Here is a 114,199-nt window from a genome sequence, read left to right as displayed (position 1 = left end):
GCCCGCGGCCGCATCCCGAAGCACGTGTACGAGGCGTTCGCCGAGGAGAACTGACCGTCGCCACGGGCCCGTTGCGGGCCCGCCGCCCCTCCCCGGCCGCGCCGCCGGGGAAGGGTGGGGCGAGCAGGCCGATTGATGTTGTAGAGTATTTCTCGTCGCCGCAACCGGGGGAACCCGAGCGGGGCGACCGGCGCCCAGGCGCCGTGCGGACGTGGCTCAGTTGGTAGAGCATCACCTTGCCAAGGTGAGGGTCGCGAGTTCGAATCTCGTCGTCCGCTCGCAGTCAGCGTGAACAGACTGGTGCAGTACAATTCCATAACCTGCGGACGTGGCTCAGTTGGTAGAGCATCACCTTGCCAAGGTGAGGGTCGCGAGTTCGAATCTCGTCGTCCGCTCCAGTCTCGAAGGCCCCCCTCCACCGAGGGGGGCCTTCGGCGTTCCGGTGCCGCCCCGCGGGCACCGGTGACATTTGTCACCGCCGGCCCGTGCGCCCGCACCGGCGCCCGGTGAGGGACCGCACTACCGGCGGGCCCCGGCCGCCGGGAGGCTGGAGCCATGACCGACACCAGCCGTCCCCGCCCCGCCGTCGCGGCCCGCGGACTGCACCGCCGCTACGGACCGTCCGGCCCCGGCGGCTTCGAGGCCGTCCGCGGCCTGGACCTCGACGTCGCCCCCGGCGAGCTGTTCGCCCTGCTGGGCACCAACGGCGCGGGCAAGACCTCCACCCTGGAGGTGCTGGAGGGCCTGGCCGCGCCCGGCGAGGGCGAGGTCCGGGTGCTCGGCCTGGACCCGCTCCGGGAGCGGGCCGCGCTGCGCCCGCGGATCGGCATCATGCTCCAGGAGGGCGGCTTCCCCGGCGAGTTGACCCTCGCCGAGACCGGCCGCTGCTGGGCGGGCCTGACCACCGGCGCCCGGGCCGTCGACGAGGCGCTCGACCTGGTCGGCCTGCTGCCCCGGCGCGCCGTGCGGGTCAAGCAGCTGTCCGGCGGCGAGCGGCGGCGGCTCGACCTGGCGATGGCCCTGCTGGGCCGCCCCGAGGTGCTGTTCCTGGACGAGCCGACCACCGGGCTGGACCCGGAGGCCCGGGCCGCGGTGTGGCGGCTGATCCGCGGGCTGCGGGCGGCCGGGACGACGGTGGTGCTCACCACGCACTACCTGGAGGAGGCCGAGGAACTGGCCGACCGGCTGGCGATCATGCACCACGGCCGGGTGGTCACCGGCGGCACCGTCGCCGAGGTGCTGGCCGCGCACCCCGCCCGGATCTCCTTCGAACTGCCCGAGCGCACCGGGGCGCACGCCGCCCTGGAGCTGCCCCCGCTGCCGGGCGGCACCGTCGTGCTGGACGGCCGCCGGGTGCTGCTGCGCACCCCCGACCTGCAGGGCACCCTGACCGAGCTGCTCGGCTGGGCCGCCCGCCACCGGGTCGAACTGGCCCGGCTGGACGCCCGCAGCGCCTCGCTGGAGGAGGCCTTCCTGGCCGTCGCCTCCACCGCCGACCCGGCCTCCGCCCCCGCCTCCCCCGCCGCCCCGTCGCAGATCGGACGCGCCGCATGACCGCCGCCGCCCCCGCCGCCCCCGCGACCCCGACCCCGCTCTCCCGGCTGCTGGCCCTCGGCCGGGCCGAGACCACCCTGTTGCGCCGCAACCGCACCGCGGTGTTCCTGGCCCTGGTGCTGCCGTTCGCCCTGGTCGGCTCGCTCCGCTCGATCCTGCGGGTCGCCGCCGAGAAGACCCCGGGCCTGGACGTGAACGGCAACCTGGTCACCAGCTCGATGGGCATCGTCCTGCTGGTCGTCGTCTACACCAACCTGACCACCGCCTACACCGCCCGCCGCAACGAGCTGGTGCTGAAGCGGCTGCGCACCGGCGAGGCCGCGGACGGCGAGATCCTGCTCGGCACCGCCGTCCCCTCGATCGCGCTGGCGCTGCTCCAGTGCCTGCTGCTCGCCGTCGGCGGCGCCGCCCTGCTCGACCTGCGCACCCCCGCGAACCCGCTGCTGGTGCTGGCCGGGCTGGCGCTGTCCGCCCTGCTGCTGACCGCGCTGGCCGCCCTGTCCAGCGCGGTGACCAGGACGGTCGAGACGGCCGGCATCACCACCCTGCCGCTGATGCTGGCCGCCCAGTTCGGCTCCGGCCTGATGATCCCGCTGGAGTCCATGCCGGACACCGTGGCGAACCTCTGCCGCCTGCTCCCGACCACCCCCGCGCTCCAACTCCTGCACATCGGCTGGCTCGGCACCGACGGCACCGGCCCGTCCGCGGGCTTCGCCGGGACGTGGGCCCCGGCCGCCCCGCCGCTGCTGCTGGCCGCGGCCTGGGCGGGCGCGGCGGCCTGGGGCGCCCGCCGCTGGTTCCGCTGGGAGCCGCGCCGCTAGATTCGTCCGACGACCACCCCGGAACGACGGAGGGCCGCACCGTGCGGATGAGCAGGCCGCGACCGATCCGCCGCTGGCGGGCGCTGTCCAAGCCGCAGCGCAACGAGCTGTACGTGCGCTGGTCGCTGTACGCGGTGGCGGTGATGCAGCCGGTGGTGACGCTCGGTCTGGTGGGCGGGAGCTTCGGCCGCGGCGAGGTGTCGGCGGCGGAGCTGGCGGTGGGCACGGGCGGCTCGCTGCTGGCGGCGGCGCTGAACGCGGTGCTGGTCCGCGGCGGACTGGCCGCCTACCTGGGCCGGCGGCCCCGCCCCTACGGCCGGGTGGTGGCGGCGGGGGCGGCCGCGGTGGCCGTCTCGGTGGCGGCGCTGCTGCTGGGGCCGCCGGTGGAGGCGGAGGGCGCCTCGTTCCCGCTGTCGGTCGCGATCGTGACGATGACCTTCTGGACCGCCACCACCTCGGTCGCGCTCCCGGCCCTGGAGACGGCGGTGGCCGCGGCGGCGGGCCTGCTGCTGCTCGCGCTGCCGCTGCTGCTGACGGGCGTCCCCCCGGGGTTCGTGGTCGGGCTGCTGCTGGGCTGCCTGATCGGGTCGGCGATCGCCGCCTGCACCGCCCGCGGCTCGGCCTGGAACGCGAAGGTGGTCTGGGAGCTGGACGCCGCCCGGGAGGCGCAGGCCCGCCTCGCGGTCGCCGAGGAGCGGCTGCGCTTCTCCCGCGACCTGCACGACGTGCTGGGCCGCAACCTGGCCACCATCGCGCTGAAGAGCGAGCTGGCCGTGCAGCTGGCCCGCCGTCGGCGCCCGGAGGCGGTGGACCAGATGACCGAGGTGCAGCGGATCGCGCAGGACTCGCAGCGCGAGGTGCGAGAGGTGGTGCGCGGCTACCGCACGGTCGAGCTGCACACCGAACTGACCGGTGCCGCCTCGGTGCTGCGCGCCGCGAACGTCGACTGCCGCACCGAGCTGTCCGGCGCGGACGGGCTGCCCGCCGCGGCGCAGTCGGTGCTGGGCTGGGTGGTGCGGGAGGCGGCGACCAACGTGCTGCGGCACTCGGAGGCCGCGAACTGCCGGTTCCGGCTGCGGGTCTCGGGCGGCACCGCGCTGCTGGAGGTGGAGAACGACGGCGTCCCGGCGGTGCCGCCGCCGCGCGCGGAGGGCGCGGGCAGCGGCCTGCGCGGCCTGGGCGAGCGGCTGGCCGCGCACGGCGGCACCCTGAGCACGGTCGGCGGCGGCCCCGGCCGGTTCCGGCTGACCGCCGAACTACCGATCGAGGCGGGGGAACCGACGTGACGACCGACCGGGTGCGGGTGCTGCTCGCGGACGACGAGCACCTGATCCGCGGCGCCCTGGCGGCGCTGCTCGCGCTGGAGGACGACCTGACCGTGGTCGCCGAGGCGGCCTCCGGACCGGAGGCGCTGGCGATGGCCGTCGCGCACCGCCCGGACGTGGCGGTGCTGGACCTGCAGATGCCGGGCCTGGACGGCCTGGAGGTGGCCGCGGAGCTGCGCCACCGGCTGCCGGAGTGCCGGGTGATGATCGTGACCGGGCACGGCCGCCCGGGCTACCTGAAGCGGGCCCTGCGGGTGGGGGTGCGCGGCTTCCTGCCGAAGACGGTCTCCGCCTCGGACCTGGCCGGGATCATCCGCACCGTCCGGGCGGGCGGCCGCTACGTGGACCCGGAGCTGGCCGCGGAGGCGATCAGCGCGGGCGACTCCCCGCTGACGCCGCGCGAGACGGACGTGCTGGAGCTGGCCGCGGACGGCTCCCCGGTCGCCGAGATCGCCGAGCGGGCCGCGCTCTCGCCGGGCACGGTCCGCAACTACCTGTCCTCGGCGGCGGGCAAGCTGGGCGCGGAGAACCGCCACGCGGCGGTCCGGATCGCCCGCGAGCACGGCTGGCTGTGACGGTCCGCCACAGCCAGCCCGGGGCTCACTTCCAGGCGAGCCCGGTGAGCTTCTCGTACGCGTCGATGTAGCGCTGCCGGGTGTGCGCGACGACCTCGTCGGGCAGCCGCGGCGGCGGGTTCTCGCTCTTGCGGTCCCAGCCGGAGGCGGGCGAGGTCAGCCAGTCGCGGATGATCTGCTTGTCGAAGGACGGCTGGTCGCGGCCGGGCTGCCACTCGTCGGCGGGCCAGAAGCGCGAGGAGTCGGGGGTGAGCACCTCGTCGCCGATGACCAGTTCGCCGTCCAGCAGGCCGAACTCGAACTTGGTGTCGGCGAGGATCAGGCCGCGGTCGCGGGCGATGTCCCGGGCCCGGGAGTACACCGCGAGGGTGGTCTGCCGGAGGGTGGCGGCGAGTTCGGCGCCGACCCGGCGGGCGGTCTCCTCGTAGGGGACGTTCTCGTCGTGCTCGCCGACCTCGGCCTTGAGCGCCGGGGTGTAGATCGGGCCGGGCAGTTCGGAGCCGTTGTCCAGGCCCTCGGGCAGCGCGACGCCGCACACGGTCTGCGAGACCCGGTACTCCTCCAGGCCGGAGCCGGCCAGGTAGCCGCGGGCCACGCACTCCACCGGCACCATGTCGAGGCTGCGGCAGACCAGGGTGCGCCCGGCCCAGTCGGCGGGGGCTCCCGCGGGCAGCTCGGTGGAGATCACGTGGTTGGGGACGATGTCGGCGATCCGCTCGAACCACCACAGCGAGAGCTGGGTGAGGACGCGGCCCTTGTCGGGGATCTCGTTGGGCAGCACCCAGTCGTAGGCGGACGTCCGGTCGCTGGCGACCATCACCAGGTTCCCGTCGGCGTCCCGGTACAGGTCGCGCACCTTGCCGGTGTGCAGGTGGACCAGGCCGGGCACCTGGACCGGCTCGGGCTTGGTGACGAATCCGCTCACGCTCAGTCAGTCCTCACAGCTGGGGGGCTCTGCGAGCGAAGTCTTTCACGTCCGCCCGGTCAGGGGCCGGTGCGCCCCTCCTTGCACAGGTGGTCCAGCAGGTTGGCGGTGGCGCGCTGGATCCGCTCGTCGGTGTGCCCGGGCCGGTCCAGCGCGGGCGACCAGGCGAACGTCCCGGCGGCGAACACGTACGCGCCGCTGGGCGCCCGGTACAGCGAGGTCTCCTGGTGGGTGGCCCGCCCGGCGGCGTCCCGGTACGGGGAGTGCGCGAGCAGCACCCGCTCGGTGTGCGCGGGCAGTTGGACCTTCGGGTAGTAGCGGTCGGCCTCCCCGGCGACCAGGTCGGGCAGTTCCTCGCCCTCGGCCAGGCCGGTGCCCTGCCACAGCCAGTGCCCGGTGTTGCGGGCCACCAGCGGCACCGGCGCGGGCACGCTGCCCGCGTACTGGATGCCCAGCAGGTGCTGCTCGGGCTCCCCGGCGTCGCGCCACAGCGCGGAGGCGGCGCCCGGCACCCCGGCGGCGGGGTGGTCGGCGGCGACCCGCTGGCGCTTGCGGCAGTTCAGCAGCCGGGCCGGCTCGCCGTCGGGGCCCGGCGACAGCTCGACCCGCCAGTACAGGCTGTTGGCGGACAGGAACACCAGCGAGGTGCCGCCGTCCCGGGCCCGCTCGGCGGCCCGGCGCATCGGCTCCGACCAGTACTCGTCGTGCCCGGGGAAGACCAGCGCCTTGTAGCGGGAGGCGTCCACCAGCCCGGCGTGCAGGTCGGTCGCGGTGGCGTAGCCCAGGTCGTAGCCGTAGCGCTCGGCCCAGCGGATGAAGTCGTAGGCGTGCCCGACGTGCAGCGGCAGCCCGGCCCCGGCGTGCGGCCGGTCGAAGGAGACCGTGACGGCCGCCTCGCCCTCCCCCACCAACTGCCCGGCGTCGTCCCAGGCGTGGTAGAGGCTGGCCCCCAGGTGCCCGTCCTCGGGGAACAGGTTGTACGCCTGCCAGGTCACGTCGGGCAGCACCAGCAGCAGGTCGGCCGGGCCGAAGTCCCGCACGGTGAACGGGATGTGGCTGCGGTGGCCGCCGTCGGCGGTGGTCAGCACGGCGACGTACGCGCCCGAGCGCCAGTCGGCGGGCACCTGCAGCCGCCAGGACTGCCACCAGTGGTGGCAGGAGACGGTGCGGTCGGCGACCATCGGCGCGGGCTGGGCCAGGCCGGAGATCAGCGGGCTGGAGTACACCTGCCGGGCGCCGTCGCCGCCGTCGTGGCCGATCCGGTAGACGTCGACCTGGAACTCCTGCGGCGGGTTGACCGTCACCCGCAGGTCCACCGAGCCGCCGGGGCGGACCACGCCCGCCGAGGCGAAGCCCTTGATCTGCCGGCGCACGTCGTCCGCGTTGCGCGGGCCGCTGACCGCGGGGCGCGGCCGGGCCTGGCCGTCGAGCGGCCGCTGGCCGGGGGCGTCCACGCTCACGTACCAGGGGACCACGCCCTCGCCGTCGGCCAGGTAGTGGTCGGGGCTGCGCAGCCAGGGCAGCGGGCCCTGCCCGAACGGGTCGGACACCCCGTGCGCCAACGTGCCGGACTCCCACCGGCGGTTGGACTCCGTCCCCACGCGCCCCTCCCCACCCTTCGCCCATCCACCGAGGGTTGGCATTTGCCATGCGGATGTGCGTGCGGACCAGCACACCACAGTTGGTCGGCGAAGCGTCACCCCACCGTAGCAATTGGTACGAATGAAACCGGGTTTCCCGGGACGGTCCGAAACCGTCCCGGTTCAGCCCGAAAGGCGCACCGGTCGCTCGACCCGGACACCGGCCCGCTCCAGCCAGCCGCGCAGCGGTCCGTCCTGCCCGTCCTCGACCGCCATCGCCACCGCGGGGGCCAGCTCGGCCCGGGGCGCGGCCGGGCAGAGCAGCACCGGTCCGTCCAGCCAGTCCAGGCCCGCGGTGGCCGTCCCGGCGTCCACCGCGGCGCAGCAGACGGTGGCCACCAGGTGCTCGACCAGCAGGTCACGGCCGCTGCGCACGGGGGGCAGCGGGGGCGCGACCTCGGCGGCGCGCGCCACCCGGCCGGCCAGCGCGGCGGCCAGCTCCTCGGCCTCGCCCGCGGCCAGCCGGGCCAGCAGCTTGTCCAGGGCCGGGCCGGTGTGCGGGCGGTCGTCGCCCAGCGCGGCCTGCAGGGCGGCGGCCTGGGCGCGCCAGCCGCGGTCGACCACCCGCTGCGGGTAGTCCTCCCAGTCGAGCGGCTGCCAGCCGCCGTCCGGTTCCTCGTGCAGCAGTTCGGCGGCCAGCCGGGAGACCCGGGTGTCGACCAGGCCGGGCTCCTCCAGCAGGTCGCAGGCGGGGCGGTCGCCGAGCCGGTGCTCGTAGTCGTCGGCGAGCCGGTCGCGGCGGGAGAGCTCGGTGAGCGCGGAGACCACGCCCGCGTTCAGGTGCGCGGGGTGCAGGCCGAGCCGCCAGGCGGGCAGCGCGACCCGGGTGAGCAGGCGGTCCCAGCCCGCGTAGGCCAGGCCGACCTGGGCCTGGGCGGCGATCCGCGGCCCGTAGTCGACGGCCCTGGCCTGCTCGGAGGCCCGGGCGGCGACGGCGTGCTCCAGTTCGGCGGAGTGCTCGCGGCAGGCGCCCAGCAGCCGCCGGTCGACCAGGCCGACCAGTGCGGCGGGGCCGCGGCGGCGCTCGCCCAGCGAGGCGTCCAGGGTGCGCACCCAGCGGCGGGCGGCGGCGATCTCCGGGTCGGCGGCCGCGGCGGTGCCGGCCACCACGGGGGCGAGCAGGGCGCGCAGCTCCCCGGCCCGCATCCACCACAGGAAGGGGGAGCCGATCACCAGCACCGGCGCGGCCGGGCCGCGGCCGCCGGGGCGGTGCGGTTCCTCCAGCCAGCTGTCGCAGTCGGGGGTGAGCGCGATCGCGGCGGGCGCCGGGACGTCCAGCCGGTCGGCGAGCTCCTCGATCAGCCGGTACAGCTCGGGGGCCTCGGTGCGGGCCAGCGCCACCGCGGGGGTGACCGGCGGCACCGCCCGGCGGTGCGCCCGGGCCACCAGGGCGGCCAGTGCCAGGGTCAGCGCGGCGACCGCGCAGACCGCCCAGCGGATGCCGTCCCAGAGCGGGGCGTCCGGCGACCCGGGGGCGCCTATGTGTCCGGTGAACCGCCCGGCCAACAGCACCACCGCGCAGGCGGCGGGCAGCGCGGCGGCGGCCACGGCCCGTCCGCGCAGACGCAGGACGGCCTGGGCTCGTGCGCGTGCGGTGTCCACTGCAGTCATCGCCGCGGCACCCCCTTCGCAGCCGACTCGACTCGATCAATTCCGGTACGGGAAGCGGCGGATGCCGAACCCGGTGGTACGACTCGCGTGGCGCTCTCCTGCCAGTCTCGACGCCCCGGTGCGGGCGGGTGTTCCGGAACTCCGGCGATTCCACCCGTCCTGGTGACACCGCGGCGGGGCGCGCCACCGCTCCCAGCATCCCCCCGGCGCGCCGAGGGGACGAGCCGCGTCCGCGCCCGGATCCCCGCCCCGGCGCGATGCAGCGCACCCTAAGGCCCGCGCTCGCGCCCCGTCAGCAGGATGCCCGGGTCATCACCCGAAGGGCTGGTTTTCCGGGCGCCGGGCTGACCGCCGCGACCTCGGGAAACGCCACGGGGCGCTGCGTCCGGACGGGTCGGTCCGGGCACAGCGCCCCGTGGGAGCGGTCTGCTACGGGTGCGGCTACCGCGCGGCCCCGGCCGCGATGTCGGTGCGGTGCTGGGCCCCCTTGAAGGAGATCTCCGCGACGCCCGCGTACGCCCTGGCCCGGGCCTCGGCGAGGTCCGCGCCGACGGCGGTGACGGACAGCACCCGGCCGCCCGCGGTCAGCACCGCGCCGTCCGGGCCGGGCGCCGTCCCGGCGTGCAGCACGAAGGCGGTGCCGTCGGCCTCCGCCGCGTCCAGGCCCTCGATCGGGTCGCCGGTGCGCGGGCTCGCCGGGTACCCCTCGGAGGCCATCACCACGGTGACCGCGGCCTCGTCGGACCAGCGCAGCGGCTCCAGCTCGCCGAGCGTGCCGTTGGCGGCGGCCAGCAGCACCCCGGCCAGCGGGGTGCGCAGCCGGGCCAGCACGACCTGGGTCTCCGGGTCGCCGAAGCGGGCGTTGAACTCGATCACCCGGGTGCCGCGCGAGGTGAGCGCCAGGCCCGCGTACAGCAGGCCGGAGAACGGGGTGCCGCGGTGGCGCAGCTCGTCCACGGTCGGCTGCAGGACGCTCTCCAGCACCTCCGCGACCAGGCCCTCGGGGGCCCAGGGCAGCGGCGAGTAGGCGCCCATGCCGCCGGTGTTGGGGCCCTGGTCGCCGTCCAGCGCGCGCTTGAAGTCCTGCGCCGGGACGAGCGGGAGCACGGTGGTGCCGTCGGTGATCGCGAACAGCGACACCTCGGGGCCGTCCAGGTACTCCTCGATCACCACCCGGCCGCACGCCACGGCGTGCTCCAGCGCGGCGGCCCGGTCCTCGGTCACCACGACGCCCTTGCCCGCGGCCAGGCCGTCGTCCTTGACCACGTACGGGGCGCCGAACGCGTCCAGCGCCTCGGCGGCCTCCTGCTCGGTGGTGCAGACGTAGGAGCGGGCGGTCGGGACGCCGGCCGCGGCCATCACGTCCTTGGCGAACGCCTTGGAGCCCTCCAGCCGGGCGGCCTCCTTGCCGGGGCCGAAGACCGGGATGCCGGCCGCCCGCAGCGGCTCGGCCACGCCGGCCACCAGCGGGGCCTCCGGGCCGACCACCACCAGGTCGGCGCCCAGCTCCCGGGCGAGCGCGGTGACCGCGTCGCCGTCCAACTGGTCGACCGGGTGCAGGGTGGCCACCCGCGCGATCCCGGCGTTGCCCGGGGCGCAGTGCAGCTCGCTGACGGCGGGATCTTGGGACAGTGAGCGGCACAGGGCGTGTTCGCGGGCGCCGGTTCCGATGACGAGGACCTTCACGCCTGCCAAGCCTAGTCGGTGGCCGGTTCCGCGCCGTCGGCGGCTCCGGCGGAAGCTCCGAACCGGGCGGCCCTCCCCCGGCCCGGGTTCGTAGGAAGACACGAGGAGCTCTCCCGAACAGCCGTGCCGTCACGCCGACGACCCCGGCCGCCCTCGCTCGGACGGGTGAAATCCGGCCAGCCGCCGCAACCCTCCCACCTCGGCTTCCGGAGGTGAAATCACATAACGATCACTGCGGAAGCGCCCCCACGGTCAGCCATTTGGCGGTAAGAAGTGCTGTTGGACCAGGGACCCGGCCGCACCGCCGGGCACGGCACCATGGGCGGCTGCGGCCCGCGCTCGGCGCCACGGGTCCGCACCGCCGTGCCACGAACCGCCAGATCCACGAGGCCGGTCGTCCGTCCCGCCGGACGACCGTCCTCCGTACCGTTCAGTCCCGGTGCCCGCCGGGCCTCCGCAGTCACCCCGCCACAGGGAGCGCCACAGGTGAGCCAGCCGGAAATGCAGCCCGAGGAGAGCCCCTGGGGCAAAGAGGTCGCCGACGACGACCAGTCCGTCCCGGGCGTCGGCGGACGGACCCCGACCCGCCGCCGCGCCGACCTGAGCGCGCGTCAGTTCCCGCTCGGCGACTGGGGCGAGCCCGCCGAGCGCCTGGAGGAGCTCTACCGCTGGTCGGAGGAGCGGGCCGTCGAGGCGATCGACTGGTACCGCCGGGACCGGGTCTGGAAGCGCCGCTGGGCCCGCCTGCTGCGCTTCTCCACCGCCGTCTTCACCCTCGGCGGCGTCACCGCCCCGCTGGCCTCCCTCACCGGTGAGCTCTCGCACGCCATGGAGTGGGGCTACACCGGCCTCGCCCTCGCCGCCGCCTCGCTGGCCGCCGACCGCGCCTTCGGCCTCACCTCGGGCTGGATGCGCGACGTCTCCACCGCGCAGGCCCTGCAGCGCCGCCTGGAGGCCTTCCAGTTCGACTGGGCCTCCGAGTGCGTCCGCGAGGTCCTCGGCCCCACCGAGGGCACCGCGGGCGAGGCCGCCGAGCGCTGCCTCGGCGTGCTGCGCCGCTTCTGCGAGGACGTCTCCGACATGGTCCGCACCGAGACCTCCGAGTGGATGCTGGAGTTCCGGGCCGGCATGAGCCAGCTCCCCACCCAGGCCCCCGGCGCCTGGGGCGGCCGCAGCGAGGGCGGCTCCGGCGCCCAGGTCCGCGTCCTGCCCCCGCCGGGCACCCGCCCCACCATGCCCCGCCAGCGCCCCCCGGAGGGCCCCCTGCGGTGAAGTCGGCCGGGTCAGCGGCCCCGGGGGCGCGAGGAACTGCGCGGCCAGCCGAGCACGCGCAGCCGGATCGCGATGCAGGACGAGGACTTGCACTATCCCGCGATCTTGCTGACGCGCTCCTCCCGCTGCGCGCAGTTCCTCGCGCCCCTGCTTTCGCCTCTCGCGTCAGGCGAAGACGATCATCGAGCCCTGGGTGACGCTGCGGGTCGCCGCCGTGTAGAGCCCGGCCCAGGCGTGGCGCTCCCGCGCGTAGGGGTGGAAGTCGTCGAGCGGGGGCCCGAAGGGCTGCTCCAGCTGGGTCGGGCCGAGCGGGCGGGTGGGCTGCGGGGGGTCGAGCGGGTCGATGCCCAACAACGGTGCGACCGCCTGGAGTTCGCGCAGCAGCCCGTACGAGGACCCCAACGGCCCGCCTGCGGCCAGGAGTTCGTCGGCGACCAGCGGGGCGTGGAAGTCGACCGGCAGGTACGCCCCGGCGTGGTCGAAGTGCCAGACCAGGTGCGACTGTTCGGCGGTGGCCTCGAACATCTCCAGCAGTTGCTCGTAGTCGCTGCCGAGCGCGTCCACCGGCGTCACCTCGAACCCGGTGAGCCCCAACAGGTAGGCGCGGCGCAGGAAGTGGAGCGAGTCGTAGTCGAACGCGGCTATCGCCTCGACGTCCCCGGAGAAGCCCGGCACGTACGGGTGGACCGGGACGGGCGGCAGTCCGTACTGGGCGAGCACCGCGTCGTAGCGGTCGAGGTCCTCGCGGAACGGGTTCTCGGGGCTGTGGGAGAGCACGTCCACGAGCGGGACGAGCCAGAGGTCGCAGGCCATGGGCCGGCTCATCCTCTCGGGTGGCGAGGCAACGGGCCCCAACCCTACCGGCCCGTGGCGGGCTCGCCGCTGCCCGGGCGGAACGGCCGGGCGAACCGTCCGGGCGGCACGAAGCGGGGCATCGGCACCCGGCCCAACCCGACGGCGGTGGACGCGGGTCGGGGGCCGATCGCGGGCGGCCGCGCCACCGTCGCGGCGGGCGGCGGGGCGACCGGCTCGCGCAGCAGCCGGAGCACGGCGACGTCCTCCAGGGACCGGTCGAGCCGCCGGGCGAGGAGTTCGACGGTGAACAGGTTGTAGTCGTTGACGACCCGGTGCGCGCCGGACCGGTCGCGGGCCTCGATCCGGTCGACGAGTTCGCCGTGCCTGTCCCAGCAGACGCCGGCCAGGTCGCCGCCCGTGGCCCGCAGGTGCGGGGCGGCGAACATCCAGGACTGGATGCGCAGCCAGCCGAGGTAGTCGGCGATCCGGTCGTTGCACAGCACCGCGGCGGCCTCCTGCCAGAACCGCAGGTCGCAGCCGACCAGGACGTCGAGCTGTCCGGCCCGGGCGGCCCGGGCCGCGGCGTCGGCGCGGCGGCGCAGCGAGGGCAGCCGGGCCCAGTCGTAGCGGTGCTCGCCGCGGGCGCCCAGGTGGCGCACCGCGTTGTCGGTGAGCAGGGTGCGGGCCTCGAAGATCTCCAGGAAGTCGTCCCAGGTGTACTCGGGGACGGTGAAGCCGCGGTGCGGTTCGCTGACCAGCAGCCCCTGGGCGGCGAGGTCGACCAGGGCCTCGCGGGCGGGGGTGGCGGAGACGCCGTAGATGTCGGCGATCTCCTTGACGGTGAAGTTGCGCCCGGCCGGGAGCCGCCCGGCCATCATCTCGTCGCGCAGGGCGTCGGCGATCTGCTCGCGCAGGCTGTTGCGCCGGATCAGGGCGCGCCCGCTCCCGGCTCCCGCAGCGGTCATCGCCGCCCCCTCTCCGTGCCGCACCCTCGTGCGGCCGGGACCCGGCTCACAAAACGCGCACAGAGTACCCCGGAATGGTCAATCCGGACCAAGGGCGCGGAAAAATACGTGCCCTTGCCGCCGGTCCCGCCCGCTCAGCGCTGCACGGGGGCGGGGATGCCGAGCAGCCGGTCCCGGTGGACCGGGAAGTCGGCCCGGCACTTGGCGACCTCGGCGGGGTCGAAGTCGACGGTGAGCACCTGCTCGTCCGGCCCGGCCTCGGCCAGCACCCGGCCCCAGGGGTCGACGACGATGCTGCGCCCGGCCTGCTCGACCCCGCCGTGGGTGCCCGCGGTGTTGCAGGCCAGCACCAGGGCCTGCTCCTCGACGGCCCGGGCCCGGGCCAGCAGGTTCCAGTGCTCGGCCCGGCGGGCGGGCCAGGCGGCCGGGACGACCAGCAGTTCGGCGCCGCCGTCCAGCAGTGCCCGGAACAGCTCGGGGAAGCGCAGGTCGTAGCAGGTGGCCAGGCCCAGTACGGCGAACCCGGCGTCCGCGGTGACGATCTCCTGCCCGGCGCCCATCGCGACGGCCTCGCCGCTGTCGAAGCCGAAGCGGTGGATCTTGCGGTAGGTGCGGACGAGTTCGCCGTCGGGGGCGAACAGCAGCGAGGTGTTGTAGATCGGGCCGTCCGGGTCCCGTTCGACGATCGACCCGGCGTGCAGCCAGCAGCCCACCGCCTTCGCGGCGGCGGACATCGTCTCGGCGGTGGGGCCGTCCAGCGGTTCGGCGCCGGTCGGCCAGGCGTCGTAGGCGAAGCCGCCGACCGGCCACAGCTCGGGCAGCACCACCAGGTCGGCACCGTCCTGGGCGCGGACCAGCGCCGCGGCCCTGGCCCGTCGCTCGGCGGCCGGTTCGGCGTCCGACACGGCGAGTTGGATCAATGAAGCGCGCACAGTACCACCGTCCACGACAAGAGTCCTACGATCGTCACCCGAAAGCGCTGCCCTGCTCTCACCCGGCAGCGTAACGTGCCGTATGCGCGTCCGTGCGAGGTCTCGGCAGCCCGGGCGACGTGGGACGACGCAAGCCGACGGAGGGGCCGGAGATACCGTGACGGACAAGCAGAGCGTGCAGGCGTACACCGACGCGTGGACGCAGTCGATCGAGTCGATATCCGAGCTGCTCGCCGCACTGCCGACCGACGCGTGGAACCGGGCCACCGAGTGCCCCGGCTGGTCGGTCCGGGACGTGGTCTCGCACATCATCGGCGTCGAGTCGGAGCTGCTCGGCGACCCGCGCCCGATCCACGCGCTGCCGCGCGACCTGCGGCACGTCACCAACGAGTTCACCCGCTACATGGAGCTGCCGGTCGACAAGCGCCGCTGCTGGACGCCGGTGGAGATCACCAGCGAGCTGGAGTACACGGTGATCCGCCGCTCCCGCGCGCTGCGCAACGCCAAGCACGAGCCGGAGGACCTGGTGCGCTTCCCCGGCGGCCCGCTGGCCCGGGACGTCCCGTACGCGACGCTGCTGCGGCTGCGGGCCTTCGACGTGTGGGTGCACGAGCAGGACCTGCGGCGCGCCCTGCGGACGCCGGGCAACCTGGACTCCCCGGCCGCGCTGGTCACCCGGGACTGGCTGATCGAGACGCTGCCCAAGCAGGTCGCCAAGCGGGCGGGCGCCCCGATCGGCACCACGGTGGCCTTCGACGTGGCGGGCGCGCTGCCGTTCCACCGCACCGTGCGGATCGGCCCGGACGGCCGCGGCACCGTGGACGACTCGGTGGTGCTGGCTCCCGAGGTGCGGCTGTCGATGGACTGGCAGACCTTCGTCCGGCTGTGCTGCGGCCGGGTCCGCCCGGAGACCGCGATCGTCGACGTGATCGGCGACCAGGAGCTCGGCACCCGGGTGCTGGCCCACCTGGCGAGCACCCCCTGAGCGCCTCCTGACCCGCTACCGCTCCAGCTTGCGGCGCAGCCGCAGGATCATCGTCGTCCCGAGCAGCAGCGGCACCAGCTGGAAGCAGAACGCCAGCTGGTAGGCGTGCGCGCCGTAGCCGTCGCTGCCCGGGTCGGCGAGCGCGTCCAGCAGGACGCCGATGCCGAGCAGGGTGATCATCGAGCCGATGAAGCCGCCCATGTTGGCGATCCCGGAGGCGGTGCCCATCCGCTCGGCGGGGTTGTAGGCGCGGGCGTAGTCGAGGCCGATCAGCGAGGCCGGGCCGTTGCTGCCCATCACCAGCACCAGCACCACCAGCAGCCACAGCGGCGGGTGGCCGTGCGGCCAGGCCAGGGCGGCGGTCCAGCAGAGCGCGGTGACGGCGAGCACGGTGAAGGCGATCGGCAGCCGGGCGGCGGCCGAGCGGGAGACCAGCCGGCCGAACAGCAGGCCGAAGGCCATCCCGCTGAGCACCAGCAGGCTGAGCAGGCCGCCCGCCCCGGCGCGGGACATGCCCTGCCCCTCCACCAGGTACGGCATCCCCCACAGCAGGCCGAACGCGGACGCCGGGAAGGCCGTGGTGAAGTGCACCCACATGCCGAGCCGGGTGCCGGGCTCGGACCAGGCGGCCCGGATCTGCTGCCCGACCGGCAGCCGCGGGCTCTCGTGGAGAACCGGCTGCGGCGCTCCGGGCGGGGCCTCCTTGAGCAGCACCAGCACGGCGACGAAGACCACCGCGCCGGTCAGCGCGATCGCGCCGAAGGTGGTGCTCCACCCGGCGGTGTGCAGCGCCTGCGCGAGCACCACGGTGGTGAACAGGTTGCCGCCGGTGCCGACCAGGCCGGTGAGCTGGGCGACGAACGGGTTGCGGGCGGCCGGGAACCAGCGGGCGGCGACCCGCAGCACGCTGATGAAGGTCATCGCGTCGCCGCAGCCGAGCACCGCCCGGGAGGCCAGCGCGGGCGCGAACGCGGTGGAGAAGGCGAAGGCCAGCTGCCCGGCGCTCATCAGCGCCACGCCCAGCATCAGCACCCGGCGCGGGCCGATCCGGTCCACCAGCAGGCCGACCGGGACCTGCATCCCGGCGTACACCAGGACCTGCAGGATCGAGAAGGTGGACAGGGCCGAGGCGCCGATGCCGAACCGGGCGGCGGCGTCCATCCCGGCCACGCCGAGGCTGGTGCGGTGCACCACGGCGAGGACGTAGACGCTGACGCCGACCGTCCAGGCGAACCAGGCGGCCCGGCCGCCCGGCGGGCGGAAGACGGCGGCCGCCGGGGCGGCGGCGGCGGGGGCGTCGGCCGGGCGGCGGGGAGCGGGGGCGGACAGGGACGGTGCGGTGCGGGCGGGGTCCACGCTCATAGTGGAACCAGGCTAGTCATCCCATGACCTGACCTTTGGGCCGGGGTCGGCGGAACGTCCGGTTTCAACCGGTGAGCGTCCAGTTCACCGTCCGGGTCATGTACGCGTTGCGGAACGCCTCGTCGCGCACCCAGTCGGTGGTGTCCTGGACGGTCGCCGTGACGGTGTGCCTCCCGCCCGGCTCCAGCGGCAGCGCCCCGCTGTCCAGCCAGGTGCCATCCGCGCTGCTGGCCTCCACCGGCTTCCCGTCCAGCGCCCAGCTGACCCGCAACTGCCGCGGGCCGGTCAGCGCCAGCGGCCGCACGTGCAGCTTGGGCCGCCCGTCGACCTGCCCGGGGGGCGGTTCGGGGTCGTCGGCGGGCTTGACCCGGCGGTACAGCTGCTCGACGATCGCCTCCCGGGAGGGCAGGTTGTACGTGCTGCCCAGGGTGCGCATCACCGAGTCGGCGGTCGGCCGGTACAGGCCGTTGGCGCTGCGGTACGCGCCGATCACCCCGCCGCCGTCCGGCGACTCGGCGCCCAGCCAGCGCCACCACTTGGTCCGCTCGCGCAGCATCTCCTCGGCGTCCACCGCGGACAGGTTCGGGTAGTCCGGGTCGTTCGGCGCCGAGTCGTACTCGTCGCCGAGGGTGCCGACGGTGTGCCCGATCTCGTGCTGGATGATCCGTCCGGCGTCCGGGCTGCCGCCCGCCAGGGTGGTCACGCCGGTGCCGCCCGCCCCGCCGTACTCGGTGGAGTTGGCCAGCGCGATCAGGTACTGCGGCCCGTCGCCCTGCCCGGCCCAGCGGGCGGTGGCCTGCTCGTCCGCGCACAGCAGGCGGGCGGTGCCCTCGCACCAGAAGTGCATCCCGAGCGGGGTGGCGGTGGACTTCCCGGCGCTCTCGGTCTCCGCGATGCCGGGCACCGGGGAGACCACGTCCACCCGCCGTATGTTGAAGAACCCCTGGTAGGTGCGGAACGGCTCGATCTCCAGCAGCGCCCGCCAGGCCCGGTCCGCCTGCTCGTGGAACAACTGCTGCTGGGCCGCGGTGTAGCCGTCGCCGAGCAGCACCAGGGTGATCCGGTTGGACGCGTCGCCGGTCAGCCGCAGGTCGACCGAGGGCGCGCCGGGGGGCCGCAGGTCGGGGTGGGAGACCGGCGGCAGCGCCCGGTCCGGGCCGGGCGGCGGCCCTATCGCCGTCGAGGGCGCGGGCGAGGCCAGTTCCACCACGGCGGGCAGCACGGCGGCGGCCACCAGGAGCAGGGCGGCCGCAGAACGCATCACGGGGCCGGGAGCACCAGTCGGCATACGCGGGGGTCCTCGCTGCGACGGCCGCCCGGCCTGGCTGCGCGGGCGGCTTGGTCGCACACACGTACCCGTCGCGGCCCCGGCCCGGGCGGGGGCGGCGCGAAACTCCCTCGGGCGGCGCAATGCCGGACCCGGCCGGGTGATTTCCGCTAGGCCGCCGACGGAACGCCCAATTCCTCATGCCCGAAGCCGAGTTGGAAATGCGAACGGCTCCCGTCCGGACGGGATACGCTGCCGAACGGGGGAACGACAGGGGGGCGAGGCCGTGGAGACCCGGCGGGAGGACGACCCGCGCGAGACGTTCGGCCGCGCGCTGCGCGCGCACCGGCGGGCCGCCCGGCTGACCCAGGAGGAGCTGGCCGCCAAGGCCGGGCTCGGCGTCCGCACCCTGTCCGACCTCGAACGCAGCGTGGCCGGGCCGCGCCCCGCCACCGCCGCCCTGCTCCGCACCGCCCTCGGCCTCGGCCGCCCCGCCGCCGCGGGCTTCCACGCCCTGGCCGACGCCAGTTGGCGCTCCGCCCGGCCCTGAACGGCCCGGCCCCGACCCCGGACGCACCCTGGCCCGAACGCACCCTGGCCCGAACGCACCGGGCCCGGACGCACCGGGCCCCGCTCCGGCGTGCTGCGGAGCGGGGCCCGGCGGGGTCCTGCGGGCGGGGCGGCGTCAGCCCCAGGTAATCAGGCGCTTCGGGTGCTCCAGGATCGCGGCGGTGTCCGCCAGCACCTTGGAGCCCAACTCGCCGTCGACCAACCGGTGGTCGAAGGAGAGCGCCAGCGTGGTGACCTGGCGGGGCACCACCTTGCCCTTGTGCACCCAGGGCAGCTCCCGGACCGCGCCGAAGGCCAGGATGGCGGCCTCGCCGGGGTTGAGGATCGGGGTGCCGGTGTCGACGCCGAAGACGCCGACGTTGGTGATGGTGATGCTGCCGCCCGACATGTCCGCCGGGGAGGTCTTGCCCTGCCGTGCGGTCTCCACCAACTCACCGAGGGCGACCGCCAGTTGGGAGAGGGTCCGGGAGCCCGCGTCCTTGATGTTCGGAACGATCAGGCCGCGCGGGGTGGCCGCGGCGATGCCGAGGTTGACCGCGCCCCGCAGGACGATCTCCTGGGCCGCCTCGTCCCAGCTGGCGTTGATCTCCGGGTGCCGCTTGACGGCGGTGAGCAGCGCCTTGGCGACCAGCAGCAGCGGGCTGACCCGCACCCCGGCGCCGAGTTCGCCGCTCTCCTTGAGCCTGCGCACCAGCTTCATCGTCCGGGTCACGTCGACCTGGACGAACTCGGTGACGTGCGGCGCGGTGAACGCGGAGGCGACCATCGCCTGCGCGGTGGCCTTCCGCACGCCCTTCACCGGCACCCGGACGTCCCCGGCCGCGCTCGGCACCGGCAGCGCGGGCGCCGCCTCGGCCACCGGCTCCGCGGGGGCCGCCACCGGCTCGACGACCGCCTCGGCGGCGGTGCTCGCCGCGGCGTGCACGTCCTCGCGGGTGATCACGCCGTTGGGGCCGGTCGGCACCACGGCGCGCAGGTCGATCCCGAGGTCCTTGGCGAGCTTGCGCACCGGCGGCTTGGCCAGCGGACGCTCCCCCTCCCCGGTCGGAGCGGCCGGAGCGGCCGGAGCCGCGGGGGCGACCGGGGCCGCCGGAGCGGCGGGCACCACCGGAGCCGCCGGGGCGACCGGAGCCGCGGGCGCGGCCGCGGCGGCCGTCCCGTTGGTGCGGCGGGCCCGGCGCTGCACCGAACCGGTGCGCGGCCCGTACCCGACCAGCACCTCGCGCCGCTCCGGCTCCGCCTCGGCGGCGGGCGCCTCGGCGACGGGCGCGGGCGCGGCGGCACCGGCGGGCGCCGCGCCCGCGACGGCCACCGCGATGATCGGCGTGCCGACGTCGACGGTGGCGCCCGCCGGGAAGTGCAGCGCCTCGACCACGCCGGTGAACGGGATCGGCAGCTCGACGGCGGCCTTGGCGGTCTCCACCTCGCAGACCACCTGCCCGTCGGTGACGGTGTCGCCCGGCTTCACGTACCAAGTAAGGATCTCGGCCTCGGTGAGGCCCTCGCCCACGTCGGGCATCTTGAACTCGCGGAGCGAGTGAACGTCAGTGGTCATCCCGTCCCCCTGTTCAGAACGCGAGCGCGCGGTCGACGGCGTCGAGCACGCGGTCCAGGTCGGGGAGGTAGGTCTCCTCGACGCGCGACGGCGGGTACGGCGCGTGGTAGCCGCCGACCCGCAGGATCGGCGCCTCCAGGTGGTAGAAGCAGCGTTCGGTGAGCCGGGCGGCGAGCTCGGCGCCGAGGCCGAGGAAGACCGGGGCCTCGTGCACGACGATGCCGCGGCCGGTGCGCTTGACGGACTCCTCCAGGGTGGCGAAGTCGATCGGCGACAGCGAGCGCAGGTCGACCACCTCCAGGCGGCGGCCGTCCTCCTCGGCGGCCTGCGCGGCCTCCTGGCAGACCTTGACCATCGGGCCGTAGGCGATCAGCGTGGCGTCGGTGCCGGGCCGGACGACGCGCGCCGAGTGCAGCGGCAGCATCGGGTCCTCGCCGACCTCGCCCTTGTCCCAGTAGCGGCGCTTGGGCTCCAGGAAGACCACCGGGTCGTCCGACTCGATGGACTGGCGCAGCATCCAGTGCGCGTCGTGCGCGTTGGACGGGCTGACCACCCGCAGACCGGCGGTGTGCGCGAAGTACGCCTCGTGCGACTCGCTGTGGTGCTCGACCGCGCCGATGCCGCCGCCGAACGGGATGCGCACGGTGATCGGCATCTTGACGTGGCCGAGCGCCCGGGCGTGCATCTTGGCGAGCTGGGAGACGATCTGGTCGAAGGCCGGGTAGACGAAGCCGTCGAACTGGATCTCCACCACCGGGCGGTAGCCGCGCAGCGCGAGGCCGATCGCGGTGCCGACGATGCCGGACTCGGCGAGCGGGGTGTCGATCACCCGGTCGTCGCCGAAGTCCTTCTGCAGGCCGTCGGTGATCCGGAAGACGCCGCCGAGCTTGCCGATGTCCTCGCCCATCAGGACGGTCTTCGGGTCGTTCTCCAGCGACTTGCGCAGCGCCTCGTTGAGCGCCTTGGCGATGCTGAGCTGGCCGGCCATCAGTGGTGCTCCCCACCCTCGAAGGAGGCGGCGTACGCCTCGTACTCGGCGCGTTCCTCGTCGACCAGCGGGTGCGGCTCGCTGTAGGCGTGGTCGAAGATCAGGGTCGGGTCCGGGTCGGGCATCGAGCGGACGCCCTCCCGCACGCGCAGGCCCAGCTTCTCGCTCTCGGCCTCGACCTCGGCGAAGAACGCCTCGTCGGCGAGGCCCTCCTTCTCCAGGTGGGCCCTCAGCCGCAGGATCGGGTCCTTGGCCTTCCAGGCCTCGGTCTCCTCGGACTGCCGGTAGCGGGTCGGGTCGTCGGAGGTGGTGTGCGCGCCCATCCGGTAGGTGAACGCCTCGACCAGGACCGGGCCCTGGCCGGTGCGGGCGTGGTCGAGCGCCCAGCGGGTGACCGCGAGGACGGCGAGCACGTCGTTGCCGTCGACCCGGACGCCGGGGAAGCCGAAGCCGGAGGCGCGGCGGTACAACGGGATGCGGGTCTGCACCGTGGTCGGCTCGGAGATCGCCCACTGGTTGTTCTGGCAGAAGAACACCACCGGCGAGTTGTAGACCGAGGCGAAGGTGAAGGCCTCGTTGACGTCGCCCTGGCTGGAGGCGCCGTCGCCGAAGTAGGCGATCACCGCGTCGTCCGCGCCGTCCTTGGTGATGCCCATCGCGTAGCCGGTGGCGTGCAGGGTCTGCGCGCCGATCACGATGGTGTAGAGGTGGAAGTTCTTCTCGTTCGGGTCCCAGCCGCCGTTGTTCACGCCGCGGAACATGCCGAGCAGGTTCAGCGGGTCGACGTCGCGGCACCAGGCCACGCCGTGCTCGCGGTAGGTGGGGAAGGCGTAGTCGCCGGGGCGCATCGCGCGCCCGGAGCCGACCTGGGCCGCCTCCTGGCCCAGCAGCGAGGCCCACAGGCCCAGTTCGCCCTGACGCTGGAGCGAGGTCGCCTCCGCGTCGAAGCGCCGCACCAGGACGAGGTCCCGGTAGAGCGAGCGCAGCTCCTCCGGCGTCACGGTCAGCGGGAACTCCGGGTGCTCGACCCGGTCGCCCTCGGGGGTCAGCAGCTGGACGAGCTCCGGCTCGGCGCCGACGCCGGCCCGGGCGGGGTCGGGGACGCCGGGGGCGGCCTTCTTGCGCGCCCTCGACGTGCTTTTGACGGTCACGTTCACTCCTCGGTCTGTCCGGCCCGCCCGGGGTCGCCGGTGGCCGGTCCGGATCGCCCTTCCGGCTCGTGCGCTTGGGTGTGCGCACCAGTGCGGGCGGGCGGTGTTCCCTTTCCGACGGCGTCCCTCACGAGAACGTTACCCAGCGACGCCCCCCGGCGCCTTTGCGCTAGGACGTCCTAGTTGTTGAGACCGTGGAGGTGATGCGGCTCGGCCGTTCCGGTCAGGACACCAGCGCACGGTATCCGGGCACGGGCCGCTGCGAAAGGGGGTAACCGGCATCGATTTGTGCGACGCTTTGCAAATGACTGATAACGGACATATCAGGGTCTTTCTCCTCGATGATCACGAAGTGGTCCGGCGCGGCGTGCACGACCTGCTCTCCATGGAGGGCGACATCGAGGTGGTGGGCGAGGCCGGGACGGCGGCCGAGGCGCTCAACCGCATCCCCGCGGTCCACCCGGACGTGGCGGTGCTCGACGTCCGGTTGCCCGACGGAAACGGCGTCGAGGTGTGCCGCGAGATCCGTTCCCAGGACCCCTCGGTGAAATGCCTGATGCTCACTTCCTTCTCCGACGACGAGGCGCTCTTCGACTCGATCATGGCGGGGGCCTCCGGATATGTCCTGAAAGCGATCCGCGGAACCGACCTGCTCTCCGCGGTGCGCGACGTCGCGGCCGGCAAGTCGCTGCTCGACCCGGTGGCCACCAGTCGGGTGCTGGCCCGGCTGCGCGACGGGGGCGAGAAGGAGGACGAGCGGATCGCGCAGTTGACGAAGCAGGAGCGCCGGATCCTCGACCTGATCGGCGAGGGGATGACCAACCGGCAGATCGGCAACGAGCTGCACCTGGCCGAGAAGACGGTGAAGAACTACGTCAGCAGCCTGCTCGCCAAGATGGGCATGGAGCGCCGCACCCAGGCCGCCGCCTACGTGGCCCGCCGCCAGGCCGACCAGCACCACTGAGCACGTTCGCACACGCTGTGTCAAGTCACCGTCACGCCGAGTAATACGCTCGGTGCGTGACGGACGGACAGACCCTCTCCCTCGCGCCGGCCCGCCCGGACGCCACCGCTCCCCCCGTCGGAACCCTCAGCCCCCCGGTCGCGCACGCCGCCGTGGCCGGGGTCCTGCGCGCCTACCGCACCCCGCCGCCCACCGCGGTCACCGCGGTCGCGGAGGGCCTGCTCAACCGGGGCTACCGGGTCTCCACCGGGGACGGCGACTACTTCCTCAAGTGCTACGTCGACCCGGCCACCGCCCGCCGGTCCGCGATCACCACCCAGCACCGCGCCACCGCCGCGCTGGCCGCCCGCGGCCTGCCGGTGCCCGCCCCGCTCGCCAACGCGGACGGCGGCACCGTCACCGCGCACGGCGGGCGGCTGTTCGCGCTCTACCCGTGGGTGGCCGGAAACCACCGGCACGGCACCGAGCTCGACCCCGCCCGGTGCGGCGGGCTCGGCACCCTGCTCGGCACCCTGCACGGCGCACTGGCCGAGGTCTGCGCCCCCCTGCGGCAGCCCGCCGGGGTGCTCAGCGCCGAGGTCGAGGAGACCGCGCTGATCGTCGCCGACCTCCGCGCCCTGGCCCGGGCCCACCGCCCCTACGACGCCTTCGACCGGCACGCCGAGCAGCACCTCGTCCAGCGCCTGGAACTGCTCGCCGCCCACCGCCACCGCCGCCCGGACCCGGCCGACGCCCCGCCCACCGGCTGGACCCACGGCGACTTCCACGGCCTGAACCTGCTGCACCGCGGCGACACCGTCAGCGCCGTCCTGGACTGGGACAAGCTCGCCCCGCACCCGGTCGCCGAGGAGGCCGTCCGGGCCGCCACCCTGCTGTTCAACGACCGCACCACCGGCGTCCTCGACCTGCCCCGGGTCCGCCACTGGGCCCGCGCCTACCGCGCCACCGGTGCCGCGGACGCCGAACAGGTCGCCCGCGCCGTCCACCGGGTCTGGTGGGAGCGGCTGAACGACCTGTGGATGCTGCAGTGGCACTACCAGCGCCGCGACCACCGCGCCGACCCGCTGTTCCCGGCCGCGGCCGAGCAGCTGACCTGGTGGTGCCAGGAGTACGAGCAGGTCATGGACGCCTTCGTCAACTGACCTGCCCGCAGCGGCTATCCGGGGATCGGCAGGTTCCCCAGGGCCGCCCCGGTACCGCTCGGCGCCGGGTTGGTGGTGCTGGGCGTGCTCGCGTTACCGGACGGATTGGCGCTGCGGCTCGCGCTCCCGGACGCCGAGCTGCTGGCCGAGGGCGAGCGCGAGGTGCCGCTCGAGGCCGAGGCCGACGGGCTCGCCGGGCGGGAGGCGGTCGGCGGGGGCGTGCTGCCCGGCGTCTCCGGCTGGTGGCTGCTGCTCGGGGCGCGGGTCGGCACCGTCGTGGTGGGCCGCTCGACCGGCTCGTCGCTGGTCGGGGCGGTGGCGCTCTGCACCGGCGCCGTCGGCTTCTGGTCCTTCGGTTCCTGCCCGCGGTGGTTGGCGGTCAGCGCCAGCGCCACCCCGATGGTGGCGGCGAGCACCAGCGCGACCGCGCCCAGCACCCAGCCCCACGGGTTGCGCCGGTGCGGCTTCCCGGGCTCCTCACCGTCCCCGTCCTCCCCGCCGCCGCCCGCTCCGGACACCGCCGGGTAGGGCTGCCCGGGCGTGCGGTACGCCGAGGTGACCTGGTACGGCAGCGCCTCGGTCGCGTCGGCGCCGCCCGCCACCGGGTTCAGCGGCTCGGTGAGCGAGGCGGAGCCGACCGGCGGGGTCTGCTCCCAGGCCCCGGCCGCGGCGGCCGCCGCCAGGCCCGCCGCGCCCGCCGGGTAGCCCGCCCCGGCCGCGCCGTGCATCTGCCGCAGCGCGTGCTGCACGTGGGCGCGGAACTCGTCGGCGCTCTGGAAGCGGTCGTCCGGGTTCTTCTCCAGCGCCCGCATCACCAGCGCGTCCAGCTGCGGCGGCACCCGGTCGTTGACCCGGGACGGCGGCACCGGCGCGTCCTGGACGTGCTGGTAGACCACCGAGAGCGGCGTCTCGCCGACGAACGGCGGCCGCAGGGTGAGGAGTTCGTACAGCATGCAGCCGGCCGCGTACAGGTCGGAGCGGTGGTCGACGGCCTTGCCGAGGGCCTGCTCGGGCGACAGGTACTGCGGGGTGCCCATCACCATGCCGGTCTGGGTCATGGTGGTGGCACCGCCGGCCAGCGCCCGGGCGATGCCGAAGTCCATCACCTTGACCGCGCCGCCGGTGGTGATGATGACGTTGGCGGGCTTGATGTCGCGGTGCACGATGCCGTGCCGGTGGCTGTAGGCCAGCGCCTCCAGCACCCCGGCGGTGATGATCAGCGCCTGGTCGACCGGCGGCGCCTCCTCGTCCACCAGCAGCTCGCGCACGGTGCGGCCCTCGACCAGCTCCATCACGATGTACGGGGCGGACTCCCCGCCGTGCCGCTCCTCGCCGGTGTCGTAGACCGCGACGATCGAGTGGTGGTTGAGCGCCGCGACGGCGTGCGCCTCGCGGGTGAAGCGCAACCGGGCGGTGTCGTCCTCGGCGAGCTCCGAGCGCAGCAGCTTGACGGCGACGGTGCGGCCCAGCCGGATGTCCTGGGCGGCGAACACCTCGGCCATCCCGCCGCGGCCCAGCCGCCGGGTCAGCCGGTAGCGGCCGTCGCCGACCGTGGGGAACGGAACCGAGGTGCCGCGTCCGGGAGTTCGGGGCCCGGCCGGGATGACCTCGGTGGGGCCGGTGGCCTCCTCGGGCCGCTCCGCGTCCCCGTCCCGGGCATCCCCGCCCGGCACGTCCCGCCGCTGTTCCCCGCCGTCGTCCGGTCGTTCGCTCTGACCCATCGCTCCTCGCCCCGGGCACCCGCTCGGCGCGCGCTCGCCCTGTCGGTTCTTCCCCAGCACGCTACCGTCTCGCGCCCTCCGGCGTGGAACGGGAGCACGCGCGCGGGGGTGGGATCGGGCCTCGCGAGCCCGCGGGGGGAGCGGGTTCGAGTACCGTGTCGAGCAAGTGCGCCCGGGGCGTCAGCTGTTCGCGCTGGCCAGCACGGCGACCAGGATGACGAACCCCAGCAGCAGCACGCCCGCGATCACGCAGATCACGATCGCCGCCGTCGAGCAACCGTTGCGCCCGCTCGCCGCCGGGGCCGGGTACGGCATCGGCGCCGGGGCGTGCTGCGCCGGGAACGGCGCCGGGGTGGCCTGCGGGAACGGCTGCTGGAAGCCCGGCTGCGGGAACGGCGGCGGGGTCTGCGCGACCTGCGGGAACGGCGGCGGCGTCTGCGCCGCGTACGGCGGCGGGGTGTGCGGGCCGGGCACCGGCTGGTACGGCTGCTGCACCGACGGCGGGCCCTGCGGACCGGGCACCGGCGGGAAGTTGGTCAGCGACGGCGCGGCGTGCACCGAGCGCGGACCCTCGCCGATCACCAGCGGGGTGGACGCCTGCAACGGCGTGTTGCCGCCGCCCTGCGCCCCCGCCAGGACCCGCTCCAGCTCCTCGCGCATCGCCTCCGCGGTCGGGAACCGGTGCGCCGGGTCCTTCCGCAGCGCCCGCTCCACCAACGCGTCGATCGCGGGGGTGACCGCCCGGTTCAGCGTGGACGGCGCGGGCGGGGTCTCCTGCACGTGCTTGTACGCGATCGAGAACGCCGAGTCGCCGTCGAACGGCAGCTGCCCGCTGAGCAGTTCGAACAGCATGCAGCCGACCGAGTACAGGTCGGAGCGGGCGTCCACGCTCTTGCCGAGCGCCTGCTCCGGCGAGAGGTACTGCGGGGTGCCGACCACCATGCCGGTCTGCGTCATCGAGGTGACGCCGGACTGCAGGGCGCGCGCGATGCCGAAGTCCATCACCTTGACGACGCCCTTGGTGGACACCATCACGTTGGCCGGCTTGATGTCGCGGTGCACCAACCCCTGGTCGTGCGAGGCCTCCAGGGCCGCCAGCACCGCACCGGTGATCTTCAGCGCCTGCTCGTTGGGCATCGCGCCGAGCGTGGTGACCTGCTCGTCCAGCACGTCCTTGAGCGAACGGCCCTCGACGAACTCCATCACGATGTACGGCGTGGTCGACCCGTCCGGCGCGACGTCCTCGCCGGAGTCGAACACCGAGACGATGTTGGTGTGCTGGAGCCGCGCCACCGCCTGCGCCTCGCGCCGGAACCGCTCCTTGAACGAGGCCTCGCGGCCCAGTTCGGTGTGCAGCGTCTTCACCGCGACCTGACGGTCCAGCACCGTGTCGTGGGCGAGGTGGACGGAGGCCATGCCGCCCTGCCCGAGCAGCCGCTGCAGCACGTACCGGCCGTGCCCGAGCGAGTACCCCTCGGTGGTGCCCTCTGTCATCGTCCCAGCTCCCCCTCGGCGCGCGGTACTACTCCGGACACCGGTCAGGGTAGCGGTTCGGGGCCGCGCCGAGACGCGGCCCCCGCGAGGCCACCGTGGGTAGGGCTACAGGTACGGACCGGAGCGGATCCCGCGGCCCGGGCCCTCCTCGTGCTCGCCCTCCGCGCCCTGCAGGCCCGGGGGCAGCGCCCGCCGCATCTGCTCCAACTGGGCGCGCGCCGCCATCTGCTGGGCGAACAGCGCGGTCTGGATGCCGTGGAACAGGCCCTCCAGCCAGCCCACCAACTGCGCCTGGGCGATCCGCAGTTCGGCCTCGGTCGGGATCGTGTCGTCGGCGAACGGCAGCGACAGCCGCTCCAACTCCTCGACCAGCTCCGGGGCCAGGCCCAGCTCCAGCTCCTTGATCGAGCTGGCGTGGATGTCCTTCAACCGCGCCCGGCTCGCCTCGTCCAGGGGCGCCGCCCGCACCTCCTCCAGCAGCTGCTTGATCATGCTGCCGATCCGCATCACCTTCGCCGGCTGCTCGACCATCTCGGTCACCGGCAGCTCGCGCGGCTCGTCCTCCTCGCCGCCCCGCCCGAGCCCGCCGGCCGACGCGGTGCCCACCGCCATTCCGTCCGGTCCGACGATCAGCACCTTCGGACTGTCCTCCGCCCTCCCGCCCGCCGCGGCCTGCGACGCCGGGAAGGACTCTTGCTGCGACCGCTCGTTCATCGGGTTGGTCATAGCTCCTTCATATGCTTCGTCCACCACGATGGTCAACGAAGCTGACCCGCAGATCGTCCCGGACCGGACCGGACGGCCCGACGGACCCTAGCGGCGGCGCAGCCGCAGCCCCACCAGGCCCAGTCCCAGTCCCATCAGCCCCAGGCCGACGCCCAGCGGCAGCAGCCGGGCGGACGGGTCGCTCCAGTGGTGCAGCGGCGGGAGCACCGGCACCGCCGGGCCCGCGGCCAGCACCCCGTCCGCCGCGGCCGACCCCTCCGCGGGCGCGGCCGCCGGGTCGTCCGGCGCGGTGCCGACGTCCGGGCCCGCGCCCGGGGCCGTGCCGGACGACCCGGCGGCGCCCGTGCCAGCGCCCGTGCTCGGCGGGGCGGTGGCCGCGTCCCCCTCCTCCGCCGCGTCCGGCGTCCCCGGTTGCCCGCCGTCCGTGCCGCCGGCTCCGCCCGCTCCCGGCCTCCACGGCTCCGCCGGGAACATCGGCACCACCGGCTGCTGGTGCCGCCCGTGCCCGGGGCCCGCGGTCGGCTGCGGCTCCCCGGCCGCACCGGAGGGCACCGGGGGCGCCGGGGTGGGCGCGGGCGTGGGAGAGGGGGACGGGGACGGTTCCGGCGACTCCGACGGCTGCGGCTCCTCCGAGGGCTGCGCCGACTGCGAGGGCTGCCAAGGCTGCGAGGGCCCGGCCGGAGCGGACGGGAGCGGCGGGAGCGGCGGGAGCGGGACGATCGGCGAGGCGGCCACCCGGGTGGCCGTGGCCGTGGCGGTGCCAGTGGCCGGGGTGGACGGCACCGCCGTCCCGGATATCGCGCCGCCCGGCGGACGGCCCTCGGCGGGCGCCGGGCCGCCGGACGGCGAACTGCTCGGCAGCGGGCTCGCGGGCAGCGCGGTGGCCCCCGCCGCGAGCCCCGCCACCTGCTGCCGGACCGCGTCCCACTGGGCCCGCGCCTGCTGCCGGGCCGCGTCCAGTTGCGCCTGCGCCTGCTGCCGGGCGGCAGCCGCCGGATCGACGGCCAGCGCCGGAACGGTCAGTAGCAGCGGCACCGCCGCGCCGGTCAGCGCCGCCCAACGGCGCAGCGCGAGCGGACGGGCGACGGTGGCGCGGACCGGGACGGCGGGCACGGAGCGGCGGCGAGCGAGCATGGAAAGCAGGTCCTCCCGACGGCCGCCGCAGAGGGCTGCGGGCGGAGGCGGAACAGCTTGTGACCAGACTCACATACCATCGCGAACCAGGCATATCGGACGTCCCGCCCCCTGCTCCCGACCGCACGACGACGCCCCGCCGTACCAAGTCGATGCCGACCTCACCCGGCCCCGGCCCCGGCCACAGCCGCCCGCCGACGCAGCGCTCCGCCCCGACGGCGCCGGCGGCCGTCGGGGCGGAGCAGGTCGAGGACCGACCGGTCAGCCGCGGGCCCCCGCGGCACGACGACGGGCGAAGACCACGGCACCGGCACCGAGCACCACCAGCGCCGTCCCGCCGATCAGCATCGGGGCGGAGGAGGAGCCGCCGCCGGTGGACGCCAGGTTCGCCGCGACGGGCACCGCGGACGGGCTCGCGACGGCGGAGCTCACGGCCGCGGCCGGGACGGCGGCCCGGGCGGTCGGGGAGGCCGGGGCCACCGAGGCGCTCGGGGCCGTGGTGCCGGGCGTGGCGGCGGGGCTGGTCGGGGCCTTGGTGGCGGTCGCGGAAGCCGAGGCGGTCGGGGCGGCCGGGTGCACGATCGGCAGCGCGAAGTTCGTGACCGGCCCGAGCGGGGCCCCACCGGACAGCCGCCCGGCCGCGAGCGAGACGTCGACCCGGGCCTGCGCGGCGTCGAACTGCTTGGCGACGGACAGCCGGAACAGGAACCGGGTGGCGCGAACGGCGTCGAGGTCGGTGGCCAGGAAGGAGGTGTCGGCGTGCAGCACCACGTCACAGCCGTACGCCAGCGGGACGGTCTTCCACTCGCCGTGCGCCATGACCTGGAGCACCAGGTCCTTCGGCGTCAGGTTGCCCTCGGTGCCGTTGCCCGCCCCGTTGTGGAAGGTCAGGAAGGGCACGACGCCCTGGGCGACGCCCGGGCCCGGGTTGAGCATCTCGACGCCGAACTCGACCGGCGCGCCGCCCGCGGTGACCTGGCTCTCCGTCATCGGGAGCACGCCGGCCGACACGCCCTGCGGCACGGCGGCCGCGGCGGAGGGCCGAGCGGCCGGGGCGCCCGCGGCCGACGCGGCAGCGGGCTCGTCGCCGCACGCCCAGGCACTGGAGGCACCGGTCAGGACGGGGACGGTGGCGCCGAGGACGACGACGGCGGCGAAGGAGGCGAGGCGGGCGCGGCGGGTGCGGACGGACATCGGGCTGTTCCCTCGGAAGTGGGCGGGCGAGCGGCGGGGTTCGCGTCCGCCCTGTTCGGGCCGGCGGGCCCGGTCGGACGCGGTACGGGAATCATGTCGAGCGGTTATCCCGCATCGGTGCTCGATTCGTCACCGCCGTGCAACAGCCGACCGCACACCAACCAACCGGTACTGCCCGGGAAGTCGACGTACCGTTCGGACACCGCCGAACTTTCCCGAACCCGCCGGAACCGGACCCGCCCCACCGCGCGGCCGGTCAGCCCTGCGGGCCGCCCGGGACCTCCAGCACGACCTTGCCGACCTGGGCCCCGGCCTCGACCACCCGGTGGGCCTCGGCCGCCTCGGTGATCGGCAGGACGCGGTCGACGACCGGACGGACCACGCCCGCCTCGACCAGCGGCCAGACGTGCTCCCGGACGGCCGCCACGATGGCCGCCTTCTCGCCGAGCGGGCGGCCGCGCAGGTTGGTGGCGACCAGCGCGGCGCGCTTGCCGAGCAGGGTGGAGAGGTTCACCTCGGCCTTGACGCCGCCCTGCAGGCCGATCACCACCAGGCGCCCGTTGACGGCCAGCGCGTCGATGTTCCGCTGCAGGTACTTGGCGCCGATGATGTCGAGGACGACGTCGGCCCCGCCGAGCGCGGCGACCTCCGCGACGAAGTCCTGCCGGTGGTAGTCGATCAGCAGGTCGGCACCGAGCTCGGCGCAGCGGGCGAGCTTCTCGGGGCTGCCCGCGGTGACCGCGACCCGGGCGCCGACGGCCTTGGCGAGCTGGATCGCCATGGTGCCGATGCCGCTGGCGCCGCCGTGGAGCAGGACGGTCTCGCCGGGTCGCAGGTGGGCCACCTGGAACACGTTGGACCACACCGTGCAGGCCACCTCGGGCAGCGCCGCCGCCTGCTGGGCGGTCAACCCCTTGGGAACCGGCAGCAGTTGACCGACCGGAACGGAGACCTGCTGCGCGTACCCGCCGCCCGCGAGCAGCGCGCAGACCTCGTCGCCGACCGCCCAGCCGGCCACACCGGGGCCGAGCGCGGTGATCCGGCCCGCGCACTCCAGGCCGGGGTACGGCGAACTGCCGGGCGGCGGGTCGTAGAAGCCCTGGCGCTGCAGCAGGTCGGCCCGGTTGACCGCGGTGGCGGAGACCTCGACCAGCACTTCGCCGGCCGCCGGGACGGGATCGGGGACCTCGGCCCAGACCAGCCGCTCGGGGCCGCCGGGCTCGGGAATCGTGATGGCTCGCATGGCCGCCACGCTACGCCCCCGCCCCCTTCGCACCCCGGCCCCCTCGCCGTCAACGGACAGTCCGTCAGGGTCCGCGGGGCCCCGGTGACAGGGTGGCGACACTCCGCCCCCACCGCCCCCCGGCACCGCCCTGACCCCCCATCCTTGTGCCTGTGCCGAATTCCAAGCCGCCCCACGACACGGGTGCCCGGCCGTCCCGCCTGACGCTCAACCGCTTCCGGGACACGGGCACCGACACCATCGACCCCACCCGCCGGATCGCCCTGCCGGCCCGGCGGACCCGCCCGCCGCTGCGCCAGGTCGCCCGCCGCCTGCTGCTGGCCCTGGGCGTGCTGGTGGCCACCACGCTGATCGTGTACGCGGACCACGCGGGCTACCACGACAACGCGGACTCCTCGGTCAGCCTGCTCGACTCGGCGTACTACGCCACCGTCACCCTCTCCACCACCGGGTACGGCGACATCACCCCGGTGAGCGACTCCGCGCGGCTGGTGAACGTCCTCGTGATCACGCCGCTGCGCGTGCTCTTCCTGATCATCCTGGTCGGCACGACCCTCGAAGTGCTCACCGAACGCACCCGCCTGCAGTGGCGGATCGAACGCTGGAGGCAGACCGTGCGGGACCACACCGTCGTCATCGGCTACGGCACCAAGGGCCGCAGCGCCGTGGACACCCTGCTCGGCCAGGGCGTCCCGAAGGAGTCCATCGTGGTGGTCGACCCGCAGGCCAAGGCGATCGACCAGGCCACCCACGACGGGCTGGTCGGCGTGCTCGGCGACGCCACCCGGGCCGCGACCCTGGTCCGGGCCGAACTGCCGCGCGCCGCCCAGGTGGTGGTCGCCCCCGAACGCGACGACACCGCCGCCCTGATCACCCTGACCGCCCGCCAGCTGAACAAGGGCGCCACCGTGGTCGCCGCCGTCCGCGAGGACGAGAACGCCCCGCTGCTGCGGCAGAGCGGCGCGGACGTGGTGGTCACCTCGTCCAGCTCCGCGGGCCGACTGCTCGGCATGTCGATGCTCAGCCCGAACGCGGGCTCGGTGATGGAGGACCTGCTGACCTACGGCAACGGCCTGGACGTCGCCGAACGCCCGGTCACCAAGGCCGAGGCCGGGCGCAGTCCGCGCGAGCTGGACGACCTGGTGGTGGCGGTGGTCCGCGGCCGCCGGGTGCTCAACTACACCGAGCCGGAGGCCGCGACCCTGCAGCTCACCGACCGCCTGATCGTCATCAAGCCGGGCGCCCCGGTCGTCCACTGACGCTCCGCCGGAGCCTCGGTTCCACGTGGAACCGAGGCCGTCGCGTTCCCGTACGCGTCACCCGGACGCGAGCGGTCCGGTTCCACGTGGAACGGTCCGCCCGGGCCTCAGGACAGCGGCAGCGCCAGCACCTCGGCGCACTCCCCCGCCGCCAGGCCGCCGGGCGGGACGACCGCCAGCGCCTCGGCCCGGGCCAGACCGCGCAGCATCGCCGGGCCGTCGTGCGGCAGCGGGGCCAGCCCGGCGGCGGTGCGGCGCACCGGGTGCAGCCGGGTGTCGGCCGGGTGGCCGGGCAGCGCGGCGGCCAGCGGTTCGGCGGGTCCGGCGGCCGGGACGGTGCGGCCGGACAGCGCGTGCAGCAGCGGCAGGGCCAGCGTGAGGGTGCCCGCCACGGCGGCCAGCGGGTTGCCGGGCAGGCCCACCAGGTGGCGTCCGCCCGGCAGCGCCGCCAGCAGCATCGGGTGCCCGGGCCGCACCGCCACCCCGTCCACCAGCGGGTGCCCGCCGGTCGCCTCCAGCGCGGCGTGCAGGAAGTCCACCGGCCCGGCGGCCGTCCCGCCGGTGGTGAGCACCAGGTCGGCGGGCGAGTGCCGGATCGCGTCCCGCAGCAGCCCGAAGTCGTCCCGGACGTGGCGGCTGCCCAGCAGTTCGGCCCCGGCCCCGGCCAGCCACGGCGGCAGCAGCGGACCCAGTGCGTCCCGCACCCGTCCCGGCCCGGGCAGCCCGGCCACCAGCAGCTCGTCGCCCAGCACCAGCAGTTCCACGGTCGGCCGCCGGTGCACCGCCAGCCGGTCGTGCCCGGCCGCGGCGGCCAGCCCCAGCACCGCCGGGGTCACCGGCAGCCCGGCGGGCAGCAGTTCCTCGCCCCGGCCGCACTCCTGGCCGCGCGGCCGGACGTCCTGGCCGGGCGCCACCTCACCGCGCAGCTCGGCGGTGCCGTCCGGGAGCTCGGTGCGCACGCCGTGCTCGCGCCGGAGCACCCCGGTGGCGCCGGGCGGCAGTTGGGCACCGGTGGCGATCTCCACCGCCGCGCCGTCCGCCAGCGGCGCGCAGTCCTGGCCCGCCAGCACCCGACCGGACAACCGCCACGGGCCCGGCCCGGCCACCGCCCAGCCGTCCATCGCCGAGGTGTCGAAGGCCGGCAGGTCGGTGAGCGCCGCCAGCGGCTCGGCGAGCGTCCGCCCGGCCGCCACCGCCAGCTCCACCCGCTCCACCGGCAGCGGGCGGGCCGCCGACCGCGCCGCGTGCCGGGCCGCCGGCCACGGACACCCGCGCAACGTGGGCGCCCCGGAGGTCACCCGGACCTCCTGCGCCCGTTCCGCCGCCGCCCGGCTCATCGCCCGTCCGCCCCGTCGGCCTCCGCGGCCCACCGCTCGGCCAGCGCCGTCACCCTGGCGTTCGCCGCGGCCACCGCGGCCGCCCCGCCACCGCCCGCGGCCGCCGCGTAGCCGACCAGGAACGCGGTGAGCGGCGCGGCCGGGCGCTCGACGCCGTGCGCGACCACCCGGGTCATGTCCAGCAGCCCGCGGACGTCCACGTCCAGCTCCACGCCCAGTTCGGCAGCGGCCGCGGCCATCCAGTCGTCCAGTGTGCGTTCCATGACGCCATGCTGCCCGATCCCAACCCCGACAAGCCGCTCCCCCGGTGAGCACCGCGGTTCGTTTCGCTCACCGTCCGCCCCCGCCCACCGTGAGACGCCCGCCCGCGGACACCGGGCAGGGGCCCCGCCAGGGGCTCGGGGAACGGCGAGTCCGAGCTGCCGCCGTCCGGAACCCACCGACGCGTCCGCGCTGCTCCGGGCCGCAGTGACAGAACCCGAAGCCACCGCCCCCCGGACTCCCGGCCGCTTCACCCGCCCGCCCGCTCGCGGGCCGCCGCCAGTTCGTCCCAGGTGTCGCAGTCGAAGGAGGCACCCGCCGGATCGGGCAGCCGGGCCAGGCGCAGGCCGTCGAGGAGGCGGCGCAGCGGTCGGCCGGCCGGGTCGCCCAGTGCGGCGAGCGCGGCCCGCAGCGGGGCGGTGCGGTAGGCGGCGGCCAGGGGCTGGTCGCGGCCCGCGGCGTCGACCAGGAGGGCGCCGTCGCGGGCGGGGTCGTCGAGCGCGGCCAGCAGCCGTCGCACCGTCGCGGCGTCCAGGAAGGGCAGGTCCGCGGCCAGCAGCAGGACCCGCGGCGCGGTCACCGCGGGCAGCGCGGCGGCCACCGCCGCGACCGGCCCGCCGCCCGGCGGGTCCTCGCGCAGCCAACGCACCCCGCCCCGTTCGGTCGGCCTCCGGGGGCCGACCACCAGCACCGCCCGGGCGTCCGGGCAGGCCGCCAGCACCCGGTCCAGCAGCGGACGGCCGCCGACCGTCAGCGCCGGTTTGTCCGCCCCGCCGAGCCGACGCCCCGCCCCGCCGGCCGCCACCACCGCGTCGTACCCGCTCTCCGTCACCCCGGCAGTATCACCGCTCGCCGTCGCCGACCTCGGCCTCGGCCACCCCGTCCGCACCCTCCGTGCCGTTCGGCTCGGTCGGTTCGTCCGGCTCGGTCGGGATCACCCGGCGGGCGGTGTTCGCCGCCGCGCCGTGCTCCAGGATCGCGGGCAGGGTCAGGCCTCCGTAGCGGGCGTTCACCGCGGCGACCAGCGCCTCCGGGTCGTCCGGGTGGTCGTGCAGCGCCTCGTCGAAGTCGCGCAGGTAGCCCGCGGTGAAGGCGAGCACCCGGTGCGCGTCGTCGTCCGCGCCGGGGGCGCGGTGCCCGGCGACGACCCGGTCCACGCCGAGGTCGGCGATCAGGCCGAGGTTGTGCGACCACTGGCCGCGGGCGTCGGGGTCGGTGTCGGCCGTCCAGACGTGGGTGCCGTTGTAGACGAAGTCGCCCGCGATCACGGTGCGGATGCTCGGCAGGTGGACGAGGGTGGAACCCGCGCTGTCGCCCTGGCCCAGCTGCAGGACCCGGATCAGCTGGCCGTCGATCATCAGCGGCTGCGGGAGCAGCGGCGCGGGCAGCAGCGGCTGGTCCGGGATGTCGTCGCCGTAGACCGGCTTCCACTGGGCGACCTTCGCCGCCGCGGTCTGCCCGATGCCCTCGACCACCGAGGGCGCGGCGACCAGTTGCGCGGTCGGGAAGAGCCGCAGCACCTCCTCGGCGCCGAAGTAGTGGTCGGGGTGCTGGTGGCTGACCACGATCGCGAGCAGGTCGCGGCCCTTGCCCGCGATCCACTCGGCGAGTTCGCGGCCGGCGCTGCGGGTCAGCTGGGCGTCGACCAGGATCGCCGTGCGCTCGCCCATGATCAGGCTGGAGGTGGCGAAGAACGCGCTCTCCGGGCCGGTGAAGACCTCGACCTGCAGCGGGCGGGTGGCCGGGACGGCGCCCGTCGGGTGGCCGTGGGCGCTCTCGTCGGGCGGTGACGCGTTCACGGCTGCTCCCCTGCTCGGTCCGGTGGTCGGTGCGGCGGGCCCGCGGGCGGTCCCGTACCGTCCAGCCTGGCCGGAAGACCCCGGTGCCGCCGGGTGGGCACGCCCAGGAGGGTGATCAACCGGACGGGCGGGCGGTCCGGGGGCGTCGGATATTGTCGGTGCTCTCCGCGCACCTGGCAGCTCGACACCCACCATTTCGGGAGAACGTGATGGATCGGCTCGACAACACCGTCCGCGACTACGCCTGGGGTTCGTCCACGGCCATCCCGGAACTGCTCGGCCGTCCCGCCACCGGTGCGCCCCAGGCCGAACTGTGGATGGGCGCCCACCCCGGCGCGCCGTCCCTGGTCGACCGCGGCGACGGTCCGGTCGCCCTCGACCGGGTGATCGCCGCGGACCCGGTCGGCGAGCTGGGCGCCGCGTCCGTGGAGCGGTTCGGGACGACGCTGCCGTTCCTGGCGAAGGTGCTCTCCGCGGCCCTGCCGCTCTCCCTGCAGGTCCACCCGACCCGCGAGCAGGCCCGGACCGGGTACGCGGACGAGGAGGCCCGCGGCGTCCCGCTCGACGCCCCGCACCGCAACTACAAGGACGACAACCACAAGCCGGAGCTGATCTGCGCGCTCGACGAGGGGCTGGAGGGGCTGTGCGGCTTCCGCCCGCCCGCCGACGCGGCCGCGCTGATGGCCTCGCTCGACGTCCCCGGGCTGGACCCGCTGATCGAGCTGCTGCGCACCAAGCCGGAGGCGGAGGCCTTGGCCGGGGCGCTCGCCGGGGCGCTGGGGCTGACCGACGCCGCGGGCCGGGAGACCGTGGACGCCGTCGCCCGCGCCGTCACCGCCGCCGCCCCGTCCGACCCGACCGGTGAGCTGGCCGGGTACGCGTTCGCCGCCGCCGAGTGGCCGGGCGACCCCGGGCTGGTCGCCGGGCTGCTGCTCAACCACGTCCGGCTGCAGCCCGGCGAGGCGCTCTACCTCGGAGCCGGCCTGCCGCACGCCTACCTGCGCGGCACCGGCGTCGAGATCATGGCCAACTCCGACAACGTGCTGCGCTGCGGCTTCACCCCCAAGCACGTGGACGTTCCCGAGCTGCTCCGGGTGGTCGACTTCCGCAGCGGCCTCCCGGAGGTCCTGCGCCCCGAGCCCGCTGCGGACGGCGAGCGGCTCTACCCGGTGCCGATCGACGAGTTCCGGCTCTCCCGCTACGACCTCGCCGACCGCCCCGCCACCCTGCCCGGCGACGCCCCGCAGATCCTGCTGTGCACCGCCGGAACGGCCGAACTCACCTCCGGCGAGCAGACCTTGACGCTCCGCCGGGGCGAGTCCGCGTTCCTCCCCGCCCGCGGCACCACGACCGTCCTGACCGGCCCGGGGGCGACCGTCTTCCGCAGCACCGTCACGCTCCGCTAGGGCCTAGAGCGGGTGGCGCGCCTGGTACGCCAGGCGTGCCGCCGCCGACTCGCCGACGGCGGACAGCAGTTCGTCCAGGGCGAGGAACCACGACCAGCGCTCGCCGCCGCCCGCCCGGGCCAGGGCGTCGACCAGCAGGTCCTCCAGCTCCGGCACCCGCCGGTCCTTCCACACCTTGTCGGCCAGGCTGACCAGCAGGTCCTCGGCGGTGGCGGCCGGGCCCCAGTCGGCGTGTCCGGCCGCGAACCGGGCCAGCCGGGGCGGCACGCCCGCGGCGAGCAGCAGGTCGCGCCCGGCCGGTTCGTGCGCCGAGCCCGGGCCGGACAGCTCGCCCCGGTGCGCCGTCTTCCCGATGTCGTGGGTGGCCGCGCCGAACAGCACCGCGTCCCGGTCGAACGCCAGCTCCGGGCAGCGCTCCGCGACCCAGTCGGCCAGCCGCCAGGCCACGTCGTGCACCAGCCGCAGGTGCGCCACCAGCCGCGGCGGCGCCGCCAACTCGCCCAGCAGTGCCAGTACTTCGTCCGGCAGCGGGCGCAGTTCCAGGTCCTCGTCCATGGCGGGCGACCCTACCCCACCCCCCGGGCGGCCCCGTTTAACCACTTGACCGTGCACGCGCCAGGCGGCTGCACTGATCCGCAGCAGCGACGGCGCCCCGGGAAGGCAGCGGCAGTTGATCGACATCCGGCCCACCACCGAGCAGGACCACGAGCTCTTCGTCGAGACCATGCACGCCGCGTTCGGCCTGTTCGTCGACCCGCCCGGCGAGGACGGCGGCGGCGTCTGGTGGTCGGCCTTCGAACCGGAGCGCGGCCTGCTCGCCCGCGACGCGGACGGCCGGCCGATCGGCACCGCCGGGGCGTACACCTTCGAACTGACCCTCCCCGGCGGGCGGATCGTCCCGGTCTCCGGGGTGACGGCCGTCGGCGTGCTGCCCTCACACCGGCGGCAGGGCGTGCTCACCGCGATGATGCGCCGTCAACTCGCCGACCTGCGGGCCCGCGGCGAGGTGCTGTCCGTCCTGCTCGCCTCCGAGTCGGTGATCTACCGGCGCTTCGGCTACGGCCCCGCGACCTACACCCGGGCGCTGACCGTCCCCCGGCACAAGGCCGCCCTCACCCCGCCGCGCGCCGGGGCCGAGCCCGCCGGGACGGTCGAACTGCTGCACCGCGACAAGGCGGTGGAGCTGCTGGAGCAGGTCTACGACCGCTACCGGCGCACCCGCCCCGGCTCGGTCTCCCGCCCGCACCGCTGGTGGGACCGCGGCGCCGGCCAGCCCCCGGTCGCCCCCAAGCCCCGCTACGTCGCCCTGCACCGGAACGCCGACGGCGAGCCCGACGGGTACGCCAGCTACGCGATCGAGGACAAGCGCAGCCTGGTCGTCGACGAGACGATCGCCGCGACCGACGCCGGGTACACCGCCCTGGTCCGCTACCTGCTCGGCCACGACCTGGTCCAGGAGGTGGTGTTCCGGCACGTCCCGCCGGACAGCCCGCTGCCCTGGCAGCTCGCCGACTTCAACGCCGCCCAGCCCGGCAAGCACACCGACTGGCTCTGGGCCCGGGTGCTGGACGTCCCGGGCGCGCTCACCGCCCGCGGCTGGAGCACCGACGGCACGCTCGTCCTCGACGTCGACGACCCGTTCCTCGGCGAGCGCCACCGCCACCTGCTGACCGTCCGCGACGGCAGGGCCGAGTGCACCCCCACCGACCTCGCGCCCGACCTCTCCCTCGACGTCAGCGACCTCGGCTCGATCCTGCTCGGCGGCACCGCCCCCAGCACCCTGGTCCGGGCCGGCCACCTGCGCGCCCACCGCGCCGACGTCCCGGCCCGCGCCGACGCCCTGTTCCGCTCCGACCGCGAACCGCACTGCCTGCACTGGTTCTGACCGGCGTCCGACCCCCTGCGTACCCTGCCCGCATGCACCTGCTCCTGGACGACGGCCCCAGCGCCGCCGATGCGCCCGGCCCGCGCACCGGCGGCCTCCCGCTCGCCCCCGCCGACTTCGCGTGGCCGCACTGCCGCGAGTGCGACAGCCCCCTGCAGTTCATCGCCCACCTGCCGCTCGACCACGGCACCGCCGCCGTCTTCCTCTGCGACTTCGACCCCGGCATGTGCGCCAGCTGGCTCGCCGACGGCGGCGCCAACCGCGCCTACCTCTTCCCGCCCGGCACCCCGCTCCGCCCCGCCCCCGCTCCCGACGGCCCCACCCTGCTGCCCGCCACCACCGCCCTGCACCCCGCCGCCCGCCCCGGCCGGAAAACCCGGTGCCCGGCGACCGTCCGTGCCGCACAATCGGGACGGCGCCACCCACCGGATCCCGGTCCGGCCGGGGCCCGCGGGTGTAGCTCAACCGGTCCAGAGCAGCCGCCTCTGAATGCAAGGCGACAGGCTGGGGGTTCAAATCCCCCCACCCGCACCACCAAGCCGTCCTGACGCCGACCCGGCCGACGTCGTAGGGTCTCGCCGCTCGCGTCGGACGACGATCCCGTGACCTGCGGGTCCACCCGCTGTCTCACGTCGTGTCGGACGCTCGGCGTCTCAGCTGCGTGTCGGTAATCGCCGGCCCTGCCGATCGACGGCACTGGCGCGACCCGCTTGACCCGTCTCATCGATTGACGGCGTCTCAGCGAAGTTTGGCCAACTCCTACGGCCGAGCGCTTCAGTCGGCGGGTTGAGTGTTCGGTGTCGATTGCTGTGTCGAGCTGCCGACGCGACTGTCGAGCAATGGCGTGGGCACCGGTGCCACCGAGACCGTCCGCGTCCAGTCCGTCCGGCCCGCGGTCCCACCGCGCACCCCCTCCGGGGCGGGCCAGGTAGCCACCAGATCGTGGTGGCCGGCGAAACGCGAACCTGGGACGGTGTCATGCATCGGTTCACCGTTCAGCCAACAGATCTGCCAGGTGACCGTCTCGGTGTCGAGCAGGCAACACACCCCGCCGCTCGCCGCGGTGAGTCCGGTGAACACCTCCCGGATGCTCGCGGACCGCTCGAACGCCAGACTCATGCCCGTCGTGGCCGCGGTGAAGCGCAGTGACGCGTAGCCGGGGTGCCACCAGGACGTGAACTGGACCGCAAGGTAGATGTATCCGACCGCCAGCCTCCCGCGCTCGTCGCGTTCCCTTCGACTGGTCTCGGAGAACTCACGCATGGCGTCGTCGTCGACGCCGAACATGATCGCGGTATCGAGGTGCAGTGTGCTGCCGTCCGAGCAGTCGACCGGCTCGTTCCTGAAGTTCGAGGTGAACGGCAGGAGCACCTGGTCGCCCCCCGGCAGGGTCACCGTGGTCAGCGGCCCTCCACCGGCCCTCGGCGCCAGTTCGGCAAGCTCAGTCAGTGCGCGGGCGACGTTCCGAGGAGGAACAACGATCTCGTAGCTGTAGTCGACCCCCATGCAGGCAATCCCTTCGTAGGCCGAGCCGGATCCTCCCACGACGTGCCGACCCCAGACCTGGTCATTTTCGCCTGTACTGGCGACCCCGTCCCAGGCGCCAAACCCGGGAAGCCCTCATCTGAGCCCCCGAGGACCCGCTGAACTTCGCTGTCTCACCGCAACGTCGGATCCGACTTCCATCCGACATCGGCGGTGAGATTCCGGCACGAAATTTGAGACCCTACAGACGTCAGGTCACGTCCCTGGTCATGTCGACGAAGCGCGAGTAGTGGCCCTGGAACGCCACGGTGATGGTCGCGGTCGGGCCGTTGCGGTGCTTGGCGACGATCAGGTCGGCCTCGCCCGCGCGGGGGGACTCCTTCTCGTAGGCGTCCTCGCGGTGCAGCAGGATGACCATGTCGGCGTCCTGCTCGATCGAGCCGGACTCGCGCAGGTCGGAGACCATCGGCTTCTTGTCGGTGCGCTGCTCGGGGCCGCGGTTCAGCTGGGAGAGCGCGATCACCGGGATCTCCAGCTCCTTCGCCAGCAGCTTGAGGTTGCGGGACATGTCCGAGACCTCCTGCTGCCGGCTCTCCGCCCGCCGCGACCCGCCGGACTGCATCAGCTGCAGGTAGTCGATGACCACCAGCCGCAGGTCGTTGCGCTGCTTGAGCCGTCGGCACTTGGCCCGGATCTCCATCATCGACAGGTTCGGCGAGTCGTCGATGTACAGCGGCGCCGCACTGACCTCCGGCATCCGCCGGGCCACCCGCGTCCAGTCGTCGTCCGTCATGTTCCCGGACCGCATGTGGTGCAGCGCCACCCGCGCCTCCGCCGACAGCAGTCGCATGGCGATCTCGTTGCGGCCCATTTCGAGCGAGAAGATCACGCTCGGCAGGTTGTTGTGGATCGAGCACGCCCGCGCGAAGTCCAGTGCGAGCGTTGACTTTCCCATGGCCGGGCGGGCCGCGATGACGATCATCTGACCGGGGTGGAGGCCGTTGGTGAGCTGGTCGAAGTCGGCGAAGCCGGTGGGGACGCCGGACATCTGGCCGGAGCGGGAGCCGATGGCCTCGATCTCGTCGAGGGCGCCCTCCATGATGTCGGCGAGGGGGGCGTAGTCCTCGTTGGTGCGCTGCTCGGTGACGGCGTAGATCTCGGCCTGGGCGGCGTTGACGATGTCGTCGACGTCGCCCTCGGCGGCGTAGCCCATGCCCGCGATGCGGGTGCCGGCCTCGACCAGGCGGCGCAGGACGGCGCGTTCGTGGACGATCTCGGCGTAGTACTCGGCGTTGGCCGCGGTGGGGACGGAGTTGACCAGGGTGTGCAGGTAGGAGGCGCCGCCGACGCGGGCCAGCTCGCCGCGCTTGGTGAGTTCGCCGGCCACGGTGATCGGGTCGGCGGGCTCGCCGCGGGCGTAGAGGTCGAGGATCGCGCCGTGGATGAGTTCGTGGGCGGGGCGGTAGTAGTCGGCGGGCTTGAGCACCTCGACGACGTCCGCGATGGCGTCCTTGGAGAGCAGCATGCCGCCGAGCACGGACTGCTCGGCCGCGAGGTCCTGCGGGGGGACGCGTTCGAACCCCTCGCCGCCGAAGCCCCCCTCGCGCTCGCCGTCCCGGTCGCGGCGCTCGCCCTTGCCGGGGAAGCGGTCGCCGCCCTTGCCGCCGTCGCGCCGCTGGAAGCCGCCGCCCGACCCGCCGGAGCCACCGGAGCCGCCGTCGCGCCCGGCCGGGCCGCCGGAGCGGCGGGTGACCGGCAGGCGGTCGCCCGGGACGTCGGGGAAGGCGTCCAGCGGGAAGGCGTCGTCGGAGGGCTGCCAGTCGTCCTCCGGCGGCGGGGCGTCGTGGTCGTCGTACTGGGGGCCGGTCACGCGTGTTCCCCGATCAGCGAGCGTGCGAAGTTGGTACGGGCCGGGCCGGTGACGTACCGTCTTCGGCGCCTGTCCTTCTTACGGTACCGAGCCGACAGCGGCCGCCCCGCGCGGGTCACCCCGAACGGCCGCCGGTCCGGCCCGCGCCAGGCTACGCGGGGGCCGCCGCGACGGGCGATGTTATCCACAGGGGATGTGGATAACCGCTCCGAGCCTGTGGAGAACTCCACCAAAGCTGTGCACAACCCTGTGGATAACCATCCTATCGGCCCGATGTCAACTCGCTGACCTGCGACTACTCCCCACTTAGCCTGTGCATGAGAAATTCTTCACACGGCCGGGGCCTCCACCGAAGAGGCGTTCGACACATCCGCCGTCCACAGCCTGGGTAAGAGTCCAAATACATCTGTACCCATTACCTGTGGATGAGTAGGCTGACCCCATGCCCGCCAGATCCCCCGCCGCCGCCGAGCGCCGCCGCCACGACCGGGAGATCCTCGCCCTGGCCGTCCCGGCCTTCGGCGCCCTGGTCGCCGAGCCGCTGTTCCTGATGGCCGACTCGGCGATCGTCGGACACCTCGGCACCGCCCAGCTCGCCGGCCTGGGCGTCGCCTCCGCCGCGCTCACCACCGTCGTCGGCGTGTTCGCCTTCCTCGCGTACGCCACCACCGCCGCGGTGGCCCGCCGGATCGGGGCGGGCGACCGGCGGGCCGCCGTGCAGCAGGGCGTCGACGGGATCTGGCTGGCACTGCTGCTCTCGGTCGGCGTGGTGGCGCTGACCCTGCTGCTGGCCCCGCAGGCCGCCCGACTGCTCGGCGCCTCCGCCACCGCCGCCCCGCACGCCGTCACCTACCTGCGGATCAGCGCGCTCGGCGTCCCCGCGATGCTGCTGGTGCTGGCCGCCACCGGCGTGCTGCGCGGCTTCCAGGACACCCGCACCCCGCTGCTGGTGGCGATCGGCGGGTTCACCGCCAACCTGCTGCTCAACCTGGGCCTGGTGTACGGCGCGGGCCTGGGCGTGGCGGGCTCCGCCTGGGGCACCGTGATCGCCCAGAACGCGATGGCCGCGGTGTACGTCGCGGTGGTGGTCCGCGGCGCCCGCCGGGAGGGCGCCACCCTGCGGCCGGACGCCCCCGGCATCCGCGCCTCGGCCCGGGCCGGCGGCCCGCTGCTGGTGCGCACCCTGAGCCTGCGCGCGGTGCTGCTGCTGGCCACCGCGGTGGCCGCGAACCTGGGCGACGCCGAGGTCGCGGCCCACCAGATCACCATGACCGTCTGGTCCTTCGTCGCCTTCGCGCTGGACGCGGTGGCGATCGCCGGGCAGGCCATCATCGGCCGCTACCTGGGCGCGGGCGACCTGCCGGGCACCCGGGCGGCGACCCGGCGGATGGTGGAGTGGGGCCTGGGCGCGGGCGTGCTGTTCGGGCTGCTGATGGTGCTGGGACGGCCGCTGTACGTCCCGCTGTTCAGCTCCGACCCGGCCGTGCGGCACCAGCTGTCCGCGGCACTGCTGCTGGCCGCGCTGACCCAGCCGGTGGGCGGGCTGGTGTTCGTGCTGGACGGCGTGCTGATGGGCGCGGGCGACGGCCGCTACCTGGCCTGGGCGATGCTGGCCACCCTGCTGGTGTTCGTCCCGGCGGCGCTGGCGGTGCCCGCGCTGGGCCTGGGGCTGGCCGGGCTGTGGTGGGCGATGAACCTGTTCATGCTGACCCGGGCCGGGTTCCTGGTCGGCCGGGTGCGCACCGGCCACTGGATGGTCACCGGCGCCGTCCGGTCCTGAACCGCGGGGGGACGGCCCGCGCGGGGAACGGCCGGAGGGCCGGACCCCGCGAACGGGGTCCGGCCCTCCGGACTTGCGCTACTGCTGCGCTCAGGCGGCGACGACGTTGACGTCGAGGTTGGCCTGGACGTCGGCGTGCAGCTTGACCGAGACCTTGTGACTGCCCACGGTCTTGATCGGCGAGGCGATCGCGACGGCGCGCTTGTCCACGGCCGGGCCGCTGGCGGCCTTGATGGCCTCCACGACGTCGGCCTGGGTCACCGAGCCGAACAGGCGGCCGGCCTCGCCGGAGCGGACGGCCAGCTTGACCTGGAGACCCTCCAGCTTGGCCTTGACCTCGTTGGCCGCCTCCAGGGTCTGGATGGCGTGGATCTTCCGGGCGCGACGGATGGCGTCGACGTCCTTCTGACCGCCCTTGGTCCAGCGGATGGCGAAGCCGCGCGGGACCAGGAAGTTGCGGGCGTAGCCGTCCTTGACCTCGACGACCTCGCCGGCGCTGCCGAGGCCGGGAACCTCGTGAGTGAGGATGATCTTCATTCTTCGGTCACCCTCTCTTAGCGCGTGGTGGAGGTGTAGGGCAGCAGCGCCATCTCACGGCTGTTCTTCACGGCCGTGGCGACGTCACGCTGGTGCTGGGTGCAGTTGCCGGTGACCCGGCGGGCACGGATCTTGCCGCGGTCGGAGATGAACTTCCGCAGCAGGTTCGTGTCCTTGTAGTCCACGTACGTGGCCTTGTCCTTGCAGAAGACGCAAACCTTCTTCTTCGGCTTGCGAGCAGGCGGCTTCGCCATTGTGTGCTCCGTTAGGTACGAGATCTGTCAGCATCGGCGGGCCCGCGGGGGCCCGGCCGTGCACCGCTTTAGAACGGGGGCTCTTCCGAGTAGCCGCCGCCGGAGTTGCCACCCCAGCCGCCGCCCTGGTTGGACGAGGGGGCGCTGGACGCCCACGGGTCGTCGGACGGACCCTGGTTGCCGCCGCCGGAGTTGCCACCCCAGCCGCCGCCGCCCTGGTTGCCGCCGGCGAAGCCGCCGCCACCCTGCTGGCCGCCGCCGAAGCCGCCGCCACCGCCCGGACCGCCGGTCCGGTTGGCGCGGGTGACCTTGGCGGTCGCCGAGCGCAGGCTCGGGCCGACCTCATCGACCTCGACCTCGAAGACCGTCCGCTTCTCGCCCTCCTTGGTCTCGTAAGACCGCTGGCGCAGTCGGCCCTGCACGATCACGCGCATGCCGCGCTGCAGGGACTCGGCCACGTTCTCCGCCGGCTGGCGCCAGACGTTGCACGTGAGGAAGAGGCTCTCGCCGTCCTTCCACTCGTTGGTCTGGCGGTCGAAGGTGCGCGGGGTGGACGCGATACGGAACTTGGCCACCGCGGCACCCGAAGGGGTGAAGCGCAGCTCGGGGTCGTCGACGAGGTTGCCGACGAGGGTGATGACGGTCTCGCCTGCCATGTGGTGATGACCTCTCGGAAAGAAGTTCTGCGGTGCTCGTCAGCGGTGTTCCACGTGGAACACCGGACGTGAACCCTCCGGCGCGGACGCCGGGAGTGGGCTCAGTGGGTGTCCGGGCGCAGGACCTTGGTCCGCAGAACCGACTCGCTCAGGCTGAACTGGCGGTCGAGCTCCTTGACGACCTCGGGCGTGGCCTTGAGGTCGATGACCGAGTAGATGCCCTCGGACTGCTTGTTGATCTCGTACGCCAGGCGACGACGACCCCAGGTGTCGACCTTCTCAACCTTGCCGCCGCTGGTGCGGACGACGTTGAGGAAGCTCTCGATCAGGGGGGAGACAGCGCGCTCCTCGACCGAGGGGTCGAGGATGACCATCACCTCGTAGTGACGCATGTGTAACCCACCTCCTTTGGACTCAACGGCCACGGCGTTTCCGTGGCAGGAGGGTTGTGCGCGTCGGCACCGGTGGTTGCGGGCATGCGGGCACGCCCCTACACCAGTGCAGAGGGGCAAGCCTACCGGGTGAGCCGACCGGCGGACAAAACAGTTGTCCACCTGGGTTGTCATCTCGGTCACATCGGCCGCAACCTGGACAGAACGAACGTTCCCTCCCCCAGGAGGTGGGTCCCATGGCACAGGCCGCACCCAGGCCGCGGCAGCAGCACCGGCCGCAGTTCACCCTCAACACCGACGGACACCCGCACCCGCGGGAGAACGCGCTGGTCGGCGTGACCGTCCTGCTCGGCGTGGTCGCCTTCGTCACCTCGTTCTTCGACAACCTGCACATCCTGACCTCGTGGACCGGTCTGATCGGCGTGATCACCGGTCTGACCGGGCTGTTCGTCTCGGTGACCACCGCAGAGCGCTTCGCGGTCGTCATCGGCACCGGCGCCGCCGCGTTCGGCCTGTTCCTCGGAGTCGCGCACGGCGGCCTGTTCGGGGGCGTGTGGTGACCCCCGGGCGCGGCGGGGGGTGAACCTTCGGCCCGCCGCGCAACCTCCGATGCCCTCCCGGCGTAGTACCTGTACCAGCGGGTGCGTGCGGGGGGGCATCATCATGTCGGGTCGGTTCCCGGTCGAATCGGACCATTCGGGCGATAGGGTCACCATGGGTAGATCCGACGAGGAGGAGCACGCGGCATGAGCCTGCGACTGCGGACGATCACGCGCGAGGAGCACCTGGCCTTCATCGAGAGCCGGCCCTCGGCCAGCCACATGCAGGTGCCCTCCTGGGCGGACGTGAAGGCGGAGTGGCGCGCGGAGAGCCTGGGATGGTTCGACGCCTCCGGCGCGATCGTCGGCGCCGGGCTGGTCCTCTACCGCCAACTGCCGAAGGTGAAGCGGTACTTGGCGTACCTGCCGGAGGGCCCGGTGATCGACTGGTTCGACCAGGACCTCGACCGCTGGCTCAAGCCGATGCTGGCGCACCTGAAGTCGCAGGGCGCGTTCTCGGTGAAGATGGGCCCGCCGGTGGTGGTCCGCCGCTGGGAGGCCAGCACCATCAAGGACGCCATCGCGGGCAAGCAGGCCAAGCGGCTGCGCGACCTCGACCCGGACTTCGCCGAGCCGCGCGCCCTGGAGACCGCCGAGCGGCTGCGCCGGTCCGGCTGGCTGCAGGGCGAGGACGGCGGCGCGGGCTTCGGTGACGTCCAGCCCCGGTACGTGTTCCAGGTGCCGCTCGGCGGCCGCTCGCTGGACGACGTGCAGCGCGGCTTCAACCAGCTGTGGCGGCGCAACATCAAGAAGGCCGAGAAGAGCGGCGTCGAGGTGGTCCAGGGCGGCTACGAGGACCTCGCGGTCTTCCACAAGCTGTACGTGGTCACCGCCGAGCGCGACCACTTCACGCCCCGGCCGCTGTCCTACTTCCAGCGGATGTGGCAGGCCCTCACCGCCGAGGACCCGAACCGGATGCGGCTCTACATCGCCTACCACGAGGGCGAGCCGCTGGCCGCGACCACGATGCTGGTGGTCGGCGAGCACGTCTGGTACTCCTACGGCGCCTCCGCCAACCACAAGCGCGAGGTCAAGCCGTCCAACGCGATCCAGTGGCGGATGATCCGGGACTCCTACGCGCTCGGCGCGAGCGTCTACGACCTGCGCGGGATCAGCGACACGCTGGACGAGGACGACCACCTGTTCGGGCTGATCCAGTTCAAGGTCGGCACCGGCGGCCAGGCCGCGGAGTACCTCGGCGAGTGGGACTACCCGCTCAACAAGCTGCTGCACAAGGCGCTCGACCTCTACATGTCGCGTCGTTGAGCCACCTGAAGAACACCACGGGGAGAACGCCATGACCTTGACGATGTACGTGGACACCGGCCGCTGGCGGGCGCACCAGCGCGGACTGCTGGCCGAGTTCACCGGGCTGGTCCCGGTCGCCAAGGGCAACGGCTACGGCTTCGGCAACGTCCGGCTGGCCGCCGAGGCGGCCCGGCTGGACGTCCCGATGCTGGCGGTCGGCAGCACGGACGAGGCGGCCGCGGTGGCCGACGCCTTCCCCGGGGACCTGCTGGTGCTCACCCCGCACCGGCCCGGCGAGCCCGAGGTCGACCTGCCCGCCGGCCGGGTGGTGCGCACCGTCGCGCACGCCGAGGCGCTGGCCGCGCTGCCCGCCGGGACGCGGGTCGTGGTCGAGTGCATGACCTCGATGCGGCGGCACGGCGTCGCGGTCGGCGAGCTGCCCCGGCTGCCGGTGCGCCACCTGACCGTGGAGGGCTTCGCCCTGCACCTGCCGCTGGACCGGCCGGACGGCAGCGACCCGGTGGACGAGGTGGACCGGCTGGTCCGGGCGATCGACGGGGCCGGGCTGCCCACCACCACCGTCTACCTCAGCCACCTGTCCGCCAAGGACGGGCTGCGGCTGGCCGAGCGGCACCCCGACACCGAGTTCCGCTCCCGGATCGGCACCCGGCTGTGGCTGGGCGACGTGGAGGCGCTGTCCTCCCGGGCCGCCGTCCTGGACGTCACCCCGGTCGCCCGCGGCGAGCGCTACGGCTACCGGCAGCACAAGGCCCCCTCCGAGGGCCACCTGCTGGTGGTGGGCGGCGGCACCGCGCACGGCGTCGGCCTGGAGGCGCCCAAGTACGTGCACGGGGTGCTGCCGCGGGCCAGGGGGCTGGCCCGGGCCGGCCTGGCCACCGTCAACCGGACGCTCTCTCCGTACTCCTGGCAGGGCAAGCAGCTGTGGTTCGCCGAGCCGCCGCACATGCAGGTGTCGATCCTGTTCCTGCCCGGCGAGCTCAAGCCGCCCGCGATCGGCGACGAGCTGGCGCTGACCGTCCGCCACACCACCACCCACTTCGACCGGGTGGTCGAGCGGTAGGGGCCCGGGCCGCGCGACGCCGGAGCCCGCCCGCCGGACCACGGCGGGCGGGCTCCGGTGCGTCCGGGGCGCGGGCTGCGGCTACTCGGCGGGCTTCGGCTCGGGGCCGGCCCCGGCGCCCGGCTCCACCTCGCCCAGCGCTTCCGGGTCCTTGCTCAGCCAGTCCCGCTCCGGGGCGTAGGCCGCGTACGTCTCCTGCTCGCGCAGGGCGCGGGCGGAGCCGAGCACGAACCGGTCCGGGGCGCCGTCCAGCACGCCGCCCGAGGGGTCGTCGCTGCCGTCCCAGCGGACCGGGTCGTGGTCGGGCTGCAGGATGTCGCGGACCACCACGTAGCAGACGTACAGGGTGCCGACCAGGTGCAGGGCGATGGCGAAGTGGTACCACTGCTGGTCGATGCCGTGGTGCTTGCCGTCGCCGTTGTAGGCCAGGTACGACCAGACGCCGAGGAAGTACAGCACCTCGCAGGCCTGCCAGATCAGGAAGTCGCGCCAGCGCGGCCGGGCCAGCGCGGCCAGCGGGATCAGCCAGAGCACGTACTGCGGCGAGTAGACCTTGTTGGTCAGGATGAACGCCGCCACCACCAGGAAGGCGAGCTGGGCGAAGCGCGGGCGGCGCGGGGCGCTGATCGCGAGCCAGCCGACCGCCAGGCAGCTGAGCACCAGCAGGACGGCGATCCAGGTGTTCAGGGTCTCCAGGTTCTTGCCCTTGCGGATGCCCTGCATCAGGATCAGCCAGAACGAGCCGTAGTCCTCCCGGCGGGTCTGGCTGAAGCTGTAGAAGGTCACCCAGCCCTTCCAGTTGGCCAGCATGATCGGCAGGTTGACCACCAGCCAGGCGCCGGCCGCGCCGCCGAACGCCTGGCCGAGCTCCTTCCACTTGCCGGCCCGCAGGCAGAGCACCAGCAGCGGGCCCAGCAGCAGCACCGGGTAGAGCTTGGCGGCGGTGGCCAGCCCGATGAAGACGCCCGCCCAGACCGGCTTGGAGTTCGACCAGTAGGCCATCGCCACCGCGGCCAGGGCGACCGCCAGCAGGTCCCAGTTGATGGTGGCGTTCAGCGCCAGGGCCGGGGCCAGGGCGAACAGCAGCGCGTCCCACGGGCGGCGGCGCTGGGTGCGGGAGGTGGCGACCACCGCGACCACGGCGCAGATCATCAGCATCCCGGCGTTGACCATCCAGAACCACTGCTCACGGCTCATCAGGTCGCCGCTGTGGGTGGTCAGCCAGGCCGCGACCTGCATGAACAGGCCGGTCAGCACCGGGTACTCCAGGTACTGCATGTCCGGCGAGCCCTGCGGGATCGGGTCCAGGTACGGGTGCAGCCCGTCGGCGAAGCCGCGACCGGAGAACAGGTGCGGGATGTCGCTGTAACAGGCCTTCGTGTACTGGGTGGTGGCGCCGTGGAACCAGCCGTCGGTGTAGCACGGGGCCTTCTGGAACAGACCCAGCACGTAGACCGCGATGACCGCCAGCGCGAGGAACTTGGCCGGCGTCCACCAGGAGACCCCCAGCAGCGCCCGGCGCCCGGGCGGGCCGCCGAACAGCTCGCTGCCCGCCTCCGCGACCGGGTCCTCGTCCGCGGGCACCACCACGGTGTTGGGCAGCGGACCGTCGGCCTGTGCGGGGCCGGGCGGCGAGGTCTCGTCACGAAGGCTGGAGGTCATGGCGCACATACTGCCGCACCGTCCGGTGCAATCGAAGAGGGGCACGGGATCGCCCTCGCGATCCGTGCCCCTCTGCGGTGTTTGCGCCGGGATGCGGCGGCTACTGCGTGGTGGTGCCGGCGGTGGTCCCGCCGTTCCGGCCCCCGCCGCCGCCACCGGTCGTCCCGCCGGTCGTGCCGCCGGTCGTCCCGCCGTTCGTCCCCGAGCTCGGGCTGGAGGTCGGGCACAGGGCCGGGATCAGGCAGCCCGACGGGGACGAGGTCGGCGAGGTCGGACGCCCGCTGGGCTTGCCGCTCTGGCGGTCGGACGCGGACGGCGACGGGTCGGGCGTCTCGCTCGGCACCTGCTCGGTCGGCGGGGCCGTGGGCGTCTCGGAGCTGGAGGCCGAGGCCGAGGGCGAGGCGGTGGCCGGGGCCCCGGAGGAGTCGACCTCCTCGCCCCAGGTGCCGGACGGCGGCGTGAAGTTGCGCGGGTTGCCCGGGCCGACCACCTTCATGTAACGGGTGAAGATGTCCGCCGGGTAGTCGCCGCCGTGCACCTCCTTCTTGCCGCCGGTGCCCTCCAGGGTGAGCGGCTCCTTCTTCTCCTTGTCGTTCACGTCGTCGCGCCACATGCCGACCGCGGTGGACAGGCTCGGCGTGTAGCCGACGAACCAGGCCGAGACGCTGCGGTCGGTGGTGCCGGTCTTGCCGGCCACCGGGAAGCCCAGCTCGGCGGTCTTGCTGCCGGTGCCGTTCTTCGCCGCGTTCTGCAGCACGTCGGTGATGGTGTCGGCGACCAGCGGGTCCAGCGCCGTCCTCGGCGTCGGCTTGGTGAACTGCGTCAGCTCCTTGCCGCGGAACTTCACCGAGGTCACCGAGTACGGGTCGAGCTGCTGGCCGTGCGCCGCGAACACCGAGTAGGCCGAGGCCATCCGGATCGAGCTCGGCGTCGAGGTGCCCAGCGGCAGGGTCAGCGTGTCGGCCCCTGCCAGGGTCTCCTTGCGCAGCCCGAGGTTCTCCGCCATCGCGACGACCTTGTCGCCGCCGACGTCCTGGCCCAGCTGCACGAACGGCACGTTGTACGACCACTGCATGGCCGTCCGCAGCGTCACGTACCCCTTGTTGCCGGGGTCGCTGTTCTTCTGGTGGTAGGGCTGGCCGTCGTCGCCGATCGCCTTGCTGCCGTCGGCGCGGTAGATCTGCGCCTTGTCGTCGGCCAGGTAGCGGGAGTCCGGGTTGATCTTGGCCGGCTTGCCGTCCGGACCGTTCTTGGTGAGGACGCCGTCCTCCATCGCGGCGGCCAGCACGAAGGGCTTGAAGGTCGAGCCGACCAGGACCGAGCCGTCCGCGTTGTTGCTGTAGTGGCCGTTCTCCGCGCCCGGGCCGCCGTAGACGGCCACGATCGCCCCGTCGCCCGGCAGCACCGAGGCGGCGCCCACCTGGACGTTCTTGTCCTGCTCCCGGTCCGGCTTCAGGGTGGCCGCCGAGAAGTCGTCCACGGCCTTCTTCAGGGCGTCGACCTTGTCCTTCTGGAAGGTGGTGCGGATCTCGTAGCCGCCGCGGTCCAGGGCCGCCGGGGTGATGCTCGGGTCCTTGACGCTGACGTACTGCTTGGCCATCTGGACCAGGTAGGTGATCTCGCCGGTGGTCTTGGTGACCTTCTGCGCGTCGATCGGCTCGGGGAAGTCCTTGCACTTGGCCCGGTCCTCGGCGGACAGCACCTTGGTGGTGACCATCCGGTCCAGGATCCAGTTCCAGCGCCCCACCATGCGCTCGTGGTTGGCCTTGCTCAGGCTGGGGTCGTACAGGCCCGCGCCCTTCAGCAGGCCCGCCAGCATGGCGCCCTGGCAGACGTCGACCTTGCTGGCGTCGACGCCGTAGTACGCCTGCGCGGCCGCCTGGATGCCGGTCGCGCCGCGGCCGAACCAGCTGGTGTTCAGGTAGCCCTCGAGGATCTGGTCCTTGGTCTTCTCACCGTTGACCTTCAGGGTGATGAAGAACTCCTTGGCCTTCCGGGAGAGCGTCTGGTCCTGCGAGAGGTAGACGTTCTTCACGTACTGCTGGGTGATGGTCGAACCGCCCTGGGTCTCGCCGCCGGTGGCCATCTTGTAGACGGCGCGGGCGATGCCCTTGGGGTCGATGCCGGAGTCGGTGCGGAAGGTGGCGTTCTCCGCCGCGATGACCGCGTCCTGGGCGGGGCGGCTGATCTGCGAGAGCTCCACCAGCTGCTGGTTCTCGGTGCCGGTGCGGGCCATCTCGCTGCCGTCGGCCCAGTAGTAGACGTTGCTCTGGATCTCCAGCGGGGTCTTCTCGTTCGGCACCTGGACCATCGCGTAGGCGAGGCCGACCGCGGCCACGCTGCCGCCGAAGAAGACCAGGAACAGGCTCAGCACCTGCTTCCAGGACGGCACCCAGCGCCGGAAGCCGGTCTTGCCGAACCGCGGGTAGTCGATCATCCGCTTCTTGCCCGGCCTGCCGTTGCGCCCGGCGGCCCGGCCGCCCTGCGGTCCGCCGCCGTCGCCGCCACCGCCGCCCTTGCGGGACTGCTTGCGCATCTCCGCCCGGGTCAGCCGGGGCTGCTCGGCGGTCTCCCGCGCGGCGCGCCGTCCACCGGGTCCGCCCGGGCCGCCCTGGCCGGGCACCTGGCGACCGGCCCGGCCCAGGCCGGGCTGCCCGCCGCCCGGACGACCCGGACCGCCCGGACCCCCGCGGCCGTACTCGGGAGCGCCCTCGACCGGGTTCCCGTACGCATACGGCCTTCCGGAGTCGGACCGCCGCGGAGGCGGCTGCTCGCCTCCGGGGTTGGCCGACCTGCGCCGGTGTTCGCTCATCTCTCCGCAGCTCCTCGGTCAGGGTGCACAGGCGAAAGAGTACGGCTCTCGAAAAGCCATCTAATCGGGCATTGGAAGCCAACCGGGACGAACTGACCGCGATTCATTACACGCCCGTTGCCCAGGGGCCTTGTGATCGCAGTTACGCGTGCCCCTCTTGCTCCTTCCGTGACCCAGGGTTACTGTTGCCGATATATCGAGCCGATACATCGGCGCGACACATCGGTTCGGCATACACTGCCGGACCGGGGCCCGCACCCGGCGAGCAGGAACCCTCACGGAAGGAGGAAGGCGGTATGAGCCGACGCTCCGGCGTCCTCGAATTCGCCGTCCTCGGCCTGCTCCACGACGCGCCCATGCACGGGTACGAGCTGCGCAAGCGGCTCAACGTCCTGCTGGGCTCGTTCCGGGCCTTCTCGTACGGAACGCTCTACCCCTGCCTGAAGAGCCTGGTCGCCCAGGGCTTCCTGGTGGAGGACAACCCGGACGTCGAGTACGTCCCGGCCACCGCCCTCAACGGCAAGCGGTCGAAGATCGTCTACCGGCTCTCCCCGGAGGGCAAGGAGCGCTTCGAGGAGCTGCTCGCCGAGTCCGGCCCGGACGCCTGGGAGGACGAGCACTTCGGCGTCCGCTTCGCCTTCTTCGGCCAGACCGACCGGGCGGTCCGGATGCGCGTGCTGGAAGGCCGCCGCAGCCGGTTGGAGGAGCGGCTGGAGCGGATGCGCAGCTCCATCTCCCGCACCCGCGAACGCTTCGACGACTACACCCTCGAACTCCAGCGCCACGGCCTGGAGTCGGTGGAACGCGAGGTCCGGTGGCTCAACGAGCTGATCGAGACCGAGCGGGCCACCCGGACCGGACGCAGCGCCGCGTCCCCCAGTACTTCGGACGGCCGTGGTCCGGCCGACGGGTCCTCCGACCCGCCCGGGCCACCGTACGACCGCCCGGGGCGCTCCTAGCGGAGCGCTGCACCACCGCGCCGGCCCCGCCGCCCGCGGCGAGGCGCGGGCGCTCCGTGCGCCCGATCAGACAGTAAGAACAGATGTGGAACGAGGTTGCCGCCGCAGCACGGCGGACCTCATGAGATTCAGGGAGCAACCGGAATGGGTTCGGTTCGCGTAGCCATCGTCGGCGTGGGCAACTGCGCCGCCTCGCTGGTGCAGGGTGTCGAGTACTACAAGGACGCCGACCCGGCCGGTAAGGTCCCCGGCCTGATGCACGTCCAGTTCGGCGACTACCACGTCAAGGACGTCGACTTCGTCGCCGCGTTCGACGTGGACGCCAAGAAGGTCGGCTTCGACCTGGCCGACGCCATCGGCAACAGCGAGAACAACACCATCAAGATCTGCGACGTGCCGCCGACCGGTGTCACCGTGCAGCGCGGCCACACCCTCGACGGCCTCGGCAAGTACTACCGCGAGACCATCGAGGAGTCCGACGAGGCTCCGGTCGACGTCGTGCAGGTCCTCAAGGACCGCCAGGTCGACGTCCTGGTCTGCTACCTGCCGGTCGGCTCCGAGGACGCCGCCAAGTTCTACGCCCAGTGCGCCATCGACGCCAAGGTCGCCTTCGTGAACGCCCTCCCGGTGTTCATCGCCGGCACCAAGGAGTGGGCCGACAAGTTCACCGAGGCCGGTGTCCCGATCGTCGGCGACGACATCAAGTCGCAGGTCGGCGCCACCATCACGCACCGCGTGATGGCGAAGCTCTTCGAGGACCGCGGTGTCGTCCTCGAGCGCACCATGCAGCTGAACGTCGGCGGCAACATGGACTTCAAGAACATGCTCGAGCGCGAGCGCCTGGAGTCCAAGAAGATCTCCAAGACCCAGGCGGTCACCTCCCAGATCCGCGACCGCGAGCTGGGCGCCAAGAACGTCCACATCGGCCCGTCCGACTACGTCGCGTGGCTCGACGACCGCAAGTGGGCGTACGTCCGCCTCGAGGGCCGCGCGTTCGGCGACGTCCCGCTGAACCTCGAGTACAAGCTCGAGGTCTGGGACTCCCCGAACTCGGCCGGTGTCATCATCGACGCCGTGCGCGCCGCGAAGATCGCCAAGGACCGCGGCATCGGCGGCCCGATCCTCTCCGCGTCCTCGTACTTCATGAAGTCCCCGCCGGTGCAGTACTTCGACGACGAGGCCAAGGAGAACGTCGAGAAGTTCATCCGCGGCGAGGTCGAGCGCTGAGCGCTCGGTGTCTCTGGTCCCTGACCACTGACCCGTCGTCCGGAGGGCCGTCCCGCTTCGTGCGGGGCGGCCCTCCGGCGCGTTCAGGACCAGGCGGCGGCCCAGGTGGCCGGGCCGACCACGCCGTCCACGGCGAGGCCGTGGCGCTGCTGGAAGGCCCGGCAGACCCGGGCGGAGGCGGGGCCGTACCAGCCGTCCGCGGTGATCGACCAGCCGCGGGCGGCCATCCGCCGCTGCCACATCAGCACGTCGTCCCCGTGCAGCATCGGGGTGCTCACCCGCAGGTAGCGGCCCGGCCAGCGCGGCGCCCCGGCGGCGGGGGCGGTCGCCTGGGCCGCCGTCCGGGCCGCGGGGACGCCGCCGAGCGCCGGGTCGGCGGAGACGGTGCCCTCCGGGAAGGCCGGGACGCCGTAGCCGTACGGCGACCCGGGTCCGCGCCGCGGCCGGGACTTGAGGTAGACGCCGTCGCCCTCGGCGGCGCCGCTGTCGTTGGTGTTGGCCTCCACCGTGCTGATGGTGTCGGCGTCGTAGGCGACGACGACGCCGGTGTGGGTGCCGCCGTCCGGGCCGAGGTAGAAGGGGCCGCCGAGGACGGGGTAGTCGCTCCAGCGGCCGCGTTCGCGCCACCAGGCGACCGCGGCCAGGCAGGAGGCGGTCATCGGCCAGAGGGCGTCCATGCCGGCCCGGTGGGCGGCCCAGGCCTCGAAGGTGGCGCACCAGGGCTGGCCGTCGGACCATTCCAGTCCGGGGGTCTCGGTGCTGTAGCGCTGGCGGTTGTTCCAGGTGCCGTCGGGGTCGCGGCCTTCGTGCTGGCCGACCTGTCCGAGCAGCAGGGCGGTGAACTCTTCTCGCATGGGAGCCTCCCGTTGTCCGAGGTGGTTCTTCCCTCCCGAGGTGGTCAACGACCCCGCAGTGGTGAGGACATCGGTGGTGCGGGAGCGCGCGGGGGGCGTCCGCCCGCCGGAAAGTCGGCGGATGTTCCACGTGAAACAGGATCGGCCGCGTGGCACCCTTGGCGGGTGATCACCGAACGGCCCCCGCGGGAGGCCACCCTGCCCGGGCTGCTGCTCGGCCTGCTGCGCGGTCCCGGCTTCCGGCGGCTGCTGACGGTCCGGTTGCTCTCGCAGCTGTCGGACGGGGTGTTCCAGGCCTCGCTGGCCACCTACGCGCTCTTCTCCCCCGACAAGCAGTCCTCCCCCGCCGAGATCGCCGTCGCGCTGGCGGTGGTGATGCTGCCCTTCTCGGTGGTCGGGCCGTTCACGGGGGTGATGCTGGACCGCTGGCGACGGCGGCAGGTGCTGCTGACGGGCAATCTGCTCCGCTGCGCGCTCTGCCTGCTGACCTCCCTGCTGCTGCTCGGCGGCCTGCCCCACTGGGTCTTCTACGCGGCGGCGCTGGTGGTGATCGGGATCAACCGGTTCATCCTGGCCGGGCTGTCGGCCGCGCTGCCCCGGGTGGTGCCGGACCCGTCCGCGCTGGTCACCGCGAACGCGGTCTCGCCGACCCTGGGCACGGTCGCGGCGACGGTCGGCGGCTCCCTCGGCCTGGTGGGGGGCGCGCTGGCCTCCGGCTCGGCCGCCACCGCCCTGACGGTGGGGCTCTCCGCGCTGCTGTACCTGGTCGCCGCGCTGGCGGTGCGCCCGATCGCCCCGGACGAGCTGGGCCCCGGCCTGCACCTCGAACTCCCGCCGCTGCGGCAGGCGTTGGCGACCGCCTGGCACGACCTGCGGGCCGGACTGCGGCACCTGCTGCGGGACTGCCGCCCGGCGGTGCGCGCGCTGGCCGCGGTGAGCCTGGCCAGGTTCTGCTACGGCGTGCTGACCGTGGTGGTGCTGATGCTGTGCCGCTACACCTTCAACCGGGCCGAGGACGTCGACGGCGGCCTGGCCACCCTGGGCCTGACGGTCGTGATGTCCGCGGTGGGCTTCTTCCTCGCGGCGGCGGCCAGCCCGTGGGCCACCCGACGGTTCGGCCTGCACGGCTGGATGACGATCTGCCTGGCCGGCGCGGCGGTGTCCGTGCCGACCCTCGGCCTGACCTTCCGGGAGGCCCCGGTGATGGCGGCGGCGCTGCTGCTGGGCGTGGTCACCCAGGGCACCAAGATCTGCACCGACACCCTGGTGCAGGAGTCGGTGGAGGACGAGTACCGCGGCCGGGTGTTCGCGATCTACGACGTCCTGATGAACGTCTCGTACGTCGCGGCGGCCGCCGTCACCGCACTGGTGCTGCCGCTGGACGGCCGCTCGGTGCCGGTGCTGCTGGCGCTGTCGGTGCTGTACGCGCTCGGGGCGGTGCTCTACTTCCGCGCCACCCGCCGTCCCTGACGGGGGGTCGGCCGCTAGGGTACGTGGGCGCACGGCAACCTAACCGCCGCAGGGGGGATCATCAGATGAGCACACCGCAGCCGCCCGAGCCGTACGGGCAGCCCAACCCGTACGGACAGCCCGGCCAGCAGCCGCCGCCCGCGTACGGCGGCCCGTCCGGCTACGCCCAACCCCCCGCCTACGGCCAGCAGCCCGCCGCACCCGCCTACGGCCAGCAGCCCCCCGCGTACGGGCAGCAGCCCCCGTCCGGCTACGCCCAGCCCCCCGCGTACGGCCAGCAGGCCCCGGCGCCCCCGTACGGCCAGCCGCCCGCGTACGGCCAACCGCCCACCGGGGAGGGGCAGTTGCCCGCCTGGGGGCAGGAGCCGCCGCGGGCTCCGGTCAAGCCCGCCGGGCCGGTCACCACCCGCACCGTGGTCCGCCGGACGGCGCTCGGCGTGGTGCTGCTCGGCCTCGCGGCCGCCTTCCTCTGGATCGTGTTCCTGGGCCGCGTCGACAAGGGGCCGGAGGTCGGGGACTGCCTGAACGCCCAGCACAAGAAGGTGTCCTGCACCGCCTCGGACGCCAGGTGGAAGGTCGACTACCGCAAGAACGGCACCGTCTCCCTGCTCAACTGCGCCAGTGAGCGCCCGGGCACCACCCCCTACGACGGCAAGTACCGGTCGCGGAAGCACACCACCCGCTACCGGCTCTGCCTGAGCCCGGTGAACGCCGCGCCCGCGCCCGGCGCCACCGCGGGCAAGCACTGACCCACCGCGGGGCGGCGCCGGGCGGGCGTCAGTCCTGCGGCTGCTCCGCCCACCAGGCGCGGAGGGCGGCCACCGCCTCCTCGTGCTCCATCGGGCCGTTCTCCAGGCGCAGTTCGAGCAGGTGCTTGTAGGCCCGGCCGACCGCCGGGCCGGGGCGCAGGCCGAGCAGCTGCATGATCTCGTTGCCGTCCAGCGCGGGGCGGATCGCGTCCAGCTCCTCCTTCGCCTGGAGCGCGGTGATCCGCTCCTCCAGCGAGTCGTAGGTGCGGGCCAGCGCGGCGGCCTTGCGCTTGTTGCGGGTGGTGCAGTCGGAGCGGGTCAGCTTGTGCAGCCTGGTCAGCAGCGGCCCGGCGTCGGTGACGTAGCGGCGCACCGCGGAGTCGGTCCACTCGCCGCCGCCGTAGCCGTGGAAGCGCAGGTGCAGCTCGACCAGCCGGGAGACCTCGCCGACCAGCTCGTTGGAGTACTTGAGCTCGCGCATCCGCTTGCGGGTCATCTTGGCGCCGACCACCTCGTGGTGGTGGAAGGAGACCCGGCCGTCCGACTCGAAGCGGCGGGTGCGCGGCTTGCCGATGTCGTGCAGCAGCGCGGCCAGCCGCAGCACCAGGTCGGGCCCCTCGGTCTCCAGCGCGATGGCCTGCTCCAGGACGGTCAGCGAGTGCTCGTACACGTCCTTGTGCCGGTGGTGCTCGTCGCTCTCCAGGCGCAGCGCCGGGAGCTCGGGCAGCACGAAGTCGGCCAGGCCGGTGTCGACCAGCAGGCGCAGGCCCTTGACCGGGTGCTCGGCCAGCAGCAGCTTGTTCAGCTCGGCCTGGACGCGCTCGGCCGAGACGATGGTGATCCGCTCGGCCATCGCGGTCATCGCGGCGACCACCTCGGGCGCCGGGTCGAAGTCCAGCTGGGCGGCGAAGCGGGCGGCCCGCATCATCCGCAGCGGGTCGTCGGAGAAGGACTCCTCGGGGGTGGCGGGGGTGCGCAGCACCCGGGCCTCCAGGTCGTCCAGGCCGCGGTGCGGGTCGACGAAGCCGCGGCCGGGCAGGTCGACGGCCATCGCGTTGACGGTGAAGTCGCGGCGCACCAGGTCCTGCTCGATCGAGTCGCCGTAGCTGACCTCGGGCTTGCGCGAGCTGCGGTCGTACGCCTCGCTGCGGTAGGTGGTGATCTCGATCAGGAACGAGCCCTCGGCAGTGTCCTTGCGGGCGCCGACGGTGCCGAACGCGATGCCCACGTCCCAGACCGCGTCGGCCCAGCCCCTGACCAGCTTGAGGATCTGCTGCGGGCGGGCGTCGGTGGTGAAGTCGAGGTCGTTGCCGAGCCGGCCGAGCAGGGCGTCCCGGACCGACCCGCCGACCAGCGACAGCCGGTGGCCGGCCTCCTGGAAGCGGCGGGCGATCTCGTCGGCGACCGGGGAGACCCGCAGCAGTTCCTGCAGGCCGAGGGTCTGCGCCTCGGTCAGCCCCGGCAGGGCGACCCGGTCGGCGGAGCTGGAATGATTGGCGCTGGACGCATTGGCAGTGGACACGGCTCACAAGGGTACGTGCCCGGCCCGCTCCACCGCCCTCCCGTTTCGCGCCGCCGGGCCGGTCCGGCAGCTCCCGGGCCGCAACACTGCGGGCCGGACGGCGTCGTTACCATGCCGGGTGGGCGCTCCTCGGCAGGGGCCCGCGCGGTCGGGCGGCCGCGGCGGTGCGTGGAGTGATCGAGACGATCGGGAACGGCGAGGACGCGCGTGGACGAGCGGACCGGGCGGAACGCGGCAGTGGCGGCGCGTCGCGGACGGTGGGCGGGCCTGCTGGCCAGGGCCTCCGCCGCCCTGCTCGCGAGCGGGCTGGTCGGCGCCCTGTGCGCCGCCCCGGCGGGCGCCGGACCGGCCGCGACGGCCGACTACCCGGCCGTGGTGGAGATCGACACCGTGGCGCCGAAGGTCGCGCACGAGAACGGGAACGTGACGATCACCGGCAAGGTCCTCAACTCCGGCCAGGCGACGCTCAAGTCGCCGACCGTGAAGGTCCGCCGACCGCAGGCCCGGCCGATGAAGACCCGCAGCGAGATCGACCTGGCCGAGTCCCGCACCACCCCGAGCACCCTGGACGGCCTGGCCATGGACCAGCCGTCCAAGGCCGTCGGCGACCTGGGGCCCGGCCAGAGCGAGGACTTCGTCCTGACCGTGCCGGTCTCCGCGCTGCAGGTCAAGGACACCGGCCCCTACGAGCTGGCGGTGGACGTCTGGGGCAGCACCGGCGGCGAGCAGCCCCACCCGCTGGGCATCGGCCGGACGTACCTGCCGTACCAGGGCAAGGAGAGCGCCCAGCCCTCGCAGCTGGCCGTGGTCTGGCCGCTCACCCACGCGCCGGTGCTGGTCGCCCAGACCATGGCGGACGCCGATCAGACGCCGGTGCTGCGCGACGACGGCCTGGCCGCCGAGCTGACCGGCGACGGGCGGTTGAACCGGTTGGTCGACCTCGGCACCGGCATGCCGAACCTGACCTGGGCGATCGACCCGAACCTGCTGGACACCGTGTACGCGATGACCAAGCCGTACCGGGTACAGAAGCCCGGCACCTCCGGCGAGTCCGCGAGCGAGGAGAACACCGTCCCGGGGACCGGCCGCGACGCGGCGACGACCTGGCTGGCGAAGCTGCGCTCCGCGCTGACCGCCTCGGGCAGCGCGGTGGTGTCGCTGCCGTACGCCGACCCCGACCTGGCCTCGATCGCGCACAACGGCGCCGGGCTGAACGGGATGGACAACGCGCTGCGCAAGGCGGTGACCGCCGGGCAGATCACCACCGAGGCCCGGCTGTCGGTGGACGCCCGCTCCGACGTCGCCTGGCCGTACCGGGGCCTGCTCGACCAGCGCACCGCGTCGGTGGCGGCCACCGCCGGCGGGCGGATCGTGCTGGTCGACGGCGGGTCGCTGCCGGAGTCCGACAAGCTGCCCTTCACGCCGGGCGCGGCCCGGTCGATCGGCAACGGGCAGACCGCGGTGGTCTCCGACCCGGTGCTCGCCGCGATGTTCCAGTCCGACCTGCCCTCGGAGCACGACCGCACCCTGACCGAGCAGCACTTCCTCGCCGAGACCATGGCCATCGCCCACCAGCAGCCGGAGCACCCCCGCGGCGTGCTGGTGCTGCCGCCCCGCACGCTGACCGTCGGCACCGCGCAGGCGCTGCACGACTCGGTGCAGGCCGCCGCCGAGGGGGGCTGGGTGGCCCAGGCGACGCTGGAGAAGGTCGCCGGGATGGCCCCGGACAAGGAGGCGAACACCGCCGTCCCGGGGTCGTACCCGTCCGACGCGGCCGCCGGGGAGCTGTCCACCGCCGAGCTGACGGCCACCATGCAGCTCCAGGACGGCGTGGACCAGCTGATGATGATCCTCAGTCGGCCGGAACGGGTGCGGGAGTCGTTCAGCGCCGCGATGGTGCGCTCGATGTCCACCGAGTGGCGCGACCAGCCGAAGGCCGGCACCGAGTACCGGCTCGGGGTGCGCACCTACCTGGACAACCTGAAGTCCGCGGTCCGGGTGGTCCAGAAGAGCGTGGTGACGCTGCCCGGCGACAACGCGACGATGCTGGTCAGCGTCAAGAACGGGCTGACCCAGTCGGTCGGCAACCTGGAGCTGCGCGTCGTCTCCACCCAGCCGAACCGGCTGCGGATCGACTACCCGATCCAGCCGCTGGTGCTGGACGCCACCACCAACTCCTCGCTCCGCTTCCCGGTCGAGGCCCAGGTCAACGGCCCGGTCCAGGTGACCGCCCAGCTGTGGACCACCGGCCCGGACGCCCGCCCCTACGGCGAGGCGATGGAGTTCACCGTCGACGTCACCTCGGTGGCCAGCGGCGTGATGTACGTGATCGTCGGCGGCACCGTGCTGATGGTCCTGGCCGGGGTGCGGTTCTCCCTGCAGCGCAAGAAGCGCCGGGCGGCCGGCGAGGTCGACGAGGACCCGGACCGCCCGGTCGACGGCCCCGGCGGGGCCGGGCCCGGCCCGGGAGCGCCGTCCGACGCGGACCCCTCGTCCGCTGCGGATGACACCGATCGGGTCGCCGGTGATGAGAAGGTGGATCACTAGGCCGCCCCACCCCCCGGGCGCCCATCCCCCTCTCTGACGTGGATTGGTGGCATGAACGAGCGGAGCGAGCGAGCAACCCAGGACCAGGGCGGCGGCCCGCCCCAGGAACGCCCGGGCGGCACCCGGTCCGCCGCCCCCGCGGACCCGACCGCCGACTGGTACGTCGCCGACACCTACGCCCACGACCCGTACGCCGCCGGGGCGTTCGGGAGCACGGACCCGTACGGCGCGATCGACCTGCCGGGGGCCGGCCCCGACGAGACGGACACCCCGGAAGGGTCCGCCGCGGTGCCCGGCCAGAGCGAGCGCGGGCCCGAGGCCACCCTGCAACTGACCGCCCCGGCCCCGCGCTGGGCGACGATCGCCGCCGAGGTCGCGGCGGAGGCGGGCGCCGAGGCGGGCACCACGACGAACCCCGAGGCGAATCCCGAGGAGGACGCCGAGGAGGACGCCGAAGCGGGCCCGGAGCCGCGGACCGGCCCGGAGGCCGCCGCGGGGACCGGTGCGGCCGGGCCCCGCTGGAAGGTCGAGACCGACCCGGAGCCCGCGGAGGACTACGTCGGGGTGGACTCGCTGCTGTCGGCGGCCGCCGACGGGCCCGCGGAGGACGGGCCGGACCGGTCCGGGCCCGCCGCGGAGGAGGAGCGGCGCCCGTACGTGCCGCCGATCGAGTTCGACCCGCCGCTGTCCGAGGAGGAGGCGGTGCTGCAGGCCGACGCCGCCGTGCTGGAGGCGAACGCGGCCGCCGCGGCCGTTCCCACCGGCCCGGCGACGCCCGCCCTCGCGCCCGGGCCCGCCCCGTCCGAGGCGCCCGCGGCGCCGGACCGCTCCGACGGCGGCGGCCGGGTCGCCGGGCTGCTGAACTCCAGCGCCGTGATGGCGGCCGGCACCCTGGTCTCCCGGGGCACCGGCTTCCTGCGCACCATGGTGATCGCCGCCGCGATCGGCGTGGCCTCGATGGGCGACTCGTACAACGCCGCCAACACCCTGCCCACCCTGCTGTACATCCTGATCGGCGGCGGCGCGCTGAACGCGGTGTTCGTGCCGCAGCTGGTGCGCAGCATGAAGAACGACGAGGACGGCGGCACCGCCTACGCCAACCGGCTGCTCACCCTGGTGGTGACCGGCCTGGCGGGCGTGGTGTTCGTGGCGGTGCTGGCCGCGCCGGTGCTGGTGCAGCTGATCTCGCACGCGCTGATGCGCGACCAGGCCAGCGCCGACACCACGGTGGCGCTGGCCCGGTACTGCCTGCCGACCATCTTCTTCATGGGCGTGCACGTGGTGATGGGCCAGATCCTCAACGCCCGCGGCCGGTTCGGCGCGATGATGTGGACGCCGGTCCTGAACAACGTCGTGGTGATCTTCACCTTCGTGATGTACATCGCGGTGTACGGCACCTTCCAGCACACCGAGGTCACCCCGCAGTCGATCTCCCCCGAGGGCGTCCGGCTTCTCGGCATCGGCACCGTGCTGGGCCTGGCCGTGCAGGCGCTGTCGATGATCCCGTACCTGCGGGCGGCGGGCTTCTCGTTCCGGCCGCGCTTCGACTGGCGCGGCCACGGCCTGGGCAAGGCCGCCCGGCTCGCCAAGTGGACCTTCCTGTTCGTGCTGGCCAACCAGGCCGGCTTCCTGGTGGTCACCCAGCTGGCCACCGCGGCCGGCAAGGCCGCCGAGCAGGACGGCCACCTCGGCGTCGGCCTGGCCGCGTACTCCAACGCGCTGCTGATCTGGCAGCTGCCGATGGCCGTCATCACCGTCTCGGTGATGAGCGCGGTGCTCCCCCGGCTCTCCCGGGCCGCCGCCGACCAGGACTCCGGCGCCGTCCGCGACGACCTCTCGTACGGCCTGCGCACCTCGGCGGTGGCGATCGTCCCGGCCGCGTTCCTGTTCCTGGCACTGGGCCCGGTGATCGGCTCCTCGATCTACGGCCTGGGCAACGGCGGCGCGGTCGCCCACGGCACCACCGCGGTCGGCTACATGCTCTCCGCCTTCGCCCTCGGCCTGATCCCGTACTCGGTGCAGTACGTGCTGCTGCGCGGCTTCTACGCCTACGAGGACACCCGCACGCCGTTCTCCAACACGGTCTGGGTGGCGCTCACCCAGGCCGCCGCGGCGGTGCTGTGCTGGCTGGTGCTGCCCGCGCAGTGGGCGGTCACCGGCATGGCGCTGGGCTACGGCCTCTCCTACGCGGTCGGCGTGTCCGTCGCGGTGCCGAAGCTCAAGGCGAAGGTCGGCGGCCTGGACACCGCCCGGATCACCAAGACCTACGTCCGACTGGCGATCGCCTCGCTGCCCGCCGCCGCGGTCGGCCTGGCCCTCGAACTGCTCGCCCTGCAGGTGCTGGACGGTTGGATCGGCAACGTGCTGACCCTGCTGGTCGCGGGCGGCGCGCAGCTCGCGGTCTTCCTGGTGCTGGCCCGCAAGATGCGCATCGAGGAGCTCGGCGCGCTCACCGGAATGGTCCGCAGGCGGCTCGGCCGCTGAACCGCCCGCGGGCGCCGCGTTGACGAGCCGTCAACCGGGACGCGGACGAACCGTCGGATCCTCAGTACGCTTCTCCCGGGCCGGAGTCGGGGTTCGCCCCCGGTTCCGGCCCGTTCGTCTGCTGTTCCACCGGAAGTGGGGGACCGGGCAACCTCCCGCCACCCCCAGAGGTCGTACCTGAGGGTCGGAAGTGGGCACAATTGACCCTGCACGGCCGACCGCTCCGGCAGGCAACGGGAACGTCGACCGTCCAGGGATGGACCGGGGCGACTCAAGGGGAGGCAGGACCACGGTGGCTGACGGCACCAAGGCGATCGTCGACACGTCCGAGACGGACGGGGCGGCGACCGAGGCCGCGCCGGTGACGGGCCCGGAGCCCGACGCCGGATCCGACCACGGGTCCGACCGCGCGCCCGAGCCCGGCCGCGCCGCCGCGAACTCGGCGAAGAGCCCGGCGAAGGGCTCGGTGAACGGCGTCGCGAAGGGCGCGCTGAACGGCGCGACGAAGGCCACCGCCAACGGCAGCCCCGGCGGCAGTCCCGGCGGCACGACGAAGGCCCCGGCGAAGAACGGCGGCCGGAGCAACGGCAAGGGCACCGCGAAGGCGGACCCGAAGACCACCCCGTTGCGCCCGGCCCGTCCGAAGGCCGACGCCCCCGCCGACGCCCGCACCGACGCCCCCGCCCGGGACGGCGCCGCGGACCAGCCGCAGGGCCTGCCTCCCGAGGCCACCGCCCCGCTCTCCGCCCAGGAGATCGACGCCGAGCTCGCCGCCCGGGGCGCCCGCCCCGACCGCCCCTCCCGCAGCGGCGGGGTGCGCCGCCCGCTGCCGCCGGTCGAGCCCGCCGAGCCCGTCCCCGCCACCAGCACCGAGACCCTGGACGCCGACACCGCCACCCTGCCGACCGTGCTGCCCGCCCCGAAGCGGCACAGCGGCGACAAGATCGGCGCCCGCTACCGGCTGGAGGAGTGCATCTCCGAGTCGGAGACCTTCAGCAGCTGGCGCGCCGTCGACGAGAAGCTCCGCCGCGCCGTCGGCGTCCACCTGCTCGCGGCCGGCCACCGCCGCGCCAAGTCGGTGCTCACCGCCGCCCGCAGCGCCGCCCTGCTCGGCGACCCGCGCTTCGTCCAGGTGCTGGACGCGGTGCAGGAGGGCGAGCTGGTCTACGTCATCCGCGAGTGGCTGCCCGGCGCCCACGACCTCGGCGAGCTGCTGGCCGACGGCCCGATGGAGCCGTACGACGCGTACCAGATGGTCCGCCAGGTCACCGACGCGATCGCCGCCGCCCACGAGCGCGGCCAAGCGCACCTGCGGCTCACCCCCAAGTGCGTGCTGCGCACCGACGGCGGCCAGTACCGGATCAACGGCATCGCGGTGGACGCGGCCCTGCGCGGCCTGCCCTCCGAGGACGCCGAACTGACCGACGTCCGGGCGATCGGCGCACTGCTGTACGCGGCGCTCACCCACCGCTGGCCCTACCCCGAGGACCGCTACGACCTCCAGGGCCTGCCCAAGGGCCTCGGCTGCGTCCCGCCGGACCAGGTCCGGGCGGGCGTCCACAAGGGCCTCGCGGAGCTCGCCGCGCGGATCCTGTGCGAGCAGCCCCCGAACCACAAGGAACCGATCACCAGCCCCGCCGAGCTGGCCGCGGAGATCGGCCGGATGCCGAAGGTCCGGCAGCCCGAGCAGCCCGCCCCGCCCGCACTGCGCGCGCTGCCCGCCACCCGGCCGCGCTACGCCGCCGGAGCGCCGACCCAGGCGCTCCCCCGCACCGAGCCCACCGCGCCCACCGCGCCCACCGGGTCCGCCCCGGTCCCCGTGCCGCGCCGCCGCCGCGGGCTGCGCCGCCTGCTGAAGTGGACCGCGGCGCTGGTCGCGCTCTCCACCGTGGCGGTCGGCTCCTGGCAGTTGGCCCAGTACGTCAACGTCCAGCAGGACAAGGCGGACAGCACCCAGAACAGCCCCGCACCCGCCCCGACCGGTTCGGCGGCCACCGTCACCGGCGAGAAGCTCCCGATCGCCTCGCTGGCCCCGTTCAACGCCTTCGGCGACACCAAGGACGAGCACAGCGCCGAGCTGCCGAACGCCACCGACGGCAACCCGTCCACCGCCTGGACCACCCAGCGCTACAACGACCAGTTCGGCGGCGCCTACCGCCCCGGCACCGGCATCCTGATCGACCTCGGCTCGGCCCGCCGGGTCGGCTCGGTGGACGTCCAGTTCCTCGGCGACACCAAGGCCGAACTGAAGGCCGCCCCGGCCGGCACCACCACCCCGCCGACCGCCGACGACTCCGGCTTCCGCAGCTTCGGCGCCTCGGTCGCGGCCGGCTCCGGCACCAAGGTCGCCCTGAAGCCGGACAGTCCGGTCACCACCCGGTACCTGCTGCTCTGGCTGACCAACGTCCCGGCCAACGACGACGGCGGCGGCTTCCGCGGCAAGGTCGCCGAGGTCCAGGTCAACGGTTAGGTCCTGTCCGGTCGGGCCCCGCCGCCGAACACCCCTTGATCCGCTCCGGCACATCCCCAACGATGTGACCCGGGGCCGCAACGACGTGACCCGGGCCGCCGCAGTGGACGGCCGAACCGCAAGGAGGGGGCGGATGGCCGAGGAGCCCACCGACGCCGAACTGCTCGCCCGGCACACGGCGGGCGACCCGGACGCCTTCGGGCTGCTGGTGCACCGCCACCGGGACCGCCTGTGGGCGGTCGCGGTGCGCACCCTCGGCGACCGCGAGGAGGCCGCCGACGCCCTGCAGGACGCCCTGGTCTCCGCGTTCCGGGCCGCCGCCGGGTTCCAGGGCCGCTCGGCGGTCACCACCTGGCTGCACCGGATCGTGGTCAACGCCTGCCTGGACCGGGCCCGCCGCAGCGCGGTCCGCCGGGCCGAGCCGCTCGACCAGCGGCCGGGGGGCACCGCGGAGCGCGCGCTCGGCAGCGCCGAGGGCGCGGAGCGGCACGCGGAACGGGCCGAGACACGTCGCGAGGTGGCCGAGGCGCTGGCCGAGCTGCCCGCCGAGCAGCGGGCCGCCCTGGTGCTGGTCGACATGCAGGGCTACCCGGTGGCCGAGGCCGCCGAGGTGCTCGGCGTCCCGGTCGGCACGGTCAAGAGCCGCTGCGCCCGCGGCCGGGCCCGGCTGCTGCCGCTGCTGCGCCACCTCGGCCCCGGTCCGGTTCCACGTGGAACCGGACCCGGCGGGAGCGCTCCGGTTCCACGTGGAACGGCCGCCGTGTCCGACGTACCCACCGGCGGTGTTCCACGTGAAACACCGCCGGGCGGTCGGACCGGTGTTCCACGTGGAACACCGGTGCGGAGCGCCACCGCCCCGCCCGCTCCCCGGGTCGGGAACCCGAGCCCGCCCTCCCCCGTCCCACCCACGGACCCTTCGCCCTCGCTGGAAGGAGATGCGACCCCGCGATGACGCCGCACCCGCCTTCCGACCACCCCGGCCCGGACGCCCTCGCCGACCTCGCCGAGGAGCTGCTGCCGCCCGAGCGGGCCGCCGCCCTGCACGCGCACCTGGCGGACTGCCCGGCCTGCGCCGAGGACCTCGCCCTGCTGCGCGAGCTCCCGGACCTGCTGGCCGACACCCCCGTGCCCGCCATGCCGCAGGACCTCGCGGACCGGCTGGCGGCCGCCCTGGCCGCCGAGTCGGCCGCCCGCACCGAGACCCGGCCGCAGACCCCGGCCGAGCCGCCCCGCGCCACTCCCCCGTCCGGCCCGCCCGCTCCGCCCGCCCCCGCCCGTACCGGCTCCCCGGCGGGCGCCCCGACCGCCAGCACCGGCCCCGGCCGCCCGCCGCGCCGCCGTCGGCGCGGGGCCCGGCTGCTGCTCGCCACCGCGGCCGTCGCCCTGGTGGTGCTCGGCGCGGGCCTGGGCGGGGCGCTGCTCGACCGCGGCGGCGACAGCGGGAAGTCCACCGCCGCCGGCGCCGCCTCGCCGATGGCGGCCGCCGACGGCTCCCAGGCCGCCAAGAGCACCGGCGGCGACTCCACCGCGCCCCGGCAGGTCGCCCCGGGCAACGGCGCCGAGGCGGTCGGGCCGGACTTCACCCCCGAGCAGCTCCCCGCCCAGGTCCGGCAGTTGCTGGACGGGAAGACCCCGTACCAGCTCGGCGCGCCCACCCCCGACGCGGCGACGGCGCCCGCACCCTGCGTGCTGGAGGCCGCCGGGCACTCCGGCGAGCAGCCCGCCGCCGTCGGCCCCGGCCGCTACCGGGGCCGAACGGTGCTGGCCCTGGTGTTCCGCCCGCCGGGCGGCAGCGGGCCGCTGGACGTCTACCTGGCCACCCCGGACTGCCCCGGATCGACGATCCTGCTGCACAGCACCGTCCCGGCCCCCTGATTCCTCCCCCGGCCGGGCCCGCCGCGACCGGAGTGCGGGCGGTGGGTGCGGTCGGGCCTGGGAATGCGGGAGACTGGTGAGTCGTTGTCCGGGGCGGCGGAGCAGACCGCCCTCCACCGCGCGAGCGGGACGCCAGGCGAACCAGGAGAAGCAGTGAGCGACGTCCGTAACGTGATCATCATCGGTTCCGGCCCGTCCGGGTACACCGCTGCGCTGTACACCGCGCGCGCCTCCCTGAAGCCGCTGGTCTTCGAGGGCGCCGTCACCGCGGGCGGCGCGCTGATGAACACCACCGAGGTGGAGAACTTCCCGGGCTTCCGCGACGGCATCATGGGCCCCGAGCTGATGGACAACATGCGCGCCCAGGCCGAGCGCTTCGGCGCCGAGCTGGTCCCGGACGACATCGTCGCGGTCGACCTCACGGGCGACATCAAGACCGTCACCGACTCCGAGGGCATCGTGCACCGCGCCCGCGCCGTGATCGTCGCCACCGGCTCGCAGCACCGCAAGCTCGGCCTCCCGAACGAGGACAAGCTCTCCGGCCGCGGCGTCTCCTGGTGCGCGACCTGCGACGGCTTCTTCTTCCGCGACCAGGACATCGCGGTGGTCGGCGGCGGCGACACCGCCCTGGAGGAGGCCACCTTCCTCTCCCGCTTCGCCCGCAGCGTCACCGTGATCCACCGCCGCAACTCGCTGCGCGCCTCCAAGGCGATGCAGGAGCGCGCCTTCGCCGACCCGAAGATCACCTTCGCCTGGGACAGCGCGGTCGAGGAGATCCACGGCGACCCGAAGCTTTCCGGCCTGACCCTGCGCGACACCAACACCGGTGACCTGCGCGAGCTGCCCGTCACCGGCCTGTTCATCGCGATCGGCCACGACCCGCGCACCGACCTCTTCAAGGGCCAGCTCGACCTGGACGCCGAGGGCTACCTCAAGGTCGACGCCCCCTCCACCCGCACCAACGTCCCCGGCGTCTTCGCCGCGGGCGACGTGGTGGACCACACCTACCGCCAGGCCATCACCGCCGCCGGCACCGGCTGCTCCGCCGCGCTGGACGCCGAGCGCTACCTCGCCGCGCTGTCCGACGCCGAGGAGGCCCCGGCCGCCGTCGCCGCGGTCTGACCCGCCCCGCACCGCAGCACCCGGCGGCCGTGACGGGCCTGACGCAGCAACAGGCCCGTCCGGGCGGAGGAGGCAGAAACAGATCCGCCCCCGCCGTTGTTATCACTGACGCACCCCTCCTCCGACCCCAAGGAGTTCCCGTGGCCGGCGCCACCAAGGAAGTAACCGACGCCACCTTCGAGGCCGAGGTCCTCAAGAGCGACAAGCCCGTCCTCGTCGACTTCTGGGCCACCTGGTGCGGCCCGTGCCGCCAGGTCGCCCCGGTCCTGGAGGACATCGCGGCCGAGCACGGCGACAAGCTGTCCGTGGTCAAGCTCGACGTGGACGCCAACCAGGAGACCGCGGCGGCGTACAACGTGATCTCCATCCCGACGCTCAACGTCTACAAGGGCGGCGAGCTGGTGAAGACCATCACCGGTGCCCGCCCGAAGGCCGCGCTGCTGCGCGAGCTGGCCGAGTACCTGTAGGTCCTCCCGCACCGCCGAGGCGGCCCGGACGGATGATCCGTCCGGGCCGCCTCGGCGTTCCCGGGGTGGTCCGAGGCTTCGTCAGGAAGCCCCGGGAGCGCGAGGGCCTCCGTCCGGCCGCGGGCTCCGGCGCTCCGGAGGCTTCGCTGAGAAGCCCTCAGCGCCGCGGCAGCCCGCCGCGAGCGACCGCCCCGCGGCGGAGAACCGCTCCCACCGAAGCTCCCGGGAACCCGCTCAGAACGGCCGCAGCGCCGGTTCGGTGCGCCGCCCGCCGAGCAGCCGCTCCAACGCGCCCTCCACGTCCTCCTTCCAGGAGAGCGTGGTGCGCGCCTCCAACCGCAGCCGCGGGTACCGGTGGTGCGGCCGGACGGTCTTGAAGCCCACCGCCAGCAGGTGGTCGGCGGGCAGCACGCAGCTCGGCACCTCACGCCCCTGCGCGCCGAACGCCTCGATCGCCCGGAAGCCGCGCCGGACCAGGTCCTTGGCCACCGACTGCACCAGCACCCGTCCCAGGCCCTGCCCCTGGAAGTCCGGCAGCACCCGGGACACCATCAGCTGCACCGCGTCCGGCGAGATCGGACTGGTCGGGAAGGACTGCCCGCGCGGCACGTACGCGGGCGGGGCGTAGAGCACGAACCCGGCCGGGCGGTCGTCCACGTAGGCGACCCGCCCGCAGGAGCCCCACTCCAGCAGCACCGCCGAGATCCACCCCTCCTTCTCCAACTCCCCCTTGCCGGCATCCTGCGCGTCCCGCCCGCTGACCGGGTCGAGCTCCCAGAACACGCAGGAACGGCAGGTGTTCGGCAGATCCGAGAGGTTGTCCAACGTCAGCGGAACGACCCTCCGTCCCACGCCCGCACCTCCTCCTCCAGGCGGAAACGGTCCAGACCTCCAGTCTGCTCCGCCCGACGGAACGGGTGCACGTTTCACGTGAAACATGCACCCGTTGGTTCGCCGATCGCGGTCCCGGGATCAGGAGAGCGGCAGACCCTGCTCGCCCGGGGCCAGAGTGTCCAGGATCCGGTTCAGGTCCTCGACCGAACCGAACTCCAGTACCACCTTGCCCCTGCCGAACTTGCCGCCGCTCTGGGCGACCTCGACCTTGACCCGGGTCTCGAAGCGGTCCGAGAGCCGGCCGGCCAGTTCCTCGAAGGCCGGGGTGGGCAGCGGCTCCGCGCGCGGGGCCCGCTTCTTCGGCTCGATGCCCGCCAGCAGCTTGGCCGCCTCCTCGGTGGAGCGCACCGACAGCCCCTCGGAGACCACCCGGTGGGCCAGCTTCTCCTGCTGCTCGGGACCCGGCACCATCAGGATCGCCTTGGCGTGCCCGGCGCTGACCTCCCCCGCCGCGACCTTCAACTGCACCGACACCGGCAGCGTCATCAGCCGCAGCGTGTTGGACACGTGCGGGCGGGACTTGCCGACCCGGTCCGCCAACTGCTCGTGCGTGCAGCCGAAGTCGCGCAGCAGCTGGTCGTACGCGGCCGCCTCCTCCAGCGCGTTCAGCTCGGCCCGGTGCAGGTTCTCCAGCAGCGCGTCCAGCAGCAGCTTCTCGTCCTCGGTGGCCCGGACGATCGCCGGGATGGTGTCGAGACCGGCCTCCCGGGAGGCCCGCCAGCGGCGCTCACCCATGATCAGCTCGTACCGGTCGGGACCGGTCTGACGGACCACCACGGGCTGCAGCAGGCCGACCTCCCTGATCGAGGCGACCAGTTCGGCGAGCTTCACCTCGTCGAACACCTCGCGCGGCTGGCGCGGGTTGGGCCGGATCCACTCCAGCGGCAGCTCGGCGAACCGGGCGCCGTCCACCGGGGTCAGCGCCGCCTCCAGGACGCTGCGGCGCTGGTCGCCCGCCAGCTCCCGCAGGCTCTCCGCGGCGGCCTTGGCGGCCACCGTGCCGCGGTCGGTCGGCACCGGCACCACCGGCACCACCGTGACCGTCCCGGGCTCGGCCGACTCGGCCGGAGCTCCCCCGGCGACCGCCGGCTGGGTCGCCGGGATCAGCGCCCCCAGACCCCTGCCCAGACCCCTGCGCGTGCCACTCACCGCTTGCCCTCCATCGAACTGTGCTGTGCCGTCGGCGCGGACGTCTCCCCGCCGCTGCGCGGCGGAACGACCGCCGCACCCGCCCGGTGCCGCCCGACCGTCGGCTTGGCGACCTCGGCCCGCAGCGCCAGCTCGCGCGCCGCCTCCAGGTAGGAGAGCGCACCGGTGGAGCCCGGATCGTAGCTCAGCACGGTCTGCCCGTAGCTGGGCGCCTCGGAGATGCGCACCGACCGCGGGATGGCGGTGTTCAGCACCTCCTTCTCGAAGTGCGTCCGCACCTCCTCGGCGACCTGCGCGGCCAGCCTGGTCCGGGCGTCGTACATGGTGAGCAGGATCGTCGACACGTGCAGCGAGGGGTTCAGGTGCGCCCGCACCAGCTCCACGTTGCGCAGCAGCTGGCCGAGGCCCTCCAGCGCGTAGTACTCGCACTGGATCGGGATCAGCACCTCCTGCCCGGCCACCATCGCGTTGACGGTCAGCAGCCCCAGCGAGGGCGGGCAGTCGATCAGCACGTAGTCCAGCGGCTGCTCGTACGCGGCGATGGCGCGCTGCAGTCGGCTCTCCCGGGCGACCAGCGAGACCAGCTCGATCTCGGCACCCGCCAGATCGATGGTGGCCGGGCAGCAGAACAGCCCCTCCACGTCCACCACCGGCTGCACCACGTCGGCCAGCGGCTTGCCCTCGACCAGCACGTCGTAGATCGACGGCACCTCGGCGTGGTGGTCGATGCCGAGTGCGGTCGAGGCGTTGCCCTGCGGGTCGAGGTCGATGACCAGCACCCGCAGGCCGTGCATGGCCAGACCGGCGGCCAGGTTGACGGTGGTGGTGGTCTTGCCCACCCCGCCCTTCTGGTTGGCGACCACCATGACCCGGGTCGCGGCGGGCCGGGGCAGCGCTTCCCCGGTGTGCCCGACGGCCGGGGCGACGTGCGCAGCCCGGGCGACGGGGGTGTCATCCACCTGATCGACGATCTCCGACTCCTGCATGGGGGTCAGTGTTTCACGTGAAACCTGGCCCGCGACAGTCACCTCCGGGTGACGGTCCCGGGTTGGGTTGCGGTCTTGATCAAGTACGCCGGAGAGCAGGAAGCGACGTTTCACGTGGAACACGATGCCCGGAATGTCGGGATCAACCGACTCGACACTCCGGGCCCGGCCCCATCGGAACCCCAACGGAAACGGGGCGGGCGGCCCACCGGCCACCCGCCCCGAACACCAGTACCAGGCCGCTCAGCGCCGCCCGCGACCGCCGCCGCGCCGACCCGAGCCCTCGCCGCCCTTGCCACCGCGCCCCGCCCGGGCCGCCTTGGCCCGCCGGGTGGCCGCCTTCACGCCGCCGGGGCTCTCCCCCGCCTCCACCCGCACCACCCGGGTCGGGGTCACCAGCAGGCCCTCGCCGACACCGATCACCGACCACTTCACCGCACCGAGCCGGGTCAGCGCCGCCCTCGACTCCGCCAGCTCCTGCTCGGCGGTGTCGCCCTTCAGCGCCAGCATCTGCCCGTACGGGCGCAGCAGCGGCATGCCCCAGCCGGCCAGCCGGTCCAGCGGCGCCACCGCGCGGGCGGTCACCACGTCCACCGCCAGCTTGCCGACCGTCTCCTCGGCCCGGCCGCGCAGCACCGTGACGTTCTGCAGACCGAGCTCGCGCACCACCTCCTCCAGGAAGGTGGTGCGCCGCAGCAGCGGTTCCAGCAGGGTCACCGACACATCCGGCCGGGCCAGCGCCACCGGGATGCCCGGCAGACCGGCGCCCGAGCCGACGTCGCACAGCGAGACCTCGGCGGGCAGCAGTTCGGCCAGCACCGCGCAGTTGAGCACGTGCCGGTCCCACAGCCGGGGCACCTCGCGCGGGCCGATCAGCCCGCGCTGCACCCCGGCGGTCGCCAGCAGCTCGGTGTAGCGCACGGCCTGCGGCAGCCGATCGCCGAAGATCCGTCCCGCCGTCTCCGGAGCCTGACCGGGCCCCTCCAGCGGCGCCTCGGCCTCCGTGCCGTCCCTGTCCATCTCTGCCTCTCCGCTCACCGTCGAATCCACCCGCCGTACCAGCACTGTTCCACGTGAAACACCACTCCGCCGCAGAGCCGACGACCCCGCCCGCGCGAGGCGGGCGGGGTCGGACACCGGAACGGCAGCACCACCGGCGTCAGGCCGGCAGCACGACCACGCAGCGCTGGGGCTCCTCGCCCTCCGACTCGCTGCGCAGACCCGCAGCGGCCACCGCGTCGTGCACCACCTTGCGCTCGAACGGGGTCATCGGCCGCAGCTTGACCTGCTCGCCGGTGCTCCTGACCCGCTCGGCCGCCTCCGCGCCCAGCTCGGCCAGCTCGGCCCGCTTGCGCGCCCGGAAGCCCGCGACGTCCAGCATCAGGCGGCTGCGCTCACCGGTCTCCCGGTGCACGGCCAGCCGGGTCAGCTCCTGGAGCGCCTCCAGCACCTCGCCGTCCTGGCCCACCAGCCGCTGCAGCGTCCGGTCGTCGCCCTCGCTGACGATGGAGACCAGCGCCCGGTCCCCCTCGACGTCCATGTCGATGTCGCCGTCCAGGTCGGCGATGTCCAGCAGACCCTCCAGGTAGTCGGCGGCGATGTCACCCTCGTGCTCCAGACGCGAGAGGGCGCTCTCACCGGCCGGGGCGGTGTCGACGGCGGAGGTGGTGCCATCCGTCACAGGTGGACTCCTTCGGAAACGAGGCCCTCGGGTGGGGCCGAGAACGAGGGTGGGACTCTACTTCTTCTTCGGCCGCTGGCCGCTCTGGCCACCGCGCCGCGGCTGCTGGCGCTGGCCCTGGCCCGACTGGACCCCCGGCTTCGACCTGCCCGCCTTCGTACCGGACTTCCCGGCCCCGGTCCCGGTCGACGCGGTCGGCTTGGCCTCCGCCTCGTCCGCCACCGCCGCCGCGTCCGGCGCGTCCGCCTGCTCCGTGCCGTGCGGCTGGTGGGCGGTGGCCGCCTGCCGCTGGGCCTTGCTCTGCTTGCGCGGCTGCTGGCGGCGCACCTGCACGCTCTCCGCCACCGCCGCCTGGGCGGCGGCCTCCGCGCCCTTGGGGTTCTTGGAGCCGGTGAGCATGGCCGCCAGGCCGACCTTCTGGATCGAGCCGTCCGGGTTGATCCGACCGGCCTTCTTCAGCCGCGCCTGGCGCTCGTCCCACGCCCGGCTGCCCGGCGTCGGGTTGTTGCGGATGACGATCAGCTGCTGGCCCATCGACCAGACGTTGGTGGTGAGCCAGTAGACCAGCACACCGACCGGGAAGTTGATGCCCATCACGGCGAACATGACCGGGAAGACGTACATCAGCATCTTCTGCTGCTGCATGAACGGCGTCTTGACCGAGAGGTCGACGTTCTTGGTCATCAGCTGACGCTGGGTGATGAACTGCGACAGCGACATCAGCACGATCATGACCGCGCAGACGATCTGGATGTGGATGCTGTCCGCACCGACGAACTTGGCCGACAACGGGGCGCCGAAGATGTGCGCCTGCTTGGCGCTGTCCAGCAGCGGCTTGTCGATCACGCCGATCGTCTTGTCGTTGGCGATCGAGGCCAGCACGCCGTAGAGGGCGGTGAAGAACGGCGCCTGCACGAGGATCGGAAGGCACGAGGAGAACGGGTTGGTGCCCGCCTCCTTGTACAGCTTCATCATCTCTTCGGACTGGCGCTGCTTGTCGTTCTTGTAGCGCTCCTGGATGGCCTTCATCTTCGGCTGGATCGCCTGCATGGCCCGGGTCGCCTTGATCTGCTTCACGAAGAGCGGGATCAGGCAGATCCGGATGACGACCACCATCATCACGATGGACAGACCCCACGCCAGGCCACCGTCGGGGTCGAAGACGTGGCTGAACAGCGAGTGGAACTGGACGATGATCCAGGACACCGCTGTGTAGAGGGGACTCAGAAAACCGAAGGTCACCGGTCAGACTCCTTGGGCATCGGGCTTCGCCACCGGCTCCGGCTCGGCGGTCCCGCTCGTGGGGTTCAGCAGATTGCGCAGCCGGCGGTGCCACACCGGGTGCTTTCGCGGCGGAACGTGGTCAACCCCACCGGGAGACCAAGGGTTGCAGCGCAGGATGCGCCAGCCGGTCAGCCAACCGCCCTTGATCGCGCCGTGGACGCGAACCGCCTCGTACCCGTAGCGCGAGCACGAGGGGTAATAACGGCACACCGGACCGAGCAGCGGACTGATCGTCCACTGGTAGAGCCTGATCAGGCCCATCAGCAGGTACTTCATCGCCCTGTTCCCGTCGGGGCACTGCCGGTCGGCTCCGACCTGAGCAGGCGGCGCAGGGCCGCGTCCAGGTCGTGCCCGAGGTCCGGGTACGGGGCCGTCGCCGCAGCGGGCAGCGCCCGTACCACTATCAGGCTACCTGCGGGCAACCGGGACAGACGCTCGCGGACCAGGTGACGCAGCCGACGCTTCACCGCGTTGCGGACCACCGCCGGGCCGACTGCCTTGCTCACGACGAAACCCGCACGCGCCGGAGGAAGCCCCTCGGCGACGTGCGGGTGTGAATCGCTGTTCCGGTCGGCGCCCGTGTCGTGGTCCACCTCTCTGTGGAGGTGGACCACCAGCAGGGGCCGACCTGCGCGGCGACCGCGTTTCACCGCGGTCGCGAAGTCCTGGCGCCGCCGCAGCCGATTCTCGGTGGGCAGCACTGCAGACCCTCTACGCGGATCAGGCGGACAGGGCGGTGCGGCCCTTGGCACGGCGGTTCGCCAGGATGGCGCGGCCGGCGCGGGTACGCATGCGCAGCCGGAAGCCGTGGGTCTTGGCGCGACGACGGTTGTTCGGCTGGAAGGTGCGCTTGCTCACTCGGGGGCTCCTGGGATGAATCGTAGGATGACGGGGAGTCGCTTGGCCGTCACCGTGCGTCCGCGCGATCTCCCCTTGCAGTGGGAAATCCGGTTCCGGACCCAGATCTGCTGGGTTGAGAACCACCACGGCGCCCGTGCTGCGCGCGTCATGCGAAGCGGGCGGACCCGCGGACATGCGGCAGCGGCCATCGACAACTCGACCTGGTTACGGTACGCGGGAGCGGGTCCGAGGGTCAAACCAGGTGGCCGCCACGCCGTTGCCCACAGCCTGTGGACAGAAACTTGAATCAGCTCTGCGCGCTGACTACCGTTGCAGGACTTGTCTCTTTTGTTCTGTGCCCGCGACCGCACCGGCGCCGCGCCGCCCGAACCCCGTCTCCCCCCTTCCTTGACCTTGCCTGGCTCCCCCTGTCCGGGGAACGAGAAAGCGTGTACCAGTGGCTGATGTCAACAGCGATCTCGTCCTGATGTGGTCGAGGGTCGTCGAGCGACTGGTCAGCGACAGCGATGTCGTGGAGAAGGACAAGAACTGGGTGCGCCGCACCCAGCCGATGTGGATGATGCACGACACCGCCCTGCTCGCGGCGCCCAACGAGTTCGCCAAGCAGGTGCTGGAGGGACGGCTGCTGCCGCAGCTGACCGACGCCATCTCGCAGGAGTTCGGGCGGCAGGTCCGGATCGCGGTGATGGTGGACGCCAACGCCGCCCCGGTCGGCGAGCCGGAGCAGGAGCCCGAGCTCGACCCCGAGCCGGTCCCGGAGTGGCCGCACCCGCGCCCCGAGCAGTCCTACCCGGCGCGCGTCGAGCAGCCGTACCCCGGCCGCGTCGAGCAGCCCTACCCGGCCGGGCCCGGGGGCTACCAGCAGCCCGGGCCGCCGCCCGGCGCCTGGCCGGGCCGGGCCGGGGACGACTACCAGCACCCGCCGTACCAGCCCCCGGGCTACCCGGCGGCCGAGCCCTACCGGCCGCCCGCCCAGGCGCCGTACCGCGACCACCAGCCCGGCGCGGAGGCCGGCGGCTGGGGCGAGTCGGCCCCGGTGCCAGAACGGCGGCCGGACCCGGCCCCGCGGCGCTCGCACCGGCCGGGCCCGGACTCGGCGCAGGGCGACCTGTTCGGCGGGGCGCTCGGCTCCCCGGACGAGGACCGGCCGCGCCAGGGCGGCTTCCGCCGCGGCGCCCGGCCCGCCGCCCAGCCGCAGCACGCCCAGGTCGAACGGCCCCCCGGCGTCCCGGCCCCGCCCGGCGCTCCCCCGGCGGGCGGCCCGCGCAAGGACGAGCCGAACGCCCGGCTGAACCCCAAGTACCTGTTCGACACCTTCGTGATCGGCGCCTCCAACCGCTTCGCGCACGCCGCGGCGGTGGCGGTGGCCGAGGCGCCCGCCAAGGCCTACAACCCGCTCTTCGTCTACGGCGAGTCCGGCCTCGGCAAGACCCACCTGCTGCACGCCATCGGGCACTACTCGCGCAGCCTGTTCCCGGGCACCCGGGTGCGGTACGTGAGCTCGGAGGAGTTCACCAACGAGTTCATCAACTCGATCCGGGACGGCAAGGCGGACGCGTTCCGCAAGCGCTACCGGGACATCGACATCCTGCTGGTCGACGACATCCAGTTCCTGGCCAGCAAGGAGTCGACGCAGGAGGAGTTCTTCCACACCTTCAACACCCTGCACAACGCGAACAAGCAGATCGTCCTCTCGTCGGACCGGCCGCCCAAGCAGCTGATCACCCTGGAGGACCGGCTCCGCAACCGCTTCGAGTGGGGGCTGATCACCGACGTCACCCCGCCGGAGCTGGAGACCCGGATCGCGATCCTGCGCAAGAAGGCGATCCAGGAGCAGCTGAACGCCCCGGCCGACGTGCTGGAGTTCATCGCCTCCCGGATCACCCGCAACATCCGGGAGCTGGAGGGCGCGCTGATCCGGGTCACCGCGTTCGCCAACCTGAACCGGGCCCCGGTCGACCTGGAGCTGGCCGGGATCGTCCTGAAGGACCTCATCCCGGGCGGGGACGAGGACGCCGGGCCGGAGATCACCGCGCAGGTGATCATGCAGCAGACCGCCGCGTACTTCGGCCTGGGCGTCGAGGACCTGTGCGGGTCCTCGCGCAGCCGGGTGCTGGTGACGGCCCGTCAGATCGCCATGTACCTGTGCCGGGAGCTGACCGACCTGTCGCTGCCGAAGATCGGCGCCCAGTTCGGCGGCCGGGACCACACCACGGTGATGCACGCGGACCGCAAGATCCGCTCGCTGATGGCCGAGCGCCGGTCCATCTACAACCAGGTCACCGAGTTGACCAACCGCATCAAGAGCTAGCTAACAAAAGTCCGGCACCGGGCGGAGCGGCTGCGGCGGCACTGTGCGGAATGCTCAAAAACCTTTGCTGGAACGGTAGTTGATGCCTCGTAGGGGAGTCGGGCCAGGGCGGCCCGGCTCCCCTTCCGCATGCCCGGAGCGTTACCCGGACGAGTGGTGGGCCCGCGGCCGGAAGCACTCGTCCGAGTGCACGCGGACCCCTTCCGCGGACCGCGGCGACCGCCGCGTAGTAGAGGGGCGGCCGATCGAACGCGGAACGGCCCCGACGGTGGCCGGATCGCGCCGGTCGGGGTCGGCCGGCGCGATCCGGAAGGTGTGGAGGGGCCTGTGGCGGGGCAGGAATCCGCGGGTCGGCCCGTTCTCCGGGCCCGCCGCCGCACCGAACGTCTGCGCAGCAAATCGAACGCTTCGGGTGCGCACCCCGGTTTTCCACAGGAACGGGTGGGTCCTCCCCGTCCACAGGGTGCGCGGGGCCGAGTTATCCAGAGGTTCCTCCACAGGTGGATCGCCGCTACGCTCTTCCGCGCAGGTCAACCACCTGTGGACTTGTGCACAACAGTTATCCACAGGCTGTGGAGAACTGAGGCCCCGTCAGCCGGTCCACAGGGTTATCCACCGGCTGTCCACAGGAACGGGTGAGTTATCCCCAGGTTTTCCACAGCTGCGTCCACAGTTCGGCAACATCAACTCCCTTGTCAGCCCTGGGTGTGAAAGGCGTCACGTGATGTTGATCGGGAGCGGTGGATAACTTCGGGGATTTCTGTGGACACAGCTGTGGATAACCTGTGGATACTCAGCGTGCCCTGTGGATTACTCTCCGCTGTCCACAGCGGGGTCTGGTTGTCCACAGCCGCCGTCCACAGGTCCTGTGGACAAAATCTGGCCCCTGAGCTGCGAAAACGGGGTTATCCACGGTATCCACAGGCCCTACTACTACTGCTACACATAGAGAGCTCGGAGCTTGATCAACAGTGGGGGTGGCCCGAATCTGTGGACAACCGGGCCCCGACATTTGTTCGGCCCGCTTGTGCCCATCTGCCCCGGCTGTCAGCCGAGTACGTCAGACTGTCCTTCGGCAACCGGAAGCAGGACGGGGCGGAGCGGATCCGCCCGGTGCCTCCCGGGGGCCGCAAGAGGATCAGACGATCAACAGCACGGCGGGCGGTACCGGCCGCCGTGCGGCGACAGCAGCCAGGAGGCGGTTACCGGTGAAGTTCCGGGTGGAGCGTGATGTCCTCGCGGAGGCGGTGGCCTGGGCTGCCCGCAGCCTCCCCGCGCGGCCGCCGGTGCCGGTGCTGGCCGGCCTGCTGCTGACCGCGCAGGAGGGCAGCCTGGCGCTGTCCGGGTTCGACTACGAGGTGTCGGCCCGGGTCGAGCTGGAGGCGGACGTGGAGGAGGCCGGCACCGTCCTGGTCTCCGGCCGCCTGCTCAACGACATCTCGCGCAACCTGCCGAACCGCCCGGTGGAGATCTCCACCGACGGCGCCCGGGTCAGCGTGGTCTGCGGCACCTCCCGCTTCACCCTGCCGACCCTCCCGGTCGACGAGTACCCGGCGCTGCCGCAGATGCCGACCGCCACCGGCACCGTCCCGGGCGACGTGTTCGCCTCGGCGGTCAGCCAGGCCGCGGTCGCCGCCGGTCGCGACGACACCCTGCCGGTGCTCACCGGCGTCCGGGTCGAGATCAACGGCAGCGGGATCACCCTGGCCGCCACCGACCGGTACCGCTTCGCCGTCCGCGAGCTGCTCTGGAAGCCCGAGCAGGACGACATCAACGCGGTCGCGCTCGTCCCCGCCAAGACCCTGCAGGACATCGCCAAGTCGCTGGGCAGCGGCGACCAGGTCACCATCGCGCTGTCCACCGGCGGCGCGGGCGAGGGCCTGATCGGCTTCGAGGGCGCCGGCCGGCGGACGACCACCCGCCTGCTGGAGGGCGAGTTCCCCAAGTTCCGGTCGATCTTCCCGACCGAGTTCTCGGCGGTCGCCGCGGTGCAGACCCAGCCCTTCCTGGAGGCGCTCAAGCGCGTCTCGCTGGTGGCCGAGCGCAACACCCCGGTCCGGCTGAACTTCGAGCAGGGCGTCCTCACCCTGGAGGCCGGCTCGGGCGACGACGCGCAGGCCACCGAGCGGATCGACGCCGACCTGGAGGGCGACGACATCTCGATCGCCTTCAACCCGGGTTACCTGGAGGAGGGGCTCAAGGCGATCGACGCCGCGTACGCGCAGCTGAGCTTCACCACCCCGACCAAGCCGGCCCTGCTCACCGGCAAGCCCGCGGTCGACGCGGAGCCGGACGAGGCCTACCAGTACCTGATCATGCCGGTCCGCCTCTCCGGCTGACCGGCCGTCACCACCAGGGGCGCGAGGGGCGGACCGCCTCCGCGCCCCTGTGGCTGCCCGGCGCGCCCTCGGCGTCGGCGTAGGCTCAGTGGGTGCGGCAACGGCGCCGCCATCAGGCACGACACCACAGTGAAGGACTTGTCATGGAGCTCGGCCTCATCGGTCTCGGCAAGATGGGCGGCAACATGCGCGAGCGCATCCGCCGCGCCGGCCACACCGTCATCGGCTACGACCGCAACCCGGACCTCGCCGACGTCGACAGCGTCGAGGAGCTGGTCACCAAGCTGGAGGCCCCCCGCGTGGTGTGGGTGATGGTCCCGGCCGGCGGCCCGACCCAGGAGACCGTCGAGCACCTGGCCGAGCTGCTCTCCCCCGGCGACGTGGTGGTCGACGGCGGCAACTCGCGCTGGACCGACGACGTCAAGCACGCCGAGCTGCTCGCCGAGAAGGGCATCGGCTTCGTCGACTGCGGCGTCTCCGGCGGCGTCTGGGGCCTGGAGAACGGCTACGCGCTGATGTACGGCGGCGAGGCGGCCGACGTCGCCAAGGTCCAGCCGGTCTTCGACGCGCTCAAGCCCGAGGGCGACTTCGGCTCGGTGCACGCGGGCAAGGTCGGCGCCGGCCACTTCGCCAAGATGGTCCACAACGGCATCGAGTACGCGATGATGCAGGCCTTCGCCGAGGGCTGGGAGCTGCTGGAGGCGGCCCCCGAGGTCACCGACGTGCGCGAGGTGTTCCGCAGCTGGCAGGAGGGCACCGTCATCCGCTCCTGGCTGCTCGACCTGGCCGTCCGGGCGCTGGACGACGACGAGCACCTGGCCAAGCTCAAGGGCTGGGCCGCGGACTCCGGCGAGGGCCGCTGGACGGTCGAGGCCGCCATCGACCACGCGGTGCCGCTGCCCGCGATCACCGCCTCGCTGTTCGCCCGCTTCGCCTCCCGCCAGGACGACTCCCCGCAGATGAAGATGATCGCCGCGCTGCGCAACCAGTTCGGCGGCCACGCGGTCGAGTCCAAGTAAGCGGCCCCGGACAGAAGGCGAGCGCAGTCCACGCCATGCACGTCGCGCACCTGTCGCTCGCCGACTTCCGTTCCTACGCCCGGGTCGAGGTCCCGCTCGACCCGGGCGTCACCGCGTTCGTCGGCCCCAACGGCCAGGGCAAGACCAACCTGGTCGAGGCGGTCGGCTACGTCGCCACCCTGGGCAGCCACCGGGTGGCCACCGACGCCCCGCTGATCCGGCTCGGCGCCGAGCGGGCGGTGATCCGGGCCAGCGTGGTCGCCCAGGGCGGCCGCACCACCCTGGTCGAGCTGGAGCTGACCGCGGGCAAGGCCAACCGGGCCCGGTTGAACCGCTCCGACAACGTCCGCCCGCGGGACGTGCTGGGCGTGCTGCGCACCGTGCTGTTCGCCCCCGAGGACCTCGCCCTGGTCAAGGGCGACCCGGGCGAGCGCCGCCGCTTCCTGGACGAGCTGCTGACCGCCCGGGCCCCCCGGCTGGCCGGGGTGCGCTCCGACTACGAGCGGGTGCTCAAGCAGCGCAACGCCCTGCTGAAGACCGCCGCGATGGCCCGCCGGGCGGGCGGCGGCAAGTCCGCCGACCTGGCCACCCTGGAGGTCTGGGACGGCCACCTGGCCCGGGCCGGCGCCGAGCTGACCGCCTTCCGGATCCAGCTGGTGGCCGCCCTGCAGCCGCTGGTCGCCGAGGCCTACCAGCAGCTCGCCCCCGGCGGCGGGGACACCGTCCTGGAGTACCGCTCCTCCTTCGAGGGCGAGCTGCCCACCAGCCGCGAGCAGGCCGAGCGGCAACTGCTGGCGGCCCTGCAGAACGCCCGCAAGCAGGAGGTCGAGCGCGGCCTGACCCTGGTCGGCCCGCACCGCGACGAACTGCTGCTGCGGCTGGGCCCGCTGCCCGCCAAGGGCTACGCCAGCCACGGCGAGTCCTGGTCCTACGCGCTGGCGCTGCGGCTGGCCTCGTACGAGCTGCTGCGCGCCGAGGGCGGGGAGCCGGTGCTGGTGCTGGACGACGTCTTCGCCGAGCTGGACGCCCGCCGCCGGGACCGGCTGGCCGAGCTGGTGGCCGGGGGCGAGCAGGTGCTGGTCACCGCCGCGGTGGCCGAGGACGTGCCGAAGGCGCTGCACGGCGCCCGGTACGGCGTCTCGGGCGGCTCGGTGGACCGGCTGACCCCGTGAGCCCCGGGAACCACGTAGCCTGGGCGGCTCGTCGGAACAGTTGTCCACAGCCTGGGGATGGAGCGTGATGGCGGAGGGGCCGGAGCTTTCGGGCGTGGACCTGGCCCGGGTGGCGCTGCGCGCCGCCAAGGAGCAGGCCAGGCAGCGCGGCGAGCAGGTGCGCGAGCGGCGGGAGGCCAAGCGGACCGGCCTGCGCAGCGGCGCCCGGGCGGACGGGCGGGACCCGGTGCCGCTGGGGGCCGCGCTGAACCGCCTGATCACCGAGCGGGGCTGGGAGGCCCCGGCCGCGGTCGGCGGGGTGATGGGCCGCTGGTCGCAGATCGTCGGGCCGGACATCGCCGCGCACTGCGAGCCGAAGTCGTACGCGGAGGACGAGGCGGTGCTCACCGTGCAGTGCGACTCCACCGCCTGGGCCACTCAACTCAGGCTGCTGGCGCGGCAGTTGGTGGCCCGGTTGAACCACGAGCTGGGGCACGGGACGGTCCGGGTGATCAAGGTGCTGGGGCCGGACGCCCCGGTGCGCGGCTACGGGCGGCTGCGGGCGCCCGGGAGCAAGGGGCCGGGCGACACCTGGGGCTGAGCCGGGCGGAGCGGACCGGGATCTTCCGGAATCGCTGGCGGCCCTGCCAGGCGCTCTGAGCCCCCCTGGCGAGTATCGGGACACGTCCCGAGGGGATTCAGGGCGGCACATCTGCCCTCAGAGGCTGCCAAACGCCCCTCTCTGTCGGTCGTACCGGTAGACTGAAGAGCAAACAACGTTGCGTGGAGCAACAGAGTCGAAACGCCGTGGTCGCACACCTGCCCGGACGGACGGACAGGGGCGCGGCCCGCGCTGTGCCAGAGAGGGCGCTTCGTGGCCGATTCCGGCAACCCCAGCCAGACCCCAGACCCGTCCGACCAGAAGGCCTACGACGCCAGCGCGATCCAGGTGCTGGAAGGCCTCGACGCCGTCCGCAAGCGCCCGGGCATGTACATCGGCTCGACCGGTGAGCGCGGCCTGCACCACCTCGTCTACGAGATCGTCGACAACTCGGTCGACGAGGCGCTGGCGGGGCACGCCGACACCATCGGCGTCACGATCCTGGCCGACGGCGGCGTGCGGGTGGTGGACAACGGCCGAGGCATCCCGGTCGGCATCATGCCGGGCCAGGACAAGCCGGCCGTCGAGGTCGTGCTGACCGTCCTGCACGCGGGCGGCAAGTTCGGCGGCGGCGGCTACGCGGTCTCCGGCGGTCTGCACGGCGTCGGCATCTCGGTGGTGAACGCGCTCTCCACCCGCCTGGCGGTGGACATCCGCACCGACGGCGCCCGCTGGACGCAGGAGTACAAGTCCGGCGCCCCGACCGCCCCGCTGGCGCGGCACGAGGAGACCGAGGAGACCGGCACCACGGTCACCTTCTGGGCCGACCCGGACATCTTCGAGACCACCGTCTACTCCTTCGAGACGCTCTCCCGGCGCTTCCAGGAGATGGCCTTCCTCAACAAGGGCCTGACCATCGCGCTGACCGACGAGCGCCCCGAGCACCTGGACGAGGAGGGCAATCCGCTCTCCGTCACCTACCGGTACGACGGCGGCATCGCGGACTTCGTCGCCCACCTCAACTCCCGCAAGGGCGAGGTGGTCCACCCCTCGGTGATCGACTTCGAGGCCGAGGACAAGGACAAGACGATCTCGGTCGAGATCGCCATGCAGTGGAACTCGTCCTACACCGAGGGCGTGTACTCGTTCGCCAACACCATCCACACCCACGGCGGCGGCACGCACGAGGAGGGCTTCCGGGCCGCGCTCACCGGTCTGATGAACCGCTACGCGCGCGACAAGAAGCTGCTCCGCGAGAAGGACGACAACCTCTCCGGCGAGGACATCCGCGAGGGCCTGACCGCGATCATCTCGGTCAAGCTCGGCGAGCCGCAGTTCGAGGGCCAGACCAAGGACAAGCTCGGCAACACCGAGGCCAAGACCTTCGTGCAGAAGGTGGTCAACGAGCACCTGGCCGACTGGCTGGACCGCAACCCCAACGAGGCCGCGGACATCGTCCGCAAGTCCATCCAGGCCGCCAGCGCCCGGGTCGCCGCCCGCAAGGCCCGCGACCTGACCCGGCGCAAGGGCCTGCTGGAGTCGGCCTCGCTGCCCGGCAAGCTCTCGGACTGCCAGTCCAAGGACCCGTCCGAGTGCGAGATCTTCATCGTCGAGGGCGACTCGGCCGGCGGCTCCGCCAAACAGGGCCGCGACCCGCGCACCCAGGCGATCCTCCCGATCCGCGGCAAGATCCTGAACGTCGAGAAGGCCCGGATCGACAAGGTGCTGCAGAACACCGAGGTCCAGGCGCTGATCTCGGCCTTCGGCTGCGGCATCCAGGAGGACTACGACGCGGAGAAGCTGCGGTACCACAAGATCGTGCTGATGGCCGACGCCGACGTCGACGGACAGCACATCCGGACGCTGCTGCTGACCCTGCTGTTCCGCTTCATGCGCCCGCTGGTCGAGGCCGGGTACGTCTACCTGGCGATGCCCCCGCTGTACAAGATCAAGTGGGGCCGGGACGAGTTCGAGTACGCCTACTCCGACCGCGAGCGCGACGCGCTGATCGCGGCCGGCGTCGAGGCCGGCCGGCGGCTCCCGAAGGACGACGCGATCCAGCGCTTCAAGGGCCTCGGCGAGATGAACGCCGAGGAGCTGCGCGTCACCACCATGGACGCCGCGCACCGCCTGCTGCTCCAGGTCACCCTGGAGGACGCCGCCCGGGCCGACGACCTGTTCTCCGTCCTGATGGGCGAGGACGTCGAGGCCCGCCGCTCCTTCATCCAGCGCAACGCCAAGGACGTCCGCTTCCTGGACGTCTGACGTCCGCCCAGGATCGTTGAAAGGAAACTGACCACCAGTGGTCGACGACAACCGTCCGGACGGCGGCGAGCAGCCCGAGGACAGCACCATCCCCGCCCAGGCCGGCAACCGGGTCGAGCTCATCGAGCTCGAGACCGAGATGCAGCGCTCCTACCTCGACTACGCGATGAGCGTCATCGTCTCGCGCGCCCTGCCCGAGGTCCGCGACGGCCTCAAGCCGGTGCACCGGCGCGTGCTCTACGCGATGTACGACGGCGGCTACCGGCCCGAGAAGGGCTACTACAAGTGCGCCCGCGTGGTCGGCGACGTGATGGGCAACTACCACCCGCACGGCGACACCTCGATCTACGACACCCTGGTCCGCCTCGCCCAGCCCTGGTCGATGCGGATGCCGCTGGTCGACGGCAACGGCAACTTCGGCTCCCCGGGCAACGACCCGGCCGCGGCGATGCGCTACACCGAGTGCAAGATGATGCCGCTGGCGATGGAGATGATGCGCGACATCGACGAGGAGACCGTCGACTTCGCCGCCAACTACGACGGCCGGCAGCAGGAGCCGACCGTCCTGCCCTCGCGGATCCCCAACCTGCTGATCAACGGCGCCACCGGCATCGCGGTCGGCATGGCCACCAACATCCCGCCGCACAACCTGCGCGAGGTCGCCTCCGGCGCGCTCTGGGCGCTGGAGCACCCCGAGGCCTCCAACGAGGAGCTGCTGGAGGCCCTGATCGAGCGGATCAAGGCCCCCGACTTCCCGACCGGCGCGCTGATCGTCGGCCGCCGCGGCATCGAGGACGCCTACCGCACCGGCCGCGGCTCGATCACCATGCGCGCCGTGGTCGAGGTCGAGGAGATCCAGGGCCGCCAGTGCCTGGTGATCACCGAACTGCCGTACCAGGTCAACCCGGACAACCTCGCCCTCAAGATCGCCGACCTGGTCAAGGACGGCCGGATCGCCGGCATCGCCGACGTCCGCGACGAGTCCTCCTCGCGCACCGGCCAGCGCCTGGTCATCGTGCTCAAGCGGGACGCGGTCGCCAAGGTCGTGCTCAACAACCTGTACAAGCACACCGACCTGCAGACCAACTTCGGCGCCAACATGCTCGCCCTGGTCGACGGCGTGCCGCGCACCCTCTCGCTGGACGCCTTCATCCGGCACTGGGTCGCCCACCAGATCGAGGTCATCGTCCGCCGGACCACCTTCCGGCTGCGCAAGGCCGAGGAGCGCGCGCACATCCTGCGCGCCCTGCTCAAGGCGCTCGACCAGATCGACGCCGTGATCGCCCTGATCCGCGCCTCGGAGAGCGCCGACGCCGCCCGCACCGGCCTGATGCAGCTGCTCGCCATCGACGAGCTGCAGGCCAACGCCATCCTCGAGATGCAGCTGCGCCGCCTGGCCGCCCTGGAGAGCGCCCGCATCCTCAGCGAGCACGACGAGCTCCAGGCCAAGATCAACGAGTACAACGCGATCCTCGCCTCGCCCTCCCGGCAGCGCGAGATCGTCTCCGAGGAGCTCACCGCGATCGTCGAGAAGTACGGCGACGAGCGGCGCTCCACCCTGATCCCCTCCGACGGCGACCTCTCCATCGAGGACCTCATCGCCGAGGAGGACATCGTGGTCACCATCACCCGCGGCGGCTACGTCAAGCGCACCCGCTCCGACCTCTACCGCTCGCAGAAGCGCGGCGGCAAGGGCGTGCGCGGCGCGCAGCTGAAGCAGGACGATATCGTCGACCACTTCTTCGTGACCACCACCCATAACTGGATCCTGTTCTTCACCAACAAGGGCCGGGTCTACCGCGCCAAGGGCTACGAGCTCCCCGACGCGGGCCGCGACGCCCGCGGCCAGCACGTCGCCAACCTGCTGGCCTTCCAGCCGGAGGAGCACATCACCCAGGTGATGGCCGTGCGCACCTACGAGGACAAGCCGTACCTGGTCCTCGCCACCCGGGGCGGCCTGGTCAAGAAGTCCCTGCTCAAGGACTACGACTCCCCGCGCTCCGGCGGCCTGATCGCGATCAACCTCCGCCAGGACGAGGAGGGCCGGGACGACGAGCTGATCGGCGCCGAGCTGGTCTCCGCCGACGACGACCTGCTGCTGATCTCCAGGAAGGCCCAGTCGATCCGCTTCAAGGCCACCGACGAGGCGCTGCGCCCGATGAGCCGGGCCACCTCCGGGGTGAAGGGCATGGCCTTCCGCGAGGACGACGAACTGCTCTCGATGAACGTGGTGCGGCCCGGCACCTACGTCTTCACCGCCACCGACGGCGGGTACGCGAAGCGGACCTCGGTTGACGAGTACCGTGTCCAGGGGCGCGGTGGTTTCGGTATCAAGGCGGCGAAGATCGTCGAGGGCCGGGGCTCGCTGGTCGGCGCCCTGGTGGTCGAGGAGAGCGACGAGATCATGGCCATCACGCTGTCCGGCGGCGTGATCCGGACCAGGGTTTCCGAAGTGCGTGAAACCGGACGTGACACCATGGGCGTCCAACTGATCAACCTCGGAAAGCGCGACGCGGTGGTGGGCATGGCCCGCAACGCGGAGGCCGACGAGGAGGAGGGCGCGGAGGACGCCGTCGACGAGACGGGGTCCGCGGCCCCCGCCGAGCAGGACGCGGACGGCACGCCCGAACAGGGCTGACGCCCGGACGCGTACTGCGGTGCCCGCCCCGCCTCCCCGGCGGAGCGGGCACCGCGGGTTGAACCGCGGGCCATCGGGGCACGCGGTGCAGGAGCACAAAACGGACCAGGACGGTGTGCCACCGCCCTGGCGGACGGTTCGGGAGGACCACGGTGAGCGGAGCCACGGGTGCTGGAGGTGCCACGGGCGGCCTGGCGGGCGGGCCGGGCGGAACCGCCCAGCAGCCCTACGGGGGCCAGACCCCGCCCCCGCCGAGCACCCCGCCCGCGGGCGGCTTCTCCCAGCCCACCACGTACGCCAAGGGCCAGCCCACCCCGCCGCGCGGCACCCGCGTCCCCGGCGGCCCCGGCGGCCAGCCCCGCCGCCCCGGCCCGCCGCCCTCCGGCGGCGGCACCGGCCGCACCCGCAAGGCCCGGCTGCGGGTCACCAAGGCCGACCCGTGGTCGGTGATGAAGGTCAGCTTCCTGCTCTCGCTGGCCCTCGGTGTGATCATCATCGTGGCCGCCGCGGTGCTCTGGATGACCCTCGACGGCCTCGGCGTCTTCTCCTCGCTGAGCGGCACCCTGAAGGACGTCACCGGCAGCGGCAGCGACAGCTCCGGCGCCTTCGACCTGATGGACTACATCGGGTTCGGCAAGGTGATGCTCTTCACCACCCTGATCGCCCTGGTCGACATCGTCCTGATGACCGCCCTGGCCACCCTCGCCGCCTTCATCTACAACTCGGCGGCGGGCTTCACCGGGGGCATCGAGCTGACCCTCGCCGAAGAGGACTGACCCCGCGTCGGATCCGCGTCGCACCGCTGGAATTCCCCGGGCCCCGGAGGCCGTTGACGTCCCCGGGGCCCTTCGTCGTTCCCGGGCAATCGGGTGACGGCCCGGCGCGCCGGGGTTTGCGCCGCGGGCCACCGTGCACAGATGGAAGAACGGGAACGGTCCAGCGGGCCGCCCGGCCGCTTCCGGCGGTCACCGGGCGTCCCGGCGGGTACGACTGGTCGGAGGGTCCGTCATGGGGCAGCACGCACAGCAACTGGTCGGCGCGGTGGAGGACCTGCTCGGCCGTCCGGTCCCCCTGCGGGTGCGCGCCTGGGACGGCTCCCAGGCCGGCCCGGCCGGCGCCCCCACCGTCGTCCTGCGCAACCGCCGCGCGCTGCGCCGCCTGCTCTGGGCCCCCGGCGAACTCGGCCTGGCCCGCGCCTACGTCTCCGGCGACCTCGAACTCGCCCCCGACACCGACCTGTACGAGGTGCTGGCCGCCGTCACCGCCTTCGCCGAGGACCCGGCCGCCCTCCGGCCGCGGATCGGCCCCCGCGACTACCTGGGCGCCCCCGGCCGCCGCCTGCTCACCACCGCCCTGCGGCTCGGCGCCGTCGGCCCGAACCCCGCTCCCCCGGTCGAGGAGGTCCGCCACCGCCGCGGCCGGGTCCACAGCCGCCGTCGCGACCGCGCCGCGATCAGCCACCACTACGACGTCGGCAACGACTTCTACCGGCTCGTCCTCGGCCCCAGCATGGTCTACTCCTGCGCCTACTGGGAGCCCGCCGCCAAGAGCCTGGAGGACGCCCAGGCCGCCAAGCTCGACCTGATCTGCCGCAAGCTCGGCCTGCGTCCCGGCATGCGCCTGCTGGACGTCGGCTGCGGCTGGGGCTCCCTGGTCCTGCACGCCGCCCGCCACTACGGCGTCCACGCGGTCGGCGTCTCCATCTCCACCGAGCAGGTCGCCCTGGCCCGGCAGCGGGTCGCCGAGGCGGGCCTCGCCGACCGGATCGAGATCCGGCTCCAGGACTACCGCGAGGTCCCCGACAGCCCCTTCGACGCCGTCTCCAGCGTCGGCATGGCCGAGCACGTCGGCTCCGCCCAGTACCTGGTCTACGCCCGCCACCTGTACGAGCTGCTCGCCCCCGGCGGCCGCCTGCTCAACCACCAGATCGCCCGCCGCCCGCTGCCCCCCGGCGAGGAGTACCGGCTCTCCCCCTTCATCGACCGGTACGTCTTCCCCGACGGCGAGCTCTCCCCCGTCGGCACCACGGTCTCCCGGCTGGAGGAGGCCGGCTTCGAGGTCCGCGACGTCGAGGCGCTGCGCGAGCACTACGGCCGCACCCTGCGCGAGTGGGTCGCCAACCTGGAGGCGCACTGGCCCGAGGCCGTCGCCCTGGTCGGCCGCGGCCGGGCCCGGGTCTGGCGCCTGTACATGGCCGCCTCCGCCGTCTCCTTCGAGCAGAACCACATCGGCATCAACCAGGTCCTCGCCGTCCGCCCCACCCCCGCGGGCGCCTCCGGCCTCCCCCCGACCCGCCCGCAGTGGCTCGCCGAGGCCGCCGAGGTCGCTGAGCAGCACCGCGAGCAGGGCCGTCCGGAGGGGGCCCGGGATATGGATTTGGGAGATCGGCCGTCGGTCCGCTAATCTTTCAGTGCGGCAAGGGCCTATAGCTCAGACGGTTAGAGCGCTTCCCTGATAAGGAAGAGGCCACAGGTTCAAGTCCTGTTAGGCCCACCGGCGCGAAGGCCCCGATCACCTGGTGATTGGGGCCTTCGACGTGTTGCCCGTAACCCGCCGCCCGGTGGCTCGTTGAGCCCGGTGCGCAGAGGCAACACAGGGTGAGCTGACTCGAAACTGATGTGAAGTCGGGGATAGCCGGGCGACAGAACCGGCCATTGGGTGACGTGGGACGTAGCGCGACCTCTGCTCCGGCCGGCGGATGATCCGGCCCCGCCCGCCCCGGGCGACAGGGCGGTTCCCACGTCATGTCTTCGTTCACCCTGTGAGGCAACTCCCATGTCCATGGAAGCCGCGCTGCTCGAATCCAGGACGCTCCGAAGCGGCCTGTGCGAGCGCACCGAAGTCCTCGACGAGGTCAAGGCCCTCGTCCTGCTGCCCGACAGGCTGTACGTCACCACGCGGATGGTGGCGGACTACTTCGAGGTCCACGAGGACGCGATCTACAGCCTGCTCCGTCGCCACCGGCAGGAGCTGGAGAGCAACGGGTTCACCGTCCTCAGGCCTGTGGATAACCCCGAGAACCAGACGGTCAAAACGAACGGCTGGCAGGTCAGCGACCCGCAGGGGGGTGACCGGCGGTCCGACGAGGGCAAGCGACCGGTGCACCCTGTGGATAACCCCGAGAACCAGACCTTCAAAACGAAGGTCTGGCAGGTCAGCGGTACCGGAGGAGGTGACGGAACCCCCAGCGGCCCCACCTCGCCTGTGGAAAACCCCTACGGCCGCCCGCAGGGCGGTGGCAACGGCGTGGCGCTCTACTCGCGGCGGGCCGTGCTGAACGTGGCGATGCTGCTGCGCGACAGCGAGGTGGCCCGGCGGGTGCGCGCCCGGCTGCTGGACGCGGTGGAGGCGGCGGCGCGGCCGGTGGTGGAGCCGCCGGTGGTGCACGCGTTCCGGGCGCGGCCGTGGCGGCGGTGGAGCGAGCTGCGGTGGGACGAGCACGAGGCGGGCCGGCGGGACCCGTCGGTGGCGGCCTGGCGGCGGCGGATCGACGGGCTGGAGCCGTTCGGGTCGTACCTGCCGGGGGAGGACGAGCCGGTGGTCCCGCCGTACGCGGAGGGGCCGGAGTACGCGTTCACGCTGGAGGACCTGCCGACGGTGGTCGGGGGCCTGGTGGTGTCGGCCGGGTCGATCGAGCGGCGGCTGGAGGCCCAGGGGGTGGTGATCACCGCGATCGGTGAGCGGGTCGCCCGGCAGGAGGCGCGGAACGACGTCGTGGACGCCCGGTTGGACGGCCTGGCCGAGGACGTCCGGACGATCCGGCGCGACCTGGCCCGGTTGCGGCGGCGCCGGGGGTAGCCGGTAGCGGTCGGTCGTGTGCGCGGGCGCGTCGTCGGGCGGGAACGGCGGCGCGCCCGGGTGCGTTGTCGCGGGCGTGGGAGTGTTCTGGGCGATGAGCCTGCCGGGCCTGGTCTGCGCGCTGGTGGTGCTGGCCTTCGTGGACCAGGTCGCGCTGCGGGCCAGCCGCAGCCGGTGGGTGCCCTGGCGCGGGTCGGGCCGGGAGGGACAGGTCTCGGCGACCGGGTTCGAGCAGCTGCACGCCCAGTTCGCGGCCGGGAAGCAGGCCGAACTGGAGCAGCGGAAGACCACCCTGATGCTCCGGGACGAGGAGGGCGAGGGTGCCCCGCCGCGTTCGACGGTCGACCTGGACGGCGGGGTGGCGGTGATCCGTCCGGCGGGCCCGCGGTCCGAAGATCGCACTGATGGTGGGGTGTCAAAGCCGGTGGCGGATCGGTCGGTTGACGGTGGCGGGGGCCGCTCTTGAACCGGTTACCGGTGTGTATCATCGGCCCCAGGGCGGTCTGCACCCTGACCGCTGGTTCGTGCTCCCCCATCCAAGCAAGCAAGAAGGACGAGGTCCCGCGGTGAAGAAGCTCCTCCTGGTCGCCCTGGTCGCCCTCGGCGGCTTCTTTGTCTACCGTCAGGTCCAGGCGGACCGCGCCGAGCAGGACCTGTGGACCGAGGCCACCGACCCGGTCCCCGCCGGCCGCTGAGCGCCGACTGACGAAGTCCTCTCGGGCCGGCCCGCGGAGTAAGGGCCGCGGCCGGTCCGAAACCCGCGTGGGCCCCTGCCCGGGAGCGGGTAGGCTATCCCCCGTTGCTCGGGGCCTTAGCTCAGTTGGTAGAGCGCTGTCTTTGCATGGCAGATGTCAGGGGTTCGACTCCCCTAGGCTCCACAGTCGCCGAACGGCCCCCGACCTGGGAACAGGTCGGGGGCCGTTCGCGTGCCCGTGGCCGGTCGGCCCGGACGCGGGACGGTCCCCGCCGCCGGGGGAGGCCCGGGGGCGGGGACCGCTGGGGTGTTCGCGCGGGTTCGGGTGCGCTCAGTGCGGCTTGCGCGGGTCGTGCGGCTTGGGACGGTCGTCCTCGTCGGTGGCGGCGGCGGGCTCGGCCTCGGACTTCGGGCCGTCGGCCGGGTCGGCCTCCTCGTGCGGGACGGAGCCGTTGACCACGGTGCCGCCGACCGAGCGGCCCGCGGCACTGTCCGGAACGGTCACGGAGGACGCGGGGGAGGGGGCGGGGGTGGCGGACGAGGCCCCGGCCGGGGTGCCGTTCGGCGGGGTGACCGGAGCCGGGGGTTCGGTCAGCCACTCGGGGTTGTTCTGCTTGCGGTACCACTGCCAGGCCAGCACGCCGGTGCCGATGGCCAGCGTCCCGGCCACCGCGAGGCCGGTGGCCCAGCCGTTGCGGTGCTGCTTCTTGGCGTTCTTCGCGGCCAGCGCGCTGATCTCGGCGGCGCTGACGTTGCCGTGCAGCGCGGTGACCGCCGCGGCGCCGCGGGTCTGCGCCTCCTGGGCGATCGGCGTGACGCTCTCCTTGGCGGCCTGGAAGGTCTCGGCGACCTTGGGCACCACGGTGGCCTTGGCGTGTCCGGCGGCCTGCCCGGCCGACAGCTTGGCGGCGAGCGCCGCCTCCTGGGCCCGGTGGACGGCGCGGAGCGCGGCCTTCTGGGTCTCCGGGGGGAGGCTGGTGAAGGCCTGCTCCAGGTGCGGGGCGAGGTGCTTGACGTACTGCACCCGGGCGACGGCCGCGGCGTGTCCCGCCCCGGCCTTGGCCTGCGCCCCGGCGGCCGCGGCCTTCGGGGCGAGCGCTTCCAGCTTGGGGCCCAGCACCTGCTTGGCCTCCTCCGCGTAGTGCAGGGCGGTCTCCTTGGCGGAGGCGGCGTAGGGCGCGACGGCGTCCTTCGCCCGTCCGGCGGTCTCGCGCGCGGTGTCCGTACGGCTCACGGGCTTCTCCTTCTCGGCGGGTGTCCGGCGTTGTCCGGTCTGCACCTTTCCACCTGATAGGAGATCATGCATCCAGACCGGCCGCCGGGCACCTTCGGCTGAGCCGTCCGCGAGCCACGTGGGATGATTCCTCGGATAGTCATACGAAGATTTTGAGGAAGGTGCTGTCGTGGCCGAGGAACTCACCGCCACCCTGAAGACCAACCACGGTGACATCGTGGTCCGGCTCTTCCCGAACCACGCTCCGAAGACCGTGGCCAACTTCGTCGAGCTGGCCGAGGGCACCCGCGAGTGGAAGAACCCGGAGACCGGCGAGCTGGCCGCCAAGCCGCTGTACGACGGCACGGTCTTCCACCGGGTCATCGAGGGCTTCATGATCCAGGGCGGCGACCCGCTGGGCAACGGCACCGGCGGCCCGGGCTACAAGTTCGCCGACGAGTTCCACCCGGACCTCGCCTTCACCAAGCCGTACCTGCTGGCGATGGCCAACGCGGGCCCGGGCACCAACGGCTCGCAGTTCTTCATCACGGTCGCCCCGACCACCTGGCTGACCCGCAAGCACACCATCTTCGGCGAGGTCGTGGACGCGGACAGCCAGAAGGTCGTGGACGCGATCGCCACCACCCCCACCACCAAGCCGTACGACCGCCCGGTCCAGGACGTGGTGATCCAGCAGGTCGTCATCTCGCGCGGCTGACGCGACCGTCGCGCCAGGCCGCCCCGCGCGGGCGGCGCGCAGTAGCCTGGGCGGTCCCGGCGGTGCCCCGTTCTCGGCGGTGGCGGCGCCGGGACCGGCTTCGTTGAGGGAGGAACAGCGGCGATGCATCCGGAGGAGCCCGGGCGACCGACGCCGGCGGACGGACGGGACGCGGGGAGCGGGCTGCCCGGCTGCTACCGCCACCCCGAGCGGGAGACCGGGGTGGGCTGCACCAGGTGCGGGCGCCCGGTTTGCCCGGAGTGCATGGTGCCCGCCTCGGTGGGCTTCCAGTGCCCGGACTGCGTCCACGGCGACGCCGCCCGCGAGGAGCGGGCCCGGCAGCAGCCCCGGACCTCGGCGGGGGCGCTGCTGGCGCTCGGCGACGGGGCGCTGGTCACCAAGGTGCTGATCGGGATCAACCTCGCGGTGTTCCTGCTCACGGAGTACCTGGCGCCCGCGCTCATCGACGACCTCGCGCTCCGCAGCATCGCTCCGCTACCCGGTCTGCGGGCGGGCGTGGCGGAGGGGCCGGAGCAGTGGTACCGGTTGGTGACCGCGATGTTCGTGCACGCCGGGCTGCTGCACATCGCGACGAACATGTTCTCGCTCTGGGTGCTCGGACCGCAGTTGGAGCGGGTGCTCGGCAGACTGCGCTTCCTGACCCTGTACCTGGTGTCTGGGCTGGCGGGCAACGCGTTCGCCTACCTGCTGGCCCCGTCGGACCGCTGGCTGAACTCGGTCGGCGCCTCCGGTGCGATCTTCGGCCTGCTGGGCGCCACCGCCGTACTGTTCAAGGTGACCAGGACGCCGATGCAGCCGGTGATCGCGCTGCTGGTGGTGAACCTGGTGATCAGCTTCGCGCCGGGCACAAACATCGACTGGCGGGCCCACCTCGGCGGGCTGGTCGCCGGTGCCGCCATCGGGGCCGGGATGTTCTACGCCCCGCCGAAGCGCCGGAACCTGGTGCAGGGGTTGGCGGTGGCCGGGGGGTTGGCGGTGGTTCTGCTGATGCTGCTGGTCGGTACGGCGCGGCTGCCCGGGTGAGGTTGTGCACAGCCGGTGGGCGCCGGGGTGCGCCCGCCGATTGGATTTCCCGGCTCTACGCGCGTTATGCTGCCGCGTTGCGAGTTATCCACAGGCTGGGCGGAGTTTTCCCCAGTGTGGACAACCCTGTGGATAAACGTTCGGACGCTCCGTCACGGCCCGCGCCCGGGCAGCCCGCGCACCGCCCCGGCGCGGTGGCCGGAGCGGTGGGGACGGAGCGGGCGGATCAGGCCGGGTCCCGCCGGGCGGGCGGGCGCGGCGTCACTTCCACTGCGTGGAGACGCCGAAGCCCGCCGCGATGAAGCCGAAGCCGACCAGGATGTTCCAGTTGCCCCAGCCGCCGACCGGCCAGTCGCCGCTGGTCACGTAGTAGGTGACGATCCAGACCAGGCCGACCAGGAAGAACACCAGCATCAGTGGTGCCACCCAGCTTCGGCCGGAACTGATCTTCACGGCCGTCGCGGAGCTCGGGGGCGGCGTGTAGTCGGCCTTCTTGCGGAGTCGAGACTTCGGCACGAGGGGTTCTCCTGTCGATGCGCTGTGACCGCGCGGGTGGGTCAGCGTGGGCGGGCGGCAAATGGCGGGCCGGTCCGTACGGTTGGTCGTCCGCACATGCCACCGGCGTCCGTTAGCGTAGTGGCTCGCCGGGTCGTAAGGAGATAAGGGTACGGTGCCTGATTCCACGATTTCTTCGCCGTCCCCGACTCCGCGCCCCCGTCGCGGGCGAATTGTCGGACGTGCCCTGACCTGCACCGTCTTCGCCCTCGCCGGGCTGCTCTTCTACGTCAGCGCGCAGACCGCGCACGGCACCGACCTGCGCACCGACAACTCGCTGCTCAAGCTCAGCGACGTCATACAGCAGCGCTCCACCCAGAACCAGCAGCTCTCCGAGCAGGTCTCCGCGGACCGGGACCGGGCCGACCGGCTGGCCCGGCAGCAGGGGCAGAGCCCGGACGACGCGGCGAAGCTGGCCGAACTGCAGCAGGCCGCGGGGCTGGAGGCGCTGCGCGGGCCCGGGCTGACCGTCACCCTGGACGACGCCCCGCCGAACGCCACCGCCCGGATCCCCGGCGTCCCCGAGCCCGACGTCAACGACCTGGTGATCCACCAGCAGGACATCCAGGCCGTGGTGAACGCCCTGTGGCGGGGCGGCGCCGAGGGGATCCAGGTGATGGACCAGCGGCTGATCTCCACCAGCGCGGTGCGCTGCGTCGGCAACACCCTGCTGCTGCAGGGCCGGGTCTACTCGCCGCCGTACGTGATCCGCGCGGTCGGCCGGAGCGAGGCGCTGCGCTCCGCGGTGGACGCCGACCCGACGATCCGCAACTACCTGGGCTACGTGGCCGCCTACGGGCTGGGCTGGAAGGTCCAGGAGAGCGGCGAGTTGACCCTGCCCGGCTACACCGGCTCCGCCGACCTGCGGGCCGCCTCCGCGCCCTGAGTCCGTCCGCCGCCCTCTCCGCCCGGGCCGCGGGCGGCCCGGTTGCCCGGATACCCTCCTGGGCCGGGCGGTCGGGCGTCTACGCTTGTGCAGACCGAAACACCGAGGAGCACCATGTACGGCTGGATCTGGCGGCATCTCCCGGGCCCCGCGCCGGTGCGCGCGCTGATCGCCCTGCTGCTCGTCCTCGGGGTGGTCTACGTCCTGTTCCAGTACGTCTTCCCGTGGGCCGAGCCGCTGCTCCCCTTCGGGAACGTGACGGTGGACCAGGGCAACGGCGGCTGATCCCGGCGCCGTTGCGAGCCAGTCCGTCCCCCGACGCACCCGTACCCCAGGAGTAGCGATGACCTCCGTCGGCAGAGCGCCCCGGATCCTCGTGGTCGACAACTACGACAGCTTCGTCTTCAACATCGTCCAGTACCTGTACCAGCTGGGTGCGGTCTGCGAGGTGGTCCGCAACGACGAGCTGACCGTGGCCGACGCCCGGCCGCGGGCGGGCGAGGAGGGCTACGACGGGGTGCTGCTCTCGCCCGGGCCCGGCACGCCCGAGGAGGCGGGGGTGTGCGTGGAGATGGTGAACCACTGCGCGCGGACCGGGCTGCCGCTGTTCGGGGTGTGCCTGGGGCTGCAGTCGATCGCGGTGGCGTACGGCGCGGTGGTCGGGCGGGCGCCCGAGCTGCTGCACGGCAAGACCTCGCCGGTGCTGCACGAGGACGGCGGCGTGTTCGCCGGCCTGCCCTCGCCGCTGACCGCGACCCGCTACCACTCGCTGGCGGTCGACCCGGACACCGTGCCCGCCGAGCTGGTGGTGACCTCGCGCACCGACAGCGGCGTGATCATGGGGCTGCGGCACCGCGAACTCCCGGTCGAGGGCGTCCAGTTCCACCCGGAGTCGGTGCTCACCGAGGGCGGCCACCGGATGCTGGCCAACTGGCTCGCCGAGTGTGGCTTCCCGGAGGCGGTGGGCCGCTCGGCCGGCCTCGCCCCGGTCATCGGCCGGAGCTGACGGGTGACCGCCGTGCGCCCGGAGGGGGGCGTCCCGGAGGAGCTGGGGGAGCCGGAGGAGTGGGGCGTCTACGAGGCCCCGGCCGAGCGGACCCTGAAGTTGCGGCTGTCCGACACCGCGGGCGCCGGGGCGGTGCCCGGGCCGTCCGGGCCGCCCCGGGCGGGCGGGCGGGCGGACCGCCGCCGGGGCGCGGGCACCGGCCGCCGCCGGGCCACCGGCAAGCGCACCGGGCCGCGGCCGCCGCGCCCCAAGGAGCGCAAGCGGGTGGTGCTGGCCCGGCTGCTGGGGGAGCTGTTCATCACCCTCGGCGCGGTGATGCTGCTGTTCGTCTCGTACCAGCTGTGGTGGACCAACGTGATGGCCGACCGGGACGCGGGCGCCGCCAGCGACAAGCTGGAGCAGCAGTGGGCGCAGCAGCCCGTGGCGCCGTCCGGCGGGGCGACCCCGGCCCCGCCGGGCACGTTCGAGCCCGGGCAGGGCTTCGCCATCATCCACATCCCGAAGCTGGGCCTGGACTACCCGATCGCCGAGGGCACCGACAAGCAGAAGGTGCTCGACCACGGCCTGGTGGGCCACTACGCGGGCACCGCGATGCCGTCCGACCCGGACGGCAACTTCGCGGTCGCCGCGCACCGCACCACGCACGGGCAGCCGTTCCGGAAGATCGGCCAGCTGGTGCCGGGGGACAAGGTCGTGGTGGAGACCGCGACCTCCTACTACACGTACGAGGTGGCGGGCGGCATCCCGGAGACCCCGCCGAGCAACGTGACGGTGCTGCAGAAGGTCCCGAAGGGTTCGCCGTTCACCGCGCCGGGCCGCTACCTGACCATGACGACATGCACGCCGGAGTTCAGTGCCCGGGGAAGGCTGATCGTCTTTGGCAAGATGGTCGAGGAACGGCCGAGGAGCCAGGGGCAGCCGGAGGCGCTGACCGGGCAACACTGAGCAGCGAGGCACGGCACCATGGGCACAGCCATTCGGGGCGGGCGGCGCGGACGGCTGGGGACGGCCCTGGGGCTGCTGGGGGAGCTGCTGATCACCCTGGGGCTGGTGCTGGCCCTGTTCGTCGGGTACTCGCTGTGGTGGACGGACGTGGTGGCCGACCGGGCCGCCGGGCGGGCGGGGGACCGGCTGCGGCAGACCTGGTCCGCCCCGGCGGCGCCCCCGGGGGACACCACCGCCGCCGCCCCGGTGCCGCGGTACGCGGCGGGCGACGGGGTGGGCTTCCTGCACGTCCCGGCCTTCGGCCGGGACGACCAGACGCTGATCCGGATGGGCACCACCGCGGAGGTGCTCGACGAGGGCGTGGCGGGCGTGTACGAGGAGCCCTACCGCTCGGCGATGCCCTGGGACGCGGAGGGCAACTTCGCGCTGGCGGCGCACCGGGACGGGCACGGCGCGAAGTTCCACGACCTGGACAAGCTGGCGGTGGGCGACCCGGTGGTGGTGGAGACCAAGGACGCCTGGTACGTCTACCGGGTCGCCGGGACGCTGCCGCAGACCTCCAAGTACGACGTGGGCGTGGTGGCGCCCGTCCCCGAGGGCTCGCCGTTCACCGGCCCGGGCCGCTACCTGACGCTGACCACCTGCACGCCGGTCTACACCTCCCGCTACCGGATGGCGGTCTGGGCGCAGCTCGTCCGGGCCGACCCGGTCGACGCGAAGCGCACCCCGCCGCCCGAACTGCGCTGACCGGGCGTCAGGACGGCCGAGGGGCCGCACCGTCCACTGCGGACGGTGCGGCCCCTCGGTGTCGCTGCTGCCGGTGCGGCGTCAGTTGTTGCCGCCGGGCGGGGAGGACTTGTCGCCCGCCTTGGTCCACAGCTTGATCGTGGTGCCGGGGGCGACCGGGGTGCCGGACGGCGGGTCGCTGGCGATCACGATCGCGTTCTCGTCCTGCGGTCCGCCGGCCTGCACCTGCGGGATCAGGTTGTTCCTCTGCAGGTCGGTGAAGACCTGCTTGTAGGTGCGCCCGGAGGTGATCGGTACGGACACCTTCTCGGCCAGCTGGCCGATGGTGAGGGTGATCGCGGTGCCCTGCTTGGCCTGGGTGTTCTTCAGGCTCTGGTCGAGGACCTGGCCGGCCTGGGTGGGGTCGGTGACGGTCCGGTTGGTCGGCGTGACGGTGAAGCCCGCGGTGGTGAGGATCTGGGTGGCCTCGTCCTGGGCCTTGCCGATCACGTTCGGCACGGCGACCTTCTGCTGGCCGGAGGAGACCGTCAGGGTGATCGTGGCGCCCGGGGCGGCCTTGCCCTTGACGTCCTGCGACACGACCTTGTCCTGGTCGACCTTGTCGTCGTTGGCGTAGGTGACCTTGACGTCGAAGCCCTTGTCCTTGAGCGTCTTGGTCGCGGCGTCCTTGGCCTGGCCGGAGACGTCCGGGACGTCGACCTGGGCCGCGGCGGCGGCCAGGTGCACGGTGATCGTGCCGTCCGCGGCCATCGTGCCGCCGACGGCCGGCTCCTGGGTGCAGACCTGGTCCTTCTGGACCCTGGTGTCCGGGCAGGTGGCGGCCGGGGCCCCGGCGACCACCTTGAGGGTGGCGCTCTGCGCCTTCGCCGCGTTCTCGGCGTCGGCCAGCGAGAGCGCGGACAGGTTCGGGACGGTGGTCTTCCCGGCGTTGCTGCCGCCGCTCTTCACCATCGACTGCACCACGAAGAACGCGCCGACCAGGACCAGCACCGCGGCGACGGCGAGCACGATCCAGGAGGTGTTGCTCTTCTTCGGCTGCTCCTCGCGCCGACGGCTGCCGCGGCCCTCGTAGCCGTTGTCGTAGCCGTCCCCGCCGTTGCCGCCGTAGCCGTTGTCCTGGTAGCCGCCGTACGGGGCGGGCTGCTGGTTGCCGACCGGCGGCAGCATGGTGGTCGGGCCGCCCTGCTGGGGCAGCACGTTGGTCTGGCCGTACGGGTCGTACTGGTTGCCGCCCTGGTCGTAGCCGTACCCGGCGGCGCCCATGCCGTAGGCCGCCTGCTGGGCGGCGTTGACCGGCAGGCCGTCGAGGAAGCGCTCGATGTCGTCGCGCATCTCGTCGGCGGACTGGTAGCGGTAGTCCCGCTCCTTGGCGAGCGCCTTGAGCACGATCGCGTCGATCTCGGGGCGCACCTCGGGGTCGTACGAGGACGGCGGCGCGGGCTCCTCGCGGACGTGCTGGTAGGCCACCGCGACCGGCGAGTCGCCGACGAACGGCGGCCGGACGGTGAGCAGTTCGTACAGCAGGCAGCCGGTGGAGTACAGGTCGGAGCGGGCGTCGACGGTCTCGCCCTTGGCCTGCTCGGGGGAGAGGTACTGGGCGGTGCCGATGACCGCGGAGGTCTGGGTCATCGTCATGCCGGCGTCGCCCATGGCGCGGGCGATGCCGAAGTCCATCACCTTGACGTTGCCCTGCCGGGTCAGCATCACGTTGGCGGGCTTGATGTCGCGGTGCACGATGCCGGCCCGGTGCGAGTACTCCAGCGCCTGCAGGATGCCGATGGTCATCTCCAGCGCCCGCTCGGGCAGCAGCCGCCGCCCGGTGTGCAGCAGCTCGCGCAGGGTGGAGCCCTCGACGTACTCCATCACGATGTACGGGATGGAGATCCCGTCGATGTAGTCCTCGCCGGTGTCGTAGACCGCGACGATGGCCGGGTGGTTGAGCGAGGCCGCGGACTGCGCCTCGCGGCGGAACCGGGCCTGGAAGGACGGGTCGCGGGCCATGTCGGTGCGGAGGGTCTTCACGGCGACGGTGCGTCCGAGCCGGGTGTCGTGGCCGAGGTACACCTCGGCCATGCCACCGCGTCCGAGGACGCCGCCGAGCTCGTACCTGCCGCCTAGGCGACGAGGCTCTTCCATATCTCCGACCCTCTCCCCCACCGGTCGGTGAGGATGTGACGTAGGTGTCCCCGCACGCACTCTTCGGACGCGTCGCCCGCCGCCGCGGTTTCACGGTCGAGGCCACGATCTCCGGCCGCGGGTACACCCGCTGCTGGCGGATACGCTACCGGGCGAACCTGAGCGGACCCGAGCAGACCGTCAGCTGAGACCAGACCGGTACCGACCCATTGTGACAATTCCGGCCGCCGAGCGAGCCCCGGCGGCCGGAATGTGACGCATGCGACCGGCCCTACTTGCCCAGCGCCGCCTGCATCATCGTCTTGGCGATCGGCGCGGCCAGCGAACCGCCGGTGATCTCGGAGCTCTGCGCGGCGCCGTCCTCGACCACCACCGCGACCGCGACCTGCTTGCCGGAGGAGTCCTTGGCGTAGGAGACGAACCAGGCGAACGGCTTGCCCGCGTTGTCCTGGCCGTGCTGCGCGGTGCCGGTCTTGCCGCCGACCGTCACGCCCGGGATGTTCGCCCGCTTGCCGGTGCCGTCCTTCACCACCGCTTCCATCATCTGCTGCAGCTTCTGGGCGGTGGCGGGCGAGACGGCCTGGCTCATCTGGTGCTCGGAGTGGGTGGAGATGGCGTGGCCGGGCGCGCCCTCCTGGGCGACCAGGTACGGCTGCATCAGCGAGCCGTTGTTGGCGATGGCCGCGGCCACCATGGCCATCTGCAGCGGGGTGGCCCGGGTGTCGTGCTGGCCGATGGCGTCCATCGCGGTGCCGTCGGGGGAGGAGCCGCTGGGGTAGTAGCTGGCGGCGGCCCGGATCGGGACGTCCACCTTGTCGTCGTTGAAGCCGAACTTCTCGGCCTGCGCGCGCAGCGCGTCCCGGCCGAGCTCGGCGCCCAACTTGCCGAACACCGTGTTGCAGGAGATGGCCAGCGCCGAGGTCAGGGTGGCGTTCTCGCAGTCCTCGTCCGGGCTGTCGTTGACCAGCGGGGTGCTGGTGCCGGGCAGGATGTACGTCTCCGGGGTCTCGGTGGCGTCCCCCGGGTTCTTGTACTTGCCGGTCTCGAACGCGGTGGCGGCGGTGACCAGCTTGAAGGTCGAGCCGGGCGGGTAGGTCTGGCGCAGCGCCCGGTTCAGCATCGGCTGGTTCGGGTCGGCCTGCAGCGCCGTCCAGGCCGCCGAGTCGGCGTCGCTGCCGCCCGCGAAGGTGCCCGGGTCGTAGGACGGGGTGGAGACCAGCGCCAGGATCGCCCCGGTGCGGGGGTCGATCGCCACCGCGGCGCCCTTCCGGTTGCCCAGGCCCTCGAAGCCGGCCTTCTGCACCTTCGGGTCGATGGTGGTGACCACGTCGCCGCCCTGCTTGGGCTTGCCGGTCAGCATGTCCAGGGTGTTGCGGAAGAACAGCCGGGAGTCGGTGCCGGAGAGCACCGGGTCCTCCAGCTTCTCCAACTGGCTGGAGTCGAAGATCTGCGAGGAGTAGCCGGTGACCGGGGCGTACATCGGTCCGTCGATCCAGGCGCGCTTGTACTTGTAGCGCAGGCCGTTGACGAAGTCGGACTTGGTGACCGGCTGGCCGCCGACGATGATGTTGCCGCGCGGGGCGGCGTACCGGTCGTACTTCGTCCGTTCGTTGTGCTTGTTGTTCGCCCAGGCCGAGGCCTGCACGCCCTGCACCCAGTTCACCCGGACCATCAGCGCCAGGATCAGCACCAGGCAGAAGATCGACACCCGGCGGATCGGCTTGTTCACGAGGACGCTCCCCTGCTCTGGCCCGGCGCGCCGTACCCGGGCGGCCCGAACCGGTCGGGACCGGCGGGCTCCGGGATGGCCGGGGCGGGTTCGGCGGCCGGTTCGGCGGCCGGGCGGCGGGCGGTGTCGCTGATCTTCATCAGGACGGCGATCAGCGCCCAGTTGGCGACCACCGAGGAACCGCCCTGGGCCAGGAACGGCATCGTCATGCCGGTCAGCGGGATCAGGCCGGTGACGCCGCCCGCGACCACGAAGACCTGCAGCGCGAACGCCGAGCTCAGGCCGACCGCCAGCAGCTTGCCGAACGGGTCGCGGGCCGCCAGCGCGGTGCGCAGGCCGCGCTGCACCACCAGGCCGTAGAGCAGGAAGATCGCCATCAGGCCGGTCAGGCCCAGCTCCTCGCCGAACGAGCCGAGGATGAAGTCGCTCTTCGCCGCGAACTGGATCAGCCAGCTGCGGCCCTGTCCCAGCCCGGTGCCGACGGTGCCGCCGGAGCCCAGCGACATCAGGGTCTGGCCGATCTGCTCCGAGGACTGCTTGGGCGGGTGCGGTCCGAACGCCGCCATCGGGTCCAGCCAGGCGTTGATCCGGGTCTTGACGTGGTGCTCCTTGGTGGCCACCAGCGCGGCGCCGCCGAAGGACATCAGCAGACCGAAGACGATCCAGCTGGTCCGTTCGGTGGCGACGTAGAGCATCACCACGAACAGGCCGAAGAACAGGAAGGACGAGCCGAGGTCGGTCTCGAACACCAGGATCAGGATCGACAGCAGCCAGACCACCACGATCGGGCCGAGGTCGCGCCCGCGCGGCAGGTACAGCCCCATGAACTTGCGGCTGGCCAGCGCCAGGGCGTCCTTCTTCACCATCAGGAACCCGGCGAAGAAGACAGTCAGGATGATCTTGGCGAACTCGCCCGGCTGGATCGAGAAGGACCCGAAGCGGATCCAGATCTTCGCGCCGAAGTTCTCGTCCTGGGACGGGAAGAAGGCCGGCGCGGCCAGCAGCACCAGCGCCACCACCATCGAGATGTAGGTGTAGCGCTGCAGGATCCGGTGGTCCTTGAGCAGCCACATCACGCCGATGAACAGCGCGATGCCCAGGCCCGACCACATCAGCTGGTTGGTGGTCGCCGGGAAGTTGTTCTTCAGCAGCGGGCCGGCCTTGTCGAGCCGCCAGATCATCACCAGGCCGAGCCCGTTCAGCAGCGTCGCCAGCGGCAGCAGCAGCGGGTCGGCGTACGGGGCGAAGCGGCGCACCGCCAGGTGCGCGACGCCCGCCAGCACGCCCAGGCCCAGGCCGTACGCCAGGATGTTGGCGGGCAGCGTGCCGTCCATCGCCAGGCCCACGTTGGCGTACCCGAAGACCGGGACGGCCACCGCGAAGAGCAGCATCAGCAGCTCGGTGTTGCGCCGGTTCGGGACGGTCTCCGCGGTGCCGCCGCGTCCGGCCGCGCGGCGGCGCCCGGTGGCGGGCGTGCGTCCGCCGCTCACGTCGAAGGTGCTCATGCCTGTGTGAAACCCCCCGGGTTAGACCGTGGTCCTACTGGGCCGGGCAGGCGGCGGCGAGCTGCTGCTCCTGCTCGGTCAGCGGAGGTGCCGACGGCTGGGTGCCCTCGCCGGTGGCCGGGGCGTTCTTGGACTCTTCGACCTTCTTGCAGACCGTGGCCTGCGCGCGCAGGGTGTCGACCTGCTTGCGGGCGTCGGCCAGGCCGTCGGCCTGGATCTTCTTGGCGACCTGGTCCTGCTGGTAGGCCGGCAGGTACTTGAGCTCGACGTCGGAGAACTGCTGGTAGACCGAGCTCAGCTCGATGCCGACCAGGTTCTGGTCCAGGCCGCGGTAGACCGCGACGTGGCCGCCCTCGGCGCCGACGTAGTACTGGTCCTGGTTCCACTGCCAGGCGAAGAACCCGGCGCCGCCGAGCACCGCGAGCACCAGCACCCCGATCAGGGTCAGCTTCAGGCCGCGCTTCTTCTTCCGGCGGTCGACCGGGGCGTCCGGGTCGAACTCCTCGCCGGGCGCGCCGTAGCCCGCCTCGCCGCCGTAGCCGCCCTCGACGGGACCGAAGTCGCCCGCGGGGGCGCCGTAGCCCTCGGGCGGGCCGAAGTCGCCCGCGGGGGCGCCGTAGCCGGGCTGCTGCTCGTAGCCGCCCTCGTAGCCCTGGGCGGGCCCGAAGGCGCCCTGCGGGGCCTGCGGGGCCGGGCCGCGGCCCAGCCCGGCGGCGCGGCCGGCCGGGGTGTCCAGCAGTTGCGGGTCGTGGAAGTGGTGCGGCTGGCTGTCGGCGACCGCGCCGACCACGACCGGCGCCTCGGCGGCCTGGCCGCTGAGCGGGTCGGTGGCGCCGACGTCGATCACGTCGGCGACGATGCAGGTGATGTTGTCCGGGCCGCCGCCGCGCAGCGCCAGCTGGATCAGCTCCTGGACGGTCTGCTCGGGCGCGTAGTAGCTGCCGAGCGTCTCCTCCAGGGTCTGGTGGCTGACCGGGCCGGACAGGCCGTCGGAGCAGATCAGGTAGCGGTCGCCGGCCCGGACCTCGCGGATCGACAGGTCGGGCTCGACCTGGCCGCGGCCGTCCAGGGCGCGCATCAGCAGCGAGCGCTGCGGGTGGGTCTCGGCCTCCTCGGCGGTGATCCGGCCCTCGTCGACCAGCCGCTGCACCCAGGTGTGGTCCTGGGTGATCTGGTCGAGCCGCCCGTCGCGCAGCAGGTACGCCCGGGAGTCGCCGATGTGCACCTGGCCCATCCGCTGGCCGTCCCAGAGCAGCGCGGTCAGGGTGCAGCCCATGCCCTCGAGCTGCGGGTCCTGCTCGACCATCTGCCGCAGCCGCTCGTTGGCGGTCTGCACCGCCTCGTTGAGCAGGCTCAGCAGGTCGGCGCCGGGGTGCGGCTCGTCGAGCCGGACGATCGAGCCGAGGACCTCGGAGGAGGCGACCTCACCGGCCGCCGCCCCGCCCATGCCGTCGGCCACCGCGAGCAGCCGCGGCCCGGCGTAGCCGGAGTCCTCGTTCCCCTCGCGGATCAGGCCCTTGTGCGAGCCGGCGGCGAAGCGCAGCACGAGACTCATGCTGTCCGGGCCCTCCTTCGGGTGGAGCTGGTCCTCATGCGCTGACTACTTCCGCAGCTCGATGACGGTCCTGCCGATTCGGATCGGCACGCCGATCTGGAGCGGCATCGGCGTGGTGAGCCGCTGCCGGTCGAGATAGGTGCCGTTGGTGGAGCCTAGATCCTCCACCGTCCACTGCCCAGCCTGATCGGGGTAGATCCTGGCATGACGCGAGGACGCGTAGTCGTCGTCCAGCACGATCGTGGAGTCGTGCGCCCGGCCCAGCGTGATGGTCTGGCCCTGCAGCGCGACGGTCGTCCCGGCGAGCGAGCCCTGGACCACCACCAGGTGGGTGGGCTGGCCGCGGCGCTGCCGGGCCTGCGCCTGCTGGGCGGCGGCCGCGGGGGCGCCCTGGCCCTGCGGCGGACGGCCCGCCCCGGCCGGGGCGGGGGCGGCGGCCCGCTGGGCGGTCCGCGCCGTGCCCTTGGTGTTGAACAGGTCGCTGCGGATCACCTGCACCGCGACGATGACGAACAGCCAGAGGACGGCGAGGAAGCCCAGCCGCATGACCGTCAGGGTCAGATCAGACATACCGGCCCGCTTCTACCCTTCGACCTGTCGGTAGACGATGGTGGTCGACCCCAGGACGATCCGGGAGCCGTCGCGGAGCGTAGCGCGCTGGGTGTGCTGCCCGTCCACCACGATGCCGTTGGTGGAGCCGAGGTCCAGGACCATCGCGGGCGTACCGGGACGGATCTCCGCGTGCTTGCGGGACACCCCGGGGTCGTCGATCCGGATGTCCGCCTCGGTGGAGCGGCCCAGCACCACCGCGTTCTGGCTGATCTGGTGCCGGGCGCCGTTCACCTCGATCCAGCGCCGGGTGCCGGCGCCGCCATGGCCCGCGCCGGGGAAGGGCCGGACGTTGCCGGGGGCCCCGGCCGGCGGGGCGGACGGCATCGCGGGCGGGGCGGCGGGCGGCGGCGGGGCGCCGTACGGGGCGGCGGCCGCCCCCTGCTGCCAGGGCGCGCCGGGCGCGGGCGGCGTCGGCGGGCGCCCGTAGCCGGGCTGGGCGGCGGGCGGCTGGGCGGCCTGGGCCCGCTGGGGGTCCTCGGCGGCCAGCGTGCGGCTGCGCACCCGGTACAGGCCGGTGTCCAGGTCGTCGGCCTTCTCCAGGGCGACCTGCAGCGGGCCCATGAAGCTGTAGCGCTGCGCCTCCGCGTACTCGCGGACCATCCCGGCGAGCTCGTTGCCGAGCTGGGTGGCGTAGGGGCTGAGCCGCTCGTGGTCGTGCGGGCTGAGTTCGACGATGAAGTCGTTCGGGACGACCGTGCGGTCCCGGTTCCAGATGGTGGCGTTGTTGTCGCACTCGCGCTGCAGGGCGCCGGCGATCTCCACCGGTTGGACCTCGGACTTGAACACCTTCGCGAAGGTGCCGTTCACGAGACCCTCGAGTCGCTGCTCGAACTTCTTCAGGACTCCCACGGGGCACCCCCTCTCAGGGCGTCGGACGGGCCGGCTCGTCGGCTGGAAAGCGGTCTTCCGTACTGATCGTATCCACGCCCGGCCCTTCCGTACGGTTCCCCGCCTAGGTCGCGCCCGGAGGGGTACCCGCCGGACGGCCCGCTCACTCGTTCGTCCGGCCTCCGGTTGCGGGGCGTCCGGGGTCGTGCAGGGAGGGGCCGGGGAATGGATTCGCAGGTACGGCTCGGGGCGTGCTAATGTTTTCCATGTCGGAAGGGGCGCCCGAGAGGGAGCCGAACGGAAGACCCCGAGAGATGCGGTAAGCTTCTCGACAGGTCGGAAGAAGCGGTAAGCAACTGAAGACAACACCCATGCGCGGGTGGCGGAATAGGCAGACGCGCTGGATTCAGGTTCCAGTGCCCGAAAGGGCGTGGGGGTTCAACTCCCCCCTCGCGCACAGCGAAGCCCCCCAGATCTCCGGATCTGGGGGGCTTTCTCGTTCTCCGGAACGGGATCGGTCCGGCGGGGCCGACCGCCCGGGCTCAGTGGGCGGGCAGCACCGCGTGCAGGACGAAGCCGCCGTCGGGGGCGGGGCGGGCGCTGAAGGTGCCGCCGAGCAGGGCGGCGCGCTCGCGCAGGCCGATCAGGCCGTGGCCGCCGCCGGGGAGGGGGGCGTCCTCCCGGTCGGGGTGCGGGGTGCGGGCCGGCGGGGGGCCGTTGCGGACCTCGACGTGCAGCTTGCCGCCGCGCGCGGTGACCCGGACGGTGACCGGGGCGCCGGGGGCGTGCTTGCTGATGTTGGTCAGGCCCTCCTGGACGGTGCGGTACGCGGCCCGTTCGACCGCCTCGGGCCAGCGGCGGCGGCCGGGGTCGAGGCGGCTGGTGACGGCCAGGCCGCTGCCGTCGATCAGCCGGGGCAGGTCGGCGAGGGTGGGCTGCGGGGCGAGCGGGGTGCCGGGGACGCCCGCGGCGCGCAGCACGCCGACCATCTGCCGGAGCTCGTCGAGGGTGCGGACGGACAGCTCGCGGATGGTGCGGGCGCCCTCGCGGGCGGCGGGGTCGCTGCTGGAGACCTGCACCGCCCCGGCCTGGATCGAGATCAGGCTGACCTGGTGGGAGACCACGTCGTGCATCTCGCGGGCGAGCCGGGCCCGCTCGGCGGACAGCACCTTCTCGGCGAGCAGCCGGCTCTCGCGCTGGCGTCCGGCGGTGAGCTCGGTGACCCGTTCGGCGAGTTCGCGGCGGGTGCGGGCGAGCACGCCCAGGGCGGCCGGTCCGGCGCCGAGCATCACCGACTGGATGGCGTACAGGGCGTTGTCCCGGCTGAGTTCGAACAGGCCGGGGTCGAAGGGCCAGTGGAAGAACTCGACCAGGGCGAAGGCGGTGGCGCAGGCGACCGGGACGCGGGGGCGGGGCCAGGCGGCGGCGACCGAGTAGACGCCGGTGATCGGGGCCAGCCAGATCTCGTTGAAGAAGGCGCCGGGCAGGGTGAGCAGGGCCACCGGCAGCGGGTGGCGGCGGCGCCACAGCAGGACCAGGACGGAGAGCGAGGACAGCGCCAACTGCCAGGGCTCGGAGTCCTTGGCGACCAGGGCGGAGTCCATCGCGGCCAGCAGCACCGGGGCCAGCAGGGCGGTGCGCGGGGAGCGCAGCCAGGCCGGGGCCCGGCGGTGCGGCGCGGCGGGCTCCTCGGGGGTCACGCGCCGTCCCGCCGGTCGCGGACCAGCCCGGCGCGGTGGGCGAGGACGGCGGCCTGGACGCGGTTGGCGGCGCCGAGCTTGGCGAGGATGGCGCTGATGTGGTCCTTGACGGTGCCGGTCCCGAGGAACAGCCGGTCGGCTATCTCGGCGTTGGACAGGCCCTCGCCCAGCAGCGCCAGGACGTCGAGCTCGCGGCCGGTGAGCCGTCCGGCGAGGGAGGCGGCGGCGGTGTCGGGGGCGCCCCCCTCGACGTAGCCGCTGATCACGGTGCGGGCCACGGACGGGGAGAGCACGCTGCCGCCGGCCGCGAGCACCCGGACGGCGTGCACCAGCTGGTCGGGGGCGGTGTCCTTGAGCAGGAACCCGGCGGCCCCGGCCCGCAGCGCGGTGCCGATGTGCTCGTCGGTGTCGAAGGTGGTGAGCATCGCGACGGCGGGCGGCTCGGGCAGCGCGCGCAGGCGGCGCAGCACGCTGATCCCGTCCAGGTCGGGCATCCGGACGTCGAGCAGGACGACCTGCGGGGCGAGCTCGCGGGTGAGCTGCTCGGCCCGCCCGCCGGAGCAGTCGCCGACCACCTCCAGGTCGGGCGCGCTGCCGACGATCAGGCCGAGCCCGGAGCGGACCAGCACCTCGTCGTCCACGATCAGGACCCGGGTCGGCGGCATGTCTCTCCCTGCTGGGGCGGGTTCGGTCCCGGTGGCGCTCCGGCACCCCCGCCGATCGGCGGGGGTGGGAATCCGCTACCGGATTCACGCAATTCTCATCTCCGCTGGGCAACCATGGAAATCGGGGTGGAGTGCGCGGAACCGCGAGCGGATGCGCCCCGCTGATCGATCGTCTGGAATGGTTGCTGTGTCCACTGTGAAGACGGCTTCCTCTGCCGTGTCCCCCACCAACGGCGAGGACCCCGGGCCGCTGGCACGGTGGCGGCCGAAGGCCGCCGCGTCGACCGTCTGGTACCTGCGGCTGATGGCCCTGCTCAACCTGGCGGCGGTGCTGTCGGTGCCGTTCCGGGACCAGGTGGAGCGCCACAACACGGGGGAGTACTTCACCCCCTACCTGATGACCGCCGGCCTGACCTCGATGCTGCTGGCGCTGTTCCTGGCGGTGGCGATGCGCCGCCGCAAGCGGGCGGCGTGGCTCTTCAACACCGGCCTGGCCGGGGTGACGTTCCTCGGCTACCTGGCCTGGATGGCCTGGGGCGACCGCTACCGGGACCACCCGTGGAACTACTTCTCGATCGTGCTGACCGGGCTGTTCCTGGTGGCGCTGCTGGTCTCCCGCCGGGAGTTCACCTCCAAGGGCGACCGCTCCAACCCGAAGACCGCCGCGGCGGCCGCGGTGGGCGGGCTGGTGCTGGGCGGGCTGGTCGGTTCGGTGCTGGTGCAGCTGACCAACGAGGCCTCCGGCGCGGGCTTCGGCACGCGCTTCAGCTACGCGGTGCACCGGATGATCACGCTGACCCCGTCGGAGCGGGTCCAGGACGTGGTCTCGGTGCCGACCTGGGTGAACGCGGCGATCAACGCGATGAGCGCGGTGCTGTTCCTGTTCGTGCTGTGGGTGGCGTTCCGCTCGCCGCGCGGCGAGGAGCTGCAGAGCGACGAGGACCAGGAGCGGCTGCGCGGGCTGTTGGAGAAGCAGGGCGAGCGGGACTCGCTGGGCTACTTCGCGCTGCGCCGGGAC

At 73.4% G+C, this 114,199-nt stretch carries 98 protein-coding genes, 6 tRNA genes and 3 pseudogenes (2 of these 107 only partly in view); 55 read left to right on the top strand and 52 right to left on the bottom strand.

What is annotated here, in order from left to right; translation table 11 throughout:
• The 7 genes from ACFY00_RS06480 to ACFY00_RS06450 all read left to right on the top strand — a co-directional run.
• A protein-coding gene (locus ACFY00_RS06480; RefSeq protein ID WP_033250394.1) for an Lsr2 family protein crosses the window boundary here: on the top strand, positions 1-54 show its 3' portion. The gene continues 264 nt to the left of window position 1, outside the view; only the last 54 of its 318 coding nucleotides appear in the window; its start codon lies off the left edge, out of view; its stop codon occupies positions 52-54.
• Positions 55-205: 151 nt separating this feature from the next.
• A tRNA-Gly gene (locus ACFY00_RS06475) sits at positions 206-278 on the top strand.
• 44 nt (positions 279-322) lie between these two features.
• Positions 323-398 (top strand) — tRNA-Gly (locus tag ACFY00_RS06470).
• A 157-nt stretch (positions 399-555) separates the two neighbouring features.
• Complete coding sequence (locus ACFY00_RS06465; RefSeq protein WP_388027841.1) at positions 556-1,554, top strand: ABC transporter ATP-binding protein; 999 nt, start codon at positions 556-558, stop codon at positions 1,552-1,554.
• Complete coding sequence (locus ACFY00_RS06460) at positions 1,551-2,375, top strand: ABC transporter permease (RefSeq protein WP_388027838.1); 825 nt, start codon at positions 1,551-1,553, stop codon at positions 2,373-2,375. The genes ACFY00_RS06465 and ACFY00_RS06460 overlap by 4 nt, the downstream gene beginning before the upstream one ends.
• Positions 2,376-2,422: 47 nt before the next feature.
• The gene (locus tag ACFY00_RS06455) at positions 2,423-3,661 is read left to right on the top strand and encodes a sensor histidine kinase (protein ID WP_388027836.1); all 1,239 of its coding nucleotides are present in this window, start codon (positions 2,423-2,425) and stop codon (positions 3,659-3,661) included.
• Positions 3,658-4,275 carry a response regulator gene (locus ACFY00_RS06450; RefSeq protein ID WP_388027834.1) on the top strand — a complete coding sequence of 206 codons (618 nt, stop codon included), beginning with the start codon at positions 3,658-3,660 and terminating at the stop codon, positions 4,273-4,275. The genes ACFY00_RS06455 and ACFY00_RS06450 overlap by 4 nt, the downstream gene beginning before the upstream one ends.
• A gap of 25 nt (positions 4,276-4,300) precedes the next feature.
• Here the strand turns inward: ACFY00_RS06450 and ACFY00_RS06445 are convergent, their stop codons facing one another.
• From ACFY00_RS06445 to purD, 4 genes are all read right to left on the bottom strand, one after another.
• Positions 4,301-5,200, bottom strand: coding sequence for a phosphoribosylaminoimidazolesuccinocarboxamide synthase (locus ACFY00_RS06445; RefSeq protein WP_388027832.1), 900 nt, complete (start codon positions 5,198-5,200; stop codon positions 4,301-4,303).
• A 59-nt stretch (positions 5,201-5,259) separates the two neighbouring features.
• Positions 5,260-6,801, bottom strand: coding sequence for a N,N-dimethylformamidase beta subunit family domain-containing protein (locus ACFY00_RS06440; protein ID WP_388027830.1), 1,542 nt, complete (start codon positions 6,799-6,801; stop codon positions 5,260-5,262).
• Positions 6,802-6,963: 162 nt separating this feature from the next.
• Positions 6,964-8,451 (bottom strand): hypothetical protein, encoded by a 1,488-nt coding sequence (locus tag ACFY00_RS06435; protein WP_388027828.1) that lies wholly within the window; start codon positions 8,449-8,451, stop codon positions 6,964-6,966.
• A 441-nt stretch (positions 8,452-8,892) separates the two neighbouring features.
• Positions 8,893-10,137: a phosphoribosylamine--glycine ligase gene (purD, locus tag ACFY00_RS06430; RefSeq protein WP_388027826.1), complete on the bottom strand. Its 1,245-nt coding sequence runs from the start codon at positions 10,135-10,137 to the stop codon at positions 8,893-8,895.
• A gap of 486 nt (positions 10,138-10,623) precedes the next feature.
• On the opposite strand from purD, the gene ACFY00_RS06425 reads away from it, so the two are divergent.
• Positions 10,624-11,409: an SLATT domain-containing protein gene (locus ACFY00_RS06425; RefSeq protein ID WP_388027824.1), complete on the top strand. Its 786-nt coding sequence runs from the start codon at positions 10,624-10,626 to the stop codon at positions 11,407-11,409.
• Between the two features lie 165 nt (positions 11,410-11,574).
• Here the strand turns inward: ACFY00_RS06425 and ACFY00_RS06420 are convergent, their stop codons facing one another.
• From ACFY00_RS06420 to ACFY00_RS06410, 3 genes are all read right to left on the bottom strand, one after another.
• Entirely contained in the window at positions 11,575-12,222 is a 648-nt protein-coding gene (locus tag ACFY00_RS06420; protein WP_388027821.1) for a hypothetical protein, read from the bottom strand.
• Positions 12,223-12,266: 44 nt separating this feature from the next.
• Positions 12,267-13,169, bottom strand: coding sequence for a GntR family transcriptional regulator (locus ACFY00_RS06415; protein ID WP_388027818.1), 903 nt, complete (start codon positions 13,167-13,169; stop codon positions 12,267-12,269).
• Positions 13,170-13,303: 134 nt separating this feature from the next.
• Positions 13,304-14,101 carry a carbon-nitrogen family hydrolase gene (locus ACFY00_RS06410; protein WP_388027816.1) on the bottom strand — a complete coding sequence of 266 codons (798 nt, stop codon included), beginning with the start codon at positions 14,099-14,101 and terminating at the stop codon, positions 13,304-13,306.
• Positions 14,102-14,258: 157 nt separating this feature from the next.
• Here ACFY00_RS06410 and ACFY00_RS06405 point away from each other — a divergent pair, with 157 nt between their 5' ends.
• Complete coding sequence (locus ACFY00_RS06405) at positions 14,259-15,086, top strand: maleylpyruvate isomerase family mycothiol-dependent enzyme (RefSeq protein WP_388027814.1); 828 nt, start codon at positions 14,259-14,261, stop codon at positions 15,084-15,086.
• Between the two features lie 15 nt (positions 15,087-15,101).
• On the opposite strand, the gene ACFY00_RS06400 is transcribed toward ACFY00_RS06405, so the two are convergent.
• On the bottom strand, positions 15,102-16,448 hold the full coding sequence (locus ACFY00_RS06400; RefSeq protein WP_388027812.1) for a nitrate/nitrite transporter: 1,347 nt from the start codon (positions 16,446-16,448) through the stop codon (positions 15,102-15,104).
• Positions 16,449-16,512: 64 nt separating this feature from the next.
• On the bottom strand, positions 16,513-17,736 hold the full coding sequence (locus ACFY00_RS06395; protein ID WP_388027810.1) for a M64 family metallopeptidase: 1,224 nt from the start codon (positions 17,734-17,736) through the stop codon (positions 16,513-16,515).
• Between the two features lie 265 nt (positions 17,737-18,001).
• On the opposite strand from ACFY00_RS06395, the gene ACFY00_RS06390 reads away from it, so the two are divergent.
• Complete coding sequence (locus ACFY00_RS06390; RefSeq protein WP_388027807.1) at positions 18,002-18,265, top strand: helix-turn-helix domain-containing protein; 264 nt, start codon at positions 18,002-18,004, stop codon at positions 18,263-18,265.
• Between the two features lie 135 nt (positions 18,266-18,400).
• Here the strand turns inward: ACFY00_RS06390 and ACFY00_RS06385 are convergent, their stop codons facing one another.
• The 3 genes from ACFY00_RS06385 to pdhA are packed head-to-tail and all read right to left on the bottom strand — an operon-like array spanning position 18,401 to position 21,979.
• A complete protein-coding gene (locus ACFY00_RS06385; RefSeq protein WP_388027806.1) occupies positions 18,401-19,840 on the bottom strand; it encodes a dihydrolipoamide acetyltransferase family protein in 1,440 nt (479 codons plus the stop codon).
• Between the two features lie 13 nt (positions 19,841-19,853).
• Positions 19,854-20,828: an alpha-ketoacid dehydrogenase subunit beta gene (locus ACFY00_RS06380; RefSeq protein ID WP_388027804.1), complete on the bottom strand. Its 975-nt coding sequence runs from the start codon at positions 20,826-20,828 to the stop codon at positions 19,854-19,856.
• Entirely contained in the window at positions 20,828-21,979 is a 1,152-nt protein-coding gene (gene pdhA / locus ACFY00_RS06375) for a pyruvate dehydrogenase (acetyl-transferring) E1 component subunit alpha (RefSeq protein WP_388027802.1), read from the bottom strand. The genes ACFY00_RS06380 and pdhA overlap by 1 nt, the downstream gene beginning before the upstream one ends.
• A 304-nt stretch (positions 21,980-22,283) precedes the next feature.
• On the opposite strand from pdhA, the gene ACFY00_RS06370 reads away from it, so the two are divergent.
• Together ACFY00_RS06370 and ACFY00_RS06365 are read left to right on the top strand one after the other, a co-directional pair.
• On the top strand, positions 22,284-22,943 hold the full coding sequence (locus ACFY00_RS06370) for a response regulator (protein WP_380237825.1): 660 nt from the start codon (positions 22,284-22,286) through the stop codon (positions 22,941-22,943).
• 56 nt (positions 22,944-22,999) lie between these two features.
• Positions 23,000-24,085 carry a phosphotransferase enzyme family protein gene (locus tag ACFY00_RS06365; RefSeq protein WP_388027800.1) on the top strand — a complete coding sequence of 362 codons (1,086 nt, stop codon included), beginning with the start codon at positions 23,000-23,002 and terminating at the stop codon, positions 24,083-24,085.
• Positions 24,086-24,099: 14 nt separating this feature from the next.
• Here ACFY00_RS06365 and ACFY00_RS06360 read toward each other — a convergent pair whose 3' ends face one another.
• The 6 genes and pseudogenes from ACFY00_RS06360 to ACFY00_RS06335 form a co-directional block, all read right to left on the bottom strand.
• Positions 24,100-25,806 carry a protein kinase gene (locus tag ACFY00_RS06360; RefSeq protein WP_388027798.1) on the bottom strand — a complete coding sequence of 569 codons (1,707 nt, stop codon included), beginning with the start codon at positions 25,804-25,806 and terminating at the stop codon, positions 24,100-24,102.
• A gap of 198 nt (positions 25,807-26,004) precedes the next feature.
• Positions 26,005-27,300: pseudogene (locus ACFY00_RS06355) on the bottom strand (protein kinase); the annotation flags it as partial.
• A gap of 105 nt (positions 27,301-27,405) precedes the next feature.
• Complete coding sequence (locus ACFY00_RS06350; RefSeq protein ID WP_388027796.1) at positions 27,406-28,026, bottom strand: bacterial proteasome activator family protein; 621 nt, start codon at positions 28,024-28,026, stop codon at positions 27,406-27,408.
• A gap of 87 nt (positions 28,027-28,113) precedes the next feature.
• The gene (locus ACFY00_RS06345; RefSeq protein ID WP_388027794.1) at positions 28,114-29,160 is read right to left on the bottom strand and encodes a hypothetical protein; all 1,047 of its coding nucleotides are present in this window, start codon (positions 29,158-29,160) and stop codon (positions 28,114-28,116) included.
• 261 nt (positions 29,161-29,421) lie between these two features.
• Positions 29,422-30,354: an LAETG motif-containing sortase-dependent surface protein gene (locus ACFY00_RS06340; protein WP_388027793.1), complete on the bottom strand. Its 933-nt coding sequence runs from the start codon at positions 30,352-30,354 to the stop codon at positions 29,422-29,424.
• A gap of 256 nt (positions 30,355-30,610) precedes the next feature.
• On the bottom strand, positions 30,611-31,597 hold the full coding sequence (locus ACFY00_RS06335; protein WP_388027790.1) for an NAD(P)H-quinone oxidoreductase: 987 nt from the start codon (positions 31,595-31,597) through the stop codon (positions 30,611-30,613).
• Positions 31,598-31,797: 200 nt separating this feature from the next.
• Here ACFY00_RS06335 and ACFY00_RS06330 point away from each other — a divergent pair, with 200 nt between their 5' ends.
• Positions 31,798-32,856 carry a potassium channel family protein gene (locus ACFY00_RS06330; protein ID WP_388028027.1) on the top strand — a complete coding sequence of 353 codons (1,059 nt, stop codon included), beginning with the start codon at positions 31,798-31,800 and terminating at the stop codon, positions 32,854-32,856.
• Between the two features lie 107 nt (positions 32,857-32,963).
• Here the strand turns inward: ACFY00_RS06330 and ACFY00_RS06325 are convergent, their stop codons facing one another.
• The 4 genes and pseudogenes from ACFY00_RS06325 to ACFY00_RS06310 all read right to left on the bottom strand — a co-directional run bounded on the left by ACFY00_RS06325 (position 32,964) and on the right by ACFY00_RS06310 (position 36,253).
• Positions 32,964-34,193, bottom strand: a complete 1,230-nt coding sequence (locus tag ACFY00_RS06325; protein WP_388027788.1) for a molybdopterin molybdotransferase MoeA — start codon at positions 34,191-34,193, stop codon at positions 32,964-32,966.
• Positions 34,190-34,468, bottom strand: a pseudogene (locus ACFY00_RS06320) (DUF6457 domain-containing protein); the annotation flags it as partial. The gene ACFY00_RS06325 and the pseudogene ACFY00_RS06320, both read right to left, overlap by 4 nt.
• A gap of 240 nt (positions 34,469-34,708) precedes the next feature.
• Positions 34,709-35,286: pseudogene (locus ACFY00_RS06315) on the bottom strand (molybdenum cofactor guanylyltransferase); the annotation flags it as partial.
• A 10-nt stretch (positions 35,287-35,296) separates the two neighbouring features.
• Positions 35,297-36,253 carry an MBL fold metallo-hydrolase gene (locus tag ACFY00_RS06310; protein ID WP_388027787.1) on the bottom strand — a complete coding sequence of 319 codons (957 nt, stop codon included), beginning with the start codon at positions 36,251-36,253 and terminating at the stop codon, positions 35,297-35,299.
• Between the two features lie 209 nt (positions 36,254-36,462).
• Between ACFY00_RS06310 and manA the strand changes: the two genes are divergently transcribed.
• Positions 36,463-37,659, top strand: coding sequence for a mannose-6-phosphate isomerase, class I (manA, locus tag ACFY00_RS06305; protein WP_388027785.1), 1,197 nt, complete (start codon positions 36,463-36,465; stop codon positions 37,657-37,659).
• A 3-nt stretch (positions 37,660-37,662) separates the two neighbouring features.
• On the opposite strand, the gene ACFY00_RS06300 is transcribed toward manA, so the two are convergent.
• Complete coding sequence (locus ACFY00_RS06300; RefSeq protein ID WP_388027783.1) at positions 37,663-38,214, bottom strand: HD domain-containing protein; 552 nt, start codon at positions 38,212-38,214, stop codon at positions 37,663-37,665.
• 118 nt (positions 38,215-38,332) lie between these two features.
• Here ACFY00_RS06300 and ACFY00_RS06295 point away from each other — a divergent pair, with 118 nt between their 5' ends.
• Positions 38,333-39,544, top strand: a complete 1,212-nt coding sequence (locus ACFY00_RS06295; RefSeq protein WP_388028024.1) for a GNAT family N-acetyltransferase — start codon at positions 38,333-38,335, stop codon at positions 39,542-39,544.
• Between the two features lie 450 nt (positions 39,545-39,994).
• Positions 39,995-40,078: transfer RNA gene (locus ACFY00_RS06290), tRNA-Gln, on the top strand.
• Positions 40,079-40,318: 240 nt separating this feature from the next.
• On the opposite strand, the gene ACFY00_RS06285 is transcribed toward ACFY00_RS06290, so the two are convergent.
• Together ACFY00_RS06285 and dnaB are read right to left on the bottom strand one after the other, a co-directional pair.
• The gene (locus tag ACFY00_RS06285) at positions 40,319-41,050 is read right to left on the bottom strand and encodes a hypothetical protein (RefSeq protein WP_388027782.1); all 732 of its coding nucleotides are present in this window, start codon (positions 41,048-41,050) and stop codon (positions 40,319-40,321) included.
• A 229-nt stretch (positions 41,051-41,279) separates the two neighbouring features.
• Complete coding sequence (gene dnaB / locus ACFY00_RS06280; RefSeq protein ID WP_388028021.1) at positions 41,280-42,821, bottom strand: replicative DNA helicase; 1,542 nt, start codon at positions 42,819-42,821, stop codon at positions 41,280-41,282.
• A 520-nt stretch (positions 42,822-43,341) separates the two neighbouring features.
• Here dnaB and ACFY00_RS06275 point away from each other — a divergent pair.
• Complete coding sequence (locus ACFY00_RS06275; protein ID WP_388027781.1) at positions 43,342-44,679, top strand: MATE family efflux transporter; 1,338 nt, start codon at positions 43,342-43,344, stop codon at positions 44,677-44,679.
• A gap of 90 nt (positions 44,680-44,769) precedes the next feature.
• On the opposite strand, the gene rplI is transcribed toward ACFY00_RS06275, so the two are convergent.
• The 4 genes from rplI to rpsF all read right to left on the bottom strand — a co-directional run bounded on the left by rplI (position 44,770) and on the right by rpsF (position 46,518).
• Complete coding sequence (gene rplI / locus ACFY00_RS06270; protein WP_285733940.1) at positions 44,770-45,216, bottom strand: 50S ribosomal protein L9; 447 nt, start codon at positions 45,214-45,216, stop codon at positions 44,770-44,772.
• Between the two features lie 17 nt (positions 45,217-45,233).
• Positions 45,234-45,470 carry a 30S ribosomal protein S18 gene (rpsR, locus tag ACFY00_RS06265; RefSeq protein ID WP_030457605.1) on the bottom strand — a complete coding sequence of 79 codons (237 nt, stop codon included), beginning with the start codon at positions 45,468-45,470 and terminating at the stop codon, positions 45,234-45,236.
• A gap of 68 nt (positions 45,471-45,538) precedes the next feature.
• Positions 45,539-46,126, bottom strand: coding sequence for a single-stranded DNA-binding protein (locus ACFY00_RS06260; RefSeq protein ID WP_388027779.1), 588 nt, complete (start codon positions 46,124-46,126; stop codon positions 45,539-45,541).
• Positions 46,127-46,227: 101 nt separating this feature from the next.
• Positions 46,228-46,518 (bottom strand): 30S ribosomal protein S6, encoded by a 291-nt coding sequence (gene rpsF, locus ACFY00_RS06255; protein WP_030457607.1) that lies wholly within the window; start codon positions 46,516-46,518, stop codon positions 46,228-46,230.
• A 236-nt stretch (positions 46,519-46,754) separates the two neighbouring features.
• Between rpsF and ACFY00_RS06250 the strand changes: the two genes are divergently transcribed.
• The 3 genes from ACFY00_RS06250 to ACFY00_RS06240 all read left to right on the top strand — a co-directional run bounded on the left by ACFY00_RS06250 (position 46,755) and on the right by ACFY00_RS06240 (position 49,446).
• Positions 46,755-47,078 (top strand): hypothetical protein, encoded by a 324-nt coding sequence (locus ACFY00_RS06250; RefSeq protein WP_388027778.1) that lies wholly within the window; start codon positions 46,755-46,757, stop codon positions 47,076-47,078.
• A 186-nt stretch (positions 47,079-47,264) separates the two neighbouring features.
• On the top strand, positions 47,265-48,383 hold the full coding sequence (locus ACFY00_RS06245) for a lipid II:glycine glycyltransferase FemX (RefSeq protein ID WP_388027776.1): 1,119 nt from the start codon (positions 47,265-47,267) through the stop codon (positions 48,381-48,383).
• 31 nt (positions 48,384-48,414) lie between these two features.
• Positions 48,415-49,446, top strand: coding sequence for an alanine racemase (locus ACFY00_RS06240; protein ID WP_388027773.1), 1,032 nt, complete (start codon positions 48,415-48,417; stop codon positions 49,444-49,446).
• 81 nt (positions 49,447-49,527) lie between these two features.
• Here the strand turns inward: ACFY00_RS06240 and ACFY00_RS06235 are convergent, their stop codons facing one another.
• Entirely contained in the window at positions 49,528-51,117 is a 1,590-nt protein-coding gene (locus ACFY00_RS06235) for a glycosyltransferase family 87 protein (protein ID WP_388027771.1), read from the bottom strand.
• 91 nt (positions 51,118-51,208) lie between these two features.
• Positions 51,209-53,644, bottom strand: a complete 2,436-nt coding sequence (locus tag ACFY00_RS06230) for a transglycosylase domain-containing protein (RefSeq protein ID WP_388027769.1) — start codon at positions 53,642-53,644, stop codon at positions 51,209-51,211.
• A 572-nt stretch (positions 53,645-54,216) separates the two neighbouring features.
• On the opposite strand from ACFY00_RS06230, the gene ACFY00_RS06225 reads away from it, so the two are divergent.
• The gene (locus ACFY00_RS06225) at positions 54,217-54,879 is read left to right on the top strand and encodes a helix-turn-helix transcriptional regulator (protein WP_388027768.1); all 663 of its coding nucleotides are present in this window, start codon (positions 54,217-54,219) and stop codon (positions 54,877-54,879) included.
• 144 nt (positions 54,880-55,023) lie between these two features.
• Positions 55,024-56,106 (top strand): inositol-3-phosphate synthase, encoded by a 1,083-nt coding sequence (locus ACFY00_RS06220; RefSeq protein WP_388027766.1) that lies wholly within the window; start codon positions 55,024-55,026, stop codon positions 56,104-56,106.
• Positions 56,107-56,189: 83 nt separating this feature from the next.
• Here ACFY00_RS06220 and ACFY00_RS06215 read toward each other — a convergent pair whose 3' ends face one another.
• On the bottom strand, positions 56,190-56,960 hold the full coding sequence (locus tag ACFY00_RS06215) for a peptidoglycan-binding protein (protein WP_388027764.1): 771 nt from the start codon (positions 56,958-56,960) through the stop codon (positions 56,190-56,192).
• A 165-nt stretch (positions 56,961-57,125) separates the two neighbouring features.
• Between ACFY00_RS06215 and ACFY00_RS06210 the strand changes: the two genes are divergently transcribed.
• Positions 57,126-58,430 carry an MFS transporter gene (locus tag ACFY00_RS06210; RefSeq protein ID WP_388027761.1) on the top strand — a complete coding sequence of 435 codons (1,305 nt, stop codon included), beginning with the start codon at positions 57,126-57,128 and terminating at the stop codon, positions 58,428-58,430.
• A gap of 65 nt (positions 58,431-58,495) precedes the next feature.
• Entirely contained in the window at positions 58,496-59,179 is a 684-nt protein-coding gene (locus ACFY00_RS06205) for a hypothetical protein (protein WP_388027759.1), read from the top strand.
• A gap of 28 nt (positions 59,180-59,207) precedes the next feature.
• Here ACFY00_RS06205 and ACFY00_RS06200 read toward each other — a convergent pair whose 3' ends face one another.
• Complete coding sequence (locus ACFY00_RS06200) at positions 59,208-60,644, bottom strand: CCA tRNA nucleotidyltransferase (RefSeq protein WP_388028018.1); 1,437 nt, start codon at positions 60,642-60,644, stop codon at positions 59,208-59,210.
• A 264-nt stretch (positions 60,645-60,908) separates the two neighbouring features.
• Between ACFY00_RS06200 and ACFY00_RS06195 the strand changes: the two genes are divergently transcribed.
• From ACFY00_RS06195 to trxA, 7 genes are all read left to right on the top strand, one after another.
• Positions 60,909-63,248, top strand: coding sequence for a DUF6049 family protein (locus ACFY00_RS06195; RefSeq protein ID WP_388027758.1), 2,340 nt, complete (start codon positions 60,909-60,911; stop codon positions 63,246-63,248).
• A 51-nt stretch (positions 63,249-63,299) separates the two neighbouring features.
• Positions 63,300-65,732, top strand: coding sequence for a murein biosynthesis integral membrane protein MurJ (gene murJ, locus ACFY00_RS06190; protein WP_388027756.1), 2,433 nt, complete (start codon positions 63,300-63,302; stop codon positions 65,730-65,732).
• 292 nt (positions 65,733-66,024) lie between these two features.
• Positions 66,025-68,202: a serine/threonine protein kinase gene (locus tag ACFY00_RS06185; protein ID WP_388027754.1), complete on the top strand. Its 2,178-nt coding sequence runs from the start codon at positions 66,025-66,027 to the stop codon at positions 68,200-68,202.
• 133 nt (positions 68,203-68,335) lie between these two features.
• On the top strand, positions 68,336-69,154 hold the full coding sequence (sigM, locus tag ACFY00_RS06180) for an RNA polymerase sigma factor SigM (RefSeq protein WP_388027751.1): 819 nt from the start codon (positions 68,336-68,338) through the stop codon (positions 69,152-69,154).
• Positions 69,151-70,077 carry a hypothetical protein gene (locus ACFY00_RS06175; protein WP_388027749.1) on the top strand — a complete coding sequence of 309 codons (927 nt, stop codon included), beginning with the start codon at positions 69,151-69,153 and terminating at the stop codon, positions 70,075-70,077. The genes sigM and ACFY00_RS06175 overlap by 4 nt, the downstream gene beginning before the upstream one ends.
• 153 nt (positions 70,078-70,230) lie before the next feature.
• Positions 70,231-71,199, top strand: coding sequence for a thioredoxin-disulfide reductase (gene trxB / locus ACFY00_RS06170; RefSeq protein ID WP_388027748.1), 969 nt, complete (start codon positions 70,231-70,233; stop codon positions 71,197-71,199).
• Positions 71,200-71,339: 140 nt separating this feature from the next.
• Positions 71,340-71,666: a thioredoxin gene (gene trxA / locus ACFY00_RS06165; protein WP_285733902.1), complete on the top strand. Its 327-nt coding sequence runs from the start codon at positions 71,340-71,342 to the stop codon at positions 71,664-71,666.
• Between the two features lie 234 nt (positions 71,667-71,900).
• Here trxA and ACFY00_RS06160 read toward each other — a convergent pair whose 3' ends face one another.
• The 9 genes from ACFY00_RS06160 to rpmH all read right to left on the bottom strand — a co-directional run bounded on the left by ACFY00_RS06160 (position 71,901) and on the right by rpmH (position 78,518).
• Positions 71,901-72,518, bottom strand: coding sequence for a GNAT family N-acetyltransferase (locus ACFY00_RS06160; RefSeq protein WP_285733900.1), 618 nt, complete (start codon positions 72,516-72,518; stop codon positions 71,901-71,903).
• A gap of 120 nt (positions 72,519-72,638) precedes the next feature.
• On the bottom strand, positions 72,639-73,709 hold the full coding sequence (locus ACFY00_RS06155) for a ParB/RepB/Spo0J family partition protein (protein ID WP_388027744.1): 1,071 nt from the start codon (positions 73,707-73,709) through the stop codon (positions 72,639-72,641).
• Positions 73,706-74,668, bottom strand: coding sequence for a ParA family protein (locus ACFY00_RS06150; protein ID WP_388028015.1), 963 nt, complete (start codon positions 74,666-74,668; stop codon positions 73,706-73,708). Before ACFY00_RS06150 ends, ACFY00_RS06155 begins: the two co-directional genes overlap by 4 nt.
• Before the next feature lie 270 nt (positions 74,669-74,938).
• Complete coding sequence (gene rsmG / locus ACFY00_RS06145; RefSeq protein ID WP_388027742.1) at positions 74,939-75,715, bottom strand: 16S rRNA (guanine(527)-N(7))-methyltransferase RsmG; 777 nt, start codon at positions 75,713-75,715, stop codon at positions 74,939-74,941.
• 139 nt (positions 75,716-75,854) lie between these two features.
• The gene (locus ACFY00_RS06140; RefSeq protein ID WP_388027740.1) at positions 75,855-76,376 is read right to left on the bottom strand and encodes a protein jag; all 522 of its coding nucleotides are present in this window, start codon (positions 76,374-76,376) and stop codon (positions 75,855-75,857) included.
• Between the two features lie 57 nt (positions 76,377-76,433).
• Entirely contained in the window at positions 76,434-77,618 is a 1,185-nt protein-coding gene (yidC, locus tag ACFY00_RS06135) for a membrane protein insertase YidC (protein ID WP_388027737.1), read from the bottom strand.
• Positions 77,619-77,621: 3 nt separating this feature from the next.
• Positions 77,622-77,936, bottom strand: coding sequence for a membrane protein insertion efficiency factor YidD (yidD, locus tag ACFY00_RS06130; protein WP_033214182.1), 315 nt, complete (start codon positions 77,934-77,936; stop codon positions 77,622-77,624).
• Complete coding sequence (gene rnpA / locus ACFY00_RS06125) at positions 77,933-78,361, bottom strand: ribonuclease P protein component (protein ID WP_388027734.1); 429 nt, start codon at positions 78,359-78,361, stop codon at positions 77,933-77,935. Before rnpA ends, yidD begins: the two co-directional genes overlap by 4 nt.
• A 19-nt stretch (positions 78,362-78,380) precedes the next feature.
• The gene (gene rpmH / locus ACFY00_RS06120) at positions 78,381-78,518 is read right to left on the bottom strand and encodes a 50S ribosomal protein L34 (RefSeq protein ID WP_033214180.1); all 138 of its coding nucleotides are present in this window, start codon (positions 78,516-78,518) and stop codon (positions 78,381-78,383) included.
• Between the two features lie 439 nt (positions 78,519-78,957).
• Between rpmH and dnaA the strand changes: the two genes are divergently transcribed.
• From dnaA to ACFY00_RS06050, 14 genes are all read left to right on the top strand, one after another.
• Positions 78,958-80,832, top strand: coding sequence for a chromosomal replication initiator protein DnaA (dnaA, locus tag ACFY00_RS06115; protein ID WP_388027731.1), 1,875 nt, complete (start codon positions 78,958-78,960; stop codon positions 80,830-80,832).
• Between the two features lie 1,208 nt (positions 80,833-82,040).
• Positions 82,041-83,171: a DNA polymerase III subunit beta gene (dnaN, locus tag ACFY00_RS06110; protein WP_388027728.1), complete on the top strand. Its 1,131-nt coding sequence runs from the start codon at positions 82,041-82,043 to the stop codon at positions 83,169-83,171.
• 92 nt (positions 83,172-83,263) lie between these two features.
• Positions 83,264-84,190 (top strand): phosphogluconate dehydrogenase (NAD(+)-dependent, decarboxylating), encoded by a 927-nt coding sequence (gene gnd / locus ACFY00_RS06105; RefSeq protein WP_388027725.1) that lies wholly within the window; start codon positions 83,264-83,266, stop codon positions 84,188-84,190.
• A 35-nt stretch (positions 84,191-84,225) separates the two neighbouring features.
• Positions 84,226-85,362 (top strand): DNA replication/repair protein RecF, encoded by a 1,137-nt coding sequence (gene recF, locus ACFY00_RS06100; protein ID WP_388027723.1) that lies wholly within the window; start codon positions 84,226-84,228, stop codon positions 85,360-85,362.
• A gap of 67 nt (positions 85,363-85,429) precedes the next feature.
• Positions 85,430-85,942 (top strand): DUF721 domain-containing protein, encoded by a 513-nt coding sequence (locus tag ACFY00_RS06095; RefSeq protein ID WP_033254171.1) that lies wholly within the window; start codon positions 85,430-85,432, stop codon positions 85,940-85,942.
• Positions 85,943-86,215: 273 nt separating this feature from the next.
• On the top strand, positions 86,216-88,207 hold the full coding sequence (gyrB, locus tag ACFY00_RS06090) for a DNA topoisomerase (ATP-hydrolyzing) subunit B (protein WP_388027722.1): 1,992 nt from the start codon (positions 86,216-86,218) through the stop codon (positions 88,205-88,207).
• Positions 88,208-88,244: 37 nt separating this feature from the next.
• Positions 88,245-90,845: a DNA gyrase subunit A gene (gene gyrA, locus ACFY00_RS06085; protein ID WP_388027720.1), complete on the top strand. Its 2,601-nt coding sequence runs from the start codon at positions 88,245-88,247 to the stop codon at positions 90,843-90,845.
• 152 nt (positions 90,846-90,997) lie between these two features.
• Positions 90,998-91,621 carry a DUF3566 domain-containing protein gene (locus tag ACFY00_RS06080; RefSeq protein ID WP_388027718.1) on the top strand — a complete coding sequence of 208 codons (624 nt, stop codon included), beginning with the start codon at positions 90,998-91,000 and terminating at the stop codon, positions 91,619-91,621.
• Positions 91,622-91,853: 232 nt separating this feature from the next.
• Positions 91,854-93,248 (top strand): class I SAM-dependent methyltransferase, encoded by a 1,395-nt coding sequence (locus ACFY00_RS06075; RefSeq protein ID WP_388027716.1) that lies wholly within the window; start codon positions 91,854-91,856, stop codon positions 93,246-93,248.
• A gap of 16 nt (positions 93,249-93,264) precedes the next feature.
• A tRNA-Ile gene (locus ACFY00_RS06070) sits at positions 93,265-93,338 on the top strand.
• 282 nt (positions 93,339-93,620) lie between these two features.
• On the top strand, positions 93,621-94,643 hold the full coding sequence (locus tag ACFY00_RS06065) for a hypothetical protein (RefSeq protein ID WP_388027713.1): 1,023 nt from the start codon (positions 93,621-93,623) through the stop codon (positions 94,641-94,643).
• Between the two features lie 94 nt (positions 94,644-94,737).
• Positions 94,738-95,109, top strand: a complete 372-nt coding sequence (locus ACFY00_RS06060; RefSeq protein WP_388027711.1) for a DUF6191 domain-containing protein — start codon at positions 94,738-94,740, stop codon at positions 95,107-95,109.
• A 100-nt stretch (positions 95,110-95,209) separates the two neighbouring features.
• Positions 95,210-95,338, top strand: a complete 129-nt coding sequence (locus ACFY00_RS06055) for a DLW-39 family protein (protein WP_014137031.1) — start codon at positions 95,210-95,212, stop codon at positions 95,336-95,338.
• 110 nt (positions 95,339-95,448) lie between these two features.
• A tRNA-Ala gene (locus ACFY00_RS06050) sits at positions 95,449-95,521 on the top strand.
• A gap of 147 nt (positions 95,522-95,668) precedes the next feature.
• On the opposite strand, the gene ACFY00_RS06045 is transcribed toward ACFY00_RS06050, so the two are convergent.
• Positions 95,669-96,571 (bottom strand): DUF5324 family protein, encoded by a 903-nt coding sequence (locus tag ACFY00_RS06045; protein ID WP_388027709.1) that lies wholly within the window; start codon positions 96,569-96,571, stop codon positions 95,669-95,671.
• A 169-nt stretch (positions 96,572-96,740) separates the two neighbouring features.
• Here ACFY00_RS06045 and ACFY00_RS06040 point away from each other — a divergent pair, with 169 nt between their 5' ends.
• Together ACFY00_RS06040 and ACFY00_RS06035 are read left to right on the top strand one after the other, a co-directional pair.
• Positions 96,741-97,268 carry a peptidylprolyl isomerase gene (locus ACFY00_RS06040; RefSeq protein ID WP_285733869.1) on the top strand — a complete coding sequence of 176 codons (528 nt, stop codon included), beginning with the start codon at positions 96,741-96,743 and terminating at the stop codon, positions 97,266-97,268.
• A gap of 123 nt (positions 97,269-97,391) precedes the next feature.
• Positions 97,392-98,312: a rhomboid family intramembrane serine protease gene (locus ACFY00_RS06035; RefSeq protein WP_388027706.1), complete on the top strand. Its 921-nt coding sequence runs from the start codon at positions 97,392-97,394 to the stop codon at positions 98,310-98,312.
• A gap of 261 nt (positions 98,313-98,573) precedes the next feature.
• Here the strand turns inward: ACFY00_RS06035 and crgA are convergent, their stop codons facing one another.
• The gene (gene crgA / locus ACFY00_RS06030) at positions 98,574-98,828 is read right to left on the bottom strand and encodes a cell division protein CrgA (protein WP_388027703.1); all 255 of its coding nucleotides are present in this window, start codon (positions 98,826-98,828) and stop codon (positions 98,574-98,576) included.
• Positions 98,829-98,982: 154 nt separating this feature from the next.
• Here crgA and ACFY00_RS06025 point away from each other — a divergent pair, with 154 nt between their 5' ends.
• The 5 genes from ACFY00_RS06025 (at position 98,983) to ACFY00_RS06005 (ending at position 102,451) form a co-directional block, all read left to right on the top strand.
• A complete protein-coding gene (locus tag ACFY00_RS06025) occupies positions 98,983-99,753 on the top strand; it encodes a DUF881 domain-containing protein (RefSeq protein WP_388027700.1) in 771 nt (256 codons plus the stop codon).
• A 114-nt stretch (positions 99,754-99,867) separates the two neighbouring features.
• Positions 99,868-100,038, top strand: a complete 171-nt coding sequence (locus tag ACFY00_RS06020) for a hypothetical protein (protein ID WP_033254177.1) — start codon at positions 99,868-99,870, stop codon at positions 100,036-100,038.
• A 58-nt stretch (positions 100,039-100,096) separates the two neighbouring features.
• Positions 100,097-100,759, top strand: coding sequence for an aminodeoxychorismate/anthranilate synthase component II (locus ACFY00_RS06015; protein WP_388027698.1), 663 nt, complete (start codon positions 100,097-100,099; stop codon positions 100,757-100,759).
• A gap of 3 nt (positions 100,760-100,762) precedes the next feature.
• On the top strand, positions 100,763-101,704 hold the full coding sequence (locus ACFY00_RS06010) for a class E sortase (RefSeq protein ID WP_388027696.1): 942 nt from the start codon (positions 100,763-100,765) through the stop codon (positions 101,702-101,704).
• Positions 101,705-101,722: 18 nt separating this feature from the next.
• On the top strand, positions 101,723-102,451 hold the full coding sequence (locus ACFY00_RS06005) for a class E sortase (RefSeq protein ID WP_388027695.1): 729 nt from the start codon (positions 101,723-101,725) through the stop codon (positions 102,449-102,451).
• An 81-nt stretch (positions 102,452-102,532) separates the two neighbouring features.
• Here ACFY00_RS06005 and pknB read toward each other — a convergent pair whose 3' ends face one another.
• Positions 102,533-104,587: a Stk1 family PASTA domain-containing Ser/Thr kinase gene (gene pknB / locus ACFY00_RS06000; protein WP_388027693.1), complete on the bottom strand. Its 2,055-nt coding sequence runs from the start codon at positions 104,585-104,587 to the stop codon at positions 102,533-102,535.
• Positions 104,588-104,631: 44 nt separating this feature from the next.
• Between pknB and ACFY00_RS05995 the strand changes: the two genes are divergently transcribed.
• Entirely contained in the window at positions 104,632-104,775 is a 144-nt protein-coding gene (locus tag ACFY00_RS05995) for a hypothetical protein (protein ID WP_388027692.1), read from the top strand.
• A gap of 83 nt (positions 104,776-104,858) precedes the next feature.
• Here ACFY00_RS05995 and ACFY00_RS05990 read toward each other — a convergent pair whose 3' ends face one another.
• From ACFY00_RS05990 to ACFY00_RS05970, 5 genes are read right to left on the bottom strand one after another with little or no spacing between them, the layout of a single operon-like run.
• Positions 104,859-106,316, bottom strand: a complete 1,458-nt coding sequence (locus ACFY00_RS05990) for a peptidoglycan D,D-transpeptidase FtsI family protein (protein WP_388027690.1) — start codon at positions 106,314-106,316, stop codon at positions 104,859-104,861.
• Complete coding sequence (locus tag ACFY00_RS05985) at positions 106,313-107,806, bottom strand: FtsW/RodA/SpoVE family cell cycle protein (protein ID WP_388028012.1); 1,494 nt, start codon at positions 107,804-107,806, stop codon at positions 106,313-106,315. Before ACFY00_RS05985 ends, ACFY00_RS05990 begins: the two co-directional genes overlap by 4 nt.
• A gap of 49 nt (positions 107,807-107,855) precedes the next feature.
• Positions 107,856-109,376, bottom strand: coding sequence for a PP2C family protein-serine/threonine phosphatase (locus tag ACFY00_RS05980; protein WP_388027688.1), 1,521 nt, complete (start codon positions 109,374-109,376; stop codon positions 107,856-107,858).
• 45 nt (positions 109,377-109,421) lie between these two features.
• On the bottom strand, positions 109,422-109,946 hold the full coding sequence (locus tag ACFY00_RS05975) for an FHA domain-containing protein (RefSeq protein WP_388027685.1): 525 nt from the start codon (positions 109,944-109,946) through the stop codon (positions 109,422-109,424).
• Positions 109,947-109,958: 12 nt separating this feature from the next.
• Positions 109,959-110,837 (bottom strand): FhaA domain-containing protein, encoded by an 879-nt coding sequence (locus ACFY00_RS05970; RefSeq protein ID WP_388027683.1) that lies wholly within the window; start codon positions 110,835-110,837, stop codon positions 109,959-109,961.
• A gap of 352 nt (positions 110,838-111,189) precedes the next feature.
• On the opposite strand from ACFY00_RS05970, the gene ACFY00_RS05965 reads away from it, so the two are divergent.
• Positions 111,190-111,273 (top strand) — tRNA-Leu (locus tag ACFY00_RS05965).
• 85 nt (positions 111,274-111,358) lie between these two features.
• Here ACFY00_RS05965 and ACFY00_RS05960 read toward each other — a convergent pair.
• Together ACFY00_RS05960 and ACFY00_RS05955 are read right to left on the bottom strand one after the other, a co-directional pair.
• Positions 111,359-112,516 (bottom strand): sensor histidine kinase, encoded by a 1,158-nt coding sequence (locus ACFY00_RS05960; protein ID WP_388027681.1) that lies wholly within the window; start codon positions 112,514-112,516, stop codon positions 111,359-111,361.
• Entirely contained in the window at positions 112,513-113,181 is a 669-nt protein-coding gene (locus ACFY00_RS05955) for a response regulator (RefSeq protein ID WP_388027680.1), read from the bottom strand. Before ACFY00_RS05955 ends, ACFY00_RS05960 begins: the two co-directional genes overlap by 4 nt.
• A 217-nt stretch (positions 113,182-113,398) precedes the next feature.
• Here ACFY00_RS05955 and ACFY00_RS05950 point away from each other — a divergent pair, with 217 nt between their 5' ends.
• Positions 113,399-114,199, top strand: partial view of a phosphatidylglycerol lysyltransferase domain-containing protein gene (locus ACFY00_RS05950; protein WP_388027677.1) — the beginning only. 942 nt of this gene lie beyond the right edge of the window; only the first 801 of its 1,743 coding nucleotides appear in the window; it begins with the start codon at positions 113,399-113,401; its stop codon lies beyond the right edge, outside the window.

The organism is Kitasatospora sp. NPDC001540 (genome assembly GCF_042894345.1).
GTDB classification, from domain to species: Bacteria; Actinomycetota; Actinomycetes; order Streptomycetales; family Streptomycetaceae; genus Kitasatospora; species Kitasatospora phosalacinea_C.
Note: the sequence above shows the minus strand (reverse complement) of the source record. Positions and strands in the feature narration are given on the sequence as shown.

What these genes read in the sequence shown, in the direction of transcription:
- ACFY00_RS06465 (WP_388027841.1), top strand. Translation starts at nt 556, where the DNA reads ATGACCGACACCAGCCGTCCCCGCCCCGCCGTCGCGGCCCGCGGACTG.
- ACFY00_RS06460 (WP_388027838.1), top strand. Translation starts at nt 1,551, where the DNA reads ATGACCGCCGCCGCCCCCGCCGCCCCCGCGACCCCGACCCCGCTCTCC.
- ACFY00_RS06455 (WP_388027836.1), top strand. Translation starts at nt 2,423, where the DNA reads ATGAGCAGGCCGCGACCGATCCGCCGCTGGCGGGCGCTGTCCAAGCCG.
- ACFY00_RS06435 (WP_388027828.1), bottom strand. Translation starts at nt 8,451, where the DNA reads ATGACTGCAGTGGACACCGCACGCGCACGAGCCCAGGCCGTCCTGCGT.
- ACFY00_RS06420 (WP_388027821.1), bottom strand. Translation starts at nt 12,222, where the DNA reads ATGGCCTGCGACCTCTGGCTCGTCCCGCTCGTGGACGTGCTCTCCCAC.
- ACFY00_RS06415 (WP_388027818.1), bottom strand. Translation starts at nt 13,169, where the DNA reads ATGACCGCTGCGGGAGCCGGGAGCGGGCGCGCCCTGATCCGGCGCAAC.
- ACFY00_RS06400 (WP_388027812.1), bottom strand. Translation starts at nt 16,448, where the DNA reads ATGAGCGTGGACCCCGCCCGCACCGCACCGTCCCTGTCCGCCCCCGCT.
- ACFY00_RS06395 (WP_388027810.1), bottom strand. Translation starts at nt 17,736, where the DNA reads ATGCCGACTGGTGCTCCCGGCCCCGTGATGCGTTCTGCGGCCGCCCTG.
- ACFY00_RS06385 (WP_388027806.1), bottom strand. Translation starts at nt 19,840, where the DNA reads ATGACCACTGACGTTCACTCGCTCCGCGAGTTCAAGATGCCCGACGTG.
- ACFY00_RS06380 (WP_388027804.1), bottom strand. Translation starts at nt 20,828, where the DNA reads ATGGCCGGCCAGCTCAGCATCGCCAAGGCGCTCAACGAGGCGCTGCGC.
- ACFY00_RS06370 (WP_380237825.1), top strand. Translation starts at nt 22,284, where the DNA reads ATGACTGATAACGGACATATCAGGGTCTTTCTCCTCGATGATCACGAA.
- ACFY00_RS06360 (WP_388027798.1), bottom strand. Translation starts at nt 25,806, where the DNA reads ATGGGTCAGAGCGAACGACCGGACGACGGCGGGGAACAGCGGCGGGAC.
- ACFY00_RS06350 (WP_388027796.1), bottom strand. Translation starts at nt 28,026, where the DNA reads ATGACCAACCCGATGAACGAGCGGTCGCAGCAAGAGTCCTTCCCGGCG.
- ACFY00_RS06345 (WP_388027794.1), bottom strand. Translation starts at nt 29,160, where the DNA reads ATGCTCGCTCGCCGCCGCTCCGTGCCCGCCGTCCCGGTCCGCGCCACC.
- ACFY00_RS06340 (WP_388027793.1), bottom strand. Translation starts at nt 30,354, where the DNA reads ATGTCCGTCCGCACCCGCCGCGCCCGCCTCGCCTCCTTCGCCGCCGTC.
- ACFY00_RS06335 (WP_388027790.1), bottom strand. Translation starts at nt 31,597, where the DNA reads ATGCGAGCCATCACGATTCCCGAGCCCGGCGGCCCCGAGCGGCTGGTC.
- ACFY00_RS06325 (WP_388027788.1), bottom strand. Translation starts at nt 34,193, where the DNA reads ATGAGCCGGGCGGCGGCGGAACGGGCGCAGGAGGTCCGGGTGACCTCC.
- manA (WP_388027785.1), top strand. Translation starts at nt 36,463, where the DNA reads ATGGATCGGCTCGACAACACCGTCCGCGACTACGCCTGGGGTTCGTCC.
- ACFY00_RS06300 (WP_388027783.1), bottom strand. Translation starts at nt 38,214, where the DNA reads ATGGACGAGGACCTGGAACTGCGCCCGCTGCCGGACGAAGTACTGGCA.
- ACFY00_RS06285 (WP_388027782.1), bottom strand. Translation starts at nt 41,050, where the DNA reads ATGGGGGTCGACTACAGCTACGAGATCGTTGTTCCTCCTCGGAACGTC.
- ACFY00_RS06275 (WP_388027781.1), top strand. Translation starts at nt 43,342, where the DNA reads ATGCCCGCCAGATCCCCCGCCGCCGCCGAGCGCCGCCGCCACGACCGG.
- rplI (WP_285733940.1), bottom strand. Translation starts at nt 45,216, where the DNA reads ATGAAGATCATCCTCACTCACGAGGTTCCCGGCCTCGGCAGCGCCGGC.
- rpsR (WP_030457605.1), bottom strand. Translation starts at nt 45,470, where the DNA reads ATGGCGAAGCCGCCTGCTCGCAAGCCGAAGAAGAAGGTTTGCGTCTTC.
- ACFY00_RS06260 (WP_388027779.1), bottom strand. Translation starts at nt 46,126, where the DNA reads ATGGCAGGCGAGACCGTCATCACCCTCGTCGGCAACCTCGTCGACGAC.
- rpsF (WP_030457607.1), bottom strand. Translation starts at nt 46,518, where the DNA reads ATGCGTCACTACGAGGTGATGGTCATCCTCGACCCCTCGGTCGAGGAG.
- ACFY00_RS06250 (WP_388027778.1), top strand. Translation starts at nt 46,755, where the DNA reads ATGGCACAGGCCGCACCCAGGCCGCGGCAGCAGCACCGGCCGCAGTTC.
- ACFY00_RS06245 (WP_388027776.1), top strand. Translation starts at nt 47,265, where the DNA reads ATGAGCCTGCGACTGCGGACGATCACGCGCGAGGAGCACCTGGCCTTC.
- ACFY00_RS06240 (WP_388027773.1), top strand. Translation starts at nt 48,415, where the DNA reads ATGACCTTGACGATGTACGTGGACACCGGCCGCTGGCGGGCGCACCAG.
- ACFY00_RS06235 (WP_388027771.1), bottom strand. Translation starts at nt 51,117, where the DNA reads ATGTGCGCCATGACCTCCAGCCTTCGTGACGAGACCTCGCCGCCCGGC.
- ACFY00_RS06230 (WP_388027769.1), bottom strand. Translation starts at nt 53,644, where the DNA reads ATGCGCAAGCAGTCCCGCAAGGGCGGCGGTGGCGGCGACGGCGGCGGA.
- ACFY00_RS06225 (WP_388027768.1), top strand. Translation starts at nt 54,217, where the DNA reads ATGAGCCGACGCTCCGGCGTCCTCGAATTCGCCGTCCTCGGCCTGCTC.
- ACFY00_RS06220 (WP_388027766.1), top strand. Translation starts at nt 55,024, where the DNA reads ATGGGTTCGGTTCGCGTAGCCATCGTCGGCGTGGGCAACTGCGCCGCC.
- ACFY00_RS06215 (WP_388027764.1), bottom strand. Translation starts at nt 56,960, where the DNA reads ATGCGAGAAGAGTTCACCGCCCTGCTGCTCGGACAGGTCGGCCAGCAC.
- ACFY00_RS06205 (WP_388027759.1), top strand. Translation starts at nt 58,496, where the DNA reads ATGAGCACACCGCAGCCGCCCGAGCCGTACGGGCAGCCCAACCCGTAC.
- murJ (WP_388027756.1), top strand. Translation starts at nt 63,300, where the DNA reads ATGAACGAGCGGAGCGAGCGAGCAACCCAGGACCAGGGCGGCGGCCCG.
- sigM (WP_388027751.1), top strand. Translation starts at nt 68,336, where the DNA reads ATGGCCGAGGAGCCCACCGACGCCGAACTGCTCGCCCGGCACACGGCG.
- ACFY00_RS06175 (WP_388027749.1), top strand. Translation starts at nt 69,151, where the DNA reads ATGACGCCGCACCCGCCTTCCGACCACCCCGGCCCGGACGCCCTCGCC.
- rsmG (WP_388027742.1), bottom strand. Translation starts at nt 75,715, where the DNA reads ATGGACAGGGACGGCACGGAGGCCGAGGCGCCGCTGGAGGGGCCCGGT.
- yidD (WP_033214182.1), bottom strand. Translation starts at nt 77,936, where the DNA reads ATGAAGTACCTGCTGATGGGCCTGATCAGGCTCTACCAGTGGACGATC.
- recF (WP_388027723.1), top strand. Translation starts at nt 84,226, where the DNA reads ATGCACGTCGCGCACCTGTCGCTCGCCGACTTCCGTTCCTACGCCCGG.
- ACFY00_RS06095 (WP_033254171.1), top strand. Translation starts at nt 85,430, where the DNA reads ATGGCGGAGGGGCCGGAGCTTTCGGGCGTGGACCTGGCCCGGGTGGCG.
- ACFY00_RS06075 (WP_388027716.1), top strand. Translation starts at nt 91,854, where the DNA reads ATGGGGCAGCACGCACAGCAACTGGTCGGCGCGGTGGAGGACCTGCTC.
- ACFY00_RS06065 (WP_388027713.1), top strand. Translation starts at nt 93,621, where the DNA reads ATGTCCATGGAAGCCGCGCTGCTCGAATCCAGGACGCTCCGAAGCGGC.
- ACFY00_RS06060 (WP_388027711.1), top strand. Translation starts at nt 94,738, where the DNA reads ATGAGCCTGCCGGGCCTGGTCTGCGCGCTGGTGGTGCTGGCCTTCGTG.
- ACFY00_RS06035 (WP_388027706.1), top strand. Translation starts at nt 97,392, where the DNA reads ATGCATCCGGAGGAGCCCGGGCGACCGACGCCGGCGGACGGACGGGAC.
- ACFY00_RS06020 (WP_033254177.1), top strand. Translation starts at nt 99,868, where the DNA reads ATGTACGGCTGGATCTGGCGGCATCTCCCGGGCCCCGCGCCGGTGCGC.
- ACFY00_RS06015 (WP_388027698.1), top strand. Translation starts at nt 100,097, where the DNA reads ATGACCTCCGTCGGCAGAGCGCCCCGGATCCTCGTGGTCGACAACTAC.
- ACFY00_RS06005 (WP_388027695.1), top strand. Translation starts at nt 101,723, where the DNA reads ATGGGCACAGCCATTCGGGGCGGGCGGCGCGGACGGCTGGGGACGGCC.
- pknB (WP_388027693.1), bottom strand. Translation starts at nt 104,587, where the DNA reads ATGGAAGAGCCTCGTCGCCTAGGCGGCAGGTACGAGCTCGGCGGCGTC.
- ACFY00_RS05980 (WP_388027688.1), bottom strand. Translation starts at nt 109,376, where the DNA reads ATGAGTCTCGTGCTGCGCTTCGCCGCCGGCTCGCACAAGGGCCTGATC.
- ACFY00_RS05975 (WP_388027685.1), bottom strand. Translation starts at nt 109,946, where the DNA reads ATGTCTGATCTGACCCTGACGGTCATGCGGCTGGGCTTCCTCGCCGTC.
- ACFY00_RS05955 (WP_388027680.1), bottom strand. Translation starts at nt 113,181, where the DNA reads ATGCCGCCGACCCGGGTCCTGATCGTGGACGACGAGGTGCTGGTCCGC.